Origin of the sequence: Microbacterium trichothecenolyticum (genome assembly GCF_041938625.1) — a bacterium.
Taxonomy (GTDB): Bacteria; Actinomycetota; Actinomycetes; order Actinomycetales; family Microbacteriaceae; genus Microbacterium; species Microbacterium trichothecenolyticum_D.
On sequence record NZ_CP169427.1, the window covers coordinates 3,470,818 to 3,582,922 of the forward strand.

The 112,105-nt window shown below is 70.2% G+C and carries 105 protein-coding genes and 4 tRNA genes (1 of these 109 cut by a window edge); 34 read left to right on the forward strand and 75 right to left on the reverse strand.

Annotated features, from left to right (window positions below):
* A protein-coding gene (locus ACEYYH_RS16130) for a carbohydrate ABC transporter permease (RefSeq protein WP_374975338.1) crosses the window boundary here: on the reverse strand, positions 1-1,199 show its 5' portion. It extends 145 nt beyond the left edge of the window; 1,199 of the gene's 1,344 nt are visible here — the first part of the coding sequence; it begins with the start codon at positions 1,197-1,199; the stop codon falls past the left edge of the window.
* Positions 1,200-1,292: 93 nt separating this feature from the next.
* The gene (locus ACEYYH_RS16135) at positions 1,293-2,636 is read right to left on the reverse strand and encodes an ABC transporter substrate-binding protein (RefSeq protein WP_374975339.1); all 1,344 of its coding nucleotides are present in this window, start codon (positions 2,634-2,636) and stop codon (positions 1,293-1,295) included.
* Between the two features lie 236 nt (positions 2,637-2,872).
* On the opposite strand from ACEYYH_RS16135, the gene ACEYYH_RS16140 reads away from it, so the two are divergent.
* Positions 2,873-3,922: a LacI family DNA-binding transcriptional regulator gene (locus tag ACEYYH_RS16140; protein ID WP_374975340.1), complete on the forward strand. Its 1,050-nt coding sequence runs from the start codon at positions 2,873-2,875 to the stop codon at positions 3,920-3,922.
* A gap of 74 nt (positions 3,923-3,996) precedes the next feature.
* Here the strand turns inward: ACEYYH_RS16140 and rplL are convergent, their stop codons facing one another.
* Complete coding sequence (gene rplL, locus ACEYYH_RS16145; RefSeq protein WP_045300341.1) at positions 3,997-4,383, reverse strand: 50S ribosomal protein L7/L12; 387 nt, start codon at positions 4,381-4,383, stop codon at positions 3,997-3,999.
* 44 nt (positions 4,384-4,427) lie between these two features.
* Positions 4,428-4,943 carry a 50S ribosomal protein L10 gene (gene rplJ, locus ACEYYH_RS16150; RefSeq protein WP_045300342.1) on the reverse strand — a complete coding sequence of 172 codons (516 nt, stop codon included), beginning with the start codon at positions 4,941-4,943 and terminating at the stop codon, positions 4,428-4,430.
* Between the two features lie 376 nt (positions 4,944-5,319).
* On the opposite strand from rplJ, the gene ACEYYH_RS16155 reads away from it, so the two are divergent.
* From ACEYYH_RS16155 to ACEYYH_RS16165, 3 genes are all read left to right on the forward strand, one after another.
* Complete coding sequence (locus ACEYYH_RS16155) at positions 5,320-6,972, forward strand: M28 family peptidase (protein ID WP_374978246.1); 1,653 nt, start codon at positions 5,320-5,322, stop codon at positions 6,970-6,972.
* A gap of 168 nt (positions 6,973-7,140) precedes the next feature.
* Positions 7,141-8,361, forward strand: coding sequence for a formaldehyde dehydrogenase, glutathione-independent (fdhA, locus tag ACEYYH_RS16160; RefSeq protein ID WP_374975341.1), 1,221 nt, complete (start codon positions 7,141-7,143; stop codon positions 8,359-8,361).
* A 60-nt stretch (positions 8,362-8,421) separates the two neighbouring features.
* Positions 8,422-8,826, forward strand: coding sequence for a heme-binding protein (locus ACEYYH_RS16165; protein ID WP_374975342.1), 405 nt, complete (start codon positions 8,422-8,424; stop codon positions 8,824-8,826).
* 24 nt (positions 8,827-8,850) lie between these two features.
* On the opposite strand, the gene ACEYYH_RS16170 is transcribed toward ACEYYH_RS16165, so the two are convergent.
* Both ACEYYH_RS16170 and ACEYYH_RS16175 read right to left on the reverse strand, forming a co-directional pair.
* Positions 8,851-9,486: a 4a-hydroxytetrahydrobiopterin dehydratase gene (locus tag ACEYYH_RS16170; RefSeq protein WP_374975343.1), complete on the reverse strand. Its 636-nt coding sequence runs from the start codon at positions 9,484-9,486 to the stop codon at positions 8,851-8,853.
* Between the two features lie 211 nt (positions 9,487-9,697).
* Positions 9,698-10,687 carry a hypothetical protein gene (locus ACEYYH_RS16175; protein ID WP_374975344.1) on the reverse strand — a complete coding sequence of 330 codons (990 nt, stop codon included), beginning with the start codon at positions 10,685-10,687 and terminating at the stop codon, positions 9,698-9,700.
* A 270-nt stretch (positions 10,688-10,957) separates the two neighbouring features.
* Here ACEYYH_RS16175 and ACEYYH_RS16180 point away from each other — a divergent pair, with 270 nt between their 5' ends.
* A complete protein-coding gene (locus tag ACEYYH_RS16180) occupies positions 10,958-11,665 on the forward strand; it encodes a YqaJ viral recombinase family protein (RefSeq protein WP_374975345.1) in 708 nt (235 codons plus the stop codon).
* Positions 11,666-11,696: 31 nt separating this feature from the next.
* Here the strand turns inward: ACEYYH_RS16180 and ACEYYH_RS16185 are convergent, their stop codons facing one another.
* The 6 genes from ACEYYH_RS16185 to ACEYYH_RS16210 form a co-directional block, all read right to left on the reverse strand.
* Entirely contained in the window at positions 11,697-12,200 is a 504-nt protein-coding gene (locus ACEYYH_RS16185; protein WP_374975346.1) for a 2'-5' RNA ligase family protein, read from the reverse strand.
* A gap of 43 nt (positions 12,201-12,243) precedes the next feature.
* Positions 12,244-14,133, reverse strand: a complete 1,890-nt coding sequence (locus ACEYYH_RS16190; RefSeq protein ID WP_374975347.1) for a dipeptide ABC transporter ATP-binding protein — start codon at positions 14,131-14,133, stop codon at positions 12,244-12,246.
* The gene (locus ACEYYH_RS16195) at positions 14,130-14,993 is read right to left on the reverse strand and encodes an ABC transporter permease (RefSeq protein ID WP_374975348.1); all 864 of its coding nucleotides are present in this window, start codon (positions 14,991-14,993) and stop codon (positions 14,130-14,132) included. Before ACEYYH_RS16195 ends, ACEYYH_RS16190 begins: the two co-directional genes overlap by 4 nt.
* Entirely contained in the window at positions 14,990-15,946 is a 957-nt protein-coding gene (locus ACEYYH_RS16200; RefSeq protein ID WP_374975349.1) for an ABC transporter permease, read from the reverse strand. Before ACEYYH_RS16200 ends, ACEYYH_RS16195 begins: the two co-directional genes overlap by 4 nt.
* 73 nt (positions 15,947-16,019) lie before the next feature.
* On the reverse strand, positions 16,020-17,669 hold the full coding sequence (locus tag ACEYYH_RS16205; protein ID WP_374975350.1) for an ABC transporter substrate-binding protein: 1,650 nt from the start codon (positions 17,667-17,669) through the stop codon (positions 16,020-16,022).
* A 47-nt stretch (positions 17,670-17,716) separates the two neighbouring features.
* The gene (locus ACEYYH_RS16210; protein WP_374975351.1) at positions 17,717-19,468 is read right to left on the reverse strand and encodes an amidohydrolase; all 1,752 of its coding nucleotides are present in this window, start codon (positions 19,466-19,468) and stop codon (positions 17,717-17,719) included.
* A gap of 166 nt (positions 19,469-19,634) precedes the next feature.
* Between ACEYYH_RS16210 and ACEYYH_RS16215 the strand changes: the two genes are divergently transcribed.
* Entirely contained in the window at positions 19,635-20,321 is a 687-nt protein-coding gene (locus ACEYYH_RS16215; RefSeq protein WP_374975352.1) for a TetR/AcrR family transcriptional regulator, read from the forward strand.
* A 127-nt stretch (positions 20,322-20,448) separates the two neighbouring features.
* Here the strand turns inward: ACEYYH_RS16215 and ACEYYH_RS16220 are convergent, their stop codons facing one another.
* Positions 20,449-21,549, reverse strand: coding sequence for a hypothetical protein (locus ACEYYH_RS16220; protein WP_374975353.1), 1,101 nt, complete (start codon positions 21,547-21,549; stop codon positions 20,449-20,451).
* Positions 21,550-21,794: 245 nt separating this feature from the next.
* On the opposite strand from ACEYYH_RS16220, the gene ACEYYH_RS16225 reads away from it, so the two are divergent.
* From ACEYYH_RS16225 to ACEYYH_RS16235, 3 genes are all read left to right on the forward strand, one after another.
* Positions 21,795-23,546 (forward strand): MDR family MFS transporter, encoded by a 1,752-nt coding sequence (locus ACEYYH_RS16225; protein ID WP_374975354.1) that lies wholly within the window; start codon positions 21,795-21,797, stop codon positions 23,544-23,546.
* 11 nt (positions 23,547-23,557) lie between these two features.
* Positions 23,558-24,022: a MarR family transcriptional regulator gene (locus ACEYYH_RS16230; RefSeq protein ID WP_116197037.1), complete on the forward strand. Its 465-nt coding sequence runs from the start codon at positions 23,558-23,560 to the stop codon at positions 24,020-24,022.
* 181 nt (positions 24,023-24,203) lie between these two features.
* On the forward strand, positions 24,204-25,229 hold the full coding sequence (locus ACEYYH_RS16235; RefSeq protein ID WP_374975355.1) for an NADP-dependent oxidoreductase: 1,026 nt from the start codon (positions 24,204-24,206) through the stop codon (positions 25,227-25,229).
* A gap of 43 nt (positions 25,230-25,272) precedes the next feature.
* Here ACEYYH_RS16235 and ACEYYH_RS16240 read toward each other — a convergent pair whose 3' ends face one another.
* Complete coding sequence (locus ACEYYH_RS16240; protein WP_374975356.1) at positions 25,273-26,163, reverse strand: LysR family transcriptional regulator ArgP; 891 nt, start codon at positions 26,161-26,163, stop codon at positions 25,273-25,275.
* A 71-nt stretch (positions 26,164-26,234) separates the two neighbouring features.
* Here ACEYYH_RS16240 and lysE point away from each other — a divergent pair, with 71 nt between their 5' ends.
* The gene (gene lysE, locus ACEYYH_RS16245; RefSeq protein WP_374975357.1) at positions 26,235-26,972 is read left to right on the forward strand and encodes an L-lysine exporter; all 738 of its coding nucleotides are present in this window, start codon (positions 26,235-26,237) and stop codon (positions 26,970-26,972) included.
* A 15-nt stretch (positions 26,973-26,987) separates the two neighbouring features.
* Here the strand turns inward: lysE and ACEYYH_RS16250 are convergent, their stop codons facing one another.
* Positions 26,988-27,341 carry a DUF1801 domain-containing protein gene (locus ACEYYH_RS16250; protein ID WP_116195960.1) on the reverse strand — a complete coding sequence of 118 codons (354 nt, stop codon included), beginning with the start codon at positions 27,339-27,341 and terminating at the stop codon, positions 26,988-26,990.
* 63 nt (positions 27,342-27,404) lie between these two features.
* On the opposite strand from ACEYYH_RS16250, the gene ACEYYH_RS16255 reads away from it, so the two are divergent.
* Positions 27,405-27,680, forward strand: coding sequence for an acylphosphatase (locus ACEYYH_RS16255; RefSeq protein ID WP_116197036.1), 276 nt, complete (start codon positions 27,405-27,407; stop codon positions 27,678-27,680).
* A 6-nt stretch (positions 27,681-27,686) separates the two neighbouring features.
* Here ACEYYH_RS16255 and ACEYYH_RS16260 read toward each other — a convergent pair whose 3' ends face one another.
* The 10 genes from ACEYYH_RS16260 to ACEYYH_RS16305 all read right to left on the reverse strand — a co-directional run bounded on the left by ACEYYH_RS16260 (position 27,687) and on the right by ACEYYH_RS16305 (position 34,923).
* Positions 27,687-28,502 (reverse strand): amino acid ABC transporter ATP-binding protein, encoded by an 816-nt coding sequence (locus ACEYYH_RS16260; RefSeq protein WP_116195959.1) that lies wholly within the window; start codon positions 28,500-28,502, stop codon positions 27,687-27,689.
* The gene (locus ACEYYH_RS16265) at positions 28,489-29,157 is read right to left on the reverse strand and encodes an amino acid ABC transporter permease (protein ID WP_116195958.1); all 669 of its coding nucleotides are present in this window, start codon (positions 29,155-29,157) and stop codon (positions 28,489-28,491) included. Before ACEYYH_RS16265 ends, ACEYYH_RS16260 begins: the two co-directional genes overlap by 14 nt.
* 71 nt (positions 29,158-29,228) lie before the next feature.
* On the reverse strand, positions 29,229-30,029 hold the full coding sequence (locus ACEYYH_RS16270) for an amino acid ABC transporter substrate-binding protein (protein WP_374975358.1): 801 nt from the start codon (positions 30,027-30,029) through the stop codon (positions 29,229-29,231).
* A gap of 118 nt (positions 30,030-30,147) precedes the next feature.
* Complete coding sequence (locus ACEYYH_RS16275) at positions 30,148-31,194, reverse strand: NAD(P)H-dependent flavin oxidoreductase (RefSeq protein WP_374975359.1); 1,047 nt, start codon at positions 31,192-31,194, stop codon at positions 30,148-30,150.
* A 183-nt stretch (positions 31,195-31,377) separates the two neighbouring features.
* On the reverse strand, positions 31,378-32,070 hold the full coding sequence (rplA, locus tag ACEYYH_RS16280) for a 50S ribosomal protein L1 (RefSeq protein WP_116195955.1): 693 nt from the start codon (positions 32,068-32,070) through the stop codon (positions 31,378-31,380).
* Between the two features lie 14 nt (positions 32,071-32,084).
* Positions 32,085-32,516, reverse strand: coding sequence for a 50S ribosomal protein L11 (gene rplK / locus ACEYYH_RS16285; protein WP_116195954.1), 432 nt, complete (start codon positions 32,514-32,516; stop codon positions 32,085-32,087).
* A gap of 154 nt (positions 32,517-32,670) precedes the next feature.
* Positions 32,671-33,786: a transcription termination/antitermination protein NusG gene (nusG, locus tag ACEYYH_RS16290; protein ID WP_374975360.1), complete on the reverse strand. Its 1,116-nt coding sequence runs from the start codon at positions 33,784-33,786 to the stop codon at positions 32,671-32,673.
* Positions 33,787-33,870: 84 nt separating this feature from the next.
* The gene (gene secE / locus ACEYYH_RS16295) at positions 33,871-34,143 is read right to left on the reverse strand and encodes a preprotein translocase subunit SecE (RefSeq protein ID WP_116197035.1); all 273 of its coding nucleotides are present in this window, start codon (positions 34,141-34,143) and stop codon (positions 33,871-33,873) included.
* Positions 34,144-34,233: 90 nt separating this feature from the next.
* Positions 34,234-34,306 (reverse strand) — tRNA-Trp (locus ACEYYH_RS16300).
* A 179-nt stretch (positions 34,307-34,485) separates the two neighbouring features.
* Complete coding sequence (locus ACEYYH_RS16305; RefSeq protein ID WP_374975361.1) at positions 34,486-34,923, reverse strand: pyridoxamine 5'-phosphate oxidase family protein; 438 nt, start codon at positions 34,921-34,923, stop codon at positions 34,486-34,488.
* A gap of 62 nt (positions 34,924-34,985) precedes the next feature.
* Between ACEYYH_RS16305 and ACEYYH_RS16310 the strand changes: the two genes are divergently transcribed.
* A complete protein-coding gene (locus tag ACEYYH_RS16310) occupies positions 34,986-35,600 on the forward strand; it encodes a hypothetical protein (RefSeq protein ID WP_374975362.1) in 615 nt (204 codons plus the stop codon).
* Positions 35,601-35,690: 90 nt separating this feature from the next.
* Here ACEYYH_RS16310 and ACEYYH_RS16315 read toward each other — a convergent pair whose 3' ends face one another.
* The 5 genes from ACEYYH_RS16315 to gabT all read right to left on the reverse strand — a co-directional run bounded on the left by ACEYYH_RS16315 (position 35,691) and on the right by gabT (position 42,360).
* A complete protein-coding gene (locus ACEYYH_RS16315) occupies positions 35,691-37,052 on the reverse strand; it encodes an NAD-dependent succinate-semialdehyde dehydrogenase (protein WP_374975363.1) in 1,362 nt (453 codons plus the stop codon).
* Between the two features lie 43 nt (positions 37,053-37,095).
* Entirely contained in the window at positions 37,096-38,661 is a 1,566-nt protein-coding gene (locus tag ACEYYH_RS16320; RefSeq protein WP_374975364.1) for an APC family permease, read from the reverse strand.
* Positions 38,661-39,542, reverse strand: coding sequence for a universal stress protein (locus ACEYYH_RS16325; RefSeq protein WP_374975365.1), 882 nt, complete (start codon positions 39,540-39,542; stop codon positions 38,661-38,663). Before ACEYYH_RS16325 ends, ACEYYH_RS16320 begins: the two co-directional genes overlap by 1 nt.
* Positions 39,539-40,900 (reverse strand): flavin monoamine oxidase family protein, encoded by a 1,362-nt coding sequence (locus ACEYYH_RS16330; protein ID WP_374975366.1) that lies wholly within the window; start codon positions 40,898-40,900, stop codon positions 39,539-39,541. The genes ACEYYH_RS16325 and ACEYYH_RS16330 overlap by 4 nt, the downstream gene beginning before the upstream one ends.
* Before the next feature lie 98 nt (positions 40,901-40,998).
* Positions 40,999-42,360 (reverse strand): 4-aminobutyrate--2-oxoglutarate transaminase, encoded by a 1,362-nt coding sequence (gene gabT / locus ACEYYH_RS16335; protein ID WP_374975367.1) that lies wholly within the window; start codon positions 42,358-42,360, stop codon positions 40,999-41,001.
* Between the two features lie 93 nt (positions 42,361-42,453).
* Here gabT and ACEYYH_RS16340 point away from each other — a divergent pair, with 93 nt between their 5' ends.
* Together ACEYYH_RS16340 and ACEYYH_RS16345 are read left to right on the forward strand one after the other, a co-directional pair.
* Entirely contained in the window at positions 42,454-43,983 is a 1,530-nt protein-coding gene (locus ACEYYH_RS16340; protein WP_374975368.1) for a PucR family transcriptional regulator, read from the forward strand.
* 317 nt (positions 43,984-44,300) lie between these two features.
* On the forward strand, positions 44,301-45,716 hold the full coding sequence (locus ACEYYH_RS16345) for an NAD(P)/FAD-dependent oxidoreductase (protein WP_374975369.1): 1,416 nt from the start codon (positions 44,301-44,303) through the stop codon (positions 45,714-45,716).
* 18 nt (positions 45,717-45,734) lie between these two features.
* Here the strand turns inward: ACEYYH_RS16345 and ACEYYH_RS16350 are convergent, their stop codons facing one another.
* Genes ACEYYH_RS16350 through ACEYYH_RS16360 form a run of 3 tightly spaced genes read right to left on the reverse strand, consistent with a single transcriptional unit; the run spans position 45,735 to position 49,725 of the window.
* Complete coding sequence (locus ACEYYH_RS16350; RefSeq protein WP_374975370.1) at positions 45,735-47,012, reverse strand: glutamine synthetase; 1,278 nt, start codon at positions 47,010-47,012, stop codon at positions 45,735-45,737.
* Positions 47,009-48,190, reverse strand: a complete 1,182-nt coding sequence (locus ACEYYH_RS16355; protein WP_374975371.1) for an amidohydrolase family protein — start codon at positions 48,188-48,190, stop codon at positions 47,009-47,011. Before ACEYYH_RS16355 ends, ACEYYH_RS16350 begins: the two co-directional genes overlap by 4 nt.
* 56 nt (positions 48,191-48,246) lie before the next feature.
* Positions 48,247-49,725 carry a helix-turn-helix domain-containing protein gene (locus tag ACEYYH_RS16360; protein ID WP_374975372.1) on the reverse strand — a complete coding sequence of 493 codons (1,479 nt, stop codon included), beginning with the start codon at positions 49,723-49,725 and terminating at the stop codon, positions 48,247-48,249.
* Between the two features lie 208 nt (positions 49,726-49,933).
* On the opposite strand from ACEYYH_RS16360, the gene aceB reads away from it, so the two are divergent.
* A complete protein-coding gene (aceB, locus tag ACEYYH_RS16365; RefSeq protein ID WP_374975373.1) occupies positions 49,934-51,613 on the forward strand; it encodes a malate synthase A in 1,680 nt (559 codons plus the stop codon).
* A 35-nt stretch (positions 51,614-51,648) separates the two neighbouring features.
* Positions 51,649-53,244 carry an isocitrate lyase gene (locus ACEYYH_RS16370; protein ID WP_374975374.1) on the forward strand — a complete coding sequence of 532 codons (1,596 nt, stop codon included), beginning with the start codon at positions 51,649-51,651 and terminating at the stop codon, positions 53,242-53,244.
* Positions 53,245-53,424: 180 nt separating this feature from the next.
* Here the strand turns inward: ACEYYH_RS16370 and ACEYYH_RS16375 are convergent, their stop codons facing one another.
* From ACEYYH_RS16375 to ACEYYH_RS16395, 5 genes are all read right to left on the reverse strand, one after another.
* On the reverse strand, positions 53,425-54,057 hold the full coding sequence (locus tag ACEYYH_RS16375; protein WP_374975375.1) for a response regulator: 633 nt from the start codon (positions 54,055-54,057) through the stop codon (positions 53,425-53,427).
* Positions 54,054-55,310 (reverse strand): sensor histidine kinase, encoded by a 1,257-nt coding sequence (locus ACEYYH_RS16380; RefSeq protein ID WP_374975376.1) that lies wholly within the window; start codon positions 55,308-55,310, stop codon positions 54,054-54,056. The genes ACEYYH_RS16375 and ACEYYH_RS16380 overlap by 4 nt, the downstream gene beginning before the upstream one ends.
* A 69-nt stretch (positions 55,311-55,379) precedes the next feature.
* Positions 55,380-56,144 (reverse strand): ABC transporter permease, encoded by a 765-nt coding sequence (locus ACEYYH_RS16385; RefSeq protein WP_374978247.1) that lies wholly within the window; start codon positions 56,142-56,144, stop codon positions 55,380-55,382.
* Positions 56,145-56,242: 98 nt separating this feature from the next.
* On the reverse strand, positions 56,243-57,136 hold the full coding sequence (locus ACEYYH_RS16390; RefSeq protein WP_374975377.1) for an ABC transporter ATP-binding protein: 894 nt from the start codon (positions 57,134-57,136) through the stop codon (positions 56,243-56,245).
* Positions 57,137-57,246: 110 nt separating this feature from the next.
* Positions 57,247-57,585, reverse strand: a complete 339-nt coding sequence (locus tag ACEYYH_RS16395) for a hypothetical protein (protein ID WP_374975378.1) — start codon at positions 57,583-57,585, stop codon at positions 57,247-57,249.
* 151 nt (positions 57,586-57,736) lie between these two features.
* Here ACEYYH_RS16395 and ACEYYH_RS16400 point away from each other — a divergent pair, with 151 nt between their 5' ends.
* Together ACEYYH_RS16400 and ACEYYH_RS16405 are read left to right on the forward strand one after the other, a co-directional pair.
* Positions 57,737-58,939 (forward strand): pyridoxal phosphate-dependent aminotransferase, encoded by a 1,203-nt coding sequence (locus tag ACEYYH_RS16400; protein ID WP_374975379.1) that lies wholly within the window; start codon positions 57,737-57,739, stop codon positions 58,937-58,939.
* A 331-nt stretch (positions 58,940-59,270) separates the two neighbouring features.
* Positions 59,271-60,167 (forward strand): endonuclease domain-containing protein, encoded by an 897-nt coding sequence (locus ACEYYH_RS16405; RefSeq protein ID WP_374975380.1) that lies wholly within the window; start codon positions 59,271-59,273, stop codon positions 60,165-60,167.
* A gap of 229 nt (positions 60,168-60,396) precedes the next feature.
* Here ACEYYH_RS16405 and ACEYYH_RS16410 read toward each other — a convergent pair whose 3' ends face one another.
* The 6 genes from ACEYYH_RS16410 to ACEYYH_RS16435 form a co-directional block, all read right to left on the reverse strand.
* Positions 60,397-61,533 (reverse strand): UDP-N-acetylmuramate dehydrogenase, encoded by a 1,137-nt coding sequence (locus tag ACEYYH_RS16410; RefSeq protein ID WP_374975381.1) that lies wholly within the window; start codon positions 61,531-61,533, stop codon positions 60,397-60,399.
* Between the two features lie 3 nt (positions 61,534-61,536).
* Entirely contained in the window at positions 61,537-61,950 is a 414-nt protein-coding gene (locus tag ACEYYH_RS16415; RefSeq protein ID WP_374975382.1) for a MaoC/PaaZ C-terminal domain-containing protein, read from the reverse strand.
* Positions 61,947-62,396: a MaoC family dehydratase N-terminal domain-containing protein gene (locus ACEYYH_RS16420; protein WP_374975383.1), complete on the reverse strand. Its 450-nt coding sequence runs from the start codon at positions 62,394-62,396 to the stop codon at positions 61,947-61,949. The genes ACEYYH_RS16415 and ACEYYH_RS16420 overlap by 4 nt, the downstream gene beginning before the upstream one ends.
* A 9-nt stretch (positions 62,397-62,405) precedes the next feature.
* The gene (locus ACEYYH_RS16425) at positions 62,406-63,245 is read right to left on the reverse strand and encodes a sulfite exporter TauE/SafE family protein (RefSeq protein WP_374975384.1); all 840 of its coding nucleotides are present in this window, start codon (positions 63,243-63,245) and stop codon (positions 62,406-62,408) included.
* Entirely contained in the window at positions 63,242-63,955 is a 714-nt protein-coding gene (locus ACEYYH_RS16430) for a DUF2510 domain-containing protein (RefSeq protein WP_374975385.1), read from the reverse strand. Before ACEYYH_RS16430 ends, ACEYYH_RS16425 begins: the two co-directional genes overlap by 4 nt.
* Before the next feature lie 86 nt (positions 63,956-64,041).
* On the reverse strand, positions 64,042-66,051 hold the full coding sequence (locus tag ACEYYH_RS16435; RefSeq protein WP_374975386.1) for a heavy metal translocating P-type ATPase: 2,010 nt from the start codon (positions 66,049-66,051) through the stop codon (positions 64,042-64,044).
* Between ACEYYH_RS16435 and ACEYYH_RS16440 the strand changes: the two genes are divergently transcribed.
* Together ACEYYH_RS16440 and ACEYYH_RS16445 are read left to right on the forward strand one after the other, a co-directional pair.
* On the forward strand, positions 66,025-66,354 hold the full coding sequence (locus tag ACEYYH_RS16440) for a hypothetical protein (RefSeq protein WP_374975387.1): 330 nt from the start codon (positions 66,025-66,027) through the stop codon (positions 66,352-66,354). The genes ACEYYH_RS16435 and ACEYYH_RS16440 overlap by 27 nt on opposite strands.
* Positions 66,355-66,468: 114 nt before the next feature.
* Positions 66,469-67,851 (forward strand): alpha/beta fold hydrolase, encoded by a 1,383-nt coding sequence (locus ACEYYH_RS16445; protein WP_374975388.1) that lies wholly within the window; start codon positions 66,469-66,471, stop codon positions 67,849-67,851.
* 20 nt (positions 67,852-67,871) lie between these two features.
* Here the strand turns inward: ACEYYH_RS16445 and ACEYYH_RS16450 are convergent, their stop codons facing one another.
* The 8 genes from ACEYYH_RS16450 to ACEYYH_RS16485 are packed head-to-tail and all read right to left on the reverse strand — an operon-like array spanning position 67,872 to position 75,022.
* A complete protein-coding gene (locus tag ACEYYH_RS16450; RefSeq protein ID WP_374975389.1) occupies positions 67,872-68,438 on the reverse strand; it encodes a GNAT family N-acetyltransferase in 567 nt (188 codons plus the stop codon).
* Positions 68,435-70,075, reverse strand: coding sequence for a CDP-alcohol phosphatidyltransferase (locus ACEYYH_RS16455; RefSeq protein ID WP_374975390.1), 1,641 nt, complete (start codon positions 70,073-70,075; stop codon positions 68,435-68,437). Before ACEYYH_RS16455 ends, ACEYYH_RS16450 begins: the two co-directional genes overlap by 4 nt.
* Complete coding sequence (locus ACEYYH_RS16460) at positions 70,072-70,815, reverse strand: RibD family protein (protein WP_374975391.1); 744 nt, start codon at positions 70,813-70,815, stop codon at positions 70,072-70,074. The genes ACEYYH_RS16455 and ACEYYH_RS16460 overlap by 4 nt, the downstream gene beginning before the upstream one ends.
* Positions 70,812-71,765 (reverse strand): lysylphosphatidylglycerol synthase domain-containing protein, encoded by a 954-nt coding sequence (locus ACEYYH_RS16465; protein ID WP_374975392.1) that lies wholly within the window; start codon positions 71,763-71,765, stop codon positions 70,812-70,814. Before ACEYYH_RS16465 ends, ACEYYH_RS16460 begins: the two co-directional genes overlap by 4 nt.
* The gene (locus tag ACEYYH_RS16470; protein WP_374975393.1) at positions 71,753-72,589 is read right to left on the reverse strand and encodes an SAM-dependent methyltransferase; all 837 of its coding nucleotides are present in this window, start codon (positions 72,587-72,589) and stop codon (positions 71,753-71,755) included. The genes ACEYYH_RS16465 and ACEYYH_RS16470 overlap by 13 nt, the downstream gene beginning before the upstream one ends.
* Positions 72,586-73,602, reverse strand: coding sequence for a glycosyltransferase family 4 protein (locus ACEYYH_RS16475; RefSeq protein WP_374975394.1), 1,017 nt, complete (start codon positions 73,600-73,602; stop codon positions 72,586-72,588). The genes ACEYYH_RS16470 and ACEYYH_RS16475 overlap by 4 nt, the downstream gene beginning before the upstream one ends.
* Positions 73,599-73,994 (reverse strand): 6-pyruvoyl tetrahydropterin synthase family protein, encoded by a 396-nt coding sequence (locus ACEYYH_RS16480; RefSeq protein ID WP_374975395.1) that lies wholly within the window; start codon positions 73,992-73,994, stop codon positions 73,599-73,601. Before ACEYYH_RS16480 ends, ACEYYH_RS16475 begins: the two co-directional genes overlap by 4 nt.
* Positions 73,991-75,022 carry a zinc-binding alcohol dehydrogenase gene (locus tag ACEYYH_RS16485; protein ID WP_374975396.1) on the reverse strand — a complete coding sequence of 344 codons (1,032 nt, stop codon included), beginning with the start codon at positions 75,020-75,022 and terminating at the stop codon, positions 73,991-73,993. The genes ACEYYH_RS16480 and ACEYYH_RS16485 overlap by 4 nt, the downstream gene beginning before the upstream one ends.
* 20 nt (positions 75,023-75,042) lie before the next feature.
* Between ACEYYH_RS16485 and ACEYYH_RS16490 the strand changes: the two genes are divergently transcribed.
* Together ACEYYH_RS16490 and ACEYYH_RS16495 are read left to right on the forward strand one after the other, a co-directional pair.
* On the forward strand, positions 75,043-75,795 hold the full coding sequence (locus tag ACEYYH_RS16490; protein WP_374975397.1) for a CDP-alcohol phosphatidyltransferase family protein: 753 nt from the start codon (positions 75,043-75,045) through the stop codon (positions 75,793-75,795).
* 4 nt (positions 75,796-75,799) lie between these two features.
* Complete coding sequence (locus ACEYYH_RS16495) at positions 75,800-76,222, forward strand: hypothetical protein (RefSeq protein WP_374975398.1); 423 nt, start codon at positions 75,800-75,802, stop codon at positions 76,220-76,222.
* Positions 76,223-76,294: 72 nt separating this feature from the next.
* Here the strand turns inward: ACEYYH_RS16495 and ACEYYH_RS16500 are convergent, their stop codons facing one another.
* The 5 genes from ACEYYH_RS16500 to ACEYYH_RS16520 all read right to left on the reverse strand — a co-directional run bounded on the left by ACEYYH_RS16500 (position 76,295) and on the right by ACEYYH_RS16520 (position 79,800).
* A complete protein-coding gene (locus ACEYYH_RS16500) occupies positions 76,295-77,665 on the reverse strand; it encodes an MFS transporter (protein WP_374975399.1) in 1,371 nt (456 codons plus the stop codon).
* A gap of 169 nt (positions 77,666-77,834) precedes the next feature.
* Entirely contained in the window at positions 77,835-78,068 is a 234-nt protein-coding gene (locus ACEYYH_RS16505; protein WP_374975400.1) for a hypothetical protein, read from the reverse strand.
* Positions 78,069-78,143: 75 nt separating this feature from the next.
* Complete coding sequence (locus tag ACEYYH_RS16510; RefSeq protein ID WP_374975401.1) at positions 78,144-78,350, reverse strand: hypothetical protein; 207 nt, start codon at positions 78,348-78,350, stop codon at positions 78,144-78,146.
* A 60-nt stretch (positions 78,351-78,410) separates the two neighbouring features.
* A complete protein-coding gene (locus tag ACEYYH_RS16515; protein WP_374975402.1) occupies positions 78,411-79,241 on the reverse strand; it encodes a zinc-ribbon domain-containing protein in 831 nt (276 codons plus the stop codon).
* 40 nt (positions 79,242-79,281) lie between these two features.
* Positions 79,282-79,800, reverse strand: coding sequence for an SRPBCC domain-containing protein (locus ACEYYH_RS16520; protein ID WP_374975403.1), 519 nt, complete (start codon positions 79,798-79,800; stop codon positions 79,282-79,284).
* A gap of 101 nt (positions 79,801-79,901) precedes the next feature.
* On the opposite strand from ACEYYH_RS16520, the gene ACEYYH_RS16525 reads away from it, so the two are divergent.
* Together ACEYYH_RS16525 and ACEYYH_RS16530 are read left to right on the forward strand one after the other, a co-directional pair.
* The gene (locus ACEYYH_RS16525; protein ID WP_374975404.1) at positions 79,902-80,378 is read left to right on the forward strand and encodes a winged helix-turn-helix transcriptional regulator; all 477 of its coding nucleotides are present in this window, start codon (positions 79,902-79,904) and stop codon (positions 80,376-80,378) included.
* Between the two features lie 155 nt (positions 80,379-80,533).
* Positions 80,534-82,768 (forward strand): LuxR C-terminal-related transcriptional regulator, encoded by a 2,235-nt coding sequence (locus ACEYYH_RS16530; RefSeq protein WP_374978248.1) that lies wholly within the window; start codon positions 80,534-80,536, stop codon positions 82,766-82,768.
* Between the two features lie 24 nt (positions 82,769-82,792).
* Here ACEYYH_RS16530 and ACEYYH_RS16535 read toward each other — a convergent pair whose 3' ends face one another.
* Positions 82,793-83,248: a carboxymuconolactone decarboxylase family protein gene (locus ACEYYH_RS16535; RefSeq protein ID WP_374975405.1), complete on the reverse strand. Its 456-nt coding sequence runs from the start codon at positions 83,246-83,248 to the stop codon at positions 82,793-82,795.
* Between the two features lie 149 nt (positions 83,249-83,397).
* Here ACEYYH_RS16535 and ACEYYH_RS16540 point away from each other — a divergent pair, with 149 nt between their 5' ends.
* The 3 genes from ACEYYH_RS16540 to ACEYYH_RS16550 are packed head-to-tail and all read left to right on the forward strand — an operon-like array spanning position 83,398 to position 87,360.
* The gene (locus tag ACEYYH_RS16540; RefSeq protein ID WP_374975406.1) at positions 83,398-85,509 is read left to right on the forward strand and encodes an MMPL family transporter; all 2,112 of its coding nucleotides are present in this window, start codon (positions 83,398-83,400) and stop codon (positions 85,507-85,509) included.
* On the forward strand, positions 85,478-86,740 hold the full coding sequence (locus ACEYYH_RS16545; RefSeq protein ID WP_374975407.1) for a sensor histidine kinase: 1,263 nt from the start codon (positions 85,478-85,480) through the stop codon (positions 86,738-86,740). Before ACEYYH_RS16540 ends, ACEYYH_RS16545 begins: the two co-directional genes overlap by 32 nt.
* Positions 86,737-87,360, forward strand: a complete 624-nt coding sequence (locus tag ACEYYH_RS16550; RefSeq protein WP_374975408.1) for a response regulator — start codon at positions 86,737-86,739, stop codon at positions 87,358-87,360. Before ACEYYH_RS16545 ends, ACEYYH_RS16550 begins: the two co-directional genes overlap by 4 nt.
* Before the next feature lie 93 nt (positions 87,361-87,453).
* On the opposite strand, the gene ACEYYH_RS16555 is transcribed toward ACEYYH_RS16550, so the two are convergent.
* The 4 genes from ACEYYH_RS16555 to ACEYYH_RS16570 all read right to left on the reverse strand — a co-directional run bounded on the left by ACEYYH_RS16555 (position 87,454) and on the right by ACEYYH_RS16570 (position 90,689).
* Positions 87,454-87,527: transfer RNA gene (locus ACEYYH_RS16555), tRNA-Met, on the reverse strand.
* 34 nt (positions 87,528-87,561) lie between these two features.
* Positions 87,562-87,633 (reverse strand) — tRNA-Thr (locus ACEYYH_RS16560).
* Between the two features lie 62 nt (positions 87,634-87,695).
* Entirely contained in the window at positions 87,696-89,531 is a 1,836-nt protein-coding gene (locus ACEYYH_RS16565; RefSeq protein ID WP_374975409.1) for a peptidoglycan DD-metalloendopeptidase family protein, read from the reverse strand.
* Positions 89,532-89,882: 351 nt separating this feature from the next.
* On the reverse strand, positions 89,883-90,689 hold the full coding sequence (locus tag ACEYYH_RS16570; protein ID WP_374975410.1) for an inositol monophosphatase family protein: 807 nt from the start codon (positions 90,687-90,689) through the stop codon (positions 89,883-89,885).
* Between the two features lie 100 nt (positions 90,690-90,789).
* On the opposite strand from ACEYYH_RS16570, the gene ACEYYH_RS16575 reads away from it, so the two are divergent.
* Positions 90,790-92,382, forward strand: a complete 1,593-nt coding sequence (locus tag ACEYYH_RS16575; protein WP_374975411.1) for a phytoene desaturase family protein — start codon at positions 90,790-90,792, stop codon at positions 92,380-92,382.
* 12 nt (positions 92,383-92,394) lie between these two features.
* Here ACEYYH_RS16575 and ACEYYH_RS16580 read toward each other — a convergent pair whose 3' ends face one another.
* The 10 genes from ACEYYH_RS16580 to ACEYYH_RS16625 form a co-directional block, all read right to left on the reverse strand.
* Positions 92,395-93,387, reverse strand: coding sequence for a hypothetical protein (locus ACEYYH_RS16580; RefSeq protein WP_374975412.1), 993 nt, complete (start codon positions 93,385-93,387; stop codon positions 92,395-92,397).
* Between the two features lie 114 nt (positions 93,388-93,501).
* Positions 93,502-94,059, reverse strand: a complete 558-nt coding sequence (locus tag ACEYYH_RS16585; protein ID WP_374975413.1) for a YbaK/EbsC family protein — start codon at positions 94,057-94,059, stop codon at positions 93,502-93,504.
* A 59-nt stretch (positions 94,060-94,118) separates the two neighbouring features.
* A tRNA-Tyr gene (locus ACEYYH_RS16590) sits at positions 94,119-94,203 on the reverse strand.
* An 89-nt stretch (positions 94,204-94,292) separates the two neighbouring features.
* The gene (locus tag ACEYYH_RS16595) at positions 94,293-95,204 is read right to left on the reverse strand and encodes a PfkB family carbohydrate kinase (protein ID WP_374975414.1); all 912 of its coding nucleotides are present in this window, start codon (positions 95,202-95,204) and stop codon (positions 94,293-94,295) included.
* Positions 95,201-95,701 carry an FBP domain-containing protein gene (locus ACEYYH_RS16600; protein ID WP_374975415.1) on the reverse strand — a complete coding sequence of 167 codons (501 nt, stop codon included), beginning with the start codon at positions 95,699-95,701 and terminating at the stop codon, positions 95,201-95,203. The genes ACEYYH_RS16595 and ACEYYH_RS16600 overlap by 4 nt, the downstream gene beginning before the upstream one ends.
* 96 nt (positions 95,702-95,797) lie before the next feature.
* Positions 95,798-96,709, reverse strand: coding sequence for a bile acid:sodium symporter family protein (locus ACEYYH_RS16605; protein WP_374975416.1), 912 nt, complete (start codon positions 96,707-96,709; stop codon positions 95,798-95,800).
* Positions 96,710-96,773: 64 nt separating this feature from the next.
* Complete coding sequence (locus ACEYYH_RS16610) at positions 96,774-98,765, reverse strand: glycoside hydrolase family 13 protein (RefSeq protein WP_374975417.1); 1,992 nt, start codon at positions 98,763-98,765, stop codon at positions 96,774-96,776.
* A gap of 113 nt (positions 98,766-98,878) precedes the next feature.
* Positions 98,879-99,775, reverse strand: a complete 897-nt coding sequence (locus ACEYYH_RS16615) for a sugar ABC transporter permease (RefSeq protein ID WP_374978249.1) — start codon at positions 99,773-99,775, stop codon at positions 98,879-98,881.
* Between the two features lie 115 nt (positions 99,776-99,890).
* Positions 99,891-101,510, reverse strand: coding sequence for an ABC transporter permease subunit (locus ACEYYH_RS16620; RefSeq protein WP_374975418.1), 1,620 nt, complete (start codon positions 101,508-101,510; stop codon positions 99,891-99,893).
* Between the two features lie 82 nt (positions 101,511-101,592).
* Positions 101,593-102,822, reverse strand: a complete 1,230-nt coding sequence (locus ACEYYH_RS16625; protein WP_374975419.1) for an extracellular solute-binding protein — start codon at positions 102,820-102,822, stop codon at positions 101,593-101,595.
* 264 nt (positions 102,823-103,086) lie between these two features.
* Between ACEYYH_RS16625 and ACEYYH_RS16630 the strand changes: the two genes are divergently transcribed.
* Positions 103,087-103,575: a YajQ family cyclic di-GMP-binding protein gene (locus tag ACEYYH_RS16630; RefSeq protein ID WP_374975420.1), complete on the forward strand. Its 489-nt coding sequence runs from the start codon at positions 103,087-103,089 to the stop codon at positions 103,573-103,575.
* Here the strand turns inward: ACEYYH_RS16630 and ACEYYH_RS16635 are convergent.
* Together ACEYYH_RS16635 and ACEYYH_RS16640 are read right to left on the reverse strand one after the other, a co-directional pair.
* A complete protein-coding gene (locus ACEYYH_RS16635) occupies positions 103,566-104,699 on the reverse strand; it encodes a tyrosine-type recombinase/integrase (protein WP_374975421.1) in 1,134 nt (377 codons plus the stop codon). The two genes, ACEYYH_RS16630 and ACEYYH_RS16635, sit on opposite strands and share 10 nt — an antisense overlap.
* A 125-nt stretch (positions 104,700-104,824) precedes the next feature.
* Positions 104,825-105,136: a hypothetical protein gene (locus ACEYYH_RS16640; RefSeq protein WP_374975422.1), complete on the reverse strand. Its 312-nt coding sequence runs from the start codon at positions 105,134-105,136 to the stop codon at positions 104,825-104,827.
* A 214-nt stretch (positions 105,137-105,350) separates the two neighbouring features.
* Here ACEYYH_RS16640 and ACEYYH_RS16645 point away from each other — a divergent pair, with 214 nt between their 5' ends.
* From ACEYYH_RS16645 to ACEYYH_RS16665, 5 genes are all read left to right on the forward strand, one after another.
* Positions 105,351-106,343 (forward strand): glycosyltransferase family 4 protein, encoded by a 993-nt coding sequence (locus tag ACEYYH_RS16645; protein WP_374975423.1) that lies wholly within the window; start codon positions 105,351-105,353, stop codon positions 106,341-106,343.
* Positions 106,344-106,516: 173 nt separating this feature from the next.
* Positions 106,517-107,647, forward strand: coding sequence for a glycosyltransferase (locus tag ACEYYH_RS16650; RefSeq protein ID WP_374975424.1), 1,131 nt, complete (start codon positions 106,517-106,519; stop codon positions 107,645-107,647).
* Positions 107,644-108,660 (forward strand): glycosyltransferase, encoded by a 1,017-nt coding sequence (locus ACEYYH_RS16655; RefSeq protein WP_374975425.1) that lies wholly within the window; start codon positions 107,644-107,646, stop codon positions 108,658-108,660. The genes ACEYYH_RS16650 and ACEYYH_RS16655 overlap by 4 nt, the downstream gene beginning before the upstream one ends.
* Before the next feature lie 44 nt (positions 108,661-108,704).
* Entirely contained in the window at positions 108,705-110,114 is a 1,410-nt protein-coding gene (locus ACEYYH_RS16660; protein ID WP_374975426.1) for a glycosylase, read from the forward strand.
* Between the two features lie 142 nt (positions 110,115-110,256).
* Positions 110,257-111,357: a fatty acid desaturase family protein gene (locus ACEYYH_RS16665; RefSeq protein ID WP_374975427.1), complete on the forward strand. Its 1,101-nt coding sequence runs from the start codon at positions 110,257-110,259 to the stop codon at positions 111,355-111,357.
* 23 nt (positions 111,358-111,380) lie between these two features.
* Here the strand turns inward: ACEYYH_RS16665 and ACEYYH_RS16670 are convergent, their stop codons facing one another.
* A complete protein-coding gene (locus tag ACEYYH_RS16670; protein WP_374975428.1) occupies positions 111,381-112,094 on the reverse strand; it encodes an ANTAR domain-containing protein in 714 nt (237 codons plus the stop codon).
* Positions 112,095-112,105: the final 11 nt, after the last annotated feature.

The window sequence follows — 112,105 nt, forward strand, 5'->3', positions numbered from 1 at the left end:
ACCGTCGAGTTCGACCGCCCACCGGTCATCACCGCCACGATGTCGTACAGCTTCAGCGCGGCGATCGTGATCGTCGTCAGCACGACGATGATCGAGGTCCGGATGCCGGGCACCGTGACGTTCATGAAGCGCTGCCACGCGTTGGTGCCGTCGAGCTGCGCCGCTTCGAGCTGCTCCACCGGCACCGCCTTCATCGCCGCGGAGAGCACGACCATCGCGAACCCGGTCTGCGCCCACACGAACGCGAACAGGAGGCAGAACGTGTTCACGAGAGGCCAGGTGTCGAGCCACCTCACCGGTTCGCCGCCGAACGCGACCACGATCGCGTTGAGGAGTCCGATCTGCTGACCCTGGCGGTAGTCGTAGACGAACTTCCAGATCAGGCTGATGCTCACCGGCGCGATCGCGAACGGCATGAACATCAGGAGCTTGAGGAATCGGTCGCCGCGCGCCCGCTCCATGAAGGCGGCGTACGCGAGCCCCACGACCGTCGCGAAGATCGGGACGAAGATCGCCCAGATCAGCGTGTTGATGATCGACCAGAATCCCTGCGGATTCGTGAAGGCCCAGACGTAGTTCTCCATGCCGACGAAGTTCTCGCCGGTCTTGTCGTAGAACGACTGGATGAGTGTGGCGATCGTGGGGTAGATCAGGCCGACGAGGATCAGGATGGCGGCCGGCGCCATGAACAGCGTCAGCTGGTAGAGGTACCCCGCGCCCTCACGCGCCCGGTAGTCCGCCCAGAACAACAGGCCGCCCGCGATCAGTGCGATGAGGACCACGTAGAGGACGACGTTCTGGTAGGGCCGCAGCATCATGAACGCGAGGACGGGGATCGCGAAGCACGAGACGAGCCGCAGCCAGAAGTAGCCCTTCCCCTTCCGTGGTGCGTACTCGATCAGGACGAGTAGGAGCGCGACGAACGCCGCGAAGATGAGGACGACGACCGGGATCTGAACGATCGGGCCCAGGTTCCCCAGCCACTGGAAGAACGAATTGAAGGAGAACCCGAGCGACGTCGGCGGTGCATCCGGGTTCGGAGTGGTGAAGAAGATGAGGAAGATCAGCAGCGCCGCGATCAGGATGAACCCGACCGTGACCACCCACCGCGTCGTCGCCCGCGACGGCTGCTTCCTTCCTCCCCGATCGGGCGGTGGCGACGTCTGCGCCTCCTCCGCCGAAGTTGCGGTCTGAGACATGGCCTGCCTTCCCCCGTCGACACCGACGGATGAGATCACCGCGGTGCCGGGCCGCTCGGCGAGCGTGCAGACCCGGCACCGAGGTGCGATGCGTCAGTTCTCGTAACCTGCCTGAATGTCGCTCAGGACCTGCGGCGTCGGCTTGCCGTCGATCCAGTCGACCATGCCGCGCCAGAAGGAGCCCGATCCGACCGTCGCCGGCATCAGGTCGGAGGCGTCGAAGCGGAAGACCGTTTCGGGGTCCTGGACGACCGTCATGGCGTCGGTGAGGAACTTGCTCGATGCGAGCGACGGGTCGGCTCCGGTGTTCGCCGAGATCGCGCCGCCGAGGGAGACGCGGGCGTCGGCCCACTCGGGAGTCGACATGTACTCCGCCACCGCCTGGGTCGCTGCGTCGTCCGAGAACAGCGTGACGAACTCGCCGCCACCGGACACCGAGAACGGCTCGCCCTCGAAGCCCGGCATCAGGAAGGCATACACGTCGCCGTCCTCAGCCACATCGGGCGTGGCGCCGTCCGCGGTCTGCACCGCCAGGAAGTTGGCGGTGAGGAACGACGCCTGGTGCGTCAGCGCGCACGTGCCGTTCGCGACCGCCGCGGCGATCGGGTCGCCGAACGCCGTGGAGTTGATGCTCTTCACGTCACCGAAGCCGGCATTCACGTTCTGCGGATCGATCAGGATCTTGGCGACCTCGTCGAACGCCGCCTCGATGTCGGGGTCGGTGAACGGTGTGTCTCCGGCGGCCCAGCTGTCGTAGACGTCGGCACCGGCCTGGCGCAGCACGAGGTCTTCGATCCAGTCCGTTCCGGGCCAGCCCGAAGCCGCCTCGGACGAGAAGCCCGCGCACCACGGAGGTGCGCCGGTCGCTTCACGGACGGTGTCGGTGAGAGTGAGCAGCTCCTCCCACGTCGTGGGGATCTCGACCCCCCACTCCTCGAAGCTCTTCGGGGAGTAGTAGATGAAGCCCTTGAGGTTCGCGAGCATCGGCGCCGCGTAGAACGTGCCGTCGACGGACCCGTAGTCCTTCCAGGCCGGTGCCCAGTACTCGTCGACGTTCGCGGCGACCTCTTCGCTGCCCTCGACGACCTCGCCCGTGCCGACGAGCGACCGGAGCAGACCGGGCTGTGGAACGATCGCGATGTCGGGTGCCGAGCCGCCGGCGACCTTCGTCACGATGTTGCCCTCGAAGCCCTTGTCGCCGGTGTAGACGACCTCGATGCCGGTGTCGGCGGTGAACGCGTCGAACGATTTCTGGAGCGCCTCTGCCTCCGTGCCGGTGATGCCGCCGGAGATCTCGACGGTCTCACCCTCGAGCGACCCGTCGTCCGCGTCGCCCTCCCCTCCCCCTTCGGCGCAGCCGGCGAGGGTGAGTGCCGCGATGGTCGCCACCCCCAGTGCGATGTAGCCGCGTCGCCTGCGTGATCGCAGTGCAGTCATTTCCGCCTCCTCATTGAGTTCGCGGAGTCAATGTCCGACTCCGCGCGTGCATTAGGGAACCGATTCCATGCTCACGCTAGGGGATGCCGCCAGGGCACACAATGACCCAACATCACAAGTCGGTAAATACCGACACCCAGGGTGGTGCGTCGCGGACGACCACGGCACAATGACCCCTGGAACCGGTTCCAGAATCCCGGGTGACGGCGGTGTCCCCGGACCGCGAGGAGGACCCGATGGCGGGCATCGCCGACGTTGCTCGGGCGGCAGGCGTCTCGAAGTCGACGGCGTCGCGGGCGCTCACCGGTTCGGGATACGTCTCGCCCGGCACGCGCCAGCGGGTGAGGGATGCCGCCGCCGCCCTGGGCTACGTCCCCACGACGAGCGCCGTGAGCCTGGTGACCGGACGCACGCAGACCGTGGGCGTCGTCATGCCGTCGCTGGACCGGTGGTTCTTCGCCCAGGTACTCGGGGGCATCCAGGATGCGCTGCTCGAGCGCCGGTACGACCTCGCCCTCTACGGGGCGCCGCCCGAGTCGTCCGCGCGCCGAGAGATGTTCGAGCACTTCCTCGCCCGCAAGAGATTCGACGGCCTGATCGCGGTCGGCATCGAACCCAACGCGAGAGAGCTCGAGCGCCTCGTCGCGTTCGGCAAGCCGGTGGTGGCGGTCGGCGGCCACGACGTCGGCACGAACGCCGTCTCGATCGACGACGCGGCGGCCGCCCGCATCGCCACCGAGCACCTCCTGGGCCTGGGGCATCGCGAGGTCGTCTTCCTCGGCGGCGACCCCGACGGCCGGCACACCAGCTTCGGCGACGGCCGGCGCCTGGACGGGTACGTCTCGGCGATGCGCGAGGCCGGGCTCGAGGCATCCGCCCGCCATGTCCAGTCCGAGGTGACCATGCCGGGAGGCTATGGCGCCGCCGTCGACCTGCTCGGCGATCGCCGCACCCGACCGACGGCGATCGTCGGAGTGTGCGACGAGGTCGCGGTCGGCGCGATCATCGCCGCGCGCCGGCTGGGCATCCGCGTGCCCGAACGCCTCAGCGTGGTGGGCATCGACGACCACGCCTACGCCGAGATGTTCTCGCTCACGACTCTGCAGCAGCGACCGCACCAGCAGGGTCGCGCCGCGGTGCAGCTGCTCATGTGGCAGCTCGACGACCCCGACGCCCCCACCCACCGCCTGTACGAGTCATCACCCCTCGTCATGCGCAACTCCACCGCCCCGGTCGACGACGACGCATCCGCGGTCATCGGCGTCGGCCCGCTCGGCACCGCCTGACGCCGGGCACGACGAAGGCCCCGGATGCCGAGCATCCGGGGCCTTCGTCTGATCGCTACAGAAGCAGCGCGGGATTACTTGAGGGTAACCGTCGCGCCGGCCTCTTCGAGAGCGGCCTTCGCCTTGTCGGCGGTCTCCTTGTTGGCGCCCTCGAGGACGGCCTTCGGAGCACCGTCGACGACGGCCTTCGCCTCACCCAGGCCGAGCGAGGTGAGCTCGCGGACGACCTTGATGACCTGGATCTTCTTGTCGCCGGCGGCCTCGAGGACGACGTCGAACGAGTCCTTCTCCTCGACCTCTTCCGGAGCGGCACCGGCGGGCGCGCCCGCAGCGGCAACCGCGACCGGGGCGGCGGCGGTGACGTCGAAGGTCTCCTCGAACGCCTTGACGAACTCGCTGAGCTCGATGAGCGTGAGCTCCTTGAACGCGTCGAGCAGCTCCTCAGTGCTGAGCTTTGCCATGATGTTTCTCCTTGATTGTGGTTTTGCTACGCCGAGGCCCGGTGTCAGGCCGCGGACTCCTGCTTCTCGCGCAGCGCGTCGACCGTGCGGACGGCCTTCGACGGAAGCGCATTGAAGACGTATGCCGCCTTGGTCATCGAGGCCTTCATCGCACCGGCGAGCTTCGCCAGCAGGACTTCACGGCTCTCGAGGTCGGCGAGCTTGTTGACCTCGTCAGCGCTCAGGGGGTTTCCGTCGAAGAAACCGCCCTTGATCACGAGAAGAGGGTGTGCCTTGGCGAAGGCACGGAGACCCTTCGCGACGGAGACGGGGTCACCGTGCACGAATGCGATGGCCGACGGACCCTTGAGGTCGTCGTCCAGCGACGTGATCCCCGCGTTGTTCGCGGCGATCTTGGTCAGCGTGTTCTTCACCACGGCGTATTCCGCGTCCTGACGGATGCTGTTGCGCAGCTCCTTGAGCTGGGCAACCGTCAGACCGCGGTACTCGGTCAGCAGAACGGCGGTCGAGTCCTCGAAGTGCTTCGTGAGCTCGGCGACCGATGCTTCCTTCTGCGCCATGGCCACTCCTTGTGTGAATGAGACGCTCCGCGGTGGCGGGGCGCCGGCCGAAGGCATCCGCTCATCTGCTCGTCGCGGCAACAAAAAAGCTCCGGCGCAAGCGCACGGAGCGGGATTCCTGAATCAGGAGAATCGTTCGTGACACCTGCGCGGGCCCCTGCATTGCAGAGCTTCGATCTCCATACGTTCACACGCACGTCGATGACCGGCGGTCTTCGGCTTCATCAAGGGTAAGGGATGCTGCGCCCACCGCCAAATCGGGACCCGAAGAGGTCGTGCGGGCGATGTGCACAGACCCTCAGCTCAAATTCTCACATTTTCTTCACTTTGCCCTGCGCACGCCTTTGCATATGCTCCCTCGCGACGGGTGTCGACGATGATGCCCGCATTGGAGGGGAAGACGATGTACCCATCTAGAACACTTTCCAAGCGCGCCAAGGTGGCGGTGATCGCGACGACAGCGGTCGCCGCCCTGGCACTGGTTCCGGCGGGCGGCGCTGCCGCGGCTCCGACCCAGGCATGCGAGACGCGCACGAACAACACCTACGAGAAACTCCTCTCGTGCGTGACCGTCGACGGGGTCCTCGAGCACGAGAGGGCGCTGCAGGCCATAGCGGATGCCAACGGCGACACACGTGCGGCCGGCACGGCCGGCTACACCGAGAGCGTCGAGTACGTGGTCGACACGCTGGAGGCCGCGGGCTGGAACGTCGAGCTCGACGAGTTCCCGTTCACCTTCGTGCCGCCGCCGCTGCTCGAGCAGCTGACCCCGGTCGCCGCGGAGTACGCGTCGGGCAACTTCACCGGAACCGGCTACGGCGAGGTCACCGGCAACGTGATTCCCGTCGACATCGTCCTCGACATGCCCCGGGATCCGGTCACGAGCGGCTGCGACGCATCGGACTTCGTCGGTCTCGACTTCTCAGGGCCGAGCGACATCGCGCTGATCCAGCGCGGCACGTGCGAGTTCGGCGTCAAGGCCATCAACGCGCAGACGGCCGGGGCCGAGGCGGTGATCATCTTCAACCAGGGCAACACCGAACTCCGCTCCGGTCTCATCACGGGCACGTTGTTCGGCATGAACCAGACGCCGCTCAGCATCCCGGTCGTGGGCGCGAGCTTCGCCGACGGCGCCGCACTGGCTCAGGAGGGCTCGACGGCGCACATCGTCGTCGACCAGCCCGAATCGCGTCCGCAGGTCAACGTGATCGCGGAGCTGCCCGGCGTGAACGACACCAACGTCGTCATGGCGGGTGCGCACCTCGACTCGGTGCTCGCCGGTCCCGGCATCAACGACAACGGCAGCGGTTCGTCGGCGCTCCTCGAGATCGCCCAGCAGATCTCGAAGCTCAAGCCGCAGAACACCGTTCGCTTCGCGTGGTGGGGTGCCGAGGAGAGCGGGCTTCTCGGCTCGCACGCCTGGGTGGACGAGCAGGTGGCGGAGGGCACCCTCGACGAGGTCGCGCTCTACCTGAACTTCGACATGGTGGCCTCTCCGAACTACATCTTCATGGTGTACGACGGTGACGAGTCGGGTTGGGACGCGCCTGCCGGCGTGCCGATCCCGGATGGCTCCATCGCGATCGAGGATCTGTTCGAGAGCTACTACACGTGGGCGGGCGTGCCGTACGACGACGCGCAGTTCAGCGGCCGCAGCGACTACCAGGGCTTCATCCAGGAAGGCATCCCGGCGGGTGGTCTGTTCACCGGCGCCGAAGTGGTGAAGACCGCGCAGCAGGCGGAGATCTGGGGCGGTACGGCCGGCCAGCAGTACGACCCCTGCTACCACCTCGCGTGCGACGACATCGACAACCTCGCGCTGGACGCGCTCGACGTCAACTCCGACGCGATCGCGGCGGCCGTGATGACGTACGCGTACTCCACGGAGACGGTGAACGGCGTGCCCGGCAAGAAGGTGCCCGGCAACTTCATGTTCCCCGCTCCGGCCGGTCCCCAGGGCACGGTCAACCTTCCCGGTGGCGGCGGTCTCGCGCCCGACCACGACCACGCGCACGGCGACGTCGACTGAGTCGATGAGCTGAGCAGGGCGGGGGTGCCGGTGTCGGCGCCCCCGCCTTCCGATGTGCCGCGCCTCGGACCCCATTGCGTCCATCCGCCGGGAGGACGAAGCTCGGACGCGAGCCCCAGCACGACGAAGTCGCACGACCACGTCTGTTGCAGGGCGGAGAGGACGACGATGTCTGCAAACCGGGCAGTGGCCTACAAGGGACCGGGCGAGGTCGAGGTCATCGACACCGACTACCCCGAGTTCGAGCTGAAGGACGGACCGGGAGTGAACCCGGCGAACGTCGGCAGAAAGGTGCCCCACGGCGCGATCCTCAAGACCGTGTCGACGAACATCTGCGGCTCCGATCAGCACATGGTGCGCGGCCGCACCACGGCGCCCGCGGGCCTCGTGCTCGGGCACGAGATCACCGGCGAGGTCGTCGAGGTCGGCCCCGACGTCGAGTTCGTCAAGGTCGGCGACATCGTCTCGGTGCCGTTCAACATCGCGTGCGGCCGCTGCCGCAACTGCAAGGAGGGCAAGACCGGCATCTGCCTCAACGTCAACCCCGACCGCCCCGGCAGCGCGTACGGCTACGTCGACATGGGCGGCTGGGTCGGCGGGCAGGCCGAGTACGTCCTCGTCCCCTACGCCGACTGGAACCTGCTGGTCTTCCCCGACCGCGACCAGGCGCTCGAGAAGATCCTCGACCTCACCATGCTCTCCGACATCTTCCCCACCGGCTTCCACGGCGCCTACACCGCCGGCGTGCGGCCGGGATCGACCGTGTACATCGCCGGCGCCGGGCCCGTCGGGCTCGCCGCCGCGGTCGGCGCCCAGCTGCTGGGCGCGGCCGTCGTCATCGTCGGCGACCTCAACGCGGACCGCCTCGCCCGCGCCCGCTCGTTCGGCTGCGAGACGGTCGACGTGTCCCAGGGCGACCCGAAGGATCAGATCGCCGAGATCCTGGGTGTCCCGGAGGTCGACGCGGGCGTGGACGCGGTCGGCTTCGAGGCGCGCGGACACGGCACGGATGCCTCGCACGAGGCGCCCGCGACGGTGCTCAACTCGCTGATGGACCTGACCGCGGCCGGTGGCGCCCTCGGCATCCCCGGCCTCTACGTCACCGGCGACCCGGGCGGCATCGACGAAGCCGCGAAGGTGGGATCGCTGTCGCTGCGCCTCGGCCTCGGCTGGGCGAAGTCCCTCTCGTTCACCACCGGACAATGCCCCGTGATGCGCTACAACCGGCAGCTCATGATGGCGATCTTGCACGACAAGGTCCACATCGCCGACGCCGTCGGCGCCACCCCCATCGGGCTCGAAGACGCCCCGCAGGGCTACGCCGACTTCGACCAGGGCGCCGCCAAGAAGTACGTGCTCAACCCCAACGGCTACATCAAGACCGACTGACCGAATGGATGACGGATGCCTCGGGCCGAGGCATCCGTCCCGCTATGAAAGGAACTCCTCATGTCCGTGACCCTCGCAGACGCCCGCCGGGTGATCGAGGCCGCTGAGAAGCGCGCCGACGAGATCGGCCAGCCCATGAACATCGCCGTCGTCGACGCGGGCGGCAACCTCGTCGCGCACGTGCGCCAGGACGGCGCCTGGATCGGCAGCATCGAGATCTCGATCAGCAAGGCCTGGACGTCGAAGGCGTTCGACATCTCGACGAAGGACCTCGGCGACAACTCGCAGCCGACGCAGCAGTTCTTCGGCATCCACACCACCAACGCGCACGGCCGCGGCGTCGCCATCTTCGCCGGCGGCGTGCCGCTGAGCCGCGACGGCAAGGTCGTCGGCGCGGTCGGCGTCAGCGGTGGCTCCGGCGAGCAGGACCAGACCGTCGCGGAGGCCGGCGCCGCAGCGTTCTGACAGGGGCGGGCGAACTCGTCGGCGTCACGACCGCCAGGGGCAGAGGTCGACCTTGTGCCCGTCGGCGTCCGCGAGCGTCCACCACTCGGGCGCGTGCGAGTCGTCGACGATGACGCCGCCGGCGGCGAGCGCGGCGTCGAGCCGCTTCTCGATGACGTCCCGCGGGCCGTTGACGTCGAGGTGCGACCGGCCGCGCAGCGGCTTGTCGACCGGCTGGAACCAGATGAGCGGGCCGCGGCCGTCCTTGTCGAACAGGACGCCGTCGCGCACCTCCGAGAATCCGGTCGCCGCCTTCCAGAACGGCACGACCGCTCCAGGGTCCGGGGTGGCGACGGCGAGCATCACGTCGAGCATCCGCCCGGTGTCGGCCGGGATGTCGAGCTCGCGCGCAGCGTCGGAGATCTGCGCGGCGAGTGCGGCGTCCTTCACCGTCAGCCCACCTGCCGAATGCGTCATGAGCCGCACGCGCACGGTGGTGTACCTCACGTCGACATCGGGATGGTGGTCGGCGGCCTCGGCCAGGTCGGCGATCGCGGCGAACAGCTGCGCTCCGGCCGCGAACGTGCCCGTGCGGAACAGCGCGAACGCCCCGGTCACCCGCGGATGCCAGTCCTCGACACCGGGGAACGCGCGGAACTCGGCGGAAGTGATGGTGTCCATGCCCCGAGGATGCCACCCTCACGGCCCGTCGCAACCCCCTTGCGCGCCACCGTCGACCTCGTGCCTCCCCGCCGGCCGGCACGTTGACATCGTGCGATCTCGCCGAGGTGACACGTTCCACGCGCGCGGATCGTGTCACCTCGGCGAGATCGTGCGTTCCGCGCGGACGGATGCTGCGATCCTCCGTCGCCCATGCCACAGCGAGGTGCGGTCATCGCCCGGGAGGCGTGATCCCGAAGGCCGCGAGACGCTTGGCCAGCGCCGCCGGCGTCACGATGTGGACGCTCTCGACACGCACCAGCCGCCTCTGCGTCGTGCCGCGGATCCAGTCTTCGCGGCGCTTCTCGTCGAGAAGGACTTGCTCAAGGCTGCGGCCGGAGCGCATCGCCTCGTCGAGATACTTGTTCTGGCCGTCGAACTCGAAGAAGGTGCGCACCTCCTCGATTTCGATGTCGACGACGTAGTCCTTGCCCGAAGGCGCGGGTACAGGGACCTGCAACCGCAGTCGACGGAACCCGAGCCGAGCGAGCTGCAGGCGGCTGACCGCTTCCCCCGGCGATTCGGATCGACCGTCAGCGAAGCGAATCACCTGCTGCGCCTGACGCACGCCGCGCGCGCCCTTCGATCCGTGACAACGCTCGAGCATCCGATCGCGCCACGCCTCGGCGGCGATCTCGTCGTACCCGTCCTCACCCAACGCCACTTGCCGCAGGGCGGCGTCAGCGGCGGCGACGGCCGCCTCGAGACTCAGCGTGCGGACCATGTCGAAGGTCGTCCTCTCCAGGGATGTGCAGCGGATGCCGAAAACGGTCTCGATGTCGGCTTCGGGAAGCAGATCGTGGTGACGCCGCAACCCTGGTCGGCTCGACATCCCAGAGCCCCTGCCCAGCGTCACGTGCACCGCGGTCGGCACGTGTCTATAGAAGGGCAGCGTGCGCAGGGCGCCCGCCGAGTCGTACGACGCGACGCCGTTCCGGGTCCTCATCTCGGCCGCCGCCGCGCTCAGTTCGACGAGATGGCGCGACTCTGGCCAAAGGTCGTCCCAGACGGCGGCCGCGACATAGCGATTGCGTTGCAGCTTGCGCAGCTCGCCAGCCTGAAGTGCCCGCGCGATCTCTCGCTCACTCATCCCCTGCGCGCGCAGCTGGTTCCGCGAGAGGACGGCGGCCGCAGCATCCGGAAAAGAAAGATGACGAGGCATGCGCTCATCGTGCGGTCCGCGCGCCCCGGCAGCGTACTCGCGCACGGGATGTGTGGAAAGGGTCGGCGCGCATGCCGCTGGGGAGGACACGGTGTCCCCGTTGACATCGTGCGATCTCGCCGAGGTGACACGTTCCACGCGCGCGGATCATGTCACCTCGGCGAGATCGTGCGTTCCGCGCGGACGGATGCTGCGACCCACCGTCCCTGCTGCCACGGCCGCGGTGCGTCGCAGGCGGCGGATGTCGGGTCGGCGGCGTAGCCTCGAAGGGTGAATCCCGAGCACCGCGTCGCGCGCCCGTCCGGGCTCGCGGCGCAGGCACCGGAGGTCGCCGCCCGCATCGTCGCGGATTCGCGCGACCGGGTGGCCTGGGTGCGCGCTCGATCGAGGGGGATCACGGCGACGGACGTCGCCACCCTCACCTCCGACAGGGCGATCACCCGCGCGGCCGACGCGAAGCTCCTGGGCTCGGGCTTCTCCGGCAACGCGTACACCGCGCACGGTCGCGCACGCGAGCCCGAGATCGCGGCCTGGGTGGCCGCGACCCACGGCATCCAGCCGTCCTCCGCCCTCTTCCACGCCGTCGTCGAGAAGCGGCACCTCGCGACCCCCGACGGGATCGCGGTCGACGCGGCGGGGCGCATCACCCTCGCCGAGATCAAGACGACGAACAAGGCGTGGCGCAGCATCCCGCGGGGCTACCTCCGCCAGGTGTGGTGGCAGCAGCACGTGCTGGGCGCCGAACGCACGCTGGTCGCGTGGGAGCAGCACGACGGCTTCGTGCCCGTCGGCGACGAGCCGCGGTGCGCGTGGGTCGACCGCGACGACGCGGAGATCGCGAAGCTCGTCGCCCTCGCCACGGCCCTCATCGACGAGCTCTACCTCCGCACGATGCGCGCCAGACAGCAGCCGGCACGGATGCCGCAGCCCCCCGCCGCGCCGCGCGAGCCGTTCCGCGCGCTCGCCCTCGCGGACTGACCGCTCCCGCAGCAGGCACCCTCACCCGCACTCATCGGATCGTCGTGACGCGCCGGGCCTCGGCATCCCACACCCGCGCACCCGTCGCCTGCCCGCTGACGTGCGGTGCCTTGATGAGGCGCATCGCGGTCGCCAGTCGCACCGCGGTGAGCCCCCGCGCCAGCGTGATGTGGGGAGTCCAGTGGTCGACGCCCGTGTTCGAGTAGCGCGGCTCCGGCCTGCCGGCGATCTCGGCGACGGCGCGGTGCACCGCCAGCAGCGCCGAGCTCACGATGACCTGGCGCGTGAGGACGTACCGGTCTTTGTGACCGAGGAGCAGCACTCCCCCGAGGTCCAGCGGGACGGGCAGGAGCTCGGCGAGGACGGCGAACGCGGACGGGTCGAGCCGCTCGCGCACCGCGAGCGTCACGTGCGGTCGGTTGCTGGGCGCGGGATTGCGCCCCGAACTCGGCAGATCGGCTCCGAGCAGCCGGTCCCAGTCCTCCCGCACCGCGCGGTCGAGCACGTCGTCCGGGATCAGTTCGACGCTGAACACGCCTCCATCCTCCCGCGCGCCGGCGTCCTCCGCGGGATGCCGGTCACCGCGCCTGTCCGGCTGCCTCCACTCTCGCCGCCTCCACCGCTGCTGCCTCGGCCTCGCCGTCGTCGACAGGTACGTCCGGAGCATCGCTGTCGACACCTGCGGCCTCGACCTCGGCGCCCGCCGCTTCCGCGTCCCACCCGGGCTTGGGCACGGAGTCGATGAGCAGCCGCGTGTACTCGTGCTGCGGGGCGGCGAGCAATTCGGCCGTGCGACCGCGCTCGACGATCTCGCCGCGACGCATCACGACGGTCTCGTCGCACACGCGTCGGACGACCGCGAGGTCGTGGCTGATGAAGAGGACGGTGAGCCCGCGCTCGCGCCGGATGCGGTCGACGAGGTCGAGCACCTGCGCCTGCACCGAGACGTCGAGCGCGCTCGTCGCCTCGTCCATCACGAGCACGTCCGGCTCGATCGCGAGAGCACGGGCGATCGCGACGCGCTGCCGCTGGCCGCCCGAGAGCGTCCGCGGCCGCGCCGCGGCGTGCTTCTGGCCGAGTCCGACCTGGGCGAGCAGGTCGAGCACCCGCGATCGGGCCTCCGCCGCGCTCAGTCTGGTGTGCAGGCGCAGGGCGTCTTCGATCGCCCGGCCCGCGGTGATGCGCGGGTCGAGCGACAGGTACGGATCCTGGAACACCATCTGCACGCTCCGCGCGTGGGCGAGCCGCTCGCGCCGGTTGCGAGGAACCGCCGTGCGCTCGCGGCCGTCGATGCGGATGTCGCCGATGTCGGCGGCCTCGAGCCCCACGATCATGCGCGCGAGCGTCGACTTGCCCGACCCCGACTCCCCCACCACGCCGAGCGCGCCGCCGCGGGGAACCGCGACCGACGCGTCGATCACCGCGCGCACCGGCTCCTTGCCGCGGCGCACGTAGGTCTTCGACACCCCGGTCGCCGCGAGCATCGGCGATGCGGGCACGGCCGTGGCCGCAGCATCCGTCCCGCGCTCTCCGTGCACGGAATCGGAAGTCGTCGACGACGCGCCGGTGGACGGATGCTGCCCCCCGGCGTGCCCGGCAGAGTCTCCGATTCTGTGATCCGCGGTCGAGCCGGGCGCGGCGCCGAGGAGCGTCGGAGTCGCGGCGACCAGTCTCCGCGTGTACTCGGCCCGCGGGTCGCGCAGCACGTCGTGCGCTCGGCCCTGCTCGACGACCTGTCCGCCGCTCATGACGTAGACGCGGTCGCACAGTGATGCGGCGAGGTTGAGGTCGTGCGTGATGAAGAGCATGCCCATGCCGCGGCTCGCGCGCTGCTCGGTGAGCACGCCGATGATCTCGGCCTGGGTGGTCACGTCGAGGGCCGTCGTCGGTTCGTCGCACACGAGGAGCTTCGGCGACGTCGTCAGGGCTCCCGCGATCATGACCCGCTGCAGCATGCCGCCCGAGAACTCGTGCGGGTATTGGCGCAGGTGGTCCTCGGGGCGCGGGAGGCGCACCGCCTCGAGCAGTTCGACGGCGCGAGCGCGCGCAGCATCCGTCGACCATCCCTCCGCGAGGCGCAGCGCCTCGGTGAGGTGGTCGCCGATCGTGCGCATCGGGTTGATGCCCGCGCGCGGATCCTGGAAGATCATCGCCGCGCCGTGGCGGCGCAGCTGCCGAAGCTCGGGCGCGGGAGCCGACAGCACGCCGGCGCCGTCGAGCACGACGTCACCGGTGATCGCGGAGCGGTCGGGCACGAGTCCCAGCACCGTGCGCGCGGTCAGCGACTTGCCCGACCCGGACTCGCCGACGAGGCCGACGGTCTCGCCGGCGGCGACCGAGAGCGAGATGCCGTGCAGCAGCCGCGTGCCGTCGGCCAGGTCGAGCGTCAAGTCGCGGATGTCGAGCAGGGCCGGTCTCGGTGCGGCCGGCGCGGCCGCCGGATCCACGACGGTCTCGGTTGCGGTCATGCCGGGATCTCCCCACCGATGCGGTCGGAGAGCTCTTCCCCGATGATGTTGACGGCGACGACGACCACGACGACGGCGACCGCCGGCACGATCGCGGGCAGGACGTGCCCGCCGATGAGCCCGGCCTGCGCCTCGTTGATCATCGCGCCCCAGTCGGCCGTCGGCGGCTGCACGCCGAGACCGAGGAACGACAGTGCGGCGAGTTCGGCGAGCACGTACCCGAAGTTGAGCGTGGACTGCGCCCCCACGATCGGCGTGACGTTCGGCAGCACGCGGCGCAGCGCGATCCACACGCCGCCGAACCCCTGCACGCGGTAGGCGGCGACGTACGGGCGGGTGCGCTCGGCCGCGATGAGCGATCGGGTGAGGCGCGCGACGAACGGCGCGTACGCGATGCTCATCGCGATGACGGGGGCGACCAGTCCCTTGCCGAAGAGCGCGACCGCCATGATCGCGATGAGCAGCGACGGGAAGGCGAACAGCACGTCGAACAGGCGCCCGAGCACGGCGTCGATCCAGCCCCCGCGCCAGCCGGCGACGAGGCCGAGGAGGACGCCGAGCACCGTCGAGGCGATCACCACGAGGAGCGGGCCGAGCAGGGCCGTGCGCGCGCCGTAGATGAGGCGGCTCAGCGTGTCGCGGCCGAGGCCGTCGGTGCCCAGCCAGTGCGCGGCGCTGGGCGGCGCGTTCACCGCGGCGAAGTCGACGGCGTCGGGGTTGTACGGCGCGAGGAACGGCGCGAAGATCGCGGCCAGCGTCATCGCGGCGAGGACGCCGAGTGCGATCGCGAACGTCAGGCTGGTGCGGGGCAGCCGCGGTGCGCGCAGCACCGTGACGGCGAGGGTGGGTGTCGTGGTCATCGGGCACCGGCTCCGGCTGCGGATCGGGGATCGATCCAGGGTTCGAGGACGTCGATCACGGCGTTCACGAGCACGAACGCGGTCACGACGAGGAGGACGATCGCCTGCACGACCGGGAAGTCGAGGCGGTCGACCGACTGCACGAGCAGCGAGCCCATGCCCGCGAGACCGAACGCCGCCTCGACGATGGAGCTCGCGACGAGGAGGCCGGCCACCAGCATCCCGCTCACCGTCAGGATCGGCCCCACGGCGTTGCGGAACACGTGACGGCGGATCACCGTGCCGCGCTTGATGCCGCGGCTGATCGCGACCTCGACGTGCTCGCGGTCGAGCTGGTCGATCATCGACGACCGCGTCACCTTGCCCACGAGCACGACGAAGACGATCGCGAGGGCGATCGAGGGCAGCACCAGGTGGTAGACGGTGTCCCAGAACCCCTCGCCCGAACCGAACGACGGGAACCAGCCGAGCTGCACCGCGAACACCGCGATGAGCACGATCGATCCGACGAACGACGGGATCGCGCCGAGCACGGTGAGCCCGATGAGGATCGAGCGGTCCGCGAGCCGGCCGCGGTGCAGCGCGGCGATCGCACCGGCGATGAGGCCGACGACCGCGATCATCGTGCCCGCCATCACGACCAGCCCGAGCGTGACGGGCAGTCGCTCGCCGAGCACCACGGTGACGTCCTGGCGGTACTGCAGCGAGCGCCCGAGGTCGCCCTGCAGGAGCCCCGCCACCCAGGTGAGGTACTGCTGCCACGGCGGCAGGTCGAGGCCGTACTGCGCGGTGATCTGCGCCACCGCCTCCGGGCTGGGCTTGCGGCCGCGCAGCAGGAACGCGACGGGATCGCCCGGCACCAGGAAGCGCGAGAAGAACACGAGCACGGATGCCAGGAACAGGGTGAGCAGCAGGCCGCCGAGCTTGCCGGCGATCCGGCGGACGGCGATCATCGCTCCCCCGCTCCCCCTGGCCCGGTGCCGACCCGGGCCGGGCCCGACGGCGACCGCCGGGCCCGTGCTCACGTCAACGGGAGCCAATGGTCGCCGCCCACGGGTAGTACATGAACGCCACCGACGGGGCCACGCCGGTCACCCGGTCACCGAGGAACAGGGTCATCGGCCCCTGGAACAGCGGCAGCCACGGCAGCTGCTCGTTCGCGATGCGCTGCGCCCGCGCGGTGACCTCGCTGCGCGCGGCCGGGTCGTCGATCGCGACGGCCTCGTTCACGAGTGCGTCGAACTCGGGGTCGCTCCAGTTGCCGTAGTTGCTGAACTCGCCGGTGCGCAGCACCCCGTACATCTCGAGCGGGTCGGGGCTCGACAGGTACCACGACGTGTAGAACAGGTCGATGCCCTCGCGTGCGGTCGGGTCGGAGAACAGCGCCGTGTAGGCGCTCGGGCTCACGGTCTCGATGGTCGCCTTGAGCCCGATCGACTGCGCCGCCGCTGCCGCGCCCTGCGAGATCACGGCGAAGTCGTTGCTGATCGGCGCCGTCGCGATCACGATCTCCTCACCGGCGACGCCGGCCTCGTCGATGAGCTTCTTCGCGGCCTCGACGTCGTACGGGTACTCCTCGAGTCCGTCGAACGCCTCGGTCAGCGCCGCATCGCTCGCGCCGACCCACACCGACTCGGTAGTGAGCACATCGGTGACCTCGCCGTAGCCCTTGGCCGCAGCATCCAGGATCCCCTGCCGGTCCATCGCCATCAGCAGCGCCCGGCGCACGCGCTCGTCGCCCAGCGGACCCTCGAGGTTGCTCACGACGAGGCTGCCGACGGCCGTGTTGAGACCGAAGTACATGTCACCCTTGCCGGAGGACTGCAGCTGGGCGATCGCGTCGGCCGGGATCATCCAGCCGCCGTCGACCTCGCCCGACTTCAGCGCGTTCACCCGCGCGTTGGGGTCGGTCATGAAGAGGATGTCGACCTCGCCGGCCTGGGCGCGCAGCGTGTCGTCCCAGTAGTCGTCGTAGCGGGTCAGTGTGACGGATTCGCCCGACTTCCAGTCGGTGAGCGCGAACGGCCCGGTGCAGTTCACCAGCCCCGACGAGTTGCCGTAGTCGGCGCCCTTCTCCGCGAGCGTCGCGGCGGACTCGACCACGCCGGCCGAGCCGCCCATCGCCAGGTTGAACTGCGAGTCGGGGCCGTTCATCGTCACGGTGACCTCGCGGTCGCCGGTCTGCTCGATCGATGCGACGTTCTGGTACACCGAGTACCAGGACGAGCCGACCTCGGGATCGAGGTGCCGGCTCATCGACGCGACCACGTCGGCGGCGGTGAGGGACGAGCCATCGTGGAACGTCACGCCGTCGCGGATCGTGTAGACCCACGTCTCGGGCGTCGGGTGCTCGAACGCCTCCGCCAGCCCCGGCGACAGCGTGAAGTCGGGGTTCAGCCGCAGCAGGGACTCGCATACGTTCGCGAGCACCTGGTTATCGGCGTAGTCGAACGCGTACGCATAGTCGAGCGAGTAAGGCTCGGAGTAGCTCACCCACGAGAACGAGTCGATGTCGCCCGACGGGGCGGCCGTCTGGGTGGTGTACTCCCACTCGGGGGCGTCGGTGGCGTCGGGGCTCGACGTGTCGGCGCTGCACGCGGACAGGACGAGCGCGGCCGCGACGCCGGCGCCTGCGACGGCGAGCAGGCGACGGGCGGTGCGTCGGGTGCGGGTCATGGTGCTCCTCGGGTTCTGACTGCGGTGTCGGGTGGTGGAGAAGGGACTCAGGACAGGACGGATGCTGCGGCCTCGGCGCCCGCGTCGGCGTCGGCGTCGGCGCGCGCGAAGACGCACTCCCCGTCGATCCATGTCGAGGCGACGCGGCAGAGGTACAGGTCTTCGGTGGGCACCGTGAACGGGTTCGGCTCGACGACGACGAGGTTCGCGAGGTAGCCCGCGCGGAGGTAGCCGGTGTCGTGGTCGCGGTGGTTCACGTACGCGGTGCCCGACGTGTAGGCGGCGAGCGCGGTGGCGAGGTCGAGCCGCTGGTGGGCGCCGCCGAGCGGCTCGGCGTCGGACAGCGGGGCGACACGGTTCACGGCGATGTGCACGCCCGCGAGCGGGTCGGCGCTCGACACCGGCCAGTCGCTGCCGCCGGCGAGGCGCACCCCGGCCCGCTGCAGATCACCGAACGGGTACTGCCGCGCTGCCGCGGACTCGGCGAGGAACGGGAGCGTCAGCTCGTCCATCTGGTCCTCGTGGCACGCCCACAGCGGCTGCATGTTCGCCACCGCGCCGGCCGCTGCGAAGCGCGCCACGTCCGCCTCGTCCACCACCTGGATGTGGGCGAGGTGGTGACGGCCGTGGGTGGCGCCGTTGACCTCCGCCGCCGCCTCGACCGCGTCGAGCGCCTCGCGCACGGCGCGGTCGCCGAGGGCGTGGAAGTGCAGCTGGAAGCCCGCCGCGTCGGCGGCGATCGCGTATTCGCGCAGGCGCTCGGCCGGGATGAACGACAGGCCGCGGTTGTCCGTGGAATGTCCGTGCCCGTCGCGGTACGGCTCCAGCATCGCGGCCGTGTGGTTCTCGGCGACGCCGTCGACCATGAACTTGATCGAGCCCAGAGAGAAGCGGTCCTCGTGGCCGAGCGCTGCGACCTCGTCGCGCGCGCGGATCATGCCCTCGAGCTGCTCGATCCCCTCGCCGCGCTCCCACCACTGCGCGCCCACGACATGGGCCAGGAGCGTCCCCTCGGCGAGCGCGCGACGGTACGAGGCGAGCGCACCGGGGATCCCCGGGAAGTTCCCCACCAGTGCGTCCTGCCAGCCCGTGATGCCCTGCGCGATGAGGTCGTCCTGCGCGCGCAGCAGGCCCGCGTAGGCGAGGTCTTCGGAGATCTTCGGGCGGACGTCGGCGAAGAGGTCGCCCGCGCCCTCGTGGAACGTGCCGGCGGGGTGGCCGTCGGCTTCCCGCTCGATCCGTCCGTCGGCGGGGTCGGCCGTCGTCGCGTCCACGCCGGCAGCCCGCATCGCCGCAGTGTTCGCCCACGCCGAGTGGTGGTCGCGGCTCGCGAGCAGCACCGGCCGGTCGGGCACGATGGCGTCGAGCGCTGCGCGCAGCGGTGCCCCGCCCGGAAAGTGGTCCATCGACCAGCCGCCGCCGACGATCCACTCGACGTCGGGGTTCTCGGCGGCGTAGCGCGCGATGGTCGCGAGGGTGTCGGCCGCGTCCTCCGCCCCCGTGAGGTTGCACTGCAGCAGTTCGACCCCGCCCGACATGGGGTGCACGTGCGCGTCCTGGAAGCCCGGGGCGAGCATCGCGCCCGCGAGGTCGACGACCTCGGTGTCCGGACCGATGAACACGGATGCCTCATCCTCGGCGCACACCGCCACGATGCGCCCGTCCCGCACAGCGACGGCCTCGCCGCTCAGGGCTTCGGCGCTTCCCGCGCGAACGAGGTCGGAGCTGAACAGCGCGCCTCGGATGAACACGGTGTCTGCGTACGGGGTGTCTGCGTCTGCAGGAATGGCAGCGGCCACGGGACCTCTCCTTCGTCGTCGAACGGATCGCTTGACGATAGACCGCCGTCATCGTCCATGTCAACAGTGTTGACAGCTACGCTGACAGAGCAGATAGTCTCAGGACGTCACGACGCGGCGACAGGGCCTCCGTGGCACGATGGACGCGACGGCGAAAGCGGGGATCATGGCGGCACGCACCGGGGCGACCCCCGACAAGGCCGGCACGAAGCGCCTGGACCGGGCGACGATCATCGCGGCCGGCCTCGAGCTCGCCGAGACGACCGGATCCGCCTCGCTCTCGATCCGCGACCTGGGCGCGAAACTGGGCACCGACCCGACCGCGGTCTACCGCCACTTCCGCGGCAAGGAAGAGCTGATGAGCGCGCTGCTCGACGAGCTCACCCTCCGCAGCCTCGCTGCCGTGACCGCCGACCCCGAGGAGTGGCAGGAGCGCCTGCGTCAGCTCGCGTCGGCGACGCTGACCGAGTTCGCCCGCTACCCCGCGGTGGGGCAGGAGGCGATCGTCCTCACCACCCACGGCCCCGGAGAGCTCGACGCCATCGAGTTCATGCTCGACGCCTTCTCGCGCGCGGGACTCACCGGCGACGCCCTGGTGCAGCACTACGCGCTCATGGCCACCCACGTCCTTTCGATCGCCGCCGGCGTGGCCCGCGCGCGGGCAGAGCGTGCGACCCTGGTCGCGGCGGACGCCAGCCCGTGGTTCGAGGGGCCGCTGCTCGTCGACCCGATCAAGCACCCCCACATCGCGCAGATGTCCGCGCAGCTCCTGGATCTCAAAGACCGCGAACTCTTCATGCTCGGCGTCGAGTCGGTCATCCGCTCCGCCGAGCACGCCGCCCGCCCGGCCTGACGCGGATGCCGGGCCGCAGCATCCGTCCCGCATCGCTCGTTCACATCACCTGCTCTCACCGAGCGCACGGGTTATGAACGCACACGACGGGTGATCTCGGTGAGAGCACCCGATGTGAACACCAGGGTCACCGGCGCGGCGGGGTGATCCCGAAGGCAGTGAGGCGACGACCGAGCGCCTCGGGCGAGACGATGTGCGGGGCCTCGGCGCGGCCGAGCCGCCGCTGGGTCGTGCCTCGGATCCAGTCCTCGCGGCGCTTCTCTTCGAGAAGCACTTCCTTGACCGTCTTCCCCGACGCGACCGCGAGTTCTTCGTATTTGCCCATGCCGTCGAACTCGTAGAAGCTCCGGACCTCCTCGAGGCCGATGTCGACGCGAAAGGTCCGCCCGTCCGGGCCAGGCACCGGCACCTGGAGCCGCAGCTCGCGGAATCCGAGTCGACTGAGCTGCAGTCGACTCACGGCCTCACCGGGTGACTCCGAGCGGCCGTCGGCGAAGCGGATGACCACTTCGGCCTGTCGAACGCCCCGGCCGCCGCGCGCGGCCTCGCATCTTCGCAGCATCCGCTCGCGCCACGCGTCCGCCGCCCGCTCGTCGTACTCGGATCCGCGCATCGCCTCGCGCCGCAGCGCGGCATCCGCCACGGCGACCGCCGCCTCCATGCTGAGCGTGCGCACCAGGTCGAAGACGGTGCGGTCCAGCGTCGTGCATCGGATGCCGTTGACCACGGTGATGTCGTCGCGGGGAAGCAGATCGGCATGGTGTTGCAGCCCGACGCGGCTGGAACCCCGTCGCGCTTCGGGCTTGAGGAGGTGGACCGCCGACGGCGTGTGCCGATACAGGGGCAACTCCGCCAGAACCCCGGCCGACTCATGGGAGGCGACGCCATCGCCGTCGCGCATCTCCGCGACGGCGGCACACACCTCGATAAGGTGACGCGACTCCGGCCAGAGATCGTTCCAGAGCTTCACCCCGACATATCGGTTGCGCTGCAGCCGCCGCAGCTCCCCTCGCCCCACGGCGTCACCGATCGCCCGCGCGGTCATACCGCTCGCGCGCAACTGCTCGCGGGTGCGGACTGCGGCGATGGCCTCATCGAAAGTCAGGTGGCGCGGCACGCGACCCACCCTGCCCGCGACGGCAGCCGGACGCTCGACCGGATCCGCAACCTGTGCGCTACTCATCCTCGCAACGACCTGTGGAGGAACGGATGCCGCGAGCCGCAGCATCCGTCCCACTTCGCTCGTTCACATCACGTGCTCTCACCGAGCGCACGCGTCATGAACGCACACAACGGGTGATCTCGGTGACAGCACCCGATGTGAACATCCCGCTCGCTCCTTGACCCCGCAGATAGTTGACACGCATCAACCATTGGGCGTATCGTTGACGTAAATCAACTGTTGACCCTGGTCAACCTTCTTGCGCGCCGACGTCGCCGCGACACCACCACGCCTCGTTCCTAAGGACTCCTATGGCCACCTCCACCCCTGCGACCGGGTCGGTCGCAACCTCGGCCGACGAGAAGCGCCGCCACCGGCAGGTGCTGCAGGCGCTCACGGGACTGCTGCTCGGCATGTTCGTGTCGATGCTCGCGTCGACCGTCGTGTCGACCTCGCTCCCCGTCATCGTCCACGACCTCGGCGGCGACCAGGCGGCGTTCACGTGGGTCGTCACCGCGACCCTGCTGACCACCGCGATCTCCACCCCGATCTGGGGCAAGCTCGCCGACCTCTTCAACCGCAAGCTGCTCATCCAGATCGCCATCGTGATCTTCGTGCTCGCCACCGCAGCCGCCGGCTTCTCGCAGGATCCCGGTACGCTCATCGCGTTCCGCGCGGTGCAGGGCATCGGCGCCGGCGGGCTCGCCGCGCTCAGCCAGGTCATCATGGCCGACATCATCAGCCCGCGCGAGCGCGGCCGGTACATGGGCCTCTTCGGCGCCGTCATGGCGGTCGCGACCGTCGGCGGCCCGCTCCTCGGCGGGTTCATCACCGACACGATCGACTGGCGGTGGAACTTCTTCATCGCGCTGCCGTTCGCGGTCGCCGCACTCATCATGATGCAGCGCACGCTGCACCTGCCGCCGCGCCCCAGGGTGAAGGCGCGCATCGACTACTTCGGCATCGTGCTGCTTTCGACGGCCGTTTCGCTGCTGCTCATCTGGGTGACCAACGCGGGCAAGGACTACGACTGGTGGAGCACCGAGACCATCCTCATGGTCGGCGGCGCACTCCTCGCGGCCGTGCTCTTCGTCATCGTCGAGCTGCGGTCGAAGGAGCCCCTCGTTCCCCTCACGATGTTCCGCAACCGCACCTTCACGCTCGCAGTGATCGCCTCGATCTCGATCGGCATCGCGATGTTCGGCACGTCGGTGTTCCTCAGCCAGTACATGCAGCTCGCCCGTGGCGCGACCCCGACCGAGGCCGGCCTCATGACGATCCCGATGATCGGCGGCCTGCTCCTGGCGTCGATCGTGATCGGCGGCCTCGTCACCAAGCACGGCCACTGGAAGCCCTACCTCATCGTGGGCGGCGTGCTGCTGATCGCCGGCTCGTACCTGCTGTCGACCATCCACTACGACACGAACTTCGTGCTGGTCTCGCTCTACATGTTCCTGCTCGGCGCGGGCGTCGGCATGACCATGCAGAACCTCGTGCTCATCGTGCAGAACACGGCGAACCCGAGCGAGATCGGCGTCGCGAGCTCGGGAGTCACGTTCTTCCGCAGCCTCGGCGGCACGATCGGCGTCTCGGTGATGGGCGCGGCGCTCGCGACCTCCGCGACGAACCTGTTCACCGACCGCAAGGACGACATCGGCGCGGCGCTCATGGCACTCGGCGAGAAGGGCGCCGCCATCGGGCAGCAGCTCGCGTCGGGCACGATCCCGCAGGTCTCGGCGCTGCCCGAGTCGATCCGCGTGATCGTCGAGGACATCTACGCCCAGGCGATCGCCCACTCGTTCCTGATCGCCGTACCGCTGGCCGTGATCAGCCTCATCGCGATCATCTTCCTGCCCAACAAGCCGCTCACCCGCATGACCACGAGCGAGCGCGTCCAGGCGAGCGAGGCCGACCTCGCCACGGTCTCGGTCGCCGAGGGCATGGAGACGCTCGCGCCCGCCGGCATCGTCGGGGACACGGATGCTGCGGCCCCGGCCTCGACGCCGGGCACCGCTGAGTCCCCGGCTGACGCCGCGGACGAGGCATCCGTCACCCGACGCTAATGTCGAAGCTGATGACCTCCGACGACACCCGAGCGGCGCGCACCGAGGCGGTGCGCGCCCTCGAGGCGGAGTTCTCGGAGCTGATCAACCGCATCCGGCGGATCCTCATCGACAACGCGAACCGCGTGAGCCCGGGCATGCTGCCGGGCGCCTACAAGGTGTTCACGACCATCGTGCGCCGCGAGGGCATCACGCTCTCGGCGCTGGCTGAGTCGCTCACGTCGGACAAGGGCCAGATCAGCCGCACGGTGCGCGAACTCGAGCAGCTCGGCCTCGTGCAGCGCACGCCCGATCCGGACGACGGGCGGTCGAGCCTGCTCTCCCCCACACCGTTCGGGCTGGAGCGCCTGGCCGAGGCGCGCGCCCCACAGGAGAACCTGCTCGTGGACGCGCTCGAGGAGTGGCCGGTCGACGACATCCTCAACCTGACGCGCCTGCTGCACGCGCTCACCCTCGGCGAGCGCCCGGCGTCCTGACCGCCGCCCGGGGACGGATCGCGCTCCAGGGCCGCGCCGCTCGATCGTCCGCTGCTTCCCCCGCCGTGTTGCGACACCGGTAGCACCGGCGTAACACGGGCGAGACGAAGGCAGGGTTGACTGTACGCAACGGGGGTTCAGTTCTGTGCCGAAGGCGGCACGCCCGCGGAAGGAGCGCATGATGAGGATCCGACCGCTGCGATCGGCACCCGAGATCCCGCTCGCGCCCGTCGAGGCGCCGCCCGCCGACATGACGGCGATGGTCGTGGACGCCCCCGGTGACGCGGACGCGCTGCACGCAGCATCCGTCCCCGTCCCCTCGCCCGTGCTGAGCGAGGTGCTGGTGCGGGTCGTCGCCGCGGGCGTCAACCCGATCGACGCCAAGACCCGAGGTGGAAAAGGCGTCTCAGGCGCGATTGCGGCCTACCCCTCGACCCTGGGCTACGACTTCAGCGGCATCGTGGTGAAGAGCCCCTACGAGGCGCACCCGCTCGCGCCCGGCACCGAGGTGTTCGGCATGACGTCGTTCCCCCGCACCGGCGGCTCGTACGCCGAGTACGTGGTGGCCCCCTCGCTCTCGGTCGCCCGCAAGCCCGCCTCCTTGTCGCATGTCGAGGCCGCGGGTGTGCCGCTGGCCGCGCTCACCGCCTGGGGCCTCGTCGTCGAGACCGCCCACGCGCACGAGGGGCAGCGCGTGCTGATCCACGCGGGCAGCGGCGGGGTCGGCCACTTCGCGGTGCAGTTCGCGGCCTATTTCGGTGCGCACGTCACCGTGACGGCGTCCGGCCGCAACGCCGCGTGGCTGCGCGAGCTCGGGGCCGCCGTCGTGATCGACTACACGACCACGCGGTTCGAGGAGGTCGTCGGCGAGGTGGACGTCGTCATCGACCTGGTCGGCAACGTCCACGCCTCCACCGGCACGCGCTCGCTCGAGGTGCTGCGCCCCGGCGGTCTCTACGTGCTCGTGCCGACCGGCTCCTGGCCCGGCTACGCCGAGGCGGCGGCCGAGGCGGGCGTGCGCACCACCTCGTACAAGGTGATCCCCGACGGCGGCGCGCTGGCGACCATCGGCCGCCTGCTCGAGTCCGGCTCCGTGCAGGTCTACATCGAGCAGGTGTTCGACCTCGCCGAGGCAGCCGCCGCGCACCGCGCGATCGAGACCGGGCACACACGCGGCAAGGTCGTGCTCCGCGTCAGCGACGGCTGACCCGCGCGGGCTCCGGTTCGCCGTGCCCCACCCGTGAATCGGGTCAGCGGGGAGCGAGTACGCGCCGGCCCTCGGCGACGATCGCGTCGGCGATGGCGTCGAGCAGCGGCGAGCGCAGGTTCCACTGCTGCCAGTGCAGGCCGACGTCCACCGGCGGACCGCCCAGCAGCACCAGTTCGCCGCGTTCGAGGGCGTCGTGCGACTGGAAGCGCGGCAGCATCGCCCACCCGAGCCCGAGACGCACCGCCGACGCGAAGTCGTTCGACGCGGGCACGTAGTGCCGCGGCGGCTGCGCGGGATCGATACCCTGCTGCGCGAGCCACTCGTTCTGAAGGTCGTCGCGACGGTCGAAGTCCACGAGCGGGGCATTCGCCAGCGCCGTCACCCGGTCGCCGCTGAGCCACCGCGCGGCGTACGCGGGCGTCGCCACCGCCTCATAGCGCATGGCGCCGAGCGCCGACGAGCGGCATCCGGCCACCGGCGCCGCGCGCGAGGTGACCGCGCCCATCACGGTCCCCGACTCGAGCAGCCCCGCGGTGAAGTCCTGGTCGTCACGGTGCAGGTCGAAGACGACGGGATGCTGCTCCGCGAGCCGCGCGAGAGGCTCGAGGAACCACGTGGCCAGCGAGTCGGCGTTGACGGCGAGCGGCACGACCGTGAGTGCGGCCTCGTCGTCACCGGCGCCGAGCTCGGCGAGGGCGTCGTGCTCGAGCAGCGCCGTCTGGCGCGCGAGCCGGATCACCGACATCCCCGCCTCCGTGGGCCGCACGGGCTTGGAGCGCACGAGCACCAGCCGCCCGAGCTGCTCCTCGAGCGCCTTGATGCGCTGGCTGACCGCCGACGGCGTGACGTGCAGCCGGCGGGCGGCCGCGTCGAGCGTGCCCTCGTCGACGACGACGGCCAGGGTCTCTGCCAGCTCGAACGGAATACGCATCTTCAGTTCTGCTAATGGTACTGAAGATCCATGAGCTGGACTACGGATGCTGCCGCTCGTAGCGTCGAAGGGTGCTCTCCCCCGTCCTCGCCGGCCTCGGCCTCGGCTTCTCCCTCATCATCGCCATCGGCGCTCAGAACCTTTTCGTGCTCCGCCAGGGCCTGCGGCGCGAGCACGTCCTCGCCGTCGCCGCGATCTGCGCGATCTCGGACGCCGCACTCATCGCGCTCGGGGTCTCGGGCATCGGGGTCGTGCTGCAGGCCGTGCCGTGGCTCGTCGACGTGGTGCGCTGGGCGGGGGCGCTCTTTCTGGTGGCGTACGCGGTGCTGGCGGCCCGTCGCGCCTGGCGCCCCTCGGGCGAAGCACTCGGCGGGGGCGACGCCGCCCACCCCGCCGCCGGTGAAACGCACCGCGCAGCACCGCCCGCGCACACGCACACCGGCGACGCGCTCGAGCCCGACGCCTCCGCGTCCGCCGTGCGCAGCGACATCCGCACCGCCACCGCGCCCACCGCACGCGCCCGTCTCATCCCGGTGCTGCTGACCTGCCTCGCGCTCACGTGGCTCAACCCCCACGTGTATCTCGACACCGTCTTCCTCCTCGGCACCGTCGCGAACACGCACGGCGACCAGCGCTGGCTCTTCGCGGCCGGCGCCATGGCCGCGAGCCTCATCTGGTTCTTCGGCCTCGCGTTCGGCGCACGTCTGCTCGGCCGCTGGCTGTCGACGCCGCGCGCGTGGCGCATCCTCGACGCGGTGATCGCGGTCGTGATGATCGTCCTCGGCGTCTCGCTGGTGCTCCCCCACTGAGCGCATCAGCGGCCGTCAGCCGTCGATCTGCTCCTTGCGGGCGAGCACGAGCGCACGAACGACGTCGTCCGGCAGAGGATGCTCGGGTTGATAGCGGATCGTCCCCTTGTCGAGACCGATGCCGGGGTGCCCGGCGAGCGCGTCCGCGACGGCCGACACAGCCTCAGGACTGAACGGATACACCCCGATGTGCTTCTTCGCCCGCATGACCGACACCAGCGGCTTGCCGCGATACACGAGTGCCGGCATCCCGTATCCGAGCCCCTGCTCCGCGTCGGGCGCCTCTTCCCGGGCGAGCGCGTAGATCCGCTCGACCGACGGGCGGTCGGCCGGGTCGAGTCCTGCCAGGAGTTCGTCGACGGTTCCCATGTCGGCATCCTGGCCGACGACGCCCGGTCGCGGCAAGCCGCGCGCGGCGGCAAGATGGGCGGCATGAGACGCGTGCACGTGACGGTCCGCGGCGACGTCCAGGGCGTCGGCTACCGCTATACGATGCGCATCGTCGCGCGCGAGGCCGGGGCGGCCGGCTGGGTGCGCAACCGCCGCGACGGCTCGGTCGAGGCCGAGGTCGAAGGCACGCCGGGTCAGGTCGACGAGGTGCTCGCGTGGATGGCCGAAGGCCCACCCGGTTCCCGCGTCGAGCAGGCGACGGTGACGGATGCTGCCACCACCGGTGAGCGCGGCTTCGAGGTGCGCCCCACCGGCTGAGCCGCGTCATCCGTCGAACGGTCGCAGGATCCTGTCGATGAAGCGGCGGGTGCGCTCGTGCTGAGGTCGGCTGAACAGCTCCTTCGGCGCACCTCTCTCGAGGACGGAGCCGCTGTCGAAGAAGAGCACCTCGTCGGCGACCTCTCGCGCGAAGGCGAGCTCGTGCGTGACGATGACCATCGTCCACCCTTCCTCGGCGAGCTCCTTGAGCACGAGGAGCACCTCGCCGACGAGCTCGGAATCCAGGGCGCTCGTCGGCTCGTCGAACAGCAGCAGTGCCGGCTGCAGGGCGAGGGCTCGCACGATCCCCACCCGCTGCTGCTGTCCGCCCGAGAGCTCGAACGGATACGCGTCGCGCTTCTCGCCCAGCCCCACCCGCTCGAGGAGCGCCTCGGCGCGCGCGATCGCCTCGGCCTTCGGGACGCGGTGCGCGTGGATCGGCCCTTCCGTGACGTTCTGCAGCACGGTGCGGTGCGGGAAGAGGTTGTGGTGCTGGAACACCATCGCGGAGCGGTCGCGCAGCGCGATCTTGTCCGCCTTGGAGACCGGTGCCGCGAAGTCGACCCGGGGGCCGTCGGCGAAGGCGACCGTCCCCGCCTCGGGCGTCTCGAGGCCGTTGAGCGAGCGGAGCACCGTGGTCTTGCCCGAGCCGCTCGGGCCGATGAGGGCGACCACCTCGCCGCGCCGCACCTCGAAGTCGACGCCGTCGAGCACGCGGTTGGTCCCGAAGGTCTTGGTGAGGCCCGACACCTCGAGGAGCGGGCGATCGTCGGCGGGAGCCGGCGGGGCGAGCGCGTCGTCGGTCGGATCAATGGGCGACATAGCGGTCCAGCCTCCTCTCGATCGCGCTCTGCCCGGTGGAGAGCACGAGGCAGATCAGCCAGTAGATGAGGGCGGCCTCGAGGTAGATCGCGAGGACCTCGAACGAGAACGCGGCGATCTGCTGTGCCTTGCGGAACATCTCGGTCACGAGGATGGTCGACGCCAGCGACGTGTCCTTGACGAGCGAGATGAACGTGTTCGACAGCGGCGGCACCGACACCCGTGCCGCCTGAGGCAGCACGATCCGGGCCAGGGTCTGCGTCTGAGAGTACCCGACGGTGTGCGCGGCCTCCCACTGGCCCTTCGGCACCGACAGGATCGCGGCGCGCACGATCTCGGCCGCGTATCCGCCGACGTTGAGCGAGAACGCGATGATCGCGGCCGGCCAGGGGTCGATCACGATGCCCACCGAAGGCAGCCCGTAGAAGATGACGAACAGCTGCACCAGCAGCGGCGTGCCTCGGATCACCGAGACGTAGAACCGGGCGATGCCCGACAGCACGGGATTGCCCGACAGGCGCAGGAGCGCCACGGCGATCGCGATCACGAGCCCGAGAGCGAACGAAGAGAGGGCGAGCGGAATCGTTCCGGTGATCGCGGCGAGCAGCAGCGGCCAGAACGAGTCCACCAGCAGCGCCCAGGTGGTGCCGTCCATGCGGGTCCTCCCTTTGCGGCAGACGACGCCGCCGCCCGCCCACGGTAGGACGAGCGGCGGCTCGAGGGCTACTACTGGGTGACGTCGGCGCCGAAGTACTTCTCGCTGATCTCGGCGAGCACTCCCTCTTCGCGGAGCTCCGCGAGGGCACCGTCGATCGCCTCGGCCAGCGCGTCCTTGTCCTTCGTGAACGTGAAGGCGCTGAGGCTCGGCTCATCGGTCTCGGCCGCGATCTTGAGGCCCGTCGGGCCCTCAGTCTTCTCATAGTCGAGGTAGGTCAGGCTGTCGTTGATCGTGGCATCGACCCGGCCCTGCTCCAGGAGGGCGACCGCCTGGGCCCAGCCCTCGACGGCCTCCACGGTGGCGCCGCTCTCCTGGGCGAGTTCGTACCAGTTGCTCGTGAGCGACTGCGCCGTGGTCTTGCCGGCGAGGTCGTCGAAGCTCGTGATCGAGTCGTCGTCCTCGGGCACGACGATCACACCCGGTGAGACGGTATACGGCTCGCTGAAGAGGTACTTCTCCTCGCGCTCCGGGTTGATCGACACCTGGTTGGCGATGACGTCGAAGCGGCCCGCGTCGAGGCCCGCGAAGATCGCGTCCCACTGCGTCTCCTGGAACTCGACCTCGAGGCCGAGCTTCTCGGCGACCGCCTCCGCGATCTCGACGTCGAAACCGACGAGCTCGCCGGACTCGTCGTGGTATGAGAACGGGCGGTAGGTGCCCTCGGTCGCGACCGTCAGCGTGCCGGCCGTCCCCAGGCCGTAGTCGTCGCCCTCGGCGGTGGCGGCGGTTCCGGCGGAGCCGCTGCTGCACGCGGTGAGGGCGAGGGCTGCGGCGGCGGTGAGAGCGAGTGCGGTGATGCGGCGTGACATATGAGGATTCCCGGGTGGTGCGGCGTGCTGTGTGCGATCCGCCGTGTGCGGCGGACTTTCCAGTACAACATGGTCTCGGCGGTCGGGGGCCGTCGTTGCGCTTTGTTGCCGGGACCTCTCAGGCGGGCAGCCCCGCCACCAGCTCCCCGAACACCTCGGCCGCGTCGTCGCTGGGCGCGAGCCCGGCGGCCTGACCGGCCCACAGCGACACGAGCTCGCCGTCGCCGCGGCGCCCGGCCTCTGCGCGGAACTGCCCGGTGAGCCAGTTCTGCGCCGGGAACGGCGCGATGATCCCGGTCGTCTCGATCTCACGCATGGCGCGGTTCGGGAGGCCGCGTGCCAGGCGCCCGCTCATGGCGCGGGTGAGCACGGTCGCGGTGTCGGCGGCGTCGGCCAGCGCCTGACGGTGCGCCTCCGTGGCGGCAGACTGGCGCGTGCGGAGGAACGCCGAGCCCACCTGCACGCCCGAAGCGCCCAGCGCGAACGCGGCCGCGACGCCGCGACGGTCGGCGATGCCGCCGGCAGCGATCACCGGGACGTCGACGGCGTCCACCACCTGCGGGACGAGGGCGAAGGTGCCGACCAGCGACTGCTCCGCAGATCTGAGGAACGACACCCGATGGCCGCCCGCCTCGGCGCCGGTCGCGACGACCGCGTCCACCCCGGCCGCCTCGAGGGCGACCGCCTCCGCGACGGTGGTGGCCGTGCCGATGACACGGATGCCGCGGCTGCGCGCCGCCGCGACCACGTGCTCCGACGGCACGCCGAAGACCACGCTCAGCGCCGCGGGCGCAGCATCCATCACCGCCGTCAACTGCGCGTCGAGATCGGGCAGGAACTCGATCGGAGGCGTCGGGTGCGACAGCCCCAGCTCGTCGTAGAGCGGTGCAACGGCTTCGATCGCCGGCTTGAGGTCGACCTCGCCCGGGGTGACCTCGTCACCGGTCGGCAGCCACAGGTTGACCGCGAACGGGCGCCGCGTTGCGGAGTGCAATGCGGCGATCGTGTCGCTGATGCGGTCGGCGGAATAGCCGTAGAGGCCGTACGAGCCGAGCCCGCCGAGCTCGCTCACCGCTGCCGTCAGCTCGATCGACGACAGCCCGCCGAAGGGGCCGAGCACGATCGGCGCGTCGATTCCGAACAGGTCCTGGAGCGTCTTCGACATGCCTCAGACGCTACTCCCGCCGTCGCGACCGCGCCCGGGACGTCACAGCACCCGGCACTCTGCTCCCCAGTCACGAAGTGCCGCCATCCGCAACAGAACGTGACAGGTGAGCAGCCGACATCATGCCGGGAACGACGAAGGCCCCCGACCGGCGAACCGGCGGGGGCCTTCGTGCGAAACGACTCAGACGATCGCGTTGACGTCCAGCGGGATGCCGGGGCCGAACGTGGTCGAGACGGCGCCCTTCTGGATGTAGCGACCCTTCGAGCTCGACGGCTTCAGGCGCACGATCTCCTCGAGCGCGGCCTTCAGGTTCTCATCCAGCTGCTCGGCCGAGAACGAGGCCTTGCCGACGACGAAGTGCACGTTGGCGTGCTTGTCGACACGGAACTCGATCTTTCCGCCCTTGATCTCCTCGACGGCCTTGGCCGGGTTGGGGGTCACGGTGCCGGTCTTCGGGTTGGGCATGAGGCCGCGGGGGCCGAGCACCTTACCCAGGCGACCGACCTGGCCCATGAGCTCGGGCGTCGAGACGGCCGCGTCGAACGCGGTCCAGCCGCCGGCGACCTTCTCGATGAGCTCAGCGCCGCCGACCTCGTCCGCACCCGCGGCGATCGCGGCCTCAGCGGCCGGACCCGTCGCGAACACGATGACGCGGGCGGTCTTGCCGGTGCCGTGCGGGAGGATGACGGTGCCGCGCACCATCTGGTCGGCCTTGCGGGGGTCGACCGAGAGCTTGAGCGCGACCTCGACGGTCGAGTCGAACTTCGCCGAACCGGTCTGCTTCGCGAGCGCGACAGCCTCGGACGGGGTGTAGAACTTGTCCGCCTCGATCTTGGCGGCAGCGGCCTGGAAGGCCTTGGACTTGGTAGCCATGTTTCCTATCCCCCTCAGTCCTCGACCGTGATGCCCATGGAACGGGCGGTGCCGGCGATGATCTTCGAGGCGGCCTCGATGTCGTTCGCGTTCAGGTCGGGCTGCTTCTGCTCGGCGATCTGACGGACCTGGTCCTTGGTGAGCTTGCCCACCTTGGCCGTGTGCGGCGTCTTCGAGCCCTTCTGCACACCGGCAGCCTTCTTGATGAGCTCAGCGGCCGGCGGGGTCTTCAGGATGAACGTGAAGCTGCGGTCCTCGTAGACGGTGATCTCCACGGGGATGACGTTGCCGCGCTGCGACTCGGTCGCGGCGTTGTACGCCTTGCAGAACTCCATGATGTTGACGCCATGCTGACCGAGCGCGGGGCCGATCGGCGGCGCCGGGTTGGCGGCACCGGCGTTGATCTGAAGCTTGATCAGGCCGGTCACCTTCTTCTTCGGTGCCATTCTTCTTCCTTTCAACGAACGGATTCAGATTTCTTTACAAGCGGTAAAGGGATCCTTCACCCTGTTCTCCCGCGAATCCGGCGGATCCGGAACGCGGTGTCGATCGCGCGCGCTCAGGGCGCGCGCAAACCTGCAGAGTCTACCAGAGGGCAGATCAGAGCTTGGTGACCTGGTCGAACGACAGCTCGACCGGGGTCTCGCGCTCGAAGAGCGAGACGAGGACCGTGAGCTTGCCGCTCTCGGGCTTGATCTCGCTGATCGTGCCGGGCAGGCCCGCGAACGAGCCTTCCTTGATCGTGATGGTCTCGCCGACCTCGAAGTCGACCTCAGCGGGGATGACGCGCGCCGCAGCGGCCGCGCCCTTCTTGGCCGCACCACCCTTGGCGCCCGCGACCTCCTTGACCTCGACAAGGCTCTTCAGCATGTTGAAGGCCTCTTCGAAGCGCAGCGGCGTCGGGTTGTGGGCGTTGCCGACGAAGCCGGTGACGCCGGGGGTGTGACGCACGACCGACCACGTGTCTTCGTTGAGCTCCATGCGCACGAGCACGTAGCCGGGGATCCGGACGCGCGTGACCATCTTGCGCTGACCGTTCTTGATCTCGACGACGTCCTCCATCGGGACCTCGATCTGGTAGATCTCCTCCTCGACCTCGAGCGTCGACTTGCGCTGCTCGATGTTGGCCTTCACCTTGCGCTCGAAGCCGGCGTAGGAGTGGATGACGTACCACTTGCCCGGGAGGGTGCGGAGGTCGGCACGGAACGCCTCGTAGGGGTCCTCGTCCTCGTCGTCGATCTCGGGAGCCTCGGCGGCGTCCGCCGGAGAGACGGAGGCCTCCACGTCGTCGACGATGGCGGCTGCGGCGTCCACGTCAGCGACGAAGTCCTCGTCGAGCTCGGGCTCGTCCTCGTCGCCGTTCACGTCGGGACCGTCGTACGGGGTCACCTCGTCGGCGGCTTCGGCCTCGCGCTCGGCGACCTCCTCCGCGATGGAGTCGTTGATGACCTCGGCTGCGGCCTCGGTCTCGGCCGTCTCGTCGAGGTTCAGAGCGTCGTTCACGATGGCGTCGGCCTCCGGGTCGTCGATGTCGATGTCGTCCAGGTCGGCGTCGTCCTCATCGGAGTCGTCGACGATGTGGATGGCGACGTGCTCGGCGGCCTCGACCGACCGCTCCTCCGCCGCGAGGACGTTGCCCTCCTGAGCTTCGTCGTCCTCCGACGACTGCTCGGCGGCCGTCGCCCAATCGGCGTCGTCGACATATCTTTCAGTCACGTGAGTTCTCTTCCGTTCCGTCCGCTGCCGGACCTTCCGGTCCGCCCGTGTCATGCTCCCGCTGCAAGCCGGGAGCGCTCGGGATCAGGCGCCGGGGACCCCGAAGACGTACGACGTGATCCACACGAACAGCACGTCGAGGCCGTAGACGAGCGCCATCATCACGACGACGAAGCCCAGCACCACAGCCGTGTACTTCAGCAGCTCCTGGCGCGTCGGCGTGACGACCTTGCGGAGCTCGGCGAAGACCTGGCGCACGAACAGGGCGATACGAGCGAAGACGTTGGGCTTCTTCTCGCGAGGCGCCGTCGTTCCCTCAGCGGAGACGACTTCACCCTTCGGCTCGTCCTGAACCATCGATGCCACCTGATTACCTTCCGTGGGCCGACACGGGTCGGCACACTGTGTTGTCAACCACCAGTATGTGACCGGTGTTGCGCTGACGCGCAGGGCGGACAGGAATCGAACCTGCAACCTGCGGTTTTGGAGACCGCTGCTCTGCCAATTGAGCTACCGCCCTAGAGACCCGGAGGTCTCGTGAAACCCGCACTCTTCCCCTCTCACCGCGGCTTGAGGATCCGCACCCGAGCACCGGGCACGGCGAAAGAATGCAGATTTCGACTGCACGATCCAGTGTACGGCATGCCCGGGGACCCGGCGAACCGAGGAGCCCCCGCACGCGTCCGGACATGGGATCAATCAGTACTGCTGCACGCCGTACCGGTCTGGCTCGGGTCCGCGCTGGAAGGCGCGGCCCGACAGCGACGTCGCCTCGACGCGCACGTACGTGTACTTGAGCGTCGGGATCCAGGGCTTGAGCCCGAGGCCGTCCGCCCGCTCGACCTCGGCGGAGCGGTCGAGGGGGTGCGCGCGGCCCCGCACGATCACGCTCCACGCGTCTGTCTCGGTGTGGTCGTCGACCTCGAAGAGCACCTCGTCGTTGACGGTCAGCTCGAACAGCTTGCTCCCCTGGGCCGTGCGGAAGAGCACGCTCTCGCCATCGACGACGTAGTTCACGGGGAAGATGTCGAGCACGTCGCCGACATGCGTGACGAGGCGGCCGAGCTCCTGCGTGCGCAGGCGCTCCCAGCACTCTGCATCGGAGAGCGAGACGACGGGGTCCGGTGTGTCTGCCATGTCTCCATCCTCGCGCTCACGCCCCGCCAGCGACACCCCGGATGTCGGCTTACCATTCCGGCATGACCCTCGCGCAGACCCGGCTCGATGACCTGTGGGACTTCTCCGACCCGGCCGGCTCCGAGCTGCGGTTGCGCGCGGCGGCGGAGAACGAGACGGATGCTGCGACCCGCGCCGAGCTCGAGACTCAGGTCGCGCGGGCCCTGGGGCTGCAGGAGCGGTTCGACGAGGCCGACGCGGTCCTCGACGCGGTCTCGATCGAGGACTCCGCCGTCGCCGCGCGCGCCGCCCTGGAGCGCGGTCGCGTGCGCAACTCGGCCGGCGACGCCGAGGCGGCGGTGCCGTACTTCCTCGCGGCGGCGGACGCAGCATCCGGCGACGGATTGACGTTTCTGCAGGTCGACGCGCTGCACATGCTCGCGATCGCGGAGCCCGATCAGGCGGAGGAATGGACGTCCGCCGCGTTCGGGGCGCTCGACGGCGTCTCGGATCCGCGCACGCTCCGTTGGAACGTGTCGCTGCACAACAACACCGGCTGGCGCCTCTTCGACGCCGGGCGCGTCGCAGAGGCGATCGGACGGTTCGAAGCGGCACGGGATGCTGCGACCCGCTGGGGCACGCCACAGCAGGTCCAGTGGGCCGACGAAGCCCTCGCCGAGGCCCGTGCCGCGCTCTAGGCGTTTCGACTCGCTTCGCTCGCTCAACGACCGAGGTTCCGGTCGTTGAGCGAGCTTGCGAGTCGAAACGCGCCTCACCCGGCGCCGTCGTCAGGCGCCGACGCGGATCAGCTTCTTGTTGACGAACTCGTCGGCGGCGAGCAGGCCCATCTCGCGCGAGGTGCCGGAGCGCTTCACGCCGCCGAAGGGGAGGCCGGGCTCGTCGGCGAGGACGACGTTGACGTAGACCATGCCGGCGTCGATCTTGTCGGCGACGCGCTGGGCCTGCTCCTCGTCGGTCGTGAAGACGTACGAGCCGAGGCCGTAGCTGGTGTCGTTGGCGAGGGCGACCGCGGCGTCCTCGTCGGCGACCTTGTAGACGACGCCGACGGGGCCGAAGAACTCCTCGCGGTACGCGTCCATGTCGCTCGTGACGTCGGTGAGCACGGTGCCCGGATAGAACGCGCCGTCGCGCTTTCCGCCGGCGACCAGCGTCGCGCCCTGCGCGACGGCCTTGTCGACCTGCTCTGCCAGGCGCTCCGCCGCCGTCAGCGACGACAGGGGGCCGAGGACGGTGTCGGAGGCGTTCGGGTCGCCGACCTTCGCGCCCGACATCGCGGCCGTGAACTTCTCGAGGAACGCGTCGTACAGGCCGTCGACCACGATGAAGCGCTTGGCCGCGTTGCACGACTGCCCGGTGTTGTCGAGGCGCGCGGCGACCGCGGCCTCGACCGCTCCGTCGAGGTCGTCGGTCGAGAGCAGGATGAACGGGTCGGAGCCGCCGAGTTCGAGCGCGACCTTCTTGAGGTTGCGGCCCGCGATCTCGGCGACCGCCGCGCCCGCGCGCTCCGAGCCCGTCACCGACACGCCCTGCACGCGGCGGTCGGCGATGACGGTCGCCGCCTGGTCGTTCGTCGCATAGATGTTCGTGTAGACGCCCTCGAGCCCGGCGTCGGCGTAGATCGCCGCGATGGCGGCGGCCGACTCGGGGCACTGCGGCGCGTGCTTCAGGAGGATGGTGTTGCCCACCACGATGTTGGGCGCCGCGAAACGGGCGACCTGGTAGTACGGGAAATTCCACGGCATGATGCCCAGCAGCACGCCGAGCGGCGAGCGGCGGATGACCGCGGTGCCGTCACCGTCGATGTCGATCGGCTGGTCTCCGGTGATCTTCTCCGCGTGGTCGGCGTAGTACTCCGTGATGTCGGCGGCGAAGTCGACCTCGCCGAGCGCGGCCTCCAGCGGCTTGCCCATCTCGCGCACGATGATCGCGGCGAGGTCGTCGCGACGCTCGCGGTGCAGCTCCGCGACCTTGCGGATGCGCGCGGCGCGCTCGGCGACGGGCGTGTCGCGCCACGTGCGGTACGCAGCATCCGCTCCCGCGATCGCGGTCTCGAGAGCCTCGTCGGTGATGGTCGGATACGTGGCCAGGGTCTCTCCCGTGGCCGGGTTCACGACGGCGTAGTCGGTCATGCTTACTCTCCGATCGGATGGGTTTGGGTCGTCAGTCTGCCTGTCAGCGGCGGGCGCGTCGAAGGCTTTCGGGAGCGTCGATACTGAGTGTCTCACCGCGGAAGAACGCCGGACGCTTGATCGCCTGCCAGATCATGATCACGACGCCCGCGAGGATCACGGTCACGCCCAGCACGAAGACGAGGCCGACGCCGCCGATGCTGGAACCGCTGCCGTACGCCGGGTCCATCGAGTCGATGAGCGTCGTGACGAACAGCACCGCGAGGATCGCGCCGCCGACGAGCGGGAACAGGAACGTGAAGAAGAAGCTGCGCACCGAGTCGAACCACTGCTTGCGGAAGTACCAGACGCACGCGAACGCGGTCAGGCCGTAGTAGAAGCAGATCATCATGCCGAGCGACAGGATCGTATCGGTGAGGACGTTCTCGCTGATCACGCGCATGACGGCATAGAACACCGACGCGACGACCGCCGACACCACGGTGGCGTATCCGGGGGTGAAGAACCGCGGGCTGACGCGGGCGAACTTCGGCGGCAGGGCGCCGTAGTGCCCCATCGCCAGGAGGGTGCGGGCCGGGCCGACCGCGGTCGACTGCAGCGAGGCGGCCGAGCTCGACAGCACCGCGAGCGACACGAGGAACGCGAGCGGGCCGAGGATCGGGTCGGACAGCGCGAAGAAGACGTTCGCCGAGATGTCCTCGTTGGCGAGTCCCAGCGGGCCGTCGCCGACCCCCGCGAACATGATCAGGCCGATCGACAGCAGGAGGTACAGCGTCACGACGATCACGACCGTGAGCATCGCGGCGCGGCCCGGGGTCTTCGCGGGGTTCTTCGTCTCCTCGTTCATGGTGAGGACGACGTCCCAGCCCCAGAAGATGAAGATCGACAGCGACAGGCCGGCGGCGAACGCGCTGAACGTCGGCACCTCGAACGGGTTGAACCACGACCACGAGAAAGCGGTGGGATCGGGGGCGTCGCCCGACACCGCCTTGACGATCGCCACGACGGCGAAGAGCAGCAGCACCGCGACCTGGAAGGTCACCAGGATGTACTGGAACTTCTGCGTGGTCTGCATGTCGCGGTACGAGATGAGCGTCGCGCCCAGCATGAACAGCAGGCACACCACGACGTTGATGAACGGGTTGAAGGCGAGCTCGGCGATGTCGGGGTTGCCGCTCAGCTGCGAGATCAGCAGGAACAGGAACTCCACGGCGATGCCCGCGAGGTTCGACAGCACGATGACGGTGGCGGCCACGAGGCCCCAGCCGGTCATCCAGCCGATCCAGGGGCCGAAGGCCCGCACGCCCCACGTGAACGAGGTGCCGGAGTCGGGCATCGCGCGGTTGAGCTCGCGATAGCCGAACGCGGTCAGGAGCATCGGGATGAAGCCGACGAGAATGATCGCCGGCACCTGCGTGCCCACGACAGAGACGGTCGGGCCGAGCGACGCGGTCAGCGTGTAGGCCGGGGCGATCGTCGAGACGCCGATGACGACGGCGCCGAGGACGCCGACCGCTCCCGCGCTCAGGCCCTTCTTCGACAGCTCACCGGCGTGCGCACCGGACGTCGGTGCCAGCGGCTGGGTGCCGCGGCTCTGGGAAGCGCTCATCATCGTGCGCCTTTCTTGCCTCGGGTGCGGGGCACCACGACCATGGGTACGGGAAGCTCGTGCAGCATCTTCGCCGCCGTCGAGCCGAGGAACAGGCGCCGGCGCCGGGCAAGCCGGCTCGAGCCGACCACCGCGAGTTCGCCGGGCTCCCAGCCGAGATGGGCGACGGCGTCTTCGATGCTGTCGCCGCGCGCGACGACGACGTCGGCCTCGACGCCCTCGGGCAGCGCCTCGAGGGCCTTGCCGAGCACGTCGTCGGCGTGGGCGGCGCCGGCGATGCGGATGACGCCGGTGTCGACCCCGGCAGGAAGGTCGACGGAGACCAGCGACAGCAGCCGCAGTTCGGCACCGGTCGCGGTGGCGAGGGCCACGCTCTCGTCGAGCAGCGCGCTCGCGCCCGGACGGGTGCCGATGGCGGCCGTGACGCGCGTGACCGTGGTCGCCTCGAGGCGCCGCGACCCCTCAGGGGCGAGCACGACAGGCACGTCCGACGAGTGCAGCAGCTCGTTCGCGACCGTGCCGAGGCGGTGACGTCCGCGAAGTCCGCCGTTGGCGGCTCCGACGACGATGTGCGACGCGGCGAGCTCGTGCGCGGCGGCGATCAGGCCCTCGGCGAAGGAATCGCCGAACCGCACGTGCGACGCGTGGGTCACAGCATCCGGGATCGACGCCGCCGCCTCGGCGAGCCAGGCCTCGGCCTGCGTCACGAGGTAGCGGTCATAGCCGGCATCGGGCGGGGTGATGACGCTGCGGTCCTCGGCCGGGAGCACCAGCACGAGGTCGAGCGGCGCGTCCATCGCCGCGGCCAGGCGTGCGCCCAGCGCGACGGCATCGGCTCCGGCGTCCGTCGCGGTGTAGCCGACGACGATGCGGTCGCTCACCGCCGTGCCGCCTCGACGATGTTCGCGGCGACGAGGCGGCCCATGCGGATCGCGCCGTCGACGTGCTGGTAGCCGGCGCCGGCCATATCGCTGCACGCGAAGTGGATCGGCCCGACGGGGGTGCGCAGGTCCGCGCCGTAGCGGGCGAGGCCGCCGAGGTCGAAGCTCGCGGCGTAGGCGCCTCGGGTCCACTCCTCAGCGCCCCAGTCGCTCTCGAAGTACACGAGCGGCGTCTTGGCCTCCGGGCCGTAGTAGTGCGACAGCGACTCGAGGATGCGCTCCTTGCGCTCCTCGGCGGAGACGCGGAACAGGTCGTCGGCGTTGCGGTCCGACACGAAGCCCACCAGGGTGCCGCGCTCGTCGCCGTGATTGGTGTTGTCGTACGCCTCGTGCGAGATCTCGTACGGGCTGAAGGCGGTGCCCGACAGGCCCTGCTCGCGCCAGAACGGGCGATCGTAGACCGCGTGCACCTTGATGACGAAGCCCATCGAGATGTGCTGGTGCATCTGCTGCTTCAGGCGCGGCAGCGGCGGCGCGAACTCGATCCAGGGGTAGAGGATCGGCGCGTGCGCGAGGATGACGAACCGTGCGCGCACCTCGAGGCCGTTGTCGGTGACGACGCGCACGCCGTCCTCCGACCGGTGCACCTCGGTCACCGGTTGACCCAGGATGACGTCGTCGCCCAGGCGCTCGGCGAGGAGGAGCGGCACCTGCTGCAGCCCCCCGACCACGCGCTCGTCGAGGATGAAGTCCGCGTCGACGAGGTGCGAGAAGCTGCCGGCGCTGGCCGCCATGAGGAGGGCCTGGAGCGCCGAGAACGCGTATGCGGGCTTCGTGAGCATCGCGCCGGCGATGAAGAGGGCGATGTTGTCGCGCGCCTCCTGGTCGTCGGTCTGCGCCTCGAGCCACGCCTCGAACGAGACGCGGTCGAGCTCCTCGGCGTCGGGGTGCTCCCAAGGCCTGTCGGGGTCGATCTGCGCGACGAGCCCGTCGAGCACCTCGATGAGGCGGACGATCTCCTTCTCGGTCTCGGGCGCGACGGGGAAGATCTCGCCCGTGAAGCGGGTGAGCTCGCCGTCCTTGCCGATGTAGACCGAGTCGCCCTCGCGGTAGCGGCTGTAGGTCTCGAGCCCCAGCTCGGCGAGGGTCTCCTTGAGCGCGTCCTGGTCGGGCGAGACCCACTGGCCACCGATCTCGAGCATCGCGCCGTCGACGACGTCCGTCCACAGGCGCCCGCCCACGCGATCGCGCGCCTCGAGCACGACGACCGAGAGGCCCGCCTTCTTCAGTTCGTTGGCAGCGGTCGTGCCGGCGGCGCCGGCGCCGACGATGACGACGTCACGGGTCAGCTCGGTCATTCGGACTCCTTCGTCAGGCGAGGTTGCGTTGGTCTTCTGTGAAGTGCGGGAGACGGATGCTGCGACCGCCGGGCGTGCGGCGGTCGCAGCATCCGTGATCAAGAAGCAGCGAGAGCTGCCGCGACGACGTCCAGGCCCTCGTGGAGCAGGTCGTCGGTGATCGAGAGCGGCGGAAGGAAACGGATCACGTTGCCGTAGGTGCCGCAGGTGAGCACGATGACGCCCTGTGCGATGCACGCCTTCGCGACCGCGGCGGTGAGCGCGGCGTCCGGCTCCCCCGTCGCGGGGTCCACGAACTCGGCGGCGATCATGGCGCCGTGACCGCGCACGTCGCCGATGCGCGGGTCGGCGGCCTGCAGGTCCTTCAGCCGGCCCTTCAGGATGGTCTCGATCTCGCGGGCGCGCTCGAGCATCCCGTCGTTCTCGAACACGTCGATCGCGGCGAGCGCGGCGGCGCACGCGATGGGGTTGCCGCCGTAGGTGCCGCCGAGGCCACCCGCGTGCGAGGCGTCCATGATCTCGGCGCGCCCGGTGACGGCGGCGAGCGGGAGCCCGCCCGCGATGCCCTTGGCGGTCGTGATGAGGTCGGGGACGATGCCGAAGACCTCGCTGGCGAACATGCGGCCGGTGCGGGCGAAGCCGGTCTGGATCTCGTCGGCGATGAAGACGACGTCATTGGCCCGGCACCAGTCGACGAGCGCGGGGAGGTAGCCGTCTGCCGGGACGATGAAGCCGCCCTCGCCCTGGATGGGCTCGATGATGATCGCGGCGAGGTTGTCGGCGCCGACCTGCTTCTCGATCATCGAGATGGCCTTCTTGGCGGCGAGGCCGCCGTCGAGGCCGTCGCGGTAGGGGTACGACAGCGGGGCGCGGTAGATCTCCGACGCGAACGGGCCGAAGCCGCTCTTGTAGGGCATCGACTTCGCCGTGAGCGCCATCGTGAGGTTGGTGCGGCCGTGGTAGCCGTGGTCGAACGCGACGACGGACTGCTTGCCGGTGTACTTGCGGGCGATCTTGACCGCGTTCTCCACCGCCTCGGCGCCCGAGTTGAACAGGGCGCTCTTCTTGGCGTGGTCGCCCGGTGTGATGCGGTTGAGCGCCTCGGCGACCGAGACGTACGAGTCGTACGGCGCGATCATGAAGCACGTGTGGGTGAACTGCGCGACCTGCTCCTGCACGGCGGCGACGACCTTGGGGTGCGCGTTGCCGATCGTGGTGACCGCGATGCCCGAGCCCAGGTCGATGAGCGAGTTGCCGTCGGCGTCGACGATGACGCCGCCGCCGGCCGCCACGGCCTGCACGGGTGCGGTGTGACCGACACCCGCGGCGACGGCGTCGGCCTTGCGGTCGAGGAGTTCCTGCGAGCGGGGACCGGGGATGCTGGTGACCAGGCGGCGCTCCTGCGGAAGCGTCGGACCGCCGAGGGGCGTTTCGGTGAGGGTGTCGGCTGCGCTGCTCATGCTCGGGAGCGTATGTCGTGGCCGCGCGGCCCCGCACCCGCCCGGGTGTACATTCTGTCCGACCTGCTGTACGAGCCGTACACTCGGAGCATCATGGACGCCGACGCCCCCACTCTTCGCGCCCTCCTCGCCCGCCGGGATCTGAAGCTCTCGCTCGCCGGTGACGACCTCGACCCGAGCGCCTTGGACCGCGCCATCCGCTGGGTGCACAGCTCCGACCTCGCCGATCCGACGCCGTTCCTCTCCGAGGGCCTCGTGCTGCTCACGACCGGCACGCAGTTCCCGCCGGGCGACGACGCCGACGCGGCGGCGGTCTACCGCTCCTACGTGCATCGCCTGGCGACCCGGGGGGTGGTCGGCCTCGGCTTCGGGACCGAGGTCGTGCGCGCCGGCATCCCTCCCGCTCTCGTCGACGCGTGCCGCGACGAACGGATTCCGCTGTTCGAGGTGCCGTATCGCACCCCCTTCATCGCCGTGGCCCGGGCCAACGCCGAGGCGATCGCCGCCGAGGCGTATGCGCGCCGCAGCTGGGCGCTGGCCGCGCAGCGGGCGATCGCCCTGGCGGCGCTCCGGCCGGACGGACTGGGCGCGACCGTCGCCGAGCTCGCGAAGCAGCTCGACACGTGGGTGGGCATGTACGACGCCGCCGGCGAGCTCGCGCGCGAGCATCCCGTCGGCGGCCTCGACGCCGAGACCGCCGCGGCCCTCCAGCGCGAGGTGACGGGCGTGCTGCACCGCGGCGCACGGGCGGGATCGTCGCTGCACATCGGCGAGACGCCGTTCTCCCTGCAGACCCTCGGCCGCGGCGGGCACCTGCGCGGCGTCATCGCGATCGCCGCCGGAGACCTCGACCAGGAGGGACGCGTCGTCGTCACCGCCGTCATCGCGATGGCCGGCCTCGCGCTCGAGCAGCAGCAGGGCCTCGGCCGGGCGCGCAACGCGCTGCGCGCCGGCCTCGTGCAGTCGCTCATGACCGGCGACCCCGCCCTGGCCCGCCGCACCTCGCGCGAGCTGTGGGGACCGCTCCCCTCCGCCCCCGTCGTCGTCGGGGTGACGGATGCTGCGGCCGCACGCGTCGACGGCATCGCCGAGCTGCTCGAGCTCTGGGCCGACGAGCGCCGCGGTGCGCTGTTCTTCGGCCGCGGCGAGGACGGGCTGGTGCTCGTCGTGCCACAGGGCGACCGCTCGAGCGTCTCCGACCTCGTGGAGCGGTTCGACGTGCGCGTCGGCCTGTCGGATCCGACGGGCTACGACGGGTTCTCCGCCGCGCTCGGGCAGGCGCGCGTCGCCCGGGACCGCGGCATCCGTCCGGTGACCGAGTTCGCCGAGGTCGCCCGCGCCGGTGTGCTCTCGGCACTGACCGACGAGGCCCGCGCGCTCGCGCGCGCAGAGCTCGCGCCGCTGTACGACCACGACGCCGCGCAGGGCACGCGCCTCGTCGAGACGCTCCAGGTGTGGCTCGACGAGGACTGCTCGCACGAGGCATCCGCCCAGTCCCTCGGCGTGCATCGCCACACCGTGCGCACCCGCCTCGCCCTCATCGAACGCGTGCTGGGTCGCGACCTCTCGTCGTTCGCGACCCGCGCCGAGCTGTGGGCGGCGCTCCGCGCCCTCGACACCTGACGCACCGTCGGAGCGCGGCGTCCGCGCCGCCCTCGCTCGGCGCTCGAACACTCCCGGTACCCCGGTGAACTTCCGGCTCACACGGCCCACCCCAGCCTGCCCTCCAGCCCGATGAACTTCCGGCTCACACGACCCAGCCAGCCTGCCCTCCAGCCTGCCCTCCAGCCCGATGAACTTCCGGCTCACACGAGGTCACCCGTGTGAGCCGGAAGTTCATTGACCGAATAGTCGTGTGGTACACGATCGGTCCGAGGGTGCTGGACGTTCGCAACACTCCGTTTCGGCGCACCGGCGAGACGATCGGCCAGGATGGAGCCATGACGGAACCCGGCGGCTGCTCGCAACCCGATCACGCGCCGGCGCCCAACGGCGACGTGTCGTGGTGGTGGCGGAGCCTCGGGGGCACGCCCGCGCCGCGCGCTCCCCTGCCGGGCGACATCGACGTAGACGTCGCTATCGTGGGCGGCGGATACACCGGCCTCTGGACCGCGTACTACCTGAAGCGCGCGCAGCCCGACCTGCGGGTCGTCGTGCTCGAGCAGCGATTCGCCGGGTTCGGGGCCTCCGGCCGCAACGGTGGGTGGCTCACCAACACCGTGACCGGCGGGCGCGAGCGCTACGCCGAGACGCACGGCCGCGACGCGGCGATCGCGCAGCAGCGCGCCCTCAACGAGACCGTCGACGAGGTGATCGCCGTCGCCGCGCGCGAGGGCATCGACGCCGACATCGTCAAGGGCGGCGAGTACGGCGTCGCCCGCACGCCCGCGCAGCTCACCCGGCTGCGCGCGGCCGTCGCGGCTGAGCAGGCCTGGCCGCACACCGATGTCGAGCCGATGGATGCTGCGGCCGCAGCATCCCGCATCCGCATCGCCGGAACGCTCGGCGCCGCATGGCACCCGCACTGCGCGCGGGTGCACCCGGTGAAGCTCGTGCGGGGCCTCGCCGAGGCGGTCGAGCGACTCGGCGTGCCGATCTGCGAGCAGACCCACGTGCGCGAGATCGCGCCGGGCCGCGCCGTCGCCGATCGCGGCACGGTGCGCGCGACGCACGTACTGCGCGCGACGGAGGGCTTCACCGCCGACCTCCGGGGCGAGCACCGCACGTGGCTGCCGATGAACTCGTCGATGATCGTGACCGAGCCGCTGCCCGCGACCTTCTGGGACGCCGTCGGCTGGAACGGGCACGAGACGCTCGGCGACTTCGCCCACGTGTACATGTACGCCCAGCGCACGGCCGACGACCGCATCGCCTTCGGCGGGCGCGGCGTGCCCTACCGCTACGGCTCGCGCGTCGACACCGACGGCACGACGCAGCGCCGCACGATCGCGTCGCTCACGCGGCTGCTGCGGGAGTTCTTCCCGGATGCCGCGGGGGTGCCGATCGCACACGCCTGGGCCGGCGTGCTCGGGGTGTCACGCGACTGGGCGGCGAGCGTCGTGCACGACCGCGCGACGGGGATCGGCTGGGCCGGCGGGTATGTCGGCACGGGCGTCACCGCGACGAATCTCGCCGGCCGCACGCTCGCCGACCTCGTGCTCGAGCGCGACACCGAACTCACGCGCCTTCCCTGGGTGGGTCACCGCACCAAGCGCTGGGAGATCGAGCCGCTGCGGTGGACCGCGGTCAACGCGATCTATGCCGCGTACCACGCGGCCGATCGGGTCGAGGCATCTCGTTCCTCCGATCGCACCGCATGGCCCGCACACGTGGCGGACGTCGTCGCCGGCCGCTGAATCCGCAGCGCACCGGCCCTACAGCGACCAGGCGAAGCGCAGGCGCTCGCACACGTCGGTCACTTCACGGTCTCCGAACGTCTCGTGCTCGAGCGTGCGCACCGCGACGAACGCCTCGAGGATGTCGGCGCCGAGCGCCGTCGCGGCGACGGGCGACGCCCGCAGCAGCTCGAGCTGAGCCGGGATGCCGACCGGCAGCCGGTCGATCCCTTCAGCCTCGCCGGGATGAAGGGAGGTTTCGGGCGGCAGCGGCAGGCCCCCGTCGATTCCGAAACGGGCCGCCTCGAGCAGCACGGCTGAGGCGGAGTAGGGGTTCGCCGACGGGTCGACGGGCTTGATCTCAACGCTCGCGCCATCTGGATTGCCGCGCGTCGCGGCGCACAGCCGCACGGCCGCCTCCCGATTCTCCAGCCCCCAGCACCGGAAGGCGCCCGACCACATGCCGGGTCTCATCCGCGCCTGGGACAGCACCGATCCGGCCAGAAGCGCCATGAGGCCCGGCAACGCGGCGAGGAGGCCCGCGATCGCGTGCCCACCGTCATCGGTCAGGCCGTGCGGTCCGCGGCCGCGACTGAACTGCGGCGAGCCATCGCGGGCCAGCGAGAGGTGCTGATGGGCGCCGTTGCCCGCGCCGGAAGCAGTCGGAAGCGGCGAGAAGGATGCGGCGAGCCCGACATCGCGCGCCGCCTGCGAGATCACGAGTCTCATGAGGATGAGTTCATCGGCCGCGCGCACCGGGTCGAGGGGGACGAGGGAGATCTCGAACTGGTTCACGCCGTACTCCGCGTGCACCTGCGCGATCGAGATCTGGGCGGCGCGGGCACGCGCCAGGAGCGCATCCAGGAACGGCTGCTGGGCCCGGAGCGCGCCGAGCCCGTATGCCGACCAGTGCGACGGGGCGGCGGCGTCCACGAGTGTGAACTCCACCTCGTGGCCCACGAGCGCGGTCAGTCCGTCGGCCGAAAGCCTGTCCACCGCCCGGCGGAGGGCGGTGCGGGTGCACGCCGGGTCGGGCTCCCCCGTCTGCGCGCACAGCGTCGCGGGCGCCCACATCGTGCCGCCACCGAGCTCGCGCAGCTCGGCGAGATCGATGCGCAGGCGCAGGTCGCCCACGACGGAGAAGCGGCCGGTGAAGGCGATCTGGTCATCGACGCAGAAGGTGTTCCAGCTCGGTGACGCACCCATGCCTGCGGTCGCGAACGCCGCCGCCCGGGATGCGGGCACCGCTTTCGCGCGCGGGACACCGCCCGGGTCGACGATCGAGCCGATGACGAGATCGCCGGGGATATGGGTCATCCGTAGATCCTCACCGCGTTGTCGCGCCCGATCATGTTGGCAACGCGCGCGACGTCGTGAGGCGACCAGCGGCCCGCATCCACGAAGGCGGCCAGCACGTCCGTCATCGCCTCGCGCCACAGCTGCGCTCCGAGGGCATAGCGCTCGGGCAGCCCCCAGGCATCGGTCGAGAAGAGCACCGCGGAGAACGGGGCGAGCTCGAGCGAACGCGCCACGACGTCCGTCGCGGCGGCGCCGAGGTGCGAGACGGCCAGGCCGACGTCCATGACGACGTGCGAGTACGCGTGGCAGAGGAACCCCGCCTCCCGCTCGAACGGGTAGCAGTGCAGCAGCGCGATCGTCGCGCCTGAGCCGGCGGCGCGTGCGATCAGCGGCTGGAGGTGGAGCGGGTCGGCGGCGGCGAGCGTGAGATCCGGGTCACCGAAGCCGGTGTGCACCTGCAGCACGGCCCCGGCGTCGATAGCCCACCAGATGAGGTGGCGGGTGAGGACCGGGTCGATCAGTCGCGGCACGCTGGTGCCGGAGAGCTCCGCGAGCCAGCGCGCCGCTGCGGCGGCGACCTCGTCGCCGGCGGGGCGAGCGGGGTCCAGTGCGAGCCCGGTGCGGTAAGCGGCGACGGTCTTGTAGCCCGCGGCCGTCGTGCGGGTCTCGTCGAGGCGCCGGTGGAGTTCGGCGACGAACCCGTCGGCGTCGTCCGCTGTCGCAGCGCACGCTTCGGCCACCGCCTCCAGCCGCACGATCGGGCGGACCCGCAGACCGAGCGCTGCGAGTTCCGCCTCCCCGAGAAGGCGCTCCGGCGCGAACCCGCCGTCGACGAGGACCGCCTCGAGGCCTGCCGCGGTCAGCAGCCGCCGCGTCACCTCCTGGGTGCCCAGCTCGCGACGGCGGCGAAGGTAGGCGTCCGGCGCAGCGAAGGGCTCCAGCCCCAGCACCGGCCCGCAGATCCGGCGGATGGCGAAGCCGATCTGGCTGTCGAAGGCGGTCGTCCCCGGTGGCGGCGCTGCAGTGCCCTCGGACATGGCCGACGCGAATCCGGCATCGTCGAGGTCCTCCGTGAAGACGCTGTGGGCGTGATGGTCGATGAGCTGTATGCCCGCGAGCACACGGCCCACGGCATCCCGCGCAGCGTCCGCGCTCGACGCCGCAGCCGGGGCGAGGGTGGGCGGCGCGATGCGCATGCCGCCACGGTAGTGGTCGAGCGCTCGGCGCGGAACCCTGCGCCCTCACCCCACGCTCAGCGCGGGGCGTGGGCCTCGAGGAACTCGTAGACGTCGGTCGTGTCGACGCCGGGGAACGAGCCGGTCGGAAGCGTCGCCAGCAGAGTGCGCGGGGTGCGCACGTTCGGCCACGATTGCTCGCGCCACGACGCCTCGAGCTCGGCCGGCGCTCGCCGGCAGCAGACCTCGACGGAATGCTTCGAGACGCCGCGGTTCGGGGTGTCACGGCCGAGGAACCACCTCGTGTCGTCGAAGCGCACGCCGACGCTGATCGAGTGCGCGCCTTCGCTCGAGAGCTCCACCCGGGCGGTGCACCAGTAGGTGCCGTTCCCGGTGTCGGTGTACTGGTAGTACGGGTTGAAGTGGTCGTCCACGTCGAAGACGACCCGTGAGGTCCACTTGCGGCAGCACATCTGCCCCTCGATCGCGCCGAGGCGGTCGGTCGGGAAGTTCACGTCGTCATTCTCGTAGACCTTCGTGATGACCCCCGACTCGTGCACCTTGAGGAAGTGCACCGGAAGGCCCAGGTGCACCGTCGCGAGGTTCGTGAAGCGGTGCGCGGCCGTCTCATACGACACCGAGTACGCGTCGCGGAGGTCTTCGATCGAGATCGAGCGGTCCTTCTTCGCCTCCTGCAGGAACGGCACCGCGTGCGACTCGGGGATGAGCAGCGCGCCGGTGAGGTAGTTCGTCTCAACGCGCTGACGCAGGAAGTCGGCGTACGAGGTCGGCTCGCGGTGGCCGAGGATGCGGCTCGACAGCGCCTGCAGCACGGCGGTGCGCGGGTCGCCCTTCGTCGTGAGCCGGCTCGACAGGTACAGCCGGCCGTTCTTGATGTCGGCGACCGACCGGGTCGTCTGCGGCAGATCGGGCACGTAGTGCAGGGTGAAGCCGAGGTGCGCCGCGATGTCGGACGCTGTGCGCTGGGTCAGCGGGCCGCCCGGGTGATCCACCGCGTCGAGGATGCGTCGCGCCTGCTGCTCGAGCTCGGCGAAGTAGTTGTTCTGCGTGCGCATGAGCTTGCGCAGCGCCACGTTCGCACGGCGCGCCTCCTCGGGGGTCGCGGCGCGCTCGTCGCGCAGCCGCTCGATCTCTCCCTGCAGGGCCAGCATCGCCTTGAGCGCCTCGGTCGGCACCGTCTTGCCGATGCGGAACGGCGGGATGCCGAGCGCCTGGAACGTCTGACCGCGCATCGCCCGCTCGAGCGAGATCTCGAGGGTGGCGCGCTCATCGAGCGGCTCGGACTCGAGGATCGCGTCGATCGAGGAGCCCAAGGCCCGCGCGATCGCCTGCAGCAGCGTCAGCTTCGGCTCGCGCCGGCCGTTCTCGATCATCGACAGCTGGCTCGGCGCGCGGTCGACCGCGGCGGCGAGCTCTTCGAGCGTCATTCCGCGGTCGGTGCGCAGCTGCCGGATGCGGCGGCCGATGGTGAGGGGATCCACCTCATCATCGTCGGGGACTTCACCGCGCACATCGGAGCTCAACGTCGTCGTCATGGGGTGATTCTGTCACGAAAGCAGAAATACCGGAAAACTTCACACCCGGATTCGTCGGGTCAAGCCCCGAAGTTCACCCCAGAGTGGTCTCACGACCTTCCACCGATCCACCCAGAACGCGGATCAACGGATGCCTCGACCCGGCGCACACGTCGGGCCGCAGCATCTCCCACACTCTCGACGCAGTCCATCACAGGAAGGCAGGACCATGACACCTGCGACCGCCACCCCGATGCGTACGCGCACCGGCCCCATCCCCACCCAGACCCACGAGCCCAGGGTCGAGATCACCGGGCGTCTCGCGCCTCGCTACGACGAGATCCTGACGCCGGAGGCGCTCGCGTTCCTGACCGAGCTGCACCACCGCTTCGGCGCCCGCCGTCACGACCGGCTCGCCGACCGCATGCGCCGCCGCTTCGAGATCGGCAACGGGCACGACCCGCAGTTCCGCGACGACACCCGCCACATCCGCGAGGACGCGGAGTGGAAGGTCGCCGGCGCCGGCCCCGGCCTCGAGGACCGCCGGGTCGAGATCACGGGCCCGACCGACCCGAAGATGACGATCAACGCGCTGAACTCCGGCGCCAAGGTGTGGCTCGCCGACCAGGAGGACGCCACCAGCCCGACCTGGAAGAACGTCATCGAGGGCCAGCTCAGCCTGCGCGACGCGATCCGGGGCGAGCTGTCGTTCACGAGCCCCCGAACGGAAACGACACCGAGCAAGCGCTACGAAGTCACGGCGACCGAGACGCCGACGATCGTGATGCGCCCGCGTGGGTGGCACCTGCCTGAGCAGCACATCCGCTTCACCGACCGCACCGGGCGCACCATGGCCGCGTCGGGCTCGCTCGTGGACTTCGGCCTCTACTTCTTCCACAACGCGAAGCAGCTGATCGCGAACGGCCGCGGCCCCTACTTCTACATCGCCAAGCTCGAGTCGAGCGAAGAGGCGAAGCTGTGGGACGACGTGTTCACCTTCAGCGAGCAGTACGTCGGCATCCCGCACGGCACCATCCGCGCGACCGTGCTGATCGAGACGCTGCCGGCCGCCTTCGAGATGGAGGAGATCCTGTTCGAGCTGCGCGACCACATCGCGGGGCTGAACGCCGGACGCTGGGACTACATCTTCTCGATCATCAAGAACTACCGCGGCCGCGGCGCGCGCTTCGTGCTGCCCGACCGCAGCGAGGTCACGATGACCGTTCCGTTCATGCGGGCGTACACCGAGCTGCTCGTGAAGACGTGCCACAAGCGCGGCGCCTTCGCGATCGGCGGCATGAGCGCCTTCATCCCGAACCGCCGCGACCCCGAGGTCACCGAGCGCGCGTTCGAGAAGGTCGCCGCCGACAAGAAGCGCGAGGCCGGCGACGGCTTCGACGGCACGTGGGTCGCGCACCCCGACCTGATCCCGGTGGCCCGCGCCGAATTCGACGCGGTGCTGGGCGAGCGCCCGAACCAGCTCGACCGTCAGCGACCCGAGGTCGAGGTGTCGGCCACCGACCTGATCGACGTCCACATCGGTCGCCCGATCACGACGGCCGGCGTGCACGGCAACGTGTCGGTGGCGATCCGCTACATCGAGGCGTGGCTGCGGGGCCTGGGTGCCGTCGCCATCGACAACCTCATGGAGGATGCCGCGACCGCCGAGATCAGCCGCAGCCAGGTGTGGCAGTGGATCCACCAGGACCGCACCACCGAGGACGGCACGCCGATCACCCGCGACCTGATCGAGGGGCTCATCACCGAGGTGCTGGCCGAGGCGGAACGCCGTGACGGCGACCGCTTCGACGACGCCGCGGACATCTTCCGCGAGGTCGCGCTCGGCCAGGACTTCCCGGCGTTCCTGACGCTGCCGGCCTACGCCAAGTACCTCGTCGAGACCGACTGATCCCCCGCTCCCCCGAGACGAACAAGGAAACTCTCATGACTGCCTACCAGGACGACATCGACGCCATCCGGGCGCTCAAGGCACAGCACGGCCCGAGCTGGGATGCGATCGATCCCGAATCCGCCGCACGCATGCGGGCGCAGAACCGCTTCCGCACGGGACTCGAGATCGCCCAGTACACCGCCGACATCATGCGCCGCGACATGGCCGAGTACGACGCCGATTCGTCGGTCTACACCCAGTCGCTGGGCGTCTGGCACGGCTTCATCGGGCAGCAGAAGCTCATCTCGATTAAGAAGCACCTGAAGTCGACGAACAAGCGCTACCTCTACCTCTCCGGGTGGATGGTCGCGGCGCTCCGCTCGGAGTTCGGACCGCTTCCCGATCAGTCGATGCATGAGAAGACGGCGGTGCCCGCCCTCATCGAGGAGCTCTACACGTTCCTCCGCCAGGCGGACGCCCGAGAGCTCGATCTGCTGTTCACGCAGCTCGACGACGCCCGCGTCGCCGGCGACGAGACCGCGGTCGAGTTCATCCAGTCGCAGATCGACAACTACGAGACCCACGTGGTGCCGATCATCGCCGACATCGACGCCGGCTTCGGCAATCCCGAGGCCACCTATCTCCTCGCCAAGAAGATGATCGAGGCGGGCGCGTGCGCCATCCAGATCGAGAACCAGGTGTCGGACGAGAAGCAGTGCGGCCACCAGGACGGCAAGGTCACGGTCCCGCACGAGGACTTCATCGCCAAGCTCAACGCGGTGCGCTATGCGTTCCTCGAGCTCGGCATCGAGAACGGCATCATCGTGGCCCGCACCGACTCGCTCGGCGCCGGACTCACGCAGAAGCTGGCCGTCACGCACGAGCCCGGGGATCTCGGCGACCAGTACAACTCGTTCCTGGACGTCGAGGAGATCTCGGACGCCGACCTCGGCAACGGCGACGTCGTCATCAAGCGCGACGGCAAGCTGCTGCGCCCGAAGCGCCTCGCCAGCAACCTCTACCAGTTCCGCTCCGGGACCGGCGAGGAGCGCGTGGTGCTCGATTGCATCACGTCGCTGCAGAACGGCGCGGATCTGCTGTGGATCGAGACCGAGAAGCCGCACGTCGAGCAGATCGCCGGCATGGTCGATGCGATCCGCGAGGTGATCCCGAACGCGAAGCTCGTCTACAACAACAGCCCGTCGTTCAACTGGACGCTCAGCTTCCGCCAGCAGGCCTACGACCTGCTCGCGGAGCGGGGCGAGGATGTCTCGGCCTACGACCGCAGCGACCTGATGAGCGTCGAGTACGACGACACCGAGCTCGCGCGACTGGCCGACGAGAAGATCCGCACATTCCAGCGCGACGGCTCGGCACGTGCCGGCATCTTCCACCACCTCATCACGCTCCCGACGTACCACACGGCCGCCCTGTCGACCGACAGCCTGGCCAAGGGCTACTTCGGCGACGAGGGCATGCTCGCCTACGTCAAGGGTGTGCAGCGCCGCGAGATCCGCGAGGGCATCGCCACCGTCAAGCACCAGAACATGGCCGGCAGCGACATCGGCGACAACCACAAGGAGTACTTCGCGGGCGACGCGGCCCTCAAGGCGGGCGGCCAGCACAACACGATGAACCAGTTCAGCTGATCCTGAACGACAAGGATGCCTCGGACCGACCCCGGTCCGAGGCATCCGTCGTCGATCCGGGATTCGGAGAACGCGTGCGTTTCCGGAGCGCCGGGGCGCACGAGTCCGGAAAGAGCCCGAAAGCCCGAATGCCGGATCGGCGGGAGAAGCGGAGAGCGTGGAGCCGCGCGGCAGGCTGCGTCAACTCAGCAGTCCGCGCTCCATGGCGAGGGTCACGGCGCGGGTGCGGTCGGCGACACCGAGCTTCTCGAACACCTTGAGCAGGTGCGTCTTGACCGTCGACTCGCCGATCCCGAGCGTCGCCGCGACCTGCTTGTTGCTGTGTCCGGTGGCGACCAGGCGCAGCACGTCGAGCTCCCGCGCGGTGAGCACGGTCTCGGGCTCGGGGCGCCGCATCCGCTCCACCAGCCGCACCGCCACCTGCGGCGACAGCGCCGACTGTCCCGCCGCCACGGAGCGGATGCCGGCGACGATCTCAGCCTGCGGCGCGGCTTTCAGGAGGTATCCCGTCGCGCCGGCCTCGATGGCCGCGAGGATCTGATCGTCGGATTCGTACGTCGTGAGGATCAGCACGCGCGGTGGCGGGTCTCCCGCCTCTCCCCGGGCGATCCGCGCGGTGGCAGCGACGCCGTCGACGTGCGGCATGCGGAGGTCCATCAGCACGACGTCGGGGCGCGTCGCGGCCGCGAGACGCACGGCTTCGTCGCCATCGGATGCCTCGGCCACGACCTCGAAGCCGGGCTCGTCCGAGAGCAGCCCCGCGAGACCCGCGCGCACCACCGGATGGTCGTCGGCGATGAGCAGCCGGATCATGCGGGATCCCCCTTCATCCGCACCGCGTCGGCCGCGGCATCGTCCGTCGTGACCGACGTCAAGGGCACCGCCTCGCCGTGCGCGTCGTGCGGCACTGGGGGAAGCCTGACCGTCAGCGTCGTGCCGTCGCCCGGCGTCGATGCGACGTCGAACCCGCCGCCGGCGAGCGCCACGCGCTCACGCATGCCCTCCAGTCCGAACCCGCTCCCCGGCCGCGACGTCTCGAACCCGCGCCCGTCGTCGCGCACCTCGAGCACCGCGGCACCCTCCTCCCCAACCTCCACGCGCACCGTCACCTTCGCGGCGCCGGCGTGCTTCGTCACGTTCGACAGCGCCTCCTGCAGGCAGCGCAGCAGCACCACCTGCGCCTCGCGGTCCAGCTCGCCCTGCACGCCGGCGGTGTCGAGCGCGATGCGCGCCGTGCCGTGTTCGCGGAACCGCTCGATGAGACGCTCGACCGCGGCTCCGAACGCCGGCTCGCGAGGCACCGCGGCGGTGCGGGCCACAAGCGCGCGGGACTCGGCGAGCGCGTCGCGCGCGACCTGCTCGACGGTTGCGATCGTGGTGGCCGCAGCATCCGTCTGCCCTTCCCGAGACTGCCGCCCGGCCCGCTCGGCGAAGATCACCAGCCCCGCGAGCGTCTGCGCCAGGGTGTCGTGGATGTCGCGGGCCAGGCGCTCGCGCTCGGCGGACGCGCCGCGCTCGCGGCTGAGCGCCTCGACTTCGGTCTGCGCCGCCGTCAGCTCGGCGAGCAGTCGCTCGCGCTCCTCGCCGTACTCGGCGATGCGAGCGATCCAGAGGCCGATGGCGATCGCGAACGAGAGCGAGAAGACCGCGGTGGTCCCGCCGGCGAGCAGGGAATCCAGGCTCGGGCCGTAGCCGAAGCTCGCCCCGACGAAGACGCTCCCCGCGATGACTGCAGAGCCGCCGATCCCGCGACGCCGGGAGTCGCCGATGACCCAGACGAGCGGGTACGCGAGGGTCTGGAGCATCGCCATGAACGGAGCCGCGCCCGCCCCGATCCCGGCGGCGACGGCGGCCACCGACAGGAAGGCGGGGTACCGCCACGCCGCCCGTGGCGGCTCGATCGCGTCGCGGCCGATCAGGGCGTAGCCCACCACGAAGAGGCCGATCGCCGCGAGCGCGATCGCCGTGCGGGCGGCGGTCGCGGGCGGGAAGAGGAAGACGAGCGCGATCGCGATGACGGCCGACACGATGGATACGATCGCGTCCCATCCCCGCTTCGTCAGCATCTTCCCTCTCCCGTTCCGGCGATCGGTGCCCGGTCTCCGCGCGATCCGAGGACGCCGGGCACCGTCAGGCTATGCGTCGCGCCGGATCCAGCGGAAGGTGACGCGCGACAGCACCAGACCCACGATCAACCAGATTCCGAGAGCGATCGCGACGCCTGCGAGGTTCCACTCGCCGTTCTGCTCGAGTGCCGCGTACGCGTCGGGCAGGAACACCGCACGCATGCCCTGAGCCATCCACTTGAGCGGGAAGATCCCCGCGACGTTCTGCAGCCACTCCGGCAGCTGCGAGAACGTGAGGTACACGCCCGAGATGAACTGCAGCGCGAGGGCGATCGGAACGACGACGGCGGTCGCGCTCTTCGCGGTGCGCGGCACGGACGACAGCGCAACACCGAGAAGGGCCGACGTCGTGATCCCGAGGACGAACACCCACGCGAACGTCATCCAGCGTTCGGGCTCCGTGGGCAGCTCGACCCCGAGCACCGTGGAGGCGAACACCAGCAGCAGTGCGGACTGCAGCACTCCCGTGACCAGCACCTGCCCGATCTTGCCGATGAAGTAGCTCACCGGCGACAGCGGCGTGCCGCCGAGTCGCTTGAGCATGCCGTCGGACCGCTCGATCGCGATGTCCATGGCGAGGTTCTGGAAGCCCGACAGCAGCAGGCCCGCGGCGATCATGCCCGGCAGGTACAGCTCGGCCATCGAGATCGGCGGCACGCCGGGGGCGATCTGCACGTCGCCGTCCGAGCCGAACGCGACGCTGAACAGGCCCAGCATGAAGACGGGGAAGAGGAACGTGAAGAACAGCGTGTCGCCCGAGCGGAAGTACTGCATCAGCTCGAACCGCGTGCGCCAGATGCCGACGCTCAGGACGTTGCGGCGCGTACGGCGCTGACGGACGTCCGCGGCCCGCGACTTCTCGACGGTGACGCTCATCGCACCGCTCCCTTCGTCTCGGCGGCGGCACCCGCGGTCGCCTCCGCGGTGGTCTCGCCGACCATCCTGAGGTAGACGTCCTCGAGGCTCGGCCGCACGATCTCGAGCTCTGCGGGCGCCTCGCCCAGCCGCGCCGCCAGGGCGGTCGCGAACGCGAAGGGGTCCTCGGTGCGCTCGTGGCGCGGCATCCCGTCCTCCACCCATCGCACGATCGGCACGCGTGCGGCCGGGCCGCCGAACCCCGCGACGGGGCCGATCGCCTGCAGCCGGCCGGCGGCGATCACCGCGACGCGGTCGGCGAGCTGCGCCGCCTCGTCGAGGTAGTGCGTGGTCAGCACGATCGTCGTGCCTTCGGCCTGGAGGCGCCGGATGAGTTCCCAGAACTCGCGACGCGCGTGCGGGTCGAAGCCCGTCGTGGGCTCGTCGAGGAACAGCAGCTCGGGGCGACCGATGATGCCGAGGGCCACATCGACGCGGCGCTGCTGGCCGCCCGAGAGCTTCGAGATGCGGGTCTTCGCCTGCGCCTCGAGGCCGACCGCCGCGATCACCTCGTCGACGTCGCGCGGATCCGGGTAGAAGCCCGCGAACTGCCGCAACTGCTCACGGACCGTGACGAGACCGGACTGGCCGGTCGACTGGAGCACGATGCCGAGTCGCGCCTTGAGGTCGAGGCCCCCCGTGGCGGGGTCGACGCCGAGCACCTCGACGTCGCCGCCTGTGCGCCGCCGGTACCCCTCGAGGATCTCGACGGTGGTCGACTTGCCGGCGCCGTTCGGCCCGAGGAGGGCGAACGTCTCGCCGCGCTCGATCTCGAACGACACCCCGTCGACGACCGTGCGATCGCCGTACATCTTGCGCAGGTTCCGCACCCGCACCGCTTGTGTCTGCATGCTTCCAGCGTCGCGGAGGACGGATGCTGCCCCCAGCCGTCATCCGCAGGAGAAGCCATCCCCCATTCGGTGGATGGCGTCATCCACCGGGCGCCCGGAGCGCGATCCCGTCAGTGACCGTGTGCAGCCGTCGCCGAGACGGGGACGGGAGCTGCCGCACGGGCTGCCTGTTCCTCGGCGCGCAGCTGGCGCTGGCCCCGGATGCCGCCCGCGAGCGCCCAGGCGAGCAGCCACACCCCTGAGACGACCGTGACGATGAAGGAGACGCGCAGCCCGACGTCGGGGTCGAGCAGCAGCACGAGGCTGATGAGGGCGACGAGGCCGCCGAGGACAGCACCCGTGGCGCCGATGATGGTCAGCACGCACCCGCGCGCGAGCCACCAGGCGATCCCACCGGCGATGACGAGCACGATGGCGAGCACGACGGCTCCCCAGATCCAGGCGTCCACGACGCACAGGGTACCGTGCCCCCGGGCCGATCCGGAAGTGCGCCTGCCGATCGGACGTTCCGTCGTGTCGCGGCAACATCGCGCACGCGCGCGGTCCACGGGTGCGCAACCGGCGGCTGAAACGTGGCGAGGCGCCGACTACGCTCGAAGCGTGACCGAACGCGCACCGCTCTCCCGCAAGCTCTCCGCCATCGCCGAGTCGGCGACCCTCAAGGTCGATGCCAAGGCGAAGGCGCTTCAGGCCGCCGGACGGCCCGTCATCTCGTATGCGGCGGGCGAGCCCGATTTCGCGACCCCGCAGTTCATCGTGGACGCCGCCGCCGAGGCGCTGCACAACCCCGCGAACTTCCGCTATACGCCCGCAGCCGGCCTCCCGGTGCTGCGCGAGGCGATCGCCGCGAAGACGCTCCGCGACTCGGGTCTCGAGGTCGACCCGTCGCAGGTCATCGTCACCAACGGCGGCAAGCAGGCCGTCTACCAGGCCTTCCAGACCGTCGTGAACCCCGGCGACGAGGTGCTGCTGCCGGCCCCGTACTGGACCACGTACCCCGAGGCGATCGCGCTGGCCGACGGCATCCCCGTCGAGGTCTTCGCCGGTGCCCACCAGGACTACAAGGTGACCGTCGAGCAGCTCGAGGCCGCCCGCACCGACAAGACCACGGCGCTCGTGTTCGTGTCGCCCTCGAACCCGACCGGCTCGGTGTACACCCTCGAAGAGACCGAGGCGATCGGCCGCTGGGCCGTCGAGCACGGCATCTGGATCATCTCGGACGAGATCTACCAGAACCTCGTCTACGAAGGCACGCGCGCCGTGTCGATCGTGGAGGCGGTTCCGGATGCTGCGGCCCAGACGATCCTGGTCAACGGCGTCGCGAAGACCTACGCGATGACCGGCTGGCGCCTGGGATGGATGGTCGGCCCCAAGGACGCGATCAAGATCGCCGGCAACCTGCAGTCCCACCTGTGCTCGAACGTCAACAACATCGCGCAGCGCGCGGCGCTGGCCGCCCTCAGCGGTCCGCAGGACGAGGTCGAGCAGATGCGCCAGGCCTTCGACCGCCGCCGCCGCCTCATCGTGGCGGAGCTGTCGAAGATCGACGGCGTCGAGGTCCCCACGCCGCTCGGCGCCTTCTACGCATACCCCGACGTGCGCGGCCTCCTCGGCCGCGAGTGGGCGGGAGTCACGCCCACGACGTCGCTCGAGCTCGCTGATCTCATCCTCGAGAAGGCCGAGGTCGCCGTCGTTCCGGGTGAGGCCTTCGGCCCCTCCGGCTACCTGCGCCTGTCGTACGCGCTCGGCGACGACGCCCTCCTCGAGGGTGTGCAGCGCCTGCAGCGCCTCTTCGCGTCGTAACGCAAACCCTCCGGAACGCGGATGCCTCGACCCAGAGGCATCCGCGTTCTTCGTCTGAGTCTCGTGCATCACCCGATTTTGGCGAGTCGCCACGAATCACTGGGGACGACCGTGCCTCTTGGCGACTCGCCAAACCACGCGGCGCATTCACCCTTCGCGCATTTTGGCGAGTCGCCAGAATCGGTCACCCAGTCAGCCCGCTTCTGGCGAATCGACCGGGGTCGTCGCAGGCACCCGTACCCGCTCCTCCCCAGCGCCTGCGGCTGGGCAAGATTCCTCGGACATCCGGGTTCGTTGCGGGCACCGCCTCCAACACGACGACGATCGACGGATGCGCGACTTGCAGCTTCCGCCTCACTTGCTTCCAGGCTTCATCGTGCGCGAGGCACTCGCGGCAGGAGTCGCCGCCTCGCAGCTTTCGGCGAGGTCGCTGCTGCATCCGTTCCATGGCGCTCGAACGACGAGGGAACTGAGCCCGATGGCGCGCCTCGAGCTTCTGATGCGCGCCCTGCCCTCACACGCTTTCGCCTGCGGCCCGACTGCGGGCGTGGTGCTCGGCGTGCCGCTCCCCGCCGCGCTGCACGACGACGCGTTCGGACGGCCGACGATCGGAGTGTCGTATCCGAGCAACAGAATCCGAGGACGGCAGGTCCGCGGAAGATCCCTGAAGATCGCGGACGATGAGGTGCTGACGAGGCGTCGCATCCGTGTGACTCGTCCGTCACGGACGTGGCGCGACCTCTCCGCCGAGTTGGACCTTCCTGCGTTCGTCGCCGTGACGGACTTCCTCATCGCGCGCAACCGACGCCGTTGTACGATCGATCAACTTACGGCGGAGCACACCCGAGCACCGCGGTCGCCTGGCGCTGGAGTTCGTCGCCGCGCCCTCGAGCTCTGCTCGGAGCGTTCGGAGTCACCCCGTGAGTCGGAGCTCCGCTGCGTTCTCGAACTTGCCGGCCTCCCGAGGCCTGAGTGCAACGTCGAGATCTATGACGGCGCACGATTCGTCGCCCGCGTCGACATGCTCTACCGCGCGCAGAAACTGGTCATCGAGTATTACGGCGACTACCACCGCGATCCGGATCAGTGGAGCCGCGATGAAATGCGGCGCGCCGAATTGGAATCTCTCGGCTACCGGTTCACGGTCGTCACACGGCGTGACTTCGACGACCTGCCCGCCCTCGCGGCGCGGATCCACCGACTCCGCTCCGCATCGGCCGCGAGCTGAACTGCAGCAGCGCGCGCCCTGGGCGGGAGCCCGGCGATCGCGGACACGTCGTTCCGCCTGCTCTGGCGACTCGCCAAGAACTTGGGCGTATGCCGCCCTTTCTGGCGACTCGCCAGAATCGAGCGCGAGTCCCTCAGTGCGCGATTCGCCAAAATCATCGCGATCTTGCGTGGATACTGGCGACTCGCCAAGAACGCAGGGGCGCGCGAGCGGATGCCGCGGCCCGGGGCTAGAGCTCGACGTTCACCAGGACGGGCTCGGGCTGCAGGACGAGGCCGAACTCGGACTGCACGCGGCCCTGGATGAACCGCGCGAGCTCGGCGAGCTCGGCGGCGGTCGCGTGGCCACGGTTCGTGAGCGCGAGGGCGTGCTTGGTCGACAGGCCGGCGCGCGAGCGCGGCAGCTTGAAGCCCTTGCGCACGCCGGCGTGCTCGATGAGCCAGCCGGCGCTCACCTTGACGTCGGACTCGACGGTGGTGGGCGCGGGGACGTAGCCGTCGAAGTTCGCCAGCGGGATGACGAGCACCGGGTCGAGATCGGGGTGCACCGGCCAGCGCGGGCACGCCTCAGGGAGGGTCCGGGCGAAGGATGCCGACACCACCGCGTTCTGGAAGAACGAGCCGGCGCTGTACGTGTCGGGGTCGTCGGCGTCGAGCACCATGCCCTTGGTGCGGCGGGTCTCGAGGATGCGGTCGCGCACCCACGCGAGGGTCACCGCATCGTCGGGGCCGAGCCGGAGCGCGGTGCGCAGCTGGTCGCCGGCGATCGGGCGCGCGCCCTGGCCGATCTCCGGCAGGTCCAGCGTCACCGAGAGGATCACGGCGCGTCGCGCGGGCACCGAGCCGTAGTGATGCTTGAGCACCGACGTGCGGAAGCCCAGCCCGAGCTGGGCGGCGGGGACGGTCGAGACCTCGCCGGTGGACTCGTCGAGGAGCTCCACCTCGCTCAGGGTCTGCACGATCTCCTGGCCGTAGGCGCCGATGTTCTGCACCGGCGCGGCGCCGACGGTTCCGGGGATCCCCGACATCGCCTCGATGCCGCCGAGCCCCTCCGCGACCGCGAAGGCGACGAGGTCGTCCCAGTCGTGGCCCGCCTGCACCTTCAGGCGCACGCGTCCGGGCAGGGGCGACGGCATCCGTTCGACGCCCTTCGTGAGCACGCGCACCACGGTGCCGTCGAAGTCCTCGTCGCCGACGAACAGATTGGATCCGCCACCGAGCACGAGCCATTCGTCGCCCGAGGCCCACACGTCGCGCAGGGCGTCGACGAGCTCACCGGCGGTGGCGGCGTCGATCATGCGTTCCGGCGTGCCGCCGGTGCGCAGCGTCGTGAGCCGCGACAGCGGGATGGGAGTCACGTCGGGCATGCGTCAGACGGTCCGGACGCGCACCTGCGCCTTGACGAGCACCGTGTTGCCGTCGAACGACACGGTGAGGTCGATGCGCGCCGACTCGTCGTCGACCGCGCCGACCTTCGCGACGACGGTCACGTCGGCGCCGGTCTCGGGGTCGACCACGACGGGCTTGGTGAAGCGCACCCCGTACTCGAGGATGCGGCCCGTGTCGCCGACCCACGATTCGATCGTCCCGACGGCGAGGCCCATCGTGAGCATGCCGTGGGCGAGGACGCCGGGCAGACCCACCGCGGCGGCGACGTCGTCGCGGTAGTGGATCGGGTTGAAGTCCCCGGAGGCGCCGGCGTAGCGCACGAGCGAGTCGCGGGTGAGGTGCACGGTGCGCTCCGCGACGACGTCGCCGACGGTCAGGTTCGCCAGCTCGCTCATTCGTCGCCCTCCCCCACGAGGAGGACCGACGTGGCGGTCACGACGTGGTCACCCGCAGCATCCGTGATCTCGGACTCGCTCGTCACCATCGCGGCCGCGCCCATGGCCCGAAGGCCGGTCACCGACAGCTTCGCGGTGAGCGTGTCGCCCGCCACGATCGGCCGCGAGTAGCGGAACCTCTGCTCGGCGTGCAGCACGTTCTTGAGGACGATGCCCGAGTCGGGCTCGCCGAGCAGCTGCTGGAGCGTGGCGTCGGTCACGACGATCGCGAAGGTCGGCGGCGCGACGACGTCGGCGTATCCGAGCGCCTGCGCGGCGGCGGGGTCGGTGTGCTGCGGGTCATCGGCGAAGACGGCGCGCGCGAACTCGCGCACCTTCTCGCGACCCACGAGGTAGGGGGTCGTCGGCGGGAATTCGCGGCCGACGAGCTCGGGGTTCACTGGCACCAGGCCATCCTACCGAGCGGGCTCCGCCGGCCCGGCCGGGCCGGTGGCCGGGCGGGGGCGTCCGCGCCAGGCGCGCAGACCCATCTGCACGGCGATGATCACGAGGTACGCCGCGAAGAGCACGTTGCCGACGAACGGATCGATGAGGGTCGCCGCCCATGCGCCGAGCGCGGTCGTGGTGCACGCGGCGACGCCGACCACCGCCGCAGCGACGAGGTCGACATTGCGGCGGCGGAGGTTGCCGATCGTTCCCGAGACCGCCGTCGGGATCATCATGAGCAGCGACGTGCCCTTGGCGACGAGGTCGCTCGTGCCGAACAGCACCATCAGCGCCGGGACCACGATGATGCCCCCGCCGACACCGATGAGGCCCGACAGGATCCCGGTGATCACGCCCAGCACCACGAGCAGGATGCCGCTCAGCCAGGTGAGGGAGAGCTCGGCGTCGCGCGACGGGATGACGATGAACAGGCTCACGATGACGGCGGCGAGGAAGCCGACGAAAGCCCACCGCAGCACCGTCAGGGAGAGCCGCGGCAGCAGCCATGTGCCGATCTGGGCTCCGACCACCGCACCGGCGGCGAGCAGCAGCGCGGGGATCCAGGCGACCGAGCCGTGGACGGCATACGAGATGACCCCGACCGTCGCGGTGGGCACGATCGCGGCGAGCGACGTCCCTGCGGCGAGCCGCTGGTCGAAACGCAGGAACAGCACGAGGAAGGGCACGATGACCGTGCCGCCACCCACCCCGAACAGGCCCGACAGCAGACCCGCGAGCAGGCCGATGCCGACGCAGGTGAGGAAGAAGCGAGCGTCGTGGGGCGGGCGCGCCGTCGCGGGCGCGGTCATTCCGAGTACACGTAGTCGATCAGCAGCTCACCGTCGGACTCGACGACGGTGTACTCGTAGACCTGTGCGGCCTCGGTGGGCTCAGTGGGCTCGCCGTTCTCGTCCACGAGCGCGGTGTAGGTTTCGTTGGTCGTCACGGTGATCTCGTCGCCGACGGTCTCCACGTCGATGATGTTCACCGTGTAGTCCTCGATGCCGGCACTGAACGCCGCGGCCTGATCGGCGAAGGCGGCGCAGTCGTTCAGGTCGGATTCGGTGCGGAACTGCTCAGTCGTGACAGCGACGAGCTTCTCGCAGTCGCCCTCCTGCCAGGCGTCATCGTAGAGGCCGACGGCCGCGACGGCGGCACGCTCGTCGTCGGTCTGGCCGCTGCTGTTCGCGGTCGACGCAGAGAGAAGGAGGAGCGGGATCACGACGGCTGCCGCGATGACGATGCCCAGAAGCACCACGCCGAGCACCACCCACACGATCCAGAGCTTCGACTTGCTCCGCGGTTCGGTCGCCGCAGCGAAGCCGCCCCCGGCCGAAGGCGCGCCGGCGGGCGTTCCCGGCTGCTCAAAGCCGAGGCCGCTCGCGAGGATCTCCGCCTCGGTCGGTGCCGGCGAGGTCTCCGCATCGGGCTGCGCGACGTGCTCCGTCCACTGCGTTCCGTCCCACCAGCGCATCGCGCCGTGACCGTCGTCGTACCAGCCGGGAGCAGTTGTCGTCATCCTCAAACCCTATCTGCGCGACCCAGGGGGGCACGGACGACGGATGCTGCGACCAGGCGCTTCGGTCGCAGCATCCGTTCGCGCGATCAGCGCTCGAGGACGGCGCGGGCGCTCTGCTCGGGACGGAGGTCGAGACGGCGCAGCAGCTGCGCGTTGAGCGCCACCACGACGGTCGACAGCGACATCAGGATCGCACCGACCGACATCGGCAGCACGAAGCCGATCGGGGCGAGGACTCCGGCCGCGAGCGGCACCGAGATGAGGTTGTACCCCGCCGCCCACCACAGGTTCTGCGTCATCTTGCGGTAGCTCGCGCGCGACAGCTCGATCACCGACAGCACCGAGCGCGGATCACTCGACGCGAGGATGACCCCCGCCGACCCGATCGCGACGTCGGTCCCGGCACCGATCGCGATGCCGACATCGGCACGCGCGAGCGCGGGCGCGTCGTTGACGCCGTCGCCCACCATCGCGACCTTGAGGCCCTCGCCCTGCAGCTCGGCGACCTTGCGCTCCTTGTCTTCGGGGCGGACGCCGGCGAAGACGCGACGGATGCCGAGCGCCTCGGCCACCGACCGGGCGACGGGTTCGGCGTCGCCCGTGATCATGACCACCTCGACGCCCAGCTTCTGCAGTGCGTCGACGGCCTCGCGCGACTCGGGACGGATCTCGTCGGCGAGCGCGAGCCCGCCCACGACAGCGCCGTCGCGCACGACGTGCAGCACGATCGAACCCTGGTCACGCCAGGTGCCGGCGGCGGTGACGTCCGTGGCGCCGACCTCCTCGAGCAGGCGCGGGCCCCCGACCCGGACGACATGCCCGTCGACGGTCGCGGTCACGCCGACCGCCGGCGACGACTGGAACCCGGACGCGGGGGCGGGCGCGAGGCCGCGTTCGTGGGCGGCGCGCACGATCGCCTTCGCGAGCGGGTGCTCACTGTCGGCCTCGGCAGCCGCGGCGAGCGCCAGCACGCCGTCGGCGTCGAGGTCGGGCACGGCGGCGACATCGACCACCGTCGGCTCGCCCTTCGTGAGCGTGCCCGTCTTGTCGAACAGCACCGCGTCGATCGTGCGCATGCTCTCGAGCGCGAGGCGGTCCTTGATGAGCACACCACCGCGCGCGGCGCGCTCGGTCGCGATGGACACCACCAGCGGGATCGCGAGGCCGAGTGCGTGGGGGCAGGCGATCACGAGCACGGTGATGGTGCGCACGACCGCCTCGTCGGGAAGTCCGAACACGGTCCAGACGATCGCGGTGAGCGCAGCGGCGGCCAGAGCGAACCAGAACAGCCAGCCCGCCGCACGGTCGGCCAGTCGCTGCGCGCGCGAGGTCGAACTCTGCGCCTCGGCGACCAGCCGCTGGATGCCGGCGAGCGTCGTGTCGTCGCCGGTCGCAGTGACCTCGACCCGGAGGCCGGAGTCCGTCGCGACCGTACCCGCCGTCACGTGGTCGCCGACGCTGCGGGCGACCGGACGGGACTCGCCCGTGACCATCGACTCGTCCATGTCGGCGGCGCCGTCGACGATCCGCCCGTCGGCGGGGACGCTGCCGCCGGGGCGCACCACGACGACATCGCCGAGACGCAGGTCGGACGGCGCCACCGTCACGACGCGGTCGCCCTCCACGCGCTCGGCCTCGTCGGGAAGGAGGGCCGCGAGCGAGTCGAGCGCCGACGTCGTCTGGGCGAGCGAGCGCATCTCGATCCAGTGGCCGAGCAGCATGATCACGATGAGGAGGGCCAGCTCCCACCAGAACTCGAGCTCGTGGTGCAGCAGTCCGAGGCTCGCTCCCCACGACGCGAAGAAGGCGACTGTGATGGCCAGCCCGATGAGCAGCATCATGCCGGGCTTGCGGGCACGCAGCTCCGACACGGCGCCCGAGAGGAACGGCCAGCCGCCCCAGAAGTACATGACGGTGCCGACGAGCGGCGAGATCCAGCGGACCCACGGCGCGTCGGGCAGCGTGTAGCCGAGCACCATCGCGAACATGCCCGAGAACGCGACGACCGGCACCGCGAGGGCGAGGTTGATCCAGAACAGCCGGCGGAAGCGGGCAACGTGGTCCGCGCCGTGACCGGCGTGGCCGCCGTGGCCCATGTGCGCGCCGTGGGCTGCGTGCTCGGCGTGGGCGCGGTGATCGGCGTCCGCGGCGTGATCGGTGTGGGTGTCGTGATCGGCGTGGCCGGCGTGATCGGCGTGATCAGCGTGATCGGCGTGATGGGCGCCGATCGCCGCGGCGTCCGTGGTGGCCGTGGCACTCACGGCGTGGTGCGACGCATCATCGTGGTCGTGCGCCGAATGGTCATGTCCGGCGTGGTCGTGCGCCGCCTGGTCGTGGTGGCGATGCGGATCGGTCACGATGCTCTCCTCGTCGACGTACGTTTCCGTTATACCCCCTAGGGGTATGAACTTCAATCGCTCGTCCGAGTGCGGTATTCCCGATCCCGCGCACATCGTGGCGGATGTCGGCAGGGCACGCGACACTGACATCACCCCGAGTCGCGAGGAGCACGAATGGACATCATCCTTGTCGCCGGCCTGTGGATGGGCGGATGGGCGTGGTACGAGGTGGCACCGGCGCTCGAACGGGAAGGGCATCGGCCGGTGCCGCTCACCCTTCCCGGGATGGGGTCTGCCGATGCCGACCGCTCGGCGATCACCCTGGCAGACCACGTGGCGGCGGTCGTCGCCGCGATCGACGACGCACCCGGCGAGCAGGTGGTGCTGGTCGGGCACTCCGCCGGCGCGGGCATCGTCTACGCGGCGGCCGACGCGCGTCCCGACCGTGTCGCGCGGCTGATCCTCGTCGGAGGCTTCCCGACCGCCGACGGCGACCCGCTGCTCGACGGGTTCGCGACAGAGGGCGGCGAGCTCCCGCTCCCGCCGTGGAGCGAATTCGAAGAGGCCGATCTGCGCGATCTCGGCGACGGCGGGATGACGGCCTTCCGTGCGTACGCGATCCCATCTCCTGCCGGTGTGGTCACCGGCATCCAGCGCCTCGGCGACGACCGCCGCCTCGACATCCCGGTCACCGCCGTCGCGACCGAGTACACGGTCGCCGACCTGCGGAGCTGGATCGACGCAGGCGCACCTCCGGTGCAGGAGTTCGCGCGTCTGCGCGACGTGACCTACGTCGACCTGCCGACGGGGCACTGGCCGCAGCTGACGCGTCCGCAGCAGCTGGCCCGCCTCATCCTCGCGCAGCCTCCACTGGGCGACGGCACGATCGCGCCGGAGGTCGAGACGATCAGTCCGGTCGCCTTCCACGCGTCCGAGGGCGTGGAGGACTGGCGGGTCCTGTACTGGGGCGCGCACGCCTTCTTCCGCGCCGAATCGCTCTCCCACGGCGCGCGTCTGGTGGCAGAGGTCGCCGCCATCGCCGAGGGCCTCGACCACTACCCCGACATCGACCTCCGCCCCGAGGGGGTCTTCGTCAAGACCTTCAGCCGTCGAGACGGCGCTCTGAGCCGGACGGATGCCGAGCTCGCGGCGACCGTGTCACGCGCCGCCCGCGAACTCGGTCTCGAGGCCGACCCGTCAGTCCTCACCGTCGTCGGCATCGCGGTCGCGCAGGGCCCGGACGCGCACGTCCGGCCGTTCTGGAGCGCCGCGCTCGGCTACGACCCGCTCGGCGCCGAAGACGCGGTCGACCCCCTGCGCCGCAACCCGCACGTGTGGTTCCACCCGCTCGCGCCGCCGAAGGCCGGCCGCGGGCGCACGCACATCGACATCTCAGTGCCGCGCGACCAGGTCGACGCTCGGGTGGCGGCCGCGCTGGCGGCGGGTGGTCGAATGGCCGACGACTCCCACGCGCCGGAGTGGTGGACGCTGACGTCGCCCGACAACCACGGGGTGGACATCGCCGCCTGGACCGACGACTCGGACTTCTCCGGCTGAGCTCTCCCGAGACCGGTCGGTCACCTCAGCATGCGGACGTCGATGATCGTCGGCACCATCGGGTCGGTCTGCTCGGCGCCGTCGAACTCGAAGCCGTTGCGCCGGTAGAAGGCGATGGCGCGCGGGTTCTCCTTCGCCACCCACAGCACCGCCGGCCCCTCCTCCAGCACCGCGTCGAGGAGCGCCTGTCCTGCCCCGCCGCCGTGGTCGGCGGCGGCGACGTAGAGCATGTAGAGCTGGCGCTCGCGGGGCGGCGCCGCCCCCTCGAACTCGAGGCCCGGCCCGGAGGTCGCGAAACCGATGATGCGGCCCTCGCTCTCGGCGATCCAGACGCGCCACTCGTCGCGGGGGTTGTCCAGGATGCGGGTCCACATGCTCCGTCGTCCCTGCACGAACTCGTCGTCGAAGAATCCGGCTGGCAGGAGGTGCGTGTACGTCTCCCGCCACGTCGCCACGTGCAGCGCGGCGATCTCGGCCGCGTCGCGCGGCTCGGGCACGCGCAACGTGAACGTCATGCCGTCATCCTGCCAGCGGGCGCGGCGGCTCGACAGGTGCACGAGCACGGCGGCCGGCGCGGAGGGCGTCACCGGCCGGAACCGAATGCGGCGAACAGGCGGTCGCGGAACGCGTCCATGCGCCACACCGGTGACGCGTCCGACGGGCGCAGGCCAGGCGTCCACTTCCAGTCGGCCATCGCGTCGAACACGGCCGGGTCCTGTGCGATGACGCTGATCGGCACGTCGCGACTGGCGTCGTCGCCGCTCACGATCGCCGCGGGCTGGTGGTCGCCGAGCAGGACGACGACCAGGTTCGGGTCGTCGACGTTCTCGAAGAACGACAGGATCGATCCCCATGCGTACTCGACGGACTTCCCGTACGAGCGCTGGACCGTCTCCGGGTCCTTCCAGACCTCGCTCGCCTGCGGACCGCGAGCCGGCTGCGCGTCGTAGATCGAGCCGTCGCCGACGTCGTCCCAGGGCACCAACTGGGGAACCGGAGCCCACGGCGTGTGCGACGAGACCAGGTCGATCTCCGCCATCACCGGTCGGCTCGACGCCGCGAGCACTCGATCGGCGAAGTGCTTGAGCGTGTACTGATCCGGAATGCGCGCATACCCGAACGAGGGGCCGCGGTAGCCGACGTTCGTCGCGTCGAGGAGGGTGTCGTAGTGGTAGAACGTCGACCCGACCTCCCAGGGGTGCCGATTCGAGGGGACGTCGCTGACGGTGCGCCAGCCGGCGCGGCCGAACGCCGCGCTGAGGGTGAGGCGGTCGGTGTGCACCACGAGGTCGTACACCGCCTGCGAATCGATCCACACGCCGGTCTGCAGCGTCGCGTGCGCGAGCCAACTGAGCCCGCCGAACGTCGGCGACGTCAGCCACGCGCTGCGCGTCGTGTAGCCGTCGGCCTCGAGCATCTCGTCGCCGCCGCGCAGCACGTCGTTCACTCCGTCCGAGATGCCGTCGCCCTCGAGGGCGATCCGCCCGTAGCTCTCGACGAACACGAACAGCACGTCCTTCCCCTCCAGTGCGGTCAGCAGGTCTGCCGCCGGCACATCCATGAACGGGTCGTCGGCGACCTCGCGGGCGACGCGCGCACGCGTCTCCAGCGCCGAGACGGCGCGCGACACCGCGGAGCTGATGGATCCGGTGGATGCTGCGGCCGCGACCGGATCCGGAAGGCGCAGCGGTGGCGCCACCGCCGCCATCACGATCCACGCCACGGTGACGGCGGCGAGGGCGGCGCGTCCGCGATCGCCCCGGCGGCGCAGCGCCGTATCGACGCGGAGCGCGGCCGCGCCGCCGGCGACCCCCACCGCGACGATCAGCGCCGCGGCCGCGGTGAACAGTGCGCCGGCGGGCGCCGCCCCGATCGCCGAGGCGACCACGCCGTACGCATCGCCCAGCTGCGCCCAGTCCAGCGGCACGAAGTGGATGCCGAGCGCCGCCTCGTAACCGCGATCGATGCTCGCGAGGAGCACGGCCACGGCCACGATCGCCCCGAACGCGGTCGCCACGGCGAGGCGCAGCATCCGCCACGGAATCAGTGCGAGCACGAGCAGGGCCATGAGCGACTCGACCGGGATGCGGATGAGGCCGGCGATCGACCCGGTCGCCAGCACCCCGGGGATGAGGGGAAGCACGACCAGGGCGGCCATCGCGCTGCCCAGGGAGAGCCGGCTCCGCCAGACCGGGACGACCCGCGCGCCGGGCATCGTACTCACGGGCGCTCGACGGCCGCCCATCCGGCGCCCGTCGGCTGCGGGTCGAGCATGCCGAAGCGGTCCGAGAGGGCGTAGCGCAGGAGCACGACGTCGCCGATCTGGCGCGTGTCGGCGAGGTGCGCCCGGCGGGAGGCCGTCCACGGGAAGGCCCCAGGGCCGACGACCCGCGGAGCGCCGGTCTCGCCGACGAAGAACGGTGCGACCACCAGGTGGAGCTCGTCGACGAGGTCAGCGCCGAGGAACTGGGTCAGCACCGTGCCACCGCCTTCGACCATGAGACTCCGCACGCCGTGATGCGCGCCGAGGTCGTCGAGCAGGGCGTCCATCGTGACACAGTCATCGCCGAGCCCGACCACGACCGCGCGATGGCCGAGCCGGGCGCCGAGATCCGCTGCGCGATCTCGCGGGCAGTAGACGATGCGGGGCCCCTCCCCCGTCGTGAAGAACGCGGCGTCCGGCGACAGCTCGCCGCTCGCGGTCACCGTCACCTTCGCCGGGGACTCCTGACGCCCCGCGGCCAGGCGACGCGCGCGGCGCGCGGCGTCTCGCACCAGCAGGCGCGGATTGTCGCGGCGCACCGTGGACGCCCCGACCATGATCGCGTCGTGCAGCGCGCGCACGTCGTCGACGCGGTCGAGGTCGGCGGCGTTGGACATCGCGAGCCGGGCGGGCTCGAGGCTGTCGAGGTAGCCGTCGATCGACATCGCGCAACTGAGGGTGACGTAGGGTCGCTCGCTCATGCGGATCTCCTCTTCCCGATGATGCCCCTCGCAGGCAGCGATCGGAAGCGGCCCGCGAGCAGGGCGAGAGCGCCGGGAAGGACGGCGACCACCGTGAGCACGCCGAACGCCGTGGACACCGCAACCCCCGCGGCCGCACCGAGCCCCGCGAGCGCGAACGCCGCGGCGGCGACCGCCTCGCGCGGCCCCCAGCCGCCGACGTTGACGGGGATGGCCGCCGCGCCGAGCACGATCAGCGCCACGACGGCGAGCTCGTCGGCGCCCGCGTCCACCCCGGCCGCCAGGCTCGCGACCACGAAGGTGGCGGCGTGCGCGGCCACCACGACCACCGACGCCGCGGCGATCGCGCACAGCGCGGCCGGCCGCGTGATGACGGGGCGCAGCATCCGATACTCGCGTCCCAGGGCGGCGCGTCCGCGCCGCGTGGCAGCGACGACGCCGACCACCACGATCGCGAGCACCGCGATCGCGCCGCTGATCCAGGCCAGCGGCGCGAGCGGCGACGCCATCCCGAGCGGCAGCAGGATGGCGAGGGTGAGCACGATCTGGACGAGCTGTCCGGCGACCCGTTCGGCCGCGACCGCCCGGGCGGCGAGATCGATGCGCCGGTGGCGCTGCCCGTGAACGTACGCACGATGGACATCGCCCACGACTCCGCCGGGAAGCACGGTGTTGAGGAACTGCGAGCGGTAGTACGAGGCGAACGCCTCGCTCCACCGGAGCGGCAGCCCGAACCCGGCGGAGACGATGCGCCAGCGCCACGCGGCCGCCGCCGTGGCGACCCCGGCGAGCGCCGCGGCGGCGAGGATCGTCGCCGGCGAGATCGTGGCCAGGCCGTGCAGGAACGGCTCCACCCCGACGGCGGCGGCCGTCCCCGCGACGACGGCGAGCGCCGCCGCGATCCGCAGCCCGGACCGCAGGCGCGGCGGGATCCTGTTCAGCCCGGCCACGCCAGCAGGTCCTCGTGGGACACGGTCACGTGCAGTCGCCCCGCCGCGAGCTGCGCCAGACGACGTCGGCGGTACTCGGCGGCGGCGTGCGCCAGTTCGGGGCGCTGCTCCACCGCGGCGCCGATCCAGCCGTCCAGCCACTCGCCGATGAGTGCGGTGTCGCCGCGCGCGAGGCGCCACGGGGTCGCAACGGTGCGGACGCGCCAGCCGGCGCCGGCGAAGCGCGCGCCGACCATGGCGACCGCGTCGGGTCCCAGCATCCGCCGTCCTGACGCGTCGCGGCGCTGGTGGTCGTTGAAGGCGGACTCGACGGCGCGCTCGAGGTCGTCCGGCCGCTCGGCGGGACGAAGCCGCACCGAGCCGGAGACCGAGAGGCTGAACAGCGCCGGCGTACCCGCGGCCACGCACGCGGCCACGACGTGGGCGGCCTCGGCTTCGGTGATCACGTCGAGGAGAGCGGATGCCGTCACCGCCGCCGCGCCGGCGAAGGCGTCCAGCGGCAGCGAGGCGAGGTGCTCCACGACGACGTCCGTCACGACCGCCCGGCCCGCCGCGTCGACCACCGTCCGCAGGTCGAGGTGCTCGACGATGTCGGCATCGCCGTCGCGGAGCACCCACCGCTGCGGACCCGGGAGCCGCGGAGCGAGCCAGCGGGTCATCGAGCCGGTGCCCGCGCCGAGGTCGTGCAGCACGAGGGGCGACGCCTCAGAAGCAGGAGCGAGCAGGCGTCCGAGCTCGTGGGCGAGGTCGGCCGAGCGCGCGTCGTCGTCGGCGGGCGCGCGCAACGCGAGCCACCCGGCGGTCGCGGTCGAGATCGTGGTCATGCCGCCTCCAATGCGTCGGCCACGCGGGCCACGGTGTCGCGCCACGTCGGCAGCGTCGCCCGTGCGGCGAGCGCCTCGCGGCGCAGGCGCCCTCGCAGCGCGGGGTCGGTCAACCAGGAGTCCAGGGCCGCGGCGAGCGCAGCGGGGTCGCCGGGTTGCACGAGCAGTCCCCCGCCCGCGGCGAGCGCGTCGGGGATGCCCCCGGTCTCGGCGCCGAGCACCGGGATCCCCCGGGCCCGCGCATCGGCGATCGCCATGCCGGAGCTCTCGACGCGGGACGGCGCGATCAGCAGCGCACAGCGGCGGTAGGCGTCGTCGAGGGCCTGGTCGTCCAGCACGCCGACGAGCCGGACCCTGCCGTCGAGGGCGGCCGCCTGCCGGGCGATCACCGCCGCGAACTCGGGGAACGCGTCCGTCGACCCGACGATCGTGCAGCTCCAGTCCTCGGAGCGCAGCCGGGTGAGCGCGGTGAGCAGTGTGTCCTGCCCCTTGTGCGGCGCGATCACGCCGATGCACAGCAGCTGCCCCGCGTCGGCCGGCGGCGCGGCGGGCTCCGCGGCAAGGGTGCCGGGAACGGCGACGACGGTGCGAACGGGGTCCGCGAGCTCCCGCCGGGCGAGCTCGGCCGCCGTCCAGGTGCTCGTGACGATCACGCCGTGCGCCGACGCGAGCGCGCGGCGCTCGGCGTCGATCGCGGCATCCGTCGCATCCGGGAAGGCCGCCGTCACCATGTGGGCCAGCACCGTGAGGCGCAGCCGCCCCGCCGCCTCCTCCACCGCTGCCGGCGCCCACCCCGCCACCAGTCCGTCGACCAGCACCCGCGATCGGTCCGGCGCGTCACGGAGGACGGATGCTGCGCCCCCCGCGTCCGCCGCCTCGCGCACGTCCACCTCCCAGCCGCGGCGGCGGAGCCCGTCGCGGATGTGCCGGTCGTAGACGTTGCCGCCGCTGACGCGACGCGGGTCGTCGACTCCTGCCGGGACGACGAAGCGGAGGGACGGAGCATCCGTCACAACGCCGCCTCATAGGAGGCCCACGCGACGTGCGATTCGTGCAGCGTCACGACGATCCCGCTCAGGTGCGCCTCGCCGACGTCGCCGTCGCGCACGCGCGCGGCGAGGCGGTCGCCGATGATCTGGCACAGCCGCTCGGTCGTGGTGTTCACGCCCTGCAGATCGGGCTCGTCGTCGAGGTTGCGGTAGGTGAGCGCGCCCACGATCTCGCGGAGCACGTCGCTCGCGCGGCCGATGTCGACGACGACGCCGTGCTCGTCGAGCTCGTCGGCACGGAACGTCGCGTCGACGAGGAACGTCGCGCCGTGCAGCTGCTGCGCGGGACCGAAGACGTCGCCGCGCAGGCTGTGGGCGATCATGAGGTGGTCGCGGACAGTGACGCTGAAGCTCATTCGGCGCTCCAATCGATCGTGTGGCACAGTTCGCCGGCGGTGCCGTCGGCGAGCGCTGCGGTGACCTCAGGCAACTGACGCCAGGACGAGGTGCCGCCGAGCAGCGCGTCGTATGCGGGATCCTCGAGCAGTCGCAGGGCGAGCGCAAGGCGGTTGCGCGTCGTGCGGGAGCCTCTCCGGCGTGCGGCGACCACGCCGACCTGACTCGGCCGGAGGGCGATGCGGCGGGAGTGGAAGTCCGCGCCGAGTGCGAGCGGGACCGGGCGGCTGCCGTACCAGCTGGCGACGAGCACCTCGCCGTCGGTCGGCGCGAGGCCGAGCGCCAGCTGCAGTCCGGCGCCGGCGCCGCTGGCCTCGATCACGACGTCGGCCTGCGGCACCTCCTCCGACGCGAGGGCGAAGCCGACGCCGAGAACCTCCGCGATCGCCGCGCGCGCCGGGTCGACGTCGACGAGGGTGACCTCGGAACCCGGGATGCCGCGCGCCACGCGCGCGATCGCGCACCCGATCATGCCCGCGCCGACGACGACAACACGGTCGCCCACGAGCGGGGCGGCATCCCACAGCACATTGACCGCGGTCTCGACCGCCCCGGCGAGCACCGCCCGGCGCGCAGGGACACCATTCGGCACGGGATGGAGAGCGTCGGCGGGCACCACGAACCGCGATTGGTGCGGGACCAGCGCGAACACCGTGCGGCCGCGGAGCGCGGCGGGTCCGTGTTCGACCGTTCCGACGTTGAGATACCCGTACTTCACCGGGAACGGGAACTCGCCCGCCTGGAACGGCGCGCGCATGCGCTCGCGCTCGGATGCGGGCACCTCGCCCCGGGCGACCAGCGACTCGGTGCCCCGGCTCACGCCGGTGTACAGCGTCCGCACCGAGGCCTCGCCATCGGTGACCTCGGGCACCGGCTCGCTGCGGAACTCGCCCTGCCCGGGACCCACCGTCCACCAGGCGGTCGCAGCATCCGGAATCTCGTGGTGAACCTCAGCGGGTCCCTGCGTCGTGTTCCCCGTGACCGCCATGAGGAGTACACGGAGCGCACATGCGAAAAGTTCAGTGGGTGCCCGGGTGGTGGGTCGCGGCCGGAATCGCCGGTCTGGCCGCGATCGGCCAGGCGACGCCGCTGACACCCGCGGCGTGGGCGGCGGGCCTCGGGTACCTCGTGGTGTCGACCGCGCTGCTCGTGAGGGGCATCCGCCGGGGTCGGGTGGAACGCTTCGGACCGGCAAACGCCGTGACCGCGACGCGGTCCATGCTCGTGGGGCTGGTGACCGCCCTGGTGGCGACCTCGTTCGCCCACGACGTGCCGACCGCGCTGCTGGTCACGATCGTCGCCGTGGCACTCGCGCTGGACGGCGTCGACGGGTACGTCGCCCGCCGGACCCGCAGCGAGAGCGAACTGGGCGGGCGATTCGACATGGAGGTCGATGCATTCCTGCTGCTCGTGCTGTGCGTGTACGACGCACGGTACGTGGGCTGGTGGGTGCTCGCGATCGGCCTGCTCAGGTACGCGTTCGTCGTCGCGGGGTTCGTCCTGCCCTGGATGCAGCAGACGCTGCCCCCGCGGTACTGGCGCAAGGTCGTGACCGCCGCGTGCGGTGTCGCCCTCACCGTCGTCGCGTCGCAGCTGCTGCCGGCCGCAGGGAACGTCCTCGTCGCCGCGGCAGCACTGCTGCTCGTGCTCGAGTCCTTCGGACGCGACGTCATCTGGCTCGTGCGTGTGAACCTCGCGGGTGCCCCGCTCGTTTCCCTCGAGAAGGCGTCGACCATCTCACCTCCGGAAGAGAGCAGGTAGGACCATGACCGAATCCAGCGTGCGGACGCTCTGGATCATGCGCATCCTCAGCGCGATCGCCCTCCTCGCCGCGGGCGGCATCCACTTCTATCTCGCGTTGAACGGCGTCGGCGGCTTCCTCGGGGTGATGTTCATCCTCAACGGCGTGGCCGGGCTGGTGCTGGCGCTGGGGATGCTGCTGCTCCGTGGTCGCCTGCTGCAGCTCGTCACGGTGCTGGGCCTGCTGTTCCTCATCGCGACGCTGGGCGCGCTCGTCCTCGCGCTCACCGTCGGGCTGTTCGGCATCCACCAGACGTGGGACTTCACGCTCGTGCCGCAGACGGTGATCATCGAGTCGATCGGCATCGTGATCCTCGGGATCACGACCGCGATGGTGATGCGCCCGCAGCCGGTGCCGGGGATGCGCCGGCCCGCCGCCGGCGTGTAGGCCACGACCGCTTCCACGCCGCGAACGGCGGACCGCCCCGCCATGTGGATGGCGAGGCGGTCCGGGTGAGGCTCAGGCGCTGGCGGGCACCTTCTCGGCCGCGAGCTTCTCCTCGTCGAGGCGGTCGAGTTCATGCAGCGATGACCCCTTCGTCTCGCGCATGGAGATGACCGCGATGAGGGTGACCGCCGCGGCGATCGCGAGGTAGACCGCAACCGGGATGTACGAGCCGGTGTTGGCCAGGAGCGCCGTCGCGATGATGGGCGCGAGCGAGCCGGCGACGATCGAGGTCACCTGGTAGCCCAGCGAGACGCCCGAGTAGCGCATGCGCGTGGGGAACATCTCGGACATGATCGCCGGCTGCGGCGCGTACATGAACGCGTGGATGAACAGGCCGAGGCAGATCGCCGCGACGATGATCACGGGGTTGCGCGTATCGAACATCGGGAAGGCGATGAAGCCCCACGCCGCCGCGCCGAGCGTGCCGATCAGGTACACCGGCTTGCGCCCGATCTTGTCGGTCAGGCCGCCGATGAGCGGGATGACGATCATGTGCACGATGTGCGCGATGACCAGCAGACCGAGGATCTCAGCCGTGTCGACCTCGAGCGCCACCGCCAGGTACGTGATCGAGAACGTCACGACGAGGTAATACATGATGTTCTCCGCGAAGCGAAGGCCCATCGCCGTCAGCACGCCGCGTGGGTAGCGCTTGAGCACCTCGAGCACGCCGAAGCGCAGCGCCTTGGACTGCTCGACCTCCTTCTGCACCTCGAGGAAGATCGGGGCGTCCGTCACGCGGGTGCGGACGTAGTAGCCGATCGCGACGATCACGACCGACAGCCAGAACCCGATGCGCCAGCCCCATGCGAGGAACTGCTCCTCGGTGAGCGTGCGGCTGAGCACGAGCAGCACGACGGTCGCCACGAGGTTGCCGATCGGCACGGCGGCCTGCGGCCACGACGCCCAGAAGCCGCGCGTCTTGTTCGGCGAGTGCTCCGCGACGAGCAGCACCGCGCCGCCCCACTCGCCACCCACGGCGAAGCCCTGCGCGAAACGCAGCGCCACCAGGAGCGCCGGAGCCCAGTAGCCGATCATGTCGAACGTGGGGAGGCATCCCATCAGGAACGTCGCCACGCCCACCAGGATGATCGCGAACTGCAGCAGCTTCTTGCGTCCGTACTTGTCGCCGAAGTGGCCGAACACGATGCCTCCGAGCGGCCGGGCGATGAAGCCGACCGCGTACGTGACGAACGCCGCGATGATGGGGGCGTACGGGTCGTCCGACGGCGGGAACATGATCTTGTTGAAGACGAGCGTCGCGGCCGTGGCGTAGAGGAAGAACTCGTACCACTCGACGACGGTGCCCGCCATCGAGGCCGTGACGACGCGCCGCAGGCTCGACTGCTTCATCGATACCGGGGGTGTCTGGGGTGATGCCATGCGCTGGTACCTCCTTGTAGAGCGCGGTGGCGGCTCGGGGGGAACCGCCCTGCGGGACGTTACCTGACGCACGATTCAGGTTTCAAGGGGTTGACACCGCCCCGCCGTGTGAAGTTCGCCGGATCTTCTCGATTCCGGCAGAGAACCGCCCCATCGGGCGGCTCTCGTCTCACTCCCACGCGGCGACGAGCATCCAGTGGCCGTCGACCTCTTCGACGTCCATGACGCGGGTGCGATGATCGACGTCGCTGCGCGCCGTGAACCGCCAACTCTGGAACAGGCGGCCGCCATCGCTGCGGGTCGGGGTGTCGATGATGCGCCATCGCTCGCGATCGACGACAAGGCGCACCGGCCGCCCTTGCTCGCACCAGACCTGAACATCCTCACGTGCCACCATCCGCATGATGCCCTCCTTCATCGAAGCTATGTTCGATACTAGGACGCGAGGAACCACTGCGCAACGGTGGATGCATTCGGGCTACGCGCTTTGCGCGTCGTCCTCGGCGGCGGCATCCACCGCAGCGAGATGGATCGCGGCGACGCCGTCGCGAAGCGCTCCGACGGGCACCTCGACGGTCTCGTACTGGGACGTGAATCCGTTCTCGTCGACCACCGATACGGTCACCAGAACGTGGCCCCGGCGCGGCAGGCGCGACGCGGTGCGGGCGAGTCTCTTGGTCTTCATGTCCCCTCCGCCCACCACCGTAACGACGACCTCCGACACGCGCGCGGCGCACGCGCGGACTCACCTCAGGTAGGCGTCAACGAGGAGCGCACCACGGATGCTGCGCAGCGCGTCGACGAGCATCTCGCTGCCGCGTGTAGTCCACGCCGACATCACGATGTCGTGCGGACCGATCGGCTCCAGCTTCCCGGTGCGCACGCGGACCACTTCCCACCCCGCCGCGCGAACGGCCCGATCCTTGCGCCGGTCCGCGTCCTCGCGCTTGCCGACGTGCTCGAGCCCGTGCCTGCCGACGGTGTCGTATTCGAGCGCGATCCGGAGCTCCGGGAGCAGGATGTCGGGCCACACCTCGAGGTGATCGAAGAAGGGCCGCGTCGTCCGGATCGCGGTGAACCCGGGGGTGACCGCCAGCGTCGCGAAGACGTCGGCACGCATCCGCGCCTCGACAGCCGACGCCGGCTTCGGTGCGCACACGCTCACGAACGGCTCACCCACCGGAAGATCCGGGGTCTTGCCGCACAGCGTGCGCGGCGGCTTGCGGCGCGGCGCGCGCTCGGCACCCGGCATCCGTGTCGAGATGCGCGGCGGGTTCGCCAGGGCTGAGCACTCCGGGCACCAGGCCGAGCGGCGCCGTTCACGGCCCGGCCGCGCGCGCTGCTCCGACGGGGTGGCGGCGAACGTGTGCCCGGCCTCGCACTGCCAGAGCAGCAGCACATCGGCCGCGGGCGGCACCTGGGTGAGAGTGATGCCCGCGTTCAGATCCGGGTGGTACTGCCGGATCAGCGCGGGATACGCCGCCCAATCCGACCGATAGGTGCCTACGGGGTACGGCACGTCGACGCCCTTCGAGAACTGGCGCCTCGCCCACCACAGTTCCACGCGCTCCGGCATGGCCGCACTCTAGGCGGCACCCCGGACACGGCCGGCGTGGCTACCGCCCGTCGCGCGCCGCCGCTGCGGCGACCTGGCTGTGCAGCTGCTCGTGGTCATCGGTGGTGAGCGCCTCATCGCCGGCGAACACGTAGGGCGCGCCCTCGCCCGTTTCAATGCGCGCCTTGAGGCTGCCGTTCACGAACATCCCCCACGCGTTCGTGCAGATGTCGTAGCAGTCGTCGTCGGCCGTGAGCCCGTCGTGCGTGAACACCACGCGCGTGCTGCCGTCTTCCTCGACGATGTCGAACCGGACAGTCGTGCCGTTCCACTCCTGCTTGTCGTCGACGAAGTCGAGATGGCTGCCGGTGACCAGCCATGCCACACGGCGGCCGGGCTCCAGCTCGGTGACACGGAACCCGCTGTAGTGCAGGCCTGGGACGACGTAGACGAATTCTCCGCCCACCTCGGTGGTCGAACCGGTAGTCCGTCCCCACCATCCCGCGACATCGTTGATCGCGTCGAACGCGTCCTGTGCCGAGGCGTCGACAGTGATCGTCGTGGTGAAGCTCGCGGTCATGCTCCTGCTCCTTTGCTCGCGACCCGCTGGGGTCGATGACTTGCGTGATGCAAGTGACCCTAGTCCTGCTACTTGCATCACGCAAGTGGTAGATTCGACGCATGCTCGGCAAGACGTACGACACGCAGGTGTGCTCGATCGCACGCTCCCTCGAGATGGTCGGGGAGCGCTGGAGCCTGCTCATCATCCGCGACGCCCTGTTCGCACGGGTGACGCGGTTCGGCGACTTCCAGCACAACCTCGGCATTGCGACGAACGTCCTCACCTCGCGGCTGGAATCGTTCGTCGCCGCCGGGATCATGGAGCGGGACGGCGCAGCCGACTACGTGCTCACGCCCAAAGGCCGGGCGCTGGCTGTTTCGCTCATCGCACTCACCGAGTGGGGCGACGAGTGGGCATCACCGATCGATCCCCCGATCCTCTACCGCCACTCGGTGTGCGACAACGCGGTCCACGCGACGGTGACGTGCGACGCGTGTGGCACCGTGCCCGCAGACGAGGTCGCGATCAAGATCGGGCCCGGCATGCCGGCCGAGTATCTGGCCGCACGACGCGGCGGGTCCCGCGCACAGTCATAGGCGCAGCATCCGTTCCGCGATGTCATGTGAATCGCATGATGTGGCGCGCGCGGGCTCTTGGTCATGCCGCGGGAACCCGGCGTTCCCTCGCCGTTCCCGGTGGTCACGTTTGTGGTGGCTTCGTCTGGCCCCATAGGATGCCGACCGTGCCGGACATGCTCCGTGAGTCGGTCCTGGGGGGACGCGATCTGCAGGCGGTGCTGCTCGAGAGCAAGACCCGGGTTCCACCCTGGCGAACGAATGCTGTCAGCAGACAACGCCAGATCGAGCGCGCCCGCGCCAGCGCCGCCCGCGTCGTCTCGATCGCCGCTCCTGCCGGCTACGGCAAGTCCACGATGCTCGCCGAGTGGGCGGCCACCGAGACGCGCACCGTCGCGTGGGCTTCGCTGGAGCGCACCGACGACGACCCGGCGGCACTGCTGCCGATCGTCGCATCGGCGTGTTCGAGCTTCTCGTCGGTCGCCGAGGCGGTCGTCGACGAGATGCGCGGCATCGGCGCCACCGCGCTCGGACGCTCGGCTCCCCTTCTGGCAGCAGCTGTCGGGTCCGCACCCGACGACTTCGTCCTCTTCATCGATGATCTGCATCTGGTCTCCTCGACGGCGTGCCAGGACGCCCTCGAAGTGATCCTCGCGCGGGTGCCGGCCGGCTCGCAGGTCGTCCTCGCGGGCCGGCAGGCGCCCCCGCTGCTCGCGCGGCTGCGGACTCAGGGAGTCGTCTGGGAGATCTCGGCCGACGACCTGTCGCTCGACGTCGACGACGCTCGCGTGCTGTTCGACGAGGCCGGAGCCTCCGACGTGGCCGAGAGTGACCTCGCCGGGATCGTCGCCAAGTGCGAAGGCTGGCCGACCGGCCTGTACCTGTGCGCCCTCGTCGCGCGCGCCGGGGGCGACGCCACGACCGTGACAGGCGACGAACGGTATGTCGCCGACTACCTCTACCGCGAGTGCATCGCGCGACTCCCCGAGCCGACCCAGCGCTTCCTGCGGCGCAGCGCCGTCCTCGAGCAGGTCTCACCCGAGGCCTGCAACGCCGTGCTGCAGACCGACGACGCGCGCAGCCGCCTCTACGAGCTCGAAGAGGCGAACCTGTTCCTCATCCCGATGGACAGGAAGCGCAGCTGGTTCCGCTTCCACGCGTTGTTCCGCGAGTACCTCCTCGCGGAATTGGAACGGTCCGAGGGCTCTGAGGCGGCGGCCGGCCTGCACCGGCGCGCAGCGACGTGGCACGAGGAGCAGGGCGCGCCCGCCTTCGCGGTCGAGCACCTCCTGCAGGCGAACGAGTCCGCACGTGCAGCCGCGCTCGTCGCAGAACTGGGCCTCGCCATGTACGGGCAGGGCCAGGTCATGACGACGCGGCGATGGCTGGACGACCTGGGCGACGACGTGCTCATCGCCAATCCTGCGCTCGTGGTGTCGAGGACGTGGACCGCCGTCCTGCTCGGCGAGGTACGGGAAGGGGAGAAATGGGCGCGACTGCTCGACGAGGTCGACGCGAGCGGCTTCCCTGACGAGGACCGTGTGCTGTTCGAATCCGCTCGGGCAATGGTGCGTGCCGCGATGTGCGTCCACGGCTTCCCGCAGGTCATCGTGGACGCCGCCTACGCCCTCGGGCATGAGCCCGAGGACAGCCCGTGGCGTGATCAGGCCCTTCACCTCTGGGGCTCGGCCCTCCTGTCGTCGGGAGACTCCGCCGCCGCGCGCGAGGTCTTCGAGCAGGCGGTCGAGCTGGCGACGGTCATGCAGAACCCCGACACCGTCATCCTGAGCGAGCCGGAGCTCGCCCTGATCGCGATCGACGAGGGGCATTGGGTCGCCGCCACGGCCCACGCCCAGCGCGGTGTCGACGCCATCGACGCGAGCCACATGGAGGGCTACCCGACGACGGCGCTCGCCCTCGCGGTCGCCGCCCGGGTCGCCGTGCACAGCGGCGACCGCGAGCGCGGCGAGCGCCTCCTCGCCCGCGGCATGCGCGCTCGCATCGGCTGCACCCACCTGCTCCCCTGGCTGTCGTTGCGGGTGCGCCTCCAGCTCGCCAAGGCCTACGTCATGCTCGGCGACCGCTCAGCGGCGTTCCATCTCCTCGCGGAATGCGACCGGCTGCTGGGCAAGCGACCCGACGTCGGTTCGATCGCGACGCAGATCGAGGAGTTCCGGGCCGGGCTTGCGGTCGAACCCCACGCCGAGGGAACGGTGCCGCTGACGCCCGCCGAACTGCGGCTCCTGCCCTACCTGCAGACGCACCTGACGATCGCCGAGATCGGCCAGCGTCTCTACGTGTCGCGCAACACCGTGAGCTCTCAGCTCAGCTCGATCTATCGCAAGCTCGCGGTGACGACCAGAGGCGGCGCGGTCGAGCGCGCCGTCGCGATCGGCCTTCTCGGCGGATAGGCGGCAGGTCGCCGCCTCGCTACCTCAGCGCTCGTCGTCCTGCAGGTCCTCGGCGTAGCCGAGCGCGGAGGCGATGCGTGGGGCCGCCGCAACCGCTCTCGGCAGGCCGACGACGGTGACCAGTCCGTCCATCACGGCGATGATCTCTTCGGCCGCGACACCCGCCGACAGTGCGTCGTCGATGGCGCTGCGCAGCGACACGTCCGGTGCGGACATCGCGATCAGCGCACCGATCCGGACGAGGTCCCGCGTGCGGTGGTCGAGACATCGCGACCACAGTTCGCCGGAATGGTCGGCAAGGGTGGGGTCGCCGATGCAGAACCGCCGAAGAAGCTCAGGTCCATCCAACGCCGGTCTCCCACCTTCGCGAACGAGCTGCAGAATGTTCCCCCCCAGTCCACACTGCGGCCGTCGTCGACGCACCACGCAGATAGCGTGATCCGGCACGACCTCAGTGCGACGCGGTCGACCGCACGGCACCTCGCCGCCGGGACCGGAGCGGGCGGCGTCTGGCTGAGTATCACCGAAGGCAGAGTCGCGTGATCCATCGAACGGTGGATATCGGTGTCGGCCGGTTCTGCGATGTGGTCTCGGCTTGTCGTCGATGGACTGTTGTCGTGAATCTCTTCTTGTCTCGCTTGTCCCGCTTCCTCACCGCCCGCCGCGGCGCATGGATATCACTGGGCTTCGGCGTGTTCGCTCTCGTGGCGCTGATGGGGATGCTCGGCCGTGCGGACCTGGCGACCGCCGGCGATCCTCCGCTGCCCGAGTCCGAGAGTGCTCAGGTGGCCGCGTTGGCTCATGGGTTCCCGGGTGCCGATGAACAGGCACTCCTGGTGGTGGCGACTCGTGCAGATCGAACAGCGCTCACAGCCGCAGACCTGGAGCAGCTGACATCGCTGCTTCCGGAGATCGATGCCGCGTCGGGCAGCACGTCGACCGGCCCCGTCGTCAGCGAAGACGGCGAAGCGGCGATGATTCAGGCGAGCCTGAGGATCGGCGATGACGAGGAGGCCGCGCGACAGGCAGTCGACGAGCTCCGGGGCGTGATCGCTGATCACCCGATCGAAGGAGTCGCCGTGCAGGTCACCGGCGGCGCGGCGTTCGGCGTGGACGTGGCGGCGGCGTTCGATGGCGCGGACTTCACCCTTCTGCTGGTGACGATCCTGATCGTCGCGCTGCTTCTCATCGTGACGTACCGCTCCCCGATTCTGTGGCTGGTGCCGCTGGCCGTCGTGGCGTTGGCGGACCAGCTCGCGGGCAGGGCGACGGCGGCCCTGGGCACTGCGCTGCAACTTCAGTTCGACACGGGCATCGTGAGCGTGCTCGTGTTCGGCGCAGGCACGAATTACGCGCTGCTGATGATCTCGCGGTACCGCGAGGAGCTCAACGGCGACGACGATCATCGCGCGGCATTGTCCCGGGCGTGGCGGGCCAGCCTTCCCGCGATCGCGGCTTCGAACGCCACCGTGGTGATCTCGCTGCTCACGCTGCTGCTGGCCGTCGTTCCGGGGACGCGAGGGCTGGGCGTGGCGTGCGCGATGGGATTGCTGATCGCGTTGGCCGCGGTGGTCTTCGTTCTGCCGCCCGCGCTCGCGGTATGCGGTCGCCGTGTGTTCTGGCCCGCGATCCCGCGTGCCGGCCGACCGCGGCCGCGGCCGGGACTCTGGCGACGGGTGGGGTCACACGTTGTGGCCCGCCCTGTCCTTCCGATCGTGGCGGGGGCGGTGCTGTTGGGTGTGATGGCATCCGGACTTCTCGGTGCGCAGTGGGGCCTCGGTCAGGGCGAGCGATTCCGCGTGCCGTCCGAGTCCGCGACCGGACTGGAAGTCCTCGGTGCGCACTTCGCGCCCGGTGAAGCAGAGCCGATGGTCGTGATCTCGGCAGCAGATGACGCAGCGGAGGTTGCAGAAGCGGTCGCTGACATCGCCGGTGTCGTCCGCGTGATGCCCACGGCGAAGAGTGAGGACGGCACGCTGGTGAGGTATCTGGTGGTCGGCGACACCGAGCCGGGTTCGCCGGAGGCGTTGCAGCTCGTGCGCGATGTGCGTGACTCCGTCCACGACGTCTCAGCGTCCGCGCTCGTCGGCGGGCCGGCCGGTGCCGCGCTCGATGCCCACGACGCGAACGTGCGCGACTTCCTGCTCATCGCGCCGCTCGTGCTCGCCGTCACCTTCGTGGTCCTCGTCCTGCTGTTGCGCGCCGCGGTCGCTCCGCTGGTCCTGCTGCTGGTCAACGCACTCAGTGCGACCGCCGCCATCGGGGCAGGTGCCTGGCTCGGCCGCGTCCTCTTCGGCTGGGAGGCACTCGATCTGCAGGTGCCGCTGCTCGCGTTCCTGTTCCTGGTCGCGCTGGGGGTGGATTACACGATCTTCCTCGTGCACCGGGCCCGGACCGAGGCGTTCGCACAGGACACGCGATCAGCCATGGTGACCGCGATCGCCGCGACCGGCGGTGTGATCACGAGCGCCGGAGTCGTGCTGGCCGGCGTCTTCGCCGCGCTGGGGCTGCTTCCCCTTGTCACGCTCGGGCAGATCGGGCTGATCGTGGGCGTCGGTGTGCTCGTCGATACCCTTGTGGTGCGCGCGCTCGTCGTGCCCGCACTGTTCTCACTCATCGGCGATCGGATGTGGTGGCCGAGCCGCATCCTCACAGATCGTGCACCAGACGGCGCGGGCGCGCCCGGCCCGGAGAAAGGGGTGTCCGCGGATGTCACAGCGGTTCGCGAACCCGTCGCCTGAGCCCGACGAAGATCCGAGTCTCCGGCCCCCCCGATCCTGGCGCAGGCTGGTCGGCTCGGTCAAGACCGGCCAGTCCGTCATCACCGTCGCACTGTTGGTCGCCGGCGCCGTCCGCGCCGCGGCAGACGGGACGCCGCTGCCATGGGTGATATCGGTGTCGGTGGTGTTCGGCGGCTGGTACTTCGGCGGACTGCTGCTGAGCGAACGCACACGCGATCGCGCCGCGGCCGCAGGGTGGCTCGTGAGCCTCGGGCTGATCTGGGTCGGTGCGGTAGCGGTCTCCGCCGAGTTCGTGTGGCTGGCGTTCCCGCTGTGGCTGCTCGCGGGCCTGGTGCTGCGGATGCGCTGGGCGATTCTGTTCAGCATCGGCGTGCTGGCCGTCGTCGTCGCCGCGCCGGTCATCCACACCGGAGCGACGACCTACGCGAATGTCATCGGCCCGGTCGTCGGCGGTGTCTTCGCCCTGGGCATCTCCCGCGGCTACCTCGAGCTCGTGCGCGACGGTCGTGAGCGGAGCCGGCTCATCTCGTCGCTCGTGACCGCGCACGAAGAGATGGCGCAGCTCCAGGACGAGCTCGCGCGCGCGCAGCGCGACGCGGGCGCGGTCGCCGAGCGCACACGCTTGTCGCGCGACATCCACGACACCATCGCCCAGAACCTCACCTCGATCGGGATGCTGGCCGCCGGCGCAGCTGCGACGGCACCGGCGGCGTCGGCGCGAACCTTCGGACGGATCGGCGACCTCGCACGCGAAGGGCTTACCGACGCCCGGCGCATCGTCGACGCGCTCATGCCTGCGGAGCTCGAACGCTCGGCGCTCGGCGACGCGCTGCACCGCATGCTCGACCGGCTCACCACGGAGATAGGGATTCGCACCGAGCTCCACATCGACGAGACGGTTCCCGCCCTTCCTGTCGCCGTGGAGGTCGCGCTCCTGCGCACGGCGCAGTCCGCCCTGGCGAACACCCGCCTGCATGCGAAGGCGGACCGCGTGGTCGTCAGCCTCGTCGACGGCGGCGACAGCGTACGGCTCGACATCGTCGACGACGGCGTGGGATTCGACGCCGCACGCTGGGAGGCTCTTCCGGCAGGATCCGGCGGCGGCTACGGGTTGCGCGCCATGCGCGACCGTCTGCGCGAACTCGGTGGCGGACTCGACGTCGAGAGCGCACCCGGCGCGGGCGCCGCGCTCTCGGCGTCCGTCCCGATCGTGGCGGGGGCGACGCGATGAGCGCGCTGCGCGTCCTCATCGCGGATGATCACCCGATCGTGCGAGCGGGGGTACGCGCTCTGTTCGATGCCTCCCCCGACATCGACGTCGTGGGCGAGGCCGCAACGGGCGAAGAGGCGCTGGCTCTGTCCCGTCATCTGGCGCCCGATGTGGTGCTGTGCGATCTGCGGATGGGAGACGGCATGGACGGCATCGCAGCGACCCGCGCGCTGCGGGCGCTCGCGCCCGCTCCCGCAGTCATCATCCTGACGACGTTCGACAGAGACATCGAGCTCCTCGGCGCGATCGAGGCCGGCGCCTCGGGGTACGTGCTGAAAGACTCCCCTCCAGACGCGATCGTTCGGGCAGTCCGCGACGCCGCTGCCGGCAGGCTGGCGCTCACAGCGGAACTGAGCGAGCGGGTCGTGCAGGTGCTGCGCGCCCCGCGCGTGCGGCTCACCGAGCGCGAGCAGGACGTGCTGCGGCTGCTCGACGAAGGTGCTTCCAATCAGCACATCGCGAAGACCCTGTTCGTCAGCGAGGCGACCGTGAAGACCCACCTCGTTCACATCTTCGCCAAGCTGGGCGTCGACACCCGCTCCCGCGCTGTCGCCGTCGCCCGCGAGCGGGGGCTTCTGTGACGGTGTCCAGCAAGCGCATCTTCTCCACGTGGGGAGTACACGCACCGCGAACACGAAGAAGCCCGGAAATCGTTGATTTTCCGGGGCTGTCGGTAGCAGGAGCGGGGCTTGAACCCGCGACCTCACGATTATGAGTCGTGCGCTCTCACCAACTGAGCTACCCTGCCGAACACATCCAACGGTCACGAAATGGATGCTGCGAGCCCCGAGTCAGGATTGAACTGACGACCCCTTCCTTACCATGGAAGTGCTCTGCCACTGAGCTATCGGGGCGTGCTGCCCGCAAACAGGCAACTAGAAGAGGATACCAGAGGCGCGGCATCCTTCCGAACCACTCAACCCACCGTGTGGGTCCCGTCGGTGTACTCCTGCAGCCACGGCCACGGGTCGATGGCGGTGGTGCCGTTCTTGAGGATCTCGAAGTGGGTGTGGGCGCCGTACGAGCGTCCGGTGTTGCCGGTGCGGCCGAGCATGGTGCCGACCGTCACATGCTGGCCGGGGCTGACCTGCAGCGAGCCGTACTGCATGTGCGCGTAGTGGCTCGAGACCATCTGCCCGTCGACGATGTGGTCGATGATGACGTGCACGCCGTACGCGCCGCCCGCCTCGGACGCGACGCGGACGGTGCCGTCGGCGATGGCCTGGATCGGGGCGCCGTTGCCGGGCGTGAAGTCGATGCCCTCGTGCATGCGGCCCGAGCGCATGCCGAACCCGTACGACATCGTCACGCCGACTGCGAAGGGCCACTGGATGTTCGAGTTCGGGTTGTTGCGGAACAGGTTCGAGAAGTTGCGGATGCCGGCCTCGGACGCGAGCTGCGCCGTCGTCGTCGTCGAGTAGTTCTCGGTGCGCTGCAGCTGGTCGCTCTGCGCGTCGCCGGGAGCGACGTAGGCCTGGATCTCGGCCTCGTCGATGAGCGGAGCCGAGTCGTCTCCGGCCGCGAGCACCGTGAGCGAGGCATCCGTTCCGTTGACGGCCGCGACCGCTTCGGCCGGCGTCGTCATGCCGACGGCCATGAGACCGACGATGCCGAAGACGCCCACCGAGAACGACGCGGTGGCGACGCGCTTGAACGCCGAGCCGCGACGCGTCTGGGCACGGCGGGGCGCCGCATGAGGGGCCGACTCGGCCTCGGCCTCGGGCTCAGGCTCGGCAGCCCGCTGCTGGACGGGGGTCTCGCCGGTGAAGGCGAAGAGGCGGGATGCGGCTTCGAACTCGTCGACTCCGGATGCTGCGGGCGCGGGAATCGGGCCGGTGAGGGGCTCGATCCGCTCGGTGCGGGGGCGCTCCGTGCGCGGGCGCGACGCCTTCGGCTCCGCAGGCTGCGAGGCACCGGACCCGGCGACGGGCTGCGAGGCACCGGACCCGGCGACGGGCTGCGCGGTCGGCGCCGTGGTCGCGGTCTGCGTCGGCGCTGCGGCCCGGGGCGCGGCCGTCGTCTGCGGCTCGGCGTGCTTCGGGGCGGGCTCCGTCGACTCCACCGACGCCTCTGTCGGCTGCGATGCTGCGGCCTCGACGACCGGCACCGTCGTAGAGGCGGTCTCGGCAGCCTCGGTGGCGAGGAGTCTCGCGAACGTGTCGGCCATCCACGTCGAGGCGGTCTCGGTGGGAGCCGCGCTCGAGGCGGGCGCCGGGACGGCGGTGGTGGAGGCGGGCGACTCGGCGATCGCGACGGGCTCGAGCAGCTCGAACGGCTCCGCGGGGGCGAGCACGGTGTCGAGCAGCGGCGCCGGCTCATCGCGGGTCGGCAGCTCGGCCTCGAACGTCGCGGCCGGCCGCTCCGGCTCGGCGGGGGCGACGGGGGCGATCGGCGGCACGACCGTGACAGGCTGCTGGGCGGTCTGCGTCCGACGGGAGCGGCGGCTCACCTGCTCGACGGGCGCGACCGAGGACGCGGCAGCGGCGGCGGACGAACGGGCGCGGGCTCGAGGTGCGACGGGCGCGACGACCGGGCCGGGCGCGACCGGGAGCTCGACCGACGACGGCGCCGGGGCGACCGCCTCGATGGGCGTCGCCGCCGGAGCGGGAGTCACGGGAGCCGCAGCCGCGGCGGCCTGCTGCGGCGCAGGAGCCTCAGGAGCCGAGGCCTGGTACGTCGTCGCCTCGGGCTTCACCGCAGGCGCGGCGTCCGCAGCATCCGTCCGCTTCGCGTCAACGGGACGACCCCACACGACCGCGGGACGCTCGGGAGCCGTGCTCGCGGCCTGCCGCCGTGCGGTCGCACGCCCTGCCCCCGAAGTCTCCGGGGTCGCCTGAGCAGGCGCTGCGGAGGGTCGGCTGGAGCGGCGCGTGGGCGCAGAACCAGCCTGGGGGGCGTCAAAAGGCAAAGCGGAATCGGGCTCTCAGGTCGTGCCGCGAGGGGGGTGTTCGCGACAAGGCGGTCTGCGGGCAGTAGACCCCTCCGCCGTTCGGGAGGCGAAGGTAACGATCGGGTAAACCCTACCCCGGGCGTCCTGGGAATGCCATGTACGGCTCGGATTTCATGACGCGCGTTGCATGAGGATTCGATGAGAACGCCGTCATCACGAGAGTCCGGCGGCCTCCGCGAGACGGTCGAAGATCGCCGGCGTCGCAGCCACGACGAGGGGGGCACGCGGGCCGCCGTCGGGCTCCGCGCGCCCGAAGCGGCCGCCCGCCTCGGTCACGAGCAGCGCCCCGGCCGCGAGGTCCCACGGCGCGAGCCCGCGTTCGAAGTAGCCGTCGAGGCGGCCCGCGGCGACGTACGCCAGGTCGCTCGCCGCGGATCCGCCGCGGCGCAGATCGCGCGCGGGCACCGCGGGCATGACGCGGCCGATGAGTTCGATGTCGCCGGGCCGTGTCGCCGGGTCGTAGCCGAAGCCCGTCGCGAGGAGCGCGCCGGCGCCACCGACCTCGGGGTTGACGGCGAGTCGGTTCACACCCAGCCACGCGCCCTCACCCCGGGCGGCGTGGAACATCTCGCCGAGCACCGGGGTGTAGACGACGCCGGCCAGCGCCTCCCAGGTGCCGGGCGTCGGCTCACCCTGCACCGCGGCGATGCTGACCGCGTACGCCGGGATCCCGTAGGCGTAGTTCACGGTGCCGTCGATCGGGTCGACGACCCACGTCACACCGCTCGCGCCGCGGTCGCCGCCGGTCTCCTCGCCGAGGAACCCGTCGTCGGGTCGGGCCGCGGCCAGCCGGGCGCGGATCAGCGCCTCGACCTCGCGGTCGGCCTCCGTCACGATGTCGGCGAGGGCGGTCTTCGTCGCGGCGATCGCGACGCCGGCCTCGCGGCGCGTCCGCGCGAGCTCCCCGGCTTCGCGGGCGATGTCGATGGCAAGGGATTCGAGGTCGTGCTCGAGGCTCATGGCTCCACGCTAACGAACCGGCGCCGACATCCGAGGGCCGGGCGGGCGAGCGACGCCCGACATCGCAGGCTCGGACGACCGGCTGGGTAGCGTGGTGCGCATGGTCGCTGCCGCCCGCCCCTCCCGCTACGACGTCGCCATCGTCGGCGGCGGTCACAACGCCCTCGTCGCCGCCGCCTACCTGGCCCGGGCCGGACGCTCGGTCGTCGTCCTGGAACGGCTCGACCATGTCGGCGGCGCCGCGGTGTCGGAGCGACCCTGGGCGGGCGTCGACGCACGGCTCTCGCGCTACTCCTACCTCGTCAGTCTGCTGCCGCGGGGCATCATCGACGACCTCGGACTCGACATCCGTCTCCTCCGACGCCGCTACTCCTCCTATACCCCCGATCCGGCGAGCCCGTCGCGCGGGATCCTGATCGATACGGCGGATGCTGCGGCCACCGCCGACTCGTTCGCCCGCGTCACGGGGAGCACCGGCGAAGCACGGCGGCTCGCCGACTTCTCCGACCGGATCGCGCCGGTCGCCCGTCTCCTCTTCCCCTCGATGACGCAGCCGCTTCATCGCGAACGGGACGTGCGGGCGGGCCTCGCCGACGATCGGCTCTGGTCCGACCTCTTCGAACGCCCCCTGGGCGAGGTGCTCCGGTCATCGTTCGCCACCGACATGGCCCGCGGCATCGCCCTCACCGACGCCCTCATCGGCACGTTCGCCTCGGCCGACGACGAGAGCCTGCAGCAGAACCGCTGCTTCCTCTATCACGTGATCGGCGGCGGAACCGGGCACTGGGACGTGCCCGTGGGCGGCATGGGCCGCGTGACCGCCGAGCTGTCACGCGCCGCGAGCGAGGCGGGTGCCGAGCTGCGCACCGAGACCGAGGTGACCGCCGTGACCCCGGACGGCGAGATCACGCTCGCCGGGGGCGGATCCGTGCACGCACGACTGGTGCTGAGCGGCGTCGGCCCCGCCGTGCTCGCACGCCTGCTCGAGGCCGGCGGCGCGGGAGCTCCGCTCGCCCCCTCCCCCGCACCCGAGGGCGCGCAGCTGAAGGTCAACATGCTGCTGAAGCGGCTTCCCCGCCTGCGCGACGCCCGCGTCGCACCCGAGGCCGCGTTCGCCGGCACCTTCCATGTCAACGAGACGATGACCCAGCTCGACGACGCATATCGGGCAGCGGCGGGCGGCAGCATCCCTGATCCCCTCCCGGCCGAGATCTACTGCCACTCCCTCACCGACCCGAGCATCCTCGGCCCCGAGCTGCGCGCCTCAGGTGCGCAGACCCTGACGCTCTTCGGCCTGCAGGTGCCGCACCGGCTCCTCGACGGACGGGACACGGATGCTGCGCGCGCAGCGCTCCTCGAAGCGGCCCAGCGCTCGCTCGACGCGGTGCTGGGCGAGCCGCTCGCCGACTGCGTCTACGAGGCACCGGACGGCACGCCGTGCATCGAAGCGCGGACCACCGCCGACCTCGAGCAGTCGCTCGGGATGGTCGGCGGCGACATCTTCCACGGCCCGCTCTCGTGGCCATGGGCCTCCGGCGACGAGCCGCTCGACACTCCCGCCGAGCGCTGGGGCGTGGCGACCGCGCACCCGGACGTGCTGCTGTGCGGCTCAGGTGCACGCCGCGGCGGCGCGGTCAGCGGCCTCGGCGGGCACAACGCGGCGATGGCCGCGCTCGAGGTGCTCGCGCGCTGACACGCACCGAGATCAGGGGCGCGGCGGCAGCGGCGGGGGCGGCGGGTAGCCCTCGTACCCGGGCTGCGTCCTCGGCTGCTCAGGAGCCGGCGGCGCGGGAGCCGGCGCCGGTTCCGGCGCTGCGGCAGGCAGCTCCGCGACCGGAGCCGGTTCGACCCGCGTGAACACGTGCGCACCCGGCGACGGGTAGCCCGTGTAGTAGGCGTTCCAGTCCGGCGAGCCGTCGGGAAGCATCGGCAGCGGCGTCACCGCGTCGACGTACGTCGGCCAGGGCAGAAGCTCCTGAGTGCCCGGCGCCGCGGGGGCGGCAGGCGCGGCCGGGGCGGCGGCGGGGTACGCAGCGTACGGACGCGGCTTCTTCGGCGCGAGGAGGACGTTGATGAGCGGCACGAGCGCCGTGCCGACCGCCGCCAGGATCGCGACGGCGACCACGATGCGCCAGTAGATGTCGGCGAAGTACAGCCATTCCCAGAACGCCAGCGGGACGATCAGCAGGGCCGCGAGTCCGACGACGAGTGCGATCGTGATGACGACCACGGTGCGGGTGAAGGGCGTGTCGTGACGCTGGAACGCCTTGATGTAGAGGCGCACGTGCAGCAGCACGAGCTGGAGGATGAGCACGATCAGCAGGAACTGGATCACCCGCGAGAACCCGAGCCACGGGAAGCGGTCGGGCATCCAGATCATGATCGCGCCGATCAGCAGCGCGATGATCCACGAGGCCAGGCTCGCGAGCGCGAACCACGCGGGGCGCCGGGGCGCGAGGTGGGCGTCGAGGATCGCGACACCGGCGAAGCCGGCGAGGAGCAGGATCGTCAGGAACGCCCGTCCGATGAGGCCGTTCTGCCCGCCGATGAGCACCCAGACGACGCAGACCAGCGCGGCGGCGATGAGAGCGCCGATCGCGACCCAGATGGCGATCCGCAGCAACGGCGAGGGCGAGGCATCCGTCCGCCCTGCTTCCGCTCTCGGAACGGGCGTCGCATACGGATCGGGCGCGGTCATGGCGTTCCTCTCGTGACGCGGGCGGTGTGCCCGCACCGCCCATCCTGACACGCCGACCGGCGGCGCTGCAGGCCATCGCGGGCCCGGGCTCGAGCCTCGAAGGGGACGGATGCCTCAGCCCACGGCGCGTCCGAGACCCTCGACCAGTTCAGCGCCCGGGAGGGCGAGCAGCGCGCTGCCCGGGAGGAACAGCTTGCTGCCGCGCACTCCCCCGCCGATGACGACCTCGGGCGCCGCGGCGACGGCGGCGTCGACGAGTATCGGCCAGTCCGCGGGAAGCCCGATCGGAGTGATGCCGCCGTACTCCATGCCGGTGAGCGCGACGGCTTCGTCCATCGGCGCGAACGAGGCGCTGCGCACGTCGAGGCGCCGCCGCACGACGCCGTTGACGTCGGCGCGGGTCGTCGCGAGCACCATGCACGCGGCGAACCGCACGTCACCGCCGCGCTTGCCCTTCACGACGACGCAGTTGGCCGACGCCTCGGGCGCGACGCCGTACCGCTCGCAGAACGCGGCGGTGTCGGCGAGCGCCGCGTCGATCTCCGCGACCCCCACGCTCGCCGCCACGGCCGCATCGAGCAGCGCGAGGCCCCTTGCGACGACGGGACTGACGAGCTCGGGATGCCGCGTGGCAGCCTCCGCGGTGAGGGTGCCGGTGGCCGTCCAGGTCATCGCCTCAGGCTAGCCGCCCGAAAACCACGAAGCGCCCCGCGATGCGGGGCGCTTTCGGATGGTGGCGAGTGAGGGATTCGAACCCCCGAAGTCTAAGACGGCTGATTTACAGTCAGATCCCTTTGGCCGCTTGGGTAACTCGCCAAGTGCGCACCCGTCCGACTTTTCCAGACGACCGGAGGCGCGATCCACCATCTTACGCGTAGATCCCCGAGGTCAGAAATCGAGCGGATTCACGTGCCGATGCGGTCGAGATCGAGGCTCTCGAGCGCGCTCGGAGTGCGCAGCAGCGCCCCCTCGAAACGGCACGTCGCGGCCGCGGCATCCATCGCCGACACCAGCACCGTGTCCCACTCCTCGGCGCTCTCCGGCGACCCGGCCAGGAGTGCGGCGATCGTGGCGGCGAACGCCGCATCGCCCGCGCCCATCGTGTCGACGATGCGGCCAGGCAGGTTCGAGATCGGCCGCGTCACGACGACGTCGCCGGCCTCGATCGTGGCGCCGGCGGCGCCCTCGGTCGCCAGCACCGCGCGCGCGCCAAGGTCGATGAGACGGGCGCGCAGGGCGTCGAGCCGATCGTCGTACAGCAGCGCGGCGTCGTCCTCGCCGACCTTGACCAGCACGGCACCGGCCGCGAGCGCTTCGAAGCCGCGCACGAACTCGTCCTTGTCGTGCATCATGCCCGTGCGCGGGTTGGGATCGACAGCGACGGGCGCCTCGGCCCCGGCGATCGCCTCGGCCAGCTCAGCCGCCTGCTCGGCGTCGTCGAACGCGAAGCAACTCACGACCACGAGGTCGGCGTCCGCGAAGGCCTGCCGCTCGGCCTCACCGAAGCGGATCCGGCGCCGCTGCGAGGCCTCGTTGAACTCGTAGACGGGCTCCCCCGCGCCGGAACGCGTGCTCACCGCGCGTGCCGTGCCCAGAAGCGACGGCGTCGCCAGGAGCTCGACCCCGAAGTCCGCGAGATAGCGCCGCACACGAGATGCGGGCTCGTCGTCGCCGAGCATCGCGACGAGCGTCGCGGGCACGCCGAGCCGCGCGAGGCCGACCGCGACGTTGAGCGCGGCCCCGCCGACGAACTCCCGCACGCCGTGGTCGTCACGCAGCTCGTCGATGAGCGCGTCGCCCACCACGACGACGGTCATCGCGGCACCCCCGCGGTCTCGAGCACGCGGCCGACGAAGGCCTCGGTGCGCCGACGCGTGCCGTCGATCTTCATGTCGACGCTCGCGCGCACCTCGTTCGGCGCCAGCGGCGGCGCGAGGCGCACGTTCTCGTGGCACGACAGGTCGGCGCAGATGTAGGTGCCCACGCTGTCGCCGTGCACGCCGGCCTCGCCGGCCTTGCGCGCCGTGTACATGGTGACCTGATCGGCGGGCTGCATCGTGTGGCACAGATTGCAGAGCGCCGCGCGCGCGTGGGACGAGCCCTCGGCGCCACGCAGCACGATGCCCGCCGGTTCACCGTCGATCTCGGCGATCAGGTAGCCCCGGCCCCGCGTGCGCGGGTCGCGCCACGCCAGGAAGTCGAGGTGATCCCAGTCGGTGAGCACGAAGTCGTGCGGCAGGGTGACGAGACGCAGCTCGTCGGCGGAGGCGTTCACGAACGCGGAACGCAACTCATCCTCGGTCAGTGGGCGCATGGCACCTCCTCGCCCGCCCAGTCTACGAAGGACGACGGATGCCGCCACCCCGGCGTGTTCGCGCACGCCGGGCGGCAGCATCCGTCGCCCTCGCCGTCAGGCTGACGCGGCGGGGGTCGCCCGGTCGTCCACGGCGCCGGAGGCCGACTCGCCCGCGCCGCCCGAGCGGTCGCGGATCAGGAAGCCGAAACCGAACGCGATGAAGAACATCAGCACGCCGTACACGGCCGCCGGCAGCGACAGTTCGACCGAGCCGAGCACGGTCTGCGCGATGACGATCGCGAGCGTCGCGTTGTGGATGCCGATCTCGAACGACGATGCGATCGACTGGCGCCTGCCGACCTTCACCAGGCGCGGCGCGAAGTAGCCGATCGTGAGGCTGATGAGGCAGAACACGATCGTGATGAGCGAGAGGCGCCCGAAGTTCTCGACGAGGAGCGCCCAGTTCTGCACGACGGCGCCGGCGATCACGACGACGAGGATGATGACGGATGCGATGCGCACCGGCTTGTCCATCGCCTTCGCGAACCGCGGCCAGAAGCGGCGCACGATCATGCCGAGGGCCACCGGAAGCAGCACGATCGCGAAGACCTCCATCGTCTTGGCCCACTGCATCCCGAGCTGGTCGTCGAACGGGTTGAAGTAGAGGATCGCGAGGTTCGTGATGAGCGGGAGGGTGAACACGGCGATCACCGAGTTCACGGCGGTGAGCGAGATGTTCAGGGCCACGTCGCCCCGGAAGAGGTGGCTGTAGAGGTTGGCGGTCGTGCCGCCCGGCGACGCCGCGAGCATCATCATGCCGACCGCGAGGATCGGCGGCAGCTGGAACGCGAGCACGAGGCCGAAGCAGATGAGCGGCAGCAGGATCAGCTGGCACACCAGCGCGACGATCACCGCCTTCGGCTGCTTGAGGACGCGGGCGAAGTCGCCGAGGGTGAGGCTCAGGCCGAGCCCGAACATGATGATTCCGAGGGCCACGGGCAGGCCGATGGTGGTCAACGCTGACATGGGACTCAGTGTGCAGGATGCTGCGACCCCGTGTCACGGGTTGTCCACAGGCCGCGACCGTTCGTCAGGCGGACTCGACCTGCTCCGCAGGCGTGGTCTCGTCGGCCGACACCACGCCGCGCGACACCTCGTCCGCCGTCGCCGATGCGGGCTCGGGCGCGGGCACGTCGACGCCGGCGAGCCGCCACACGGCGAACGCGGGGCCGTCGGCTGACAGCAGCACGGAACCGTCGTCGGCCACCGCGAGGGTCGCATCGCCGAGGAGGGCCTCCGCGCCCGCCGCGCCCGGCACCGCGCCGGCCGGGACCTCGGCATCCGCATCGCCCTTCGCCGCCAGCACGAGCAGCGTCTCGTCGGCCGACTCCCGCACGAACACCACGGACTCGTCGTCGACGTGCACCCAGCGCAGGCCGCCGGTCGACAGCGTCGGGTGCGCGTGACGCAGCGCGACGAGCTCGCGGTACAGCGCCAGGCGCTCGGCTACGGCGGGCTCGCCCACGCTCCCCCATGGGATCGGCGTGCGGCTCGCCTCGCCGTCGACGCCGACGAGGCCGAACTCGTCGCCCGCGAAGATCACGGGCAGGCCGGGCAGCGTCATCATGAGCCCCGCCGCAACGGGAATCGTTCCCGGAGCCGCGTTCGTGGCGAAGCGCCCGGTGTCGTGCGTGTCGAGCGGCTGCATGTTGCCCAGGCGCACGCGCCACGGGATGCCGGCGGTGAAGCGCACCACGGCGTCGACGAACTGCCGCGCGGTGTAGCGCGGGATGCCGCCGATCGGCTGCGTGAAGAACCAGGGCTCGGTCTCCTCACGGCCGTCGTACGTGACGTACGGCGCGTGGGTCGGCTCGGACAGCCAGCCCCACACCGGCCGCGTGAACGACGGATACGTCATCGCCCCGTGCCAGCCGTCGCCCTGCAGGTCGCTCGCGGCGTCGTTCGTCGACTCGCCGAGCAGGATCGTGTCGGGGTTGATCTCGATCATCGTGCGCCGCAGCAGCTGGCGCACCTCGGCATTCAGATCGACGGACCCGAGGCGCCCCGTCATGTTGGCGACGTCGATGCGCCAGCCGTCGGCGGAGTACGGCGGCTTCAGCCACTTCGCGACCACCGAGTCGGGCCCCTCGATGAACCGGTCGCGCAGCTCCCGCGACGCCCAGTTGAACTTGGGCAGCGTCGGCACGCCCAGCCACGACGCGTACTCCGTGTTCGCGTCATCCGTGAAGTAGTAGAACTCCTCCTCCGGCGCACCGGGGTGACCGAGCGCCGCCTGGAACCACTCGTGACGATCGCCCGAGTGGTTGCTCGTGAGATCGCCGATGACACGGATGCCGCGCGCATGCGCCGCTTCGATCAGCCGGACGTACGCCTCATCGCCGCCGAGGAGCGGGTCGACGCGATCGAAGCTCGACGCGTCGTAGCGGTGGTTCGACGCTGCCGGGAAGATCGGCGTGAGGTACAGCAGGTTCACGCCGAGCGACACCAGGTGGTCGAGCTTCTCGATGACCCCGTCGAGGTCGCCGCCGTAGAACTGCTGCGAGCGCGCCGGCACGACGGGATCGACGGGGTCGTCCCACTTCGCCGGGATCGCCCAGTCGGGGGTCGGATGGGTATCGGCCTGCGCCGACCGCGCGAAGCGGTCGGGGAACACCTGGTACATCACCGAGTCGGTGAGCCACGCCGGCGGCGCCGGGTACGCGACGAGCGCGAAGTCCTCGGCGTCGAGGGTCTCGATCGTGTGCAGGCCGGTCTGGTTCAGCCACTCCACCCGCCCGTCACCGCCACCATCGGTGCTGTGCAGGAGCACCCAGCGGTACCCGTGACGCGGGTTGCGGACCGTGACCGAGGCCTCCCACCAGTCCCAGCCGTCCGCGGTGCCGAGGGGCGCAGCATCCGTCCACTCCGGCTCGTGATCGGGATTCGAACGCGTGCGCACGGCCGCGAGGGGTCCGTAGCCCGCCGGCACCCGCAGTCGCACGGTGACCACGTCGCCGAGCTGCGGCGCGAGATCGGACACGTACAGCGGCGAGCCGTCGTGGTGAGGGAGGAGGGTCGTCATGGCTCGGCCTTTCGTCAGGCGGGCGGTGGCGGTGCTCGCCTCGATCATCGCAGAGCGGATGCTGCGACAGCACGCAGCTGACGCGGCATCCGCTCTCCGATCGGCGTCGCGGATCAGCCCTTCGTGGCGCCCGCCGTCAGGCCGCCGACGATGTACTTCTGCAGCAGAAGGAAAACGATGACCACCGGAATCGCCGCCATCACCGCACCCGCGGCGAAGCCCGACCAGTCCGCGTAGCGCGGGTTCGACACGAGCTTGGTGAGCCCGACGACGAGCGTCTGCTTGTCGGGATCGATGAGCAGCACGCTCGCGATCATGTACTCGTTCACGATGCCGATGAACGACAGCAGCCCGACGACGGCGAGGATGGGTGCAACCAGGCGCAGGATGATCGTGAAGAAGATGCGCGCGTGGCCGGCGCCGTCGATCTTCGCCGCCTCGTCGAGCTCCTTCGGGATCGTATTGAAGAATCCGTACATGAGGTAGGTGTTCACGCCCAGCGCGCCGCCGAGGTAGATCAGGATCAGACCGCTCAGCGTGTTGAGTCCGATCGCCGGGAACCAGTCGCTGATGGAGCTGAACATGAGGAAGATCGCCACGACGGCGAGCATCTGCGGGAACATCTGCACGACCACGATGGTGATGAGGCCCACGCGGCGGCCGGTGAAGCGCATGCGCGAGAAGGCGTACGCGGCCAGGGCCCCGATGAACACCATCGTGAATCCGGTGATCAGCGCCACGATCATGGTGTTGAGGAACCACTGCGGGTACGGGATCTGCGGGTCGGTGAGGATGCGCACGTAGCTGTCGATGCCGACCGCCGAGAACAGCTGGTTGGTGCCGGTGAGGGTGCCGCTCGGGTTCAGCGACGCCGACAGCACGTACAGCAACGGGAAGATCGCGAATGCCGACACGACGATCGCGACGACGTGGCGCCAGCCGGTGTCGGCGAACCACTTGCCGAACGGGCGACGGCGCGCGGGCCGCTCGGCCCGCGGCGAGGGCGCCATGCCCGGGGCCGCGGTCTCGAACTGCTCGGCGGCGCTGCCGCCGGCTACGGCGAGGGTCGCGTTCTGCGTGACGGGCTTGCCGGGGTGGGCGAGACGCTCCTGAGATTCCGACATGTCAGTTCAGCTCCTCGAGGGCCTTGGTCTTGCGGAAACTGATCACGGCGATGACGGCGACGACGATGAAGATCAGGATCGTGAACGCCGAGGCGAGACCGTAGTCGCGGTTCTGCCCGGTGAAGGCGACCTTGTACACCATCGAGATCAGCAGGTCGGTGTGTCCCGCCGGTATCGCCGTGTCCTCGAATCGCGGACCGCCGCCGGTGAGCATGTAGATCAGGTTGAAGTTGTTGAAGTTGAAGGCGAACGACGCGATCAAGAGCGGCGTCACCGTGACGAGCAGGAGTGGCAGCTTGATGCGGCGGAAGATCTGCCACGGGCTCGCACCGTCCATCACGCCCGCTTCATTGACCTCTTCGGGGATGCCCTGCAGTGCTCCCATGCACACGAGGAACATGTACGGGAAGCCGAGCCAGAGGTTGACCAGCAGCACCGAGAACTTCGCGATCCACGGGTCGGTCAACCAGCCGATCTCGGCCCCGCCCAGGAGCACCTGGTTGATGAAGCCGAAGCTCTTGTTCATCATGCCCGCCCAGATGAGGGCCGACAGGAACGCCGGGAATGCATAGGGCAGGATCAGCATGATCCGGTACCCGTTCTTGAACCGCATGCGCTTGTTCTGGAAGAGCATCGCCAAGAGCAGCCCGAGGAAGAACGTGGTGGCCACCGAGACGATCGCGAACACGAACGTCCACGCCGTCACCGCCAGCAGCGGTCCGCGGATCGACGTGTCGGTCAGGGCGCGGACGAAGTTGTCGAAGCCGACGAAGACCTGCCATCCGGGCAGCAGCTGCTCCCCCGACTCGGAGGTGAAGGCGCCCTCGCCGTCGTCGGTGTAGACGGTGCCGGTGGCGGTGTCGGTCATCGTGTCGGCGGCCGGGTCGTACACGAGGGTGGAGGTGTAGAGGTAACCCTTCTGGCCGTCCTGGGTGCGGATCGCCCCGTCATTGGGGTCGTCGGTGTACGGCACCGCGAGCTCTTCCACCTCGTTGCTGCGCGCGAGCACGTCTGCGAAGGTGAGCGTGGTCCAGCCGTCGACGGCGACGGCCTTGCCGCCTTCCATGGTGGCGTCGACCTGTTCGAGCGGCTTCTGGTTGGTGCCGAGCGACGCTTCGCCGTCGGTGGGGTCTGTCACCAGGAGGCCGAGCTCGCCGACGCGCTCGACGACGGCCACGTCGAACGTCGGCGAGTCCTCGACACGGACGAGGGATGACCGCATGAGGGACGCGATCGCCTGGTCCTTGGAGCCGTTGTGGCCGGTGCCGTAGTTGGTGAGGCCGATGTAGGCGGTGTAGCTGAGGGTGAAGATCTGGAAGACGACCAGCAGGATGATGCCCGGGGTCAAGTACTTCGCGGGGATCTGCTTGCGGGAGAAGTAGATCCAGTTCACGAGGATCGTCACGGCCGTCACCAGCGTGAGGACGAGCCATTCGTTGTGCAGGAAGAGGACGAAGACGGCGTAGAGCGCGACGGCGTCCACGATCGCCAGCATCACGATCTTGAGCACGATCCAGCGCAACCGGCCGCCGGCGGCATCGGCCATACGGGCGGCGCTGCGCTGTCTCGGCGTCTGAGGCGGGGCCGTCTCGTCAGTCGCGGTGGAGAGAGTATCGGTCATCGATCATCCTCATCATCGGGACCGGGACGGATGCCTCGGCATCCGTCCCGGTCGCCTGTCACGGTCGTGAGACCGCAGGGTGTTACTTGATGGCGGCGCTCACGTCGTCGGTGAGCTTCTGCCACGTCGCCGTCGGGTCGGCGCCGTTGATGATCGCGGCCTCGGCGATTCCCCAGTACTGCCACACGGCACCCATCGCGGGGATGGCGGGCATCGGGACGGCGTCGGCACCGACGGTCTGGAAACCGGCGATGATCGGGTCGGCGGCCGCCGTGTCGGCAGCAGCGGTGAGGGCGGGCAGCACATTGCCGGCCTTGAACAGCTCGAGCTGGACGTCCTCGGTGCCGATGTAGTTCACCAGGAAGTCGTTCGCGGCGACCTTGTTGTCGGACTCGGAGCTCACGAAGAAGCCCTTCACGCCGGCGAACGGCTGAGCGGGCGCGTCGGTCGGGCTCGCGATCGGGTCGATCGCGACGTTGATGCCGGCGTCGGTCGCGGCGCTGACGTTCCACGGGCCGGTCAGCCAGAAGGCCGCCTCACCCTCGATGAACTTCGTCTTGGCGATGTCGCCGTCGACGTCGGTGTTGAAGTTGCCGGCGGCACCCTGCGCGCCGAGCCAGCTGGCGAACTGGAAGCCGCCCTCGTTGCCGATCTGCAGGTCGGTCGGGTCGTAGTTGCCCTCGGCGTCGGTGCCGAACACGGGGGCGCCGAACGCCGTCTGGAACGGGTACAGGTGGTACGGGTCGCCCTCGACGCCCTGCTGGACGACGAACGGGGTGGTGAGACCGGCGGCCTGGCCCTTCGCGATCATGTCGTCGAAGCTCGTGGCCGGCTCGGGGATGATGTCGGCGTTGCGGAGGATGGCGATGTTCTCGACCGCATACGGGAGCATGTACGTCGTGCCCTCGTAGGTCGAGGCCTGCAGCGCGACCGGGAGGTAGTCGCCGGCAGTGTCGCCGAGCTCGATCGGGGCCACGACGCCGTTGGTCGACAGCTCACCGAGCCAGTCGTGGGCGCCCATGACCACATCGGGCCCCTTGCCCGTCGGGGCCTGCTGAATGAAGTCGTCCTTGATCTTGCCAGTGTCCTTGCCCACCAGGTCGACCTTGACGCCGGTCTTCTCGCTGTACGCGTCGGCCGCGCCCTTCAGCGCATCGACGCGCTCGGAGTCGACCCAGACGGTCAGCGTCGACGTGGCGTCGCCCTCGTCGCTCGAAGCGGTGTCGTCACCGTTGCCCGCGCAGCCCGCGAGGACGATCGACGCGACGGCGAGACCGCCGAGCGCGAGCCAGCTCTTCTTGTTCACCTTCATCGGTGCAGTGCCTCTCTGGAGTGCTGAGTGAGTCCGGCCGCACTGCCGGTCGCGACGGTGCGGGTTCGACTCTCGCTCGCGAATGCAAGCGCTTACATTTCTAACTCAGCAGGCGCCATATGGCAACACCGGCTTCGGATCGATATCTCGCCGTGACTTTCGGCGCTCGCATGGAACCGCTTGCACGCCATACTCCCACTGGAACCGCTTGCAGCAGCATCCGTTCTCCCGCGCCGCACGGCACCCGCCGATAGACTGCCCGCCATGGCAGATTCTTCGTTCGACATCGTCAGCAAGGTCGACCACCAGGAGGCGGAGAACGCCCTCAACCAGGCACGCAAAGAGATCGAGCAGCGCTACGACTTCAAGGGCACCGGGGCCTCGGTCGAGTGGAGCGGTGAGTCCGTGCTCATCAAGGCCAGCACCGAGGACCGCGCGAAGGCCGTCCTCGACGTCTTCCAGTCCAAGCTCATCAAGCGCGGCATCTCGCTGAAGAGCCTCGAGTCGGGCGAGCCCTTCGCCAGCGGCAAGGAGTACCGGATCATCTCCACGATCAAGGACGGCATCTCATCCGAGAACGCGAAGAAGATCTCGAAGATCATCCGCGACGAGGGCCCCAAGTCGGTGAAGTCGCAGATCCAGGGCGACGAACTGCGCGTGCAGTCCAAGTCGCGCGATGACCTGCAGGAGGTGCAGCGCCTGCTCAAGGCCGCCGACCTCGACGTCGACCTCCAGTTCGTCAACTACCGCTGACGCGAGCCTCTGACCTGGGTTTTTTCGGTTCCAGTCCGCAGTGAGTCCGCAGAATTGCGGATTTCCGCCATGAACGATGCCGTTGCAGACCTCGTCTTGTCCTCGGCGGACGGCCAGAGGTGACTGTAGACGTTCAGCGTGATCGATGGTGTGGAGTGGCCGAGCGCTCGCTGCACAGTGACGACGTCGCAGCCCTGCGCGATCAAGTTCGACGCGAACGTGTGCCGGAGGGTGTGCAGGGTGATCTCGTCGGGCAGTCCCGCCGCCTCCCGGATGCGGCGCCACTCCTCCGCGGCGTTGTTGCGGTGCCAGAGCCGGCCGAGCGGCGTGACGAAGAGTTGCTCGTCGTGGGCCGTCACCTGCTGACGCTGGACATGCGCGGCCAGTGACGCGATCAGCGCGTCAGGGACGTAGACCGTGCGCTCGGACTCGTATTTGGGCGGCACGACCTGGGCGGTGGTGTTCGTCGCACCCTGCACCTGCCGCGCGACTGTGATCGCTCGCCCGAGAAAGTTCACGTCGCGCAGCTGCAGACCGGCTGCCTCGCCGAGTCGGAGGCCGGCGAAGACGCATACTTCGACGAAGCCGCGGAAGTCTCCGGCGGCATCGAGAGCGGCGTTGACCTCCTCTGCGGACAAGATCCGCATCGCGGCTTCGGCCTTACGTCCTCGTGGCGCCTTGACGCCGACAGCCGGACTCGACGCGATGACTTTGTCCGCGACGGCGGCGCGGAACGACATCTGCACGTAGTTGAGGCGCGTCTTGATGGTGGATGCCGCGAGCCCGCGTTTCGACTCGTCAGCTACCCACGCCTGGGCGTGCGAGGACTTCGCGCCCGCGATGGGGCCGTCGCGCCACGGGACGCTCTGAACCGCGACAGCCGCGGCCTCGTGCGTGCCCAGCGCCCAGGATTGTCGCTCCATCCACCGGGTCGTCCACTCCGCCCACGTGATGCGTCCCGCTTTGGGGTCGACATACTGGCCGGTGACGACGGCCGCAGCGACTTCGTCGAGCCATCGTTGCGCGTCGCGCTTGAGGGTGAAGTGGCGGGCGTGCTCCCGTCCGGCGTCGTCGCGATAGCGAGCGCGCCAGACGCCGTCAGCTCTCTGCTTGATCGAGGCCATCGTCCGGTTCCAGGGACCGCGATGGCGGCACCCGCGGCCCGCGTCCGCCGGAATCTCATCCCCATCCGGGCGCAGGCCCGATCAGGATCGCGACGTAGGTGCGAGCAAGCTCCGCATTATGCCGCTCAGTACGCGAACGGTTTCCGAAGGTCATGCATCGGCTGCCCCACCTCGACCAGATATGTCAAGGGCAGCGGACCGAAGACGTCCGCGACCTCGCCGCCGAGCTGTTGCGGAAAGGCGACGACGAGTTCAATGCCTGGGCGACGCATGTTGCCCATCAGGTAGTCCACACCCCTGATGCGCTTGAGGCGACCGCTCACGCGAGGTCGTGAACTGCTGTGGTTCGGAGGGCGCGCGAACGAAACACGGTGGTTGATGTCGAAGTCGTCGAGATCTCCCACGGCGCACGAGCGGGCGCGTGATGACTGTTCCATGTCTCATCGTCCCATGCGGCAGGCGCGAGTGGGGGCCGAGCGCGAGCAGCCCGGAGTGCTCGCGGAGTCGTGCGTCGGGTGCACGAGCCGACTCGAGCTGTGAGCCATCCAGGATGGGGGCGTAACGTCCGATCATGAGCGCACAGGCACAGACGAACGGTAGCGACGCGCCGGCCACCGCGACGAACCGACGAGTGCTCGAGTGAAGGTCGCGATGCTCGGTCCCATCGCCTGGCGGACGCCGCCGATCAGTTATGGACCGTGGGAGCGCGTGACGAGCCTGCTGACCGAGGGGCTGGTGCGTCGCGGGGTAGACATGACGCTGTTCGCCACCGCCGACTCGATCACCGGCGGCGACCTCGATGCCGTCGCGCCGCACGGCTACGCGGAGGATCCGACGATGGACGGCCGGGTGTGGGAGGCGCTTCACGTCGCACACGCGCTGGAACGGTCGAGCGAATACGATCTCGTGCACAACCAGCTCGACTGGCTGCCGCTCGCCTTCACCGCCCATTGGGCCGCCCCGATGGTCACGACGATCCACGGCTTCTCCGGTCCCGCGATCCTGCCCGCGTATCTCGCCTCAGCTTCGACGTTCGTCTCCATCTCCGACGCCGACCGCTCCCCCGGCCTGGAGTACCTCGCGACGATCCACCACGGGATCGATCCCGAGGAACTCCCGTACGTACCCGAGCCGGACGACTACCTGGTGTCGTTCGGACGCATCCACCCCGACAAGGGCACCGCTACGGCGATCGAGATCGCGCGACGGGCCGGCCGCCGGCTGGTGATCTGCGGCCTCGTCCAGCACGTCGACTACTTCCGCGACGAGGTGGAGCCCCACATCGACGGGGACCGCGTCGTCTTCCTCGGCGCCGTGGCACCCGAGGAACGCGCGCGCGTCCTCGGTCACGCCGCCGCACTGCTGCACCCGATCGACTTCGACGAGCCGTTCGGGCTCTCGGTGGCCGAATCGATGATGTGCGGAACGCCGGCTCTCGCGTACCGCCGGGGATCGATGGCGGAGGTCATCGACGAGGGTGTGACGGGCAGCACCGTGGCCTCGATCGACGAGGCGATCTCGGCTCTCCCGGCCGTCGCGTCGCTGGACCGCCGTCGCGTCCACGAACGCGCCATCGCGCGATTCGGCGTGGAGCGGATGGTCGACGAGTACCTGAGCGTCTACGAGACCGTGCTGGCTCGCTGACCCTGTGACGACGTCCAGGTCGGACGTGTACCGTGCAACCACAGCGTCCGGGTGCGAACCCGGAGGTGGACCGGACCGCGGCGATGAAGGCGTGGTTCCACGAGGGATGCCGCCGGCAGACGTCTCGCCATCGCTTGGGGCGACCGCCCCGGGCATCATCAGGGAGCGTCGCCGTGACTCACTACGGATTCCTCAGCACCTTTCCGCCGACCCGCTGCGGGCTGGCCACCTTCACCGAGTCGCTCTCCGCTGCGCTCGTCCGGCACGACGACGAGGGCACCATCGTCCGTGCGCTCGATCAGCCCGAGGAGCGGGGTCACCAAGATCCTCGTGCACGGTCACGCGTGCGGACCGAACTGATCGCCGGCGACAGTCTCAGCGCGTTGCGCGCGACCCTGGCGCTGAACGCGTGCGATGTCGCGATCGTGCAGCACGAGTACGGGATCTACGGTGGTCGCGACGGCGATGAGGTCATCGGCGTGCTCGCTGCGCTGCGGATCCCCGCCGTCGTCGTGCTCCACACCGTGCTCGTGGCGCCCACGCCGCATCAGCGGGAGGTCCTCGAGGAAGTGTGCCGACTCGCGTCCGTGGTGGTCGTGATGACGATCCACGCCCGTGACAACCTCGCCGCGACCTACGCGGTCGATCTCACCCGCGTTCGCGTCATCCCGCATGGCGTGCAGCATGTGGCTCTCCGCGGATCGGAGCCGCACAGCGGCCGCCGCGTCGTCACCTGGGGTCTCCTCTCGCCCGGCAAGGGAATCGAGTGGGGCATCCGCGCCGTGGCGCAGCTCACGGACATCACGCCGGACGTCGAGTACATCGTGGCCGGTCAGACGCACCCCAAGGTGCAGGCGCACGCGGGGGAAGGCTACCGCACCATGCTCGCGGGTCTCGCGGGCGACCTCGGCATCGGGTCGTCGGTCCGCATCGATGGCCGCTACCTCGAGGCGTCACAGCTCGCCGCACTCATCGCGTCGGCGGACGTCGTGCTCCTGCCGTACGATTCGCTCGACCAGGCGACCTCCGGCGTCCTCGCCGAAGCCGTTGCAGCCGGCGTTCCCGTCGTCGCCACGGCATTCCCCCACGCTGTGGAGCTGCTGTCGAACGGAGCCGGGATCGTGGTCCCCCACCAGGACCCCGACGCCACGGCGCGAGCGCTGCGCGAGATCATCACCAGCGCGGCCGTCGCCGATCGCATGCGCGAGACCGCGCTCCGCGAGACGAACAAGACGACGTGGTCCGCAGTCGCAGACCGCTACCGCACCGCCACAGCGCGGCTCGCCGCCGGCAGGGCCGCATGATGGTCCCGTCTCCGCCATACGACCACCTCCGCGCGCTGACGGATCACAACGGCGTCTTCGAGCACGCGCTCCTCGCCGAGCCTCGCCGCGAACACGGATACTGCGTCGACGATGTGGCGCGCGCGCTGATCGTGGTCGCGCGCGAACAGCAGCAGACCGTCGAGCTCAGGCGATTGGCTGCGACCTATCTGCGTTTCCTTGAGTCGGCGGTGCGCGCAGACGGTCTCGCGCACAATCGGATGGGCTCCGATGGGGAGTGGTCCGACGACCCGGGCATGGGCGACTGGTGGGGACGGCTGCTGTGGGCACTCGGCACGATCACCGCGCAGCGAGGCGACCCGTGGACCCGTGCGCGCGCACTGCGGACGTTCCGGATCGCCGCGCGCGAGCGGTCGACGAGCCTGCGGACCCTTGCCTACGCGGCCCTCGGTGCGGCGGAGATCGTGCGCGTGCGCGCCGACGACCACATCGCCCGGACGCTTCTCCGGGAATACATCCGGGCGATGCCCGATCTGCCGGCTCCCCCCTGGCGGTGGCCTGAACGTCGCCTGGCTTACGGCAACGCATCGATCGCGGAAGCGCTGATCGCCGCAGGCGATGCCCTCGGAGACAAGGCGGCCACGACCCAGGGTCTGCGGATGCTCGACTTTCTGCTCTCGGTCGAGACATCGAACGGCCGATTCTCCGTGACGGGGACGGCGGGGCGCGGACCCCGCGAGAAGGGCCCGTCATTCGATCAGCAGCCGCTGGAGCTCGCCGCGCTCGCGGACGCGTGCGCCACGGCGCACGCCGTCACCGGCGACCCGGTGTGGCTCCCTCCGATCACGCTCGCGTGGCAGTGGTTCACCGGTCTCAACGACAGCGGGACCATCATGTTCGACGCCGAGACCGGCGCCGGCTTCGACGGGCTCGAACCCGACGGCAGGAACGAGAACCGCGGCGCCGAATCGACATTGGCCGCGTTGAGCACCTACCAGCAGGCGCTCCGACACCGTATGCCGGCCGCGCCATGACGGCACGCATCCACACGGCGGAACTGAGGGCGCAGCCAGACCGCGTGATCGCCCAGTTGTTCCTGCCGGGCGAAGAATGGTCTGCCGAGCATTCGCGCGCAGGCGAGATCATCGCGCGCGTGATGGCGCTGCCCGCCGATCAGACGGATGCGCTCGCGGCCGAGCTGGCCCGCGACTTCGGTTCGCGGCATCCCGATGTCGGCGCGCTGTTCCTGGAGAACGCCGACGTCGTGAGCTCTCGTCTGGCCGACCCGGTCGACATCAGCGTCGCGCGTCGTCTGGTGCTCGGCGCGAGTTTCACGGCGGAGTACGCCGTCGAAGGCGCAGCGCTGTGCAACCCCAGCGCGATCGAGCATCCCGACCAGACAGGGTTGGCTCCCGGGCAGCTGCGTGTCGCGGTAGCTCTCCGCGCCATCGGGGAGGGTCACCGTTCCTCCATCGAATTCGCCGAAGCCATCATCGGTCCCGGCCGGCGCTGGACATTCGTGGATCGGATGCTTCCGCTGTGGCGAGCGCGGATCGACGAAGGGGACTGGAGCATCATCCACTTCCGCGCCGCGGTCGAGGAGGTGGGGCTCGTCAATGAGATCTCGCACAATGTGCTGCAGGGGCTCGACGACCGGTTCACCGTGTCAGACGTCGAGGCCTCCGTGACACGCCTGCCGAAGGCGCTCTCTCGGCGCGCGGACAGCGCTCGGCACATCGAGGCGATTCGCGAGCTGGCGATCTCCGTCTATCGCGCCGTGTTCTCCCCCGAGACCTCGCTCAGCCAGCGTGTGCTGACCCCGGTGGCGGCAGAGGAACGGCACGGGATGGAGGACGCACGATTCGTGCGATTCACCGACCTCGCCGGGACCACCCACTACCGCGGAACCTACACCGCGTACGACGGGCGCGCCATCGCCCCACGGCTGATCGTCACCTCGGATCTGCGCGAGTTCGACATCCATCGCCTGACCGGCGATGCTGCCCAGGACAAGGGGATGGCTCTGTTCCCTCGCCCCGTAGGCGGCAGGTACCTCGCGTTGAGCCGCAGCGGGGGCGAGAACATCTCGCTGGCGGAGTCCCACGACGGCGTGATCTGGAACCAGGCCGGTACCGTCCACCCCCCGTCGGAACCTTGGGAGATCGTGCAGACCGGCAACTGCGGCCCACCACTGGAGACACCGCACGGCTGGATCGTGCTCGTTCACGGAGTGGGCCCGATGCGCAGATACTCCCTCGGAGCGCTGCTCCTCGACCTCGACGACCCGACGATCGTCCTCGGACAGACCGCCACTCCGATCGTGCAACCGATCGACGACCGTCGCGACGGCTACGTGCCCAACGTCGTGTACTCGTGTGGCGGGCTCATCGTGGACGGCGTGATCTGGGTCCCGATCGGCATCGGAGACTCGCGTATCGGCGTGTGCTCGATCGAGGTCGACGAGCTTCTCGCGCACATGGCTCGGTAGCCCTGCAGCGAATTCGAGGGGATCGCCTTCGTGTTTGCTGCATGCCGACACCCACACTCGGGAAGCGGCGTAGTCTGAGGTCAGATGGCCTAGACCCTGTCATTGGGCGCACGCCGTGCGCTACATCTGACAGGAGCACGAAATGGCCATCAACACTGCCGGGTCGATCGCCTCCAGCGTGCGGTCCACGACCCCGAAAGCGCCGAACCTCTACACCGAGCTGTCGCAGACGGTGACAGGAAGCGGCCTCATGCGGCGCCGCTACGGGTACTACTGGACCAAGCTCATCGCGGCGCCGATCGTCATTGCGAGCGTGCTCGCCGTCTTCGTGCTCCTCGGCGACACCTGGTGGCAGCTGGTCATCGGGGCTGTCCTCGCCGTCCTGCTCACCCAGGTCGCGATGCTCGGGCACGACGCCGCGCATCGGCAGATCTTCCGCTCCGGACGGTGGAACGACTGGACCAGCCTCGTCCTGGGGAATCTGCTCGTGGGCATGAGCTACGGCTGGTGGCAGCACAAGCACACGCGGCATCATGCCAACCCCAACAAGATCGGCAGTGACCCCGACATCGAACTCCCGGTCATCGCGTTCACCCCCGAGCAGGCCGACAAGCGGCGTGCGAGTCGAAGCGGACCGCTGCGCTGGCTGATCGCCCATCAGGGGGTGCTGTTCTTCCCGATCCTGCTGCTCGAAGGGCTCTCGCTGCACGCGTCGAGCGTGCGGCGTGTGTTCGGACGTGAGCAGCTGCGACACCGTCCGATCGAGATCGCCTTCCTCACAGTGCGGATCGTCGGGTTCGTCGTGCTCGTCTTCCTCGTGCTGTCCCCAGGGATCGCCTTCGCCTTCCTCGGCGTCCAACTCGGGCTGTTCGGGGTCTACATGGGAATGGCGTTCGCGCCGAACCACAAGGGGATGCCGCTCGTCCCGGCCGACGTGAAGGTCGACTTCCTCCACCGGCAGGTGCTCATGAGCCGCAACATCCGTGGCAGTCGGATGCTCGACACGGTCATGGGAGGACTCAACTACCAGATCGAGCATCACCTGTTCCCCTCGATGCCTCGACCTCACCTCCGTCAAGCGTCCGGGATGATCCGCGCCTTCTGTGTGGAACACCAGGTCCCCTACACCGAGACGGGCCTCTGGCAGTCGTACGGAATCGTCGTCCGGTACATCAACAGGGTCGGACTCGGCGAGCGCGATCCGTTCGAGTGCCCGTTGCTCCAGCAACGACAAGCCGTCTAGCTGCTCGCCCGGCCATCGAGGAGTCAGAGCGACAGTCGCCCGTCGATGACGTCGCGCGCGACGACGCCGATGCGCGTCTGTGTGGAGCGGGCGTGGCTCCGGATCCGTGCGAACGCCTCATCCATGTCGATGTCCCGCATCTGGGCGAGGTATCCCTTGGCCTGCTCGATCACGACCCTGCTGTCGAGCGCGCGCTGCAGCTGAGCCTGTGCGACCTCGGATTCCTCGACCAAACGCTGCTGCAGAATGCTGATGGTGGCGATATCGGCCAATGCCTGCGCGGCCGCGGCATCGGCCGCGTTCAGCGCGCCGGCCTCATCGCGGAACAGATTCAGCGATCCCAGCGTCGAGTCGCGGAGCCGCAGCGGGATCGCATGGATCGACGAGAACCCGGAAGCGCGCGCATCGGTGGCGAATGCGGGCCAACGATGGGCGATCTGATCGATGTCGTCGACCGAGACGACCTCTCCCCCTGTCGCCGCCTCGACGCAGGGCCCGGCGCCGACGCGCAACTGCATCAGCTCGACGAGTTCGCTCCGCTCGCTCGTGGAGGCGATCACTTCCAGCCGGTTGGACGGGCTGAGCAGCAGGATGCCGGCAGCCGACGCGTCGAACAGCGAGATGCAGTCGTCGACGAGCCGCTGGAGCACGTCGACGATGTCGAAGTCGTCGACGAGTGAGTCCGCCAGAGTGACGAAGGTTCCCAGCAGCTGATGCTCGCGGGTGAGCGCCGTCATGCCGTCATCCT

Bases quoted from the DNA above. Each gene is read 5' to 3' on its own strand.
- ACEYYH_RS16265 (WP_116195958.1), bottom strand. From the start codon at position 29,157: ATGGACGGCACCACCTGGGCGCTGCTGGTGGACTCGTTCTGGCCGCTG.
- aceB (WP_374975373.1), top strand. From the start codon at position 49,934: ATGACACCTGCGACCGCCACCCCGATGCGTACGCGCACCGGCCCCATC.
- ACEYYH_RS16165 (WP_374975342.1), top strand. From the start codon at position 8,422: ATGTCCGTGACCCTCGCAGACGCCCGCCGGGTGATCGAGGCCGCTGAG.
- ACEYYH_RS16260 (WP_116195959.1), bottom strand. From the start codon at position 28,502: ATGTCGCCCATTGATCCGACCGACGACGCGCTCGCCCCGCCGGCTCCC.
- ACEYYH_RS16500 (WP_374975399.1), bottom strand. From the start codon at position 77,665: ATGGCATCACCCCAGACACCCCCGGTATCGATGAAGCAGTCGAGCCTG.
- ACEYYH_RS16495 (WP_374975398.1), top strand. From the start codon at position 75,800: ATGACCGAATCCAGCGTGCGGACGCTCTGGATCATGCGCATCCTCAGC.
- ACEYYH_RS16370 (WP_374975374.1), top strand. From the start codon at position 51,649: ATGACTGCCTACCAGGACGACATCGACGCCATCCGGGCGCTCAAGGCA.
- ACEYYH_RS16585 (WP_374975413.1), bottom strand. From the start codon at position 94,059: ATGACCTGGACGGCCACCGGCACCCTCACCGCGGAGGCTGCCACGCGG.
- ACEYYH_RS16435 (WP_374975386.1), bottom strand. From the start codon at position 66,051: ATGGGCCACGGCGGCCACGCCGGTCACGGCGCGGACCACGTTGCCCGC.
- ACEYYH_RS16655 (WP_374975425.1), top strand. From the start codon at position 107,644: ATGATGGTCCCGTCTCCGCCATACGACCACCTCCGCGCGCTGACGGAT.
- ACEYYH_RS16600 (WP_374975415.1), bottom strand. From the start codon at position 95,701: ATGCGCCCACTGACCGAGGATGAGTTGCGTTCCGCGTTCGTGAACGCC.
- ACEYYH_RS16380 (WP_374975376.1), bottom strand. From the start codon at position 55,310: ATGCTGACGAAGCGGGGATGGGACGCGATCGTATCCATCGTGTCGGCC.
- ACEYYH_RS16445 (WP_374975388.1), top strand. From the start codon at position 66,469: ATGGACATCATCCTTGTCGCCGGCCTGTGGATGGGCGGATGGGCGTGG.
- ACEYYH_RS16530 (WP_374978248.1), top strand. From the start codon at position 80,534: ATGCTCCGTGAGTCGGTCCTGGGGGGACGCGATCTGCAGGCGGTGCTG.
- ACEYYH_RS16340 (WP_374975368.1), top strand. From the start codon at position 42,454: ATGGACGCCGACGCCCCCACTCTTCGCGCCCTCCTCGCCCGCCGGGAT.
- ACEYYH_RS16415 (WP_374975382.1), bottom strand. From the start codon at position 61,950: ATGAGCGAGCTGGCGAACCTGACCGTCGGCGACGTCGTCGCGGAGCGC.
- ACEYYH_RS16310 (WP_374975362.1), top strand. From the start codon at position 34,986: ATGACCCTCGCGCAGACCCGGCTCGATGACCTGTGGGACTTCTCCGAC.
- ACEYYH_RS16480 (WP_374975395.1), bottom strand. From the start codon at position 73,994: ATGAGCTTCAGCGTCACTGTCCGCGACCACCTCATGATCGCCCACAGC.
- ACEYYH_RS16230 (WP_116197037.1), top strand. From the start codon at position 23,558: ATGACCTCCGACGACACCCGAGCGGCGCGCACCGAGGCGGTGCGCGCC.
- ACEYYH_RS16330 (WP_374975366.1), bottom strand. From the start codon at position 40,900: ATGACCGAGCTGACCCGTGACGTCGTCATCGTCGGCGCCGGCGCCGCC.
- ACEYYH_RS16250 (WP_116195960.1), bottom strand. From the start codon at position 27,341: ATGGGAACCGTCGACGAACTCCTGGCAGGACTCGACCCGGCCGACCGC.
- ACEYYH_RS16235 (WP_374975355.1), top strand. From the start codon at position 24,204: ATGAGGATCCGACCGCTGCGATCGGCACCCGAGATCCCGCTCGCGCCC.
- ACEYYH_RS16430 (WP_374975385.1), bottom strand. From the start codon at position 63,955: ATGACGACAACTGCTCCCGGCTGGTACGACGACGGTCACGGCGCGATG.
- ACEYYH_RS16580 (WP_374975412.1), bottom strand. From the start codon at position 93,387: ATGACCGCGCCCGATCCGTATGCGACGCCCGTTCCGAGAGCGGAAGCA.
- ACEYYH_RS16410 (WP_374975381.1), bottom strand. From the start codon at position 61,533: ATGCCCGACGTGACTCCCATCCCGCTGTCGCGGCTCACGACGCTGCGC.
- ACEYYH_RS16215 (WP_374975352.1), top strand. From the start codon at position 19,635: ATGGCGGCACGCACCGGGGCGACCCCCGACAAGGCCGGCACGAAGCGC.
- ACEYYH_RS16665 (WP_374975427.1), top strand. From the start codon at position 110,257: ATGGCCATCAACACTGCCGGGTCGATCGCCTCCAGCGTGCGGTCCACG.
- rplL (WP_045300341.1), bottom strand. From the start codon at position 4,383: ATGGCAAAGCTCAGCACTGAGGAGCTGCTCGACGCGTTCAAGGAGCTC.
- ACEYYH_RS16575 (WP_374975411.1), top strand. From the start codon at position 90,790: ATGGTCGCTGCCGCCCGCCCCTCCCGCTACGACGTCGCCATCGTCGGC.
- ACEYYH_RS16485 (WP_374975396.1), bottom strand. From the start codon at position 75,022: ATGGCGGTCACGGGGAACACGACGCAGGGACCCGCTGAGGTTCACCAC.
- ACEYYH_RS16505 (WP_374975400.1), bottom strand. From the start codon at position 78,068: ATGCGGATGGTGGCACGTGAGGATGTTCAGGTCTGGTGCGAGCAAGGG.
- ACEYYH_RS16200 (WP_374975349.1), bottom strand. From the start codon at position 15,946: ATGATCGCCGTCCGCCGGATCGCCGGCAAGCTCGGCGGCCTGCTGCTC.
- ACEYYH_RS16645 (WP_374975423.1), top strand. From the start codon at position 105,351: ATGCTCGGTCCCATCGCCTGGCGGACGCCGCCGATCAGTTATGGACCG.
- ACEYYH_RS16155 (WP_374978246.1), top strand. From the start codon at position 5,320: ATGATGCCCGCATTGGAGGGGAAGACGATGTACCCATCTAGAACACTT.
- ACEYYH_RS16135 (WP_374975339.1), bottom strand. From the start codon at position 2,636: ATGACTGCACTGCGATCACGCAGGCGACGCGGCTACATCGCACTGGGG.
- ACEYYH_RS16550 (WP_374975408.1), top strand. From the start codon at position 86,737: ATGAGCGCGCTGCGCGTCCTCATCGCGGATGATCACCCGATCGTGCGA.
- ACEYYH_RS16640 (WP_374975422.1), bottom strand. From the start codon at position 105,136: ATGGAACAGTCATCACGCGCCCGCTCGTGCGCCGTGGGAGATCTCGAC.
- ACEYYH_RS16615 (WP_374978249.1), bottom strand. From the start codon at position 99,775: ATGGCGCCCTCGCCGCGGGCCGAGCGGCCCGCGCGCCGTCGCCCGTTC.
- ACEYYH_RS16490 (WP_374975397.1), top strand. From the start codon at position 75,043: ATGCGAAAAGTTCAGTGGGTGCCCGGGTGGTGGGTCGCGGCCGGAATC.
- ACEYYH_RS16545 (WP_374975407.1), top strand. From the start codon at position 85,478: ATGTCACAGCGGTTCGCGAACCCGTCGCCTGAGCCCGACGAAGATCCG.
- ACEYYH_RS16595 (WP_374975414.1), bottom strand. From the start codon at position 95,204: ATGACCGTCGTCGTGGTGGGCGACGCGCTCATCGACGAGCTGCGTGAC.
- ACEYYH_RS16605 (WP_374975416.1), bottom strand. From the start codon at position 96,709: ATGTCAGCGTTGACCACCATCGGCCTGCCCGTGGCCCTCGGAATCATC.
- ACEYYH_RS16220 (WP_374975353.1), bottom strand. From the start codon at position 21,549: ATGCTGCGGCTCGCGGCATCCGTTCCTCCACAGGTCGTTGCGAGGATG.
- ACEYYH_RS16190 (WP_374975347.1), bottom strand. From the start codon at position 14,133: ATGACCGCAACCGAGACCGTCGTGGATCCGGCGGCCGCGCCGGCCGCA.
- ACEYYH_RS16610 (WP_374975417.1), bottom strand. From the start codon at position 98,765: ATGACGACCCTCCTCCCTCACCACGACGGCTCGCCGCTGTACGTGTCC.
- ACEYYH_RS16140 (WP_374975340.1), top strand. From the start codon at position 2,873: ATGGCGGGCATCGCCGACGTTGCTCGGGCGGCAGGCGTCTCGAAGTCG.
- ACEYYH_RS16460 (WP_374975391.1), bottom strand. From the start codon at position 70,815: ATGAGCGAGCGACCCTACGTCACCCTCAGTTGCGCGATGTCGATCGAC.
- ACEYYH_RS16305 (WP_374975361.1), bottom strand. From the start codon at position 34,923: ATGGCAGACACACCGGACCCCGTCGTCTCGCTCTCCGATGCAGAGTGC.
- ACEYYH_RS16425 (WP_374975384.1), bottom strand. From the start codon at position 63,245: ATGACCGCGCCCGCGACGGCGCGCCCGCCCCACGACGCTCGCTTCTTC.
- ACEYYH_RS16525 (WP_374975404.1), top strand. From the start codon at position 79,902: ATGCTCGGCAAGACGTACGACACGCAGGTGTGCTCGATCGCACGCTCC.
- ACEYYH_RS16375 (WP_374975375.1), bottom strand. From the start codon at position 54,057: ATGATCCGGCTGCTCATCGCCGACGACCATCCGGTGGTGCGCGCGGGT.
- ACEYYH_RS16625 (WP_374975419.1), bottom strand. From the start codon at position 102,822: ATGAAGGTGAACAAGAAGAGCTGGCTCGCGCTCGGCGGTCTCGCCGTC.
- ACEYYH_RS16620 (WP_374975418.1), bottom strand. From the start codon at position 101,510: ATGACCGATACTCTCTCCACCGCGACTGACGAGACGGCCCCGCCTCAG.
- ACEYYH_RS16630 (WP_374975420.1), top strand. From the start codon at position 103,087: ATGGCAGATTCTTCGTTCGACATCGTCAGCAAGGTCGACCACCAGGAG.
- ACEYYH_RS16510 (WP_374975401.1), bottom strand. From the start codon at position 78,350: ATGAAGACCAAGAGACTCGCCCGCACCGCGTCGCGCCTGCCGCGCCGG.
- ACEYYH_RS16360 (WP_374975372.1), bottom strand. From the start codon at position 49,725: ATGACGACGACGTTGAGCTCCGATGTGCGCGGTGAAGTCCCCGACGAT.
- ACEYYH_RS16170 (WP_374975343.1), bottom strand. From the start codon at position 9,486: ATGGACACCATCACTTCCGCCGAGTTCCGCGCGTTCCCCGGTGTCGAG.
- rplK (WP_116195954.1), bottom strand. From the start codon at position 32,516: ATGGCACCGAAGAAGAAGGTGACCGGCCTGATCAAGCTTCAGATCAAC.
- ACEYYH_RS16240 (WP_374975356.1), bottom strand. From the start codon at position 26,163: ATGCGTATTCCGTTCGAGCTGGCAGAGACCCTGGCCGTCGTCGTCGAC.
- gabT (WP_374975367.1), bottom strand. From the start codon at position 42,360: ATGAGCAGCGCAGCCGACACCCTCACCGAAACGCCCCTCGGCGGTCCG.
- ACEYYH_RS16175 (WP_374975344.1), bottom strand. From the start codon at position 10,687: ATGCCTCGTCATCTTTCTTTTCCGGATGCTGCGGCCGCCGTCCTCTCG.
- ACEYYH_RS16275 (WP_374975359.1), bottom strand. From the start codon at position 31,194: ATGTCGAAGACGCTCCAGGACCTGTTCGGAATCGACGCGCCGATCGTG.
- ACEYYH_RS16355 (WP_374975371.1), bottom strand. From the start codon at position 48,190: ATGCGCATCGCGCCGCCCACCCTCGCCCCGGCTGCGGCGTCGAGCGCG.
- ACEYYH_RS16225 (WP_374975354.1), top strand. From the start codon at position 21,795: ATGGCCACCTCCACCCCTGCGACCGGGTCGGTCGCAACCTCGGCCGAC.
- ACEYYH_RS16255 (WP_116197036.1), top strand. From the start codon at position 27,405: ATGAGACGCGTGCACGTGACGGTCCGCGGCGACGTCCAGGGCGTCGGC.
- ACEYYH_RS16270 (WP_374975358.1), bottom strand. From the start codon at position 30,029: ATGTCACGCCGCATCACCGCACTCGCTCTCACCGCCGCCGCAGCCCTC.
- fdhA (WP_374975341.1), top strand. From the start codon at position 7,141: ATGTCTGCAAACCGGGCAGTGGCCTACAAGGGACCGGGCGAGGTCGAG.
- ACEYYH_RS16195 (WP_374975348.1), bottom strand. From the start codon at position 14,993: ATGACCACGACACCCACCCTCGCCGTCACGGTGCTGCGCGCACCGCGG.
- ACEYYH_RS16520 (WP_374975403.1), bottom strand. From the start codon at position 79,800: ATGACCGCGAGCTTCACCACGACGATCACTGTCGACGCCTCGGCACAG.
- rplA (WP_116195955.1), bottom strand. From the start codon at position 32,070: ATGGCTACCAAGTCCAAGGCCTTCCAGGCCGCTGCCGCCAAGATCGAG.
- ACEYYH_RS16515 (WP_374975402.1), bottom strand. From the start codon at position 79,241: ATGCCGGAGCGCGTGGAACTGTGGTGGGCGAGGCGCCAGTTCTCGAAG.
- ACEYYH_RS16315 (WP_374975363.1), bottom strand. From the start codon at position 37,052: ATGACCGACTACGCCGTCGTGAACCCGGCCACGGGAGAGACCCTGGCC.
- ACEYYH_RS16405 (WP_374975380.1), top strand. From the start codon at position 59,271: ATGCGCGACTTGCAGCTTCCGCCTCACTTGCTTCCAGGCTTCATCGTG.
- ACEYYH_RS16345 (WP_374975369.1), top strand. From the start codon at position 44,301: ATGACGGAACCCGGCGGCTGCTCGCAACCCGATCACGCGCCGGCGCCC.
- ACEYYH_RS16350 (WP_374975370.1), bottom strand. From the start codon at position 47,012: ATGACCCATATCCCCGGCGATCTCGTCATCGGCTCGATCGTCGACCCG.
- ACEYYH_RS16205 (WP_374975350.1), bottom strand. From the start codon at position 17,669: ATGACCCGCACCCGACGCACCGCCCGTCGCCTGCTCGCCGTCGCAGGC.
- ACEYYH_RS16635 (WP_374975421.1), bottom strand. From the start codon at position 104,699: ATGGCCTCGATCAAGCAGAGAGCTGACGGCGTCTGGCGCGCTCGCTAT.
- ACEYYH_RS16385 (WP_374978247.1), bottom strand. From the start codon at position 56,144: ATGCAGTACTTCCGCTCGGGCGACACGCTGTTCTTCACGTTCCTCTTC.
- ACEYYH_RS16470 (WP_374975393.1), bottom strand. From the start codon at position 72,589: ATGACCACGATCTCGACCGCGACCGCCGGGTGGCTCGCGTTGCGCGCG.
- ACEYYH_RS16570 (WP_374975410.1), bottom strand. From the start codon at position 90,689: ATGAGCCTCGAGCACGACCTCGAATCCCTTGCCATCGACATCGCCCGC.
- rplJ (WP_045300342.1), bottom strand. From the start codon at position 4,943: ATGGCGCAGAAGGAAGCATCGGTCGCCGAGCTCACGAAGCACTTCGAG.
- ACEYYH_RS16670 (WP_374975428.1), bottom strand. From the start codon at position 112,094: ATGACGGCGCTCACCCGCGAGCATCAGCTGCTGGGAACCTTCGTCACT.
- ACEYYH_RS16320 (WP_374975364.1), bottom strand. From the start codon at position 38,661: ATGAGCGCTTCCCAGAGCCGCGGCACCCAGCCGCTGGCACCGACGTCC.
- secE (WP_116197035.1), bottom strand. From the start codon at position 34,143: ATGGTTCAGGACGAGCCGAAGGGTGAAGTCGTCTCCGCTGAGGGAACG.
- ACEYYH_RS16390 (WP_374975377.1), bottom strand. From the start codon at position 57,136: ATGCAGACACAAGCGGTGCGGGTGCGGAACCTGCGCAAGATGTACGGC.